This window comes from Gammaproteobacteria bacterium, assembly GCA_041395445.1.
GTDB lineage: Bacteria > Pseudomonadota > Gammaproteobacteria > Xanthomonadales > Marinicellaceae > NORP309.
On the sequence record JAWLAO010000002.1, the window covers coordinates 346,030 to 461,372 of the forward strand.

Consider the following 115,343-nt stretch of genomic DNA (forward strand, 5'->3'; position numbering starts at 1 on the left):
TTATCGAAGATAAAATTAGCGGGATTCAAGTCATTCGTTGACTCTACTGAATTTCTAATGCCATCCAATCTGATTGGTGTGGTCGGGCCGAACGGATGCGGCAAGTCAAATATCATTGATGCCGTGCGCTGGGTGATGGGTGAAACCTCGGCGAAAATGCTGCGTGGCGGTTCGATGACCGATGTGATTTTTAGCGGTTCCAGCTCGCGTAAACCGGTCGGTTCGGCTTCGGTGGAGTTGATTTTTGATAATTCCGATGGCTCTGTTAAAGGGGAATATGCCCAATACAATGAAATTTCCGTCAAACGCATCATGTCAATGGATGGGCAATCCAAATATTTTCTGAATAAAGCGAAATGCCGTAAAAAAGACATTACCGATTTATTTTTGGGAACCGGTCTGGGACCACGAAGTTATGCCATTATCGAACAAGGTATGATTTCCCGAGTAGTGGAATCAAAACCGGAAGAGTTGAGAAATTACATCGAAGAAGCAGCCGGAATTTCAAAATATAGGGAACGTCGTCGTGAAACTGAAAGACGAATTCATCACACCAGAGAAAATCTGGAACGCCTGGATGATTTGCGGGCAGAGGTTGGAAAACACATCAATCATTTGCAAAGACAGGCAAAAAATGCGGAAAAATATAAGGTGCTTAAAGAACAGTTTCGTGTGGTTGAAGCTGAATTACTCAGTTTAAACTGGCAGCAATGGCACAGCAAAACTGAAAAAAGCAACAAAACAGTGACTGAATTTGAAATTGCTCTGGAAGAAATCAAAAGCGGTCTCACCGGCAATGAAAAGCAAATTGATAAACAACGGATTCAGCAACATTTATTGCAGGATAAAAATAATGAAGTTCAGGAACAACTTTATGGAATCAATACTGAAATCGGTAAAATTGAACAATTTATCAGTCACTCCAAGTCTTTATCAGAACGTTTGAAAAAAGAGCTGGAAGAAACTGAAGAGTCCATTCGTCTAACGGCCAAACAACTGGAAAATGATGAAAAGGATATTATCTCCACCAAAAAGCAAATTGAAGAAGTCGCACCTCAGGTTGAAGAATCGGAGAATATGCTCGCCGAGAAGCAACGAATATTCTCCGAACTGGAAGATGAGTTACTGCAATGGCAAACTTCTTGGAATGATTTAGTTTCCAAAATTGCTGAAAAAAACCGAATCGTCGAAGTAGAACAAACCAAAATTGCCAGTCTTGACCAGCAACTCATTCGCCAGGCGGAACGGTTACAAGTTTTACAAAAAGAAAGTTCGACAGCGGTGGCAAAACCATTGGAGCAGGAACTGGAAGTGCTCAAGCACAAACAGCACGAACTCAATCTTTTGCATGAGCAAAAAGTTGAAGAGTTGGAAAACACCAAAAATTCTCAGGAAGAAAAACGTCAACAGTCACGCTTACACAGAGACAAACTCAATGAATTGCATATGCAATTACATCAAGTCAAAGGACGCAGAGGTTCATTATTGGCTTTGCAACAAGCTGCCATGGCAGAAGATAACCAGGAAGTTCAGGACTGGTATCAAAAACATCAATTGCAAACGGCAAAAAAACTGTCTCAGCTACTTACTGTTGAAAACGGTTGGGAACAAGCAGTTGAAACGGCATTGGGTGAGAAACTTCAATCCTTGGTTTCCGATGATGAAAGCCAACTTGAATTTTTGATTAAAGACTGGAATTATGGCGAGTTGACTGTTGTTAAAAGTTTTCATGATGATAATTCGGTTGTAGCCGGGACTTTGGCAGAAATGGTCAAAGGTCCTGAAGTGGTTTACGAATGGTTTAACCAAATATTCTTAACTGAAAACCTTTCCAGCGCCCTGGAAAACAGAAATAAACTGGTTAACGGACAATGTTTTATCACCAAAGAAGGCTTGATGATTGGTAAAAACTGGGTTCGTACCACTCAGGGAGATACACAAGGCGGATTTCTGCTCAGACAGAAACAATTAAAAGAAATTGAGAAAGAAATCAGCCAGTTAGAGCAAACAGTTGACGCAACCACAAAAACCTCCGAGAAGCTTCGAGATGAAATCACTCAGCTTGAAGCCAAGAAAGAACAATTACAACTCGATGTCAATATGAGCCATCGTCGTCTTTCCGAACTGAATGCCACAGTTTCATCGAAGAAGCATAAAATTGAACAAATTCAGTTACGAAATGTTCAAATCAACACCGAAACCGAACAACTTCAACTGCAAATTGAAATTGATGAAACCAGCGTTAAAAAAGCCAGAGCGACTTTGGAAGAGGCCATCGCTATTGCAGATGAACTAAAATCTCAAAAACAACAGCAAGAAAGGCAACAGCATGATTTGGTTTTGAAAAAGGAGCAAGCCAAGAAGTCAATGTCGGATGCTTCGAGTTTTCATTATCAGCAAAAACTGTTATTGCAAACTCTGGAAGGCAAAATCACCACTTACAACAACGCCATTCAACGTCTGCAACAACAATATCAGAAATTGCAAAATCGTGAGCAGGAGCTTTTAAAGCAAATTTCAAACGATAGTTCTCCTTTGGAAAGTAAGCAAAAAGAACTGGAAGAACTCATCGAAAAAAGGCTCAAAACAGAAAAACAAAGAGACGAACTCAGACAGCAGACTCAAACCTCTCAAGCAGAGCTTGATGTTCTGGAAAGACAACGAAATGACCATAATGCCGGTATTGAACATGCTCGGTCAAAACTGGAAAATTCACGCCTGGAACAACAAAGCAACAAACTGCGTGCAGACAGTTTTGAGCAGCAAGTTAAAGAAAAAGGTTTTGAGGTTAAAGAAATCCTTGAAAAACTGGATGAAAGTCACAACGCTGATTACAAGCAAAACGAAATGGAGCGTTTGGATCGCAGTATTGAACGTCTGAAACCGGTTAATCTGGCAGCAATTTCCGAATACGAAGAGGAAAGCAAGCGCAAAGAATATCTCGACAAACAAAACGATGACTTAACAGAAGCATTGGAAACTCTGGAAAAAGCCATTCGCAAAATTGATAAAGAAACCAGAACCTTGTTTAAAGACACTTTTGAAGCGATTAATTCCAATATCAAAACTTTATTTCCAAAACTATTTGGTGGCGGACATTGTTATCTCGAACTCACCAGTGATGATTTGCTGACCACAGGAATATCCATCATGGCGCGACCTCCGGGTAAACGAATTTCCAATATTCAACTTCTTTCCGGAGGTGAAAAAGCTCTGACTGCTGTTGCGATGGTTTTCGCTATATTCAATCTGAATCCGGCTCCGTTTTGTATGCTGGATGAGGTTGATGCTCCTCTGGATGATGCCAACGTCGGACGTTTTTCGCAAATGGTTAAAGAAATGTCGGATAAAGTCCAGTTTTTGTTCGTCACACACAACAAAGTCACCATGGAAATCGCCAACCAACTCAATGGTGTTACTATGCGTGAACCGGGAGTTTCAAGACTTGTGAGTGTGGACTTGTCAGAAGCTGAGAAGATGATAAGTGATTGATAAAATATAGTCTTTATACCCGTGGTGCATTTAGGCAATTTTAATTTTTAAATTGTTAATATTACGATTTTCGGAGTGGTTGATAAATTGAATTACAGTTAAAGCCGTTAACTTTGAAAGTATTCTGGATTTGAACCCATCAAATGTTTTTGCATAATTTCTGCGAATCATAAATTGGTCGCAAAGCTGAGAAAACAAAGTCTCAATTCGTTTCCTGGTTCTTGAAAGTATCCAATGCATCTTTCTGAAGTTAAACTGATTTTTACGCATAGGAACCTCCAGCCTAATTTCCCTCGTTTCAAATAAATCAAGTTGAATGCTATGACTCAGGTAACCTTTATCACCAATTAAATAACAACTTTTAAGCTGTTCTTTAACATCATTCAGATAATGGATGTCGTGGACATTAGCCGGTGTCAAATCAAAACTTTTGAAAACACCGGCAGAAGAGCATACTGAATGAAGTTTGTATCCATAGAAGCTCATTTTTTGAGATGCACAATACCCATGATTGGGTGATGAGTTCATATCCTCTTTGCAGATTGTTGACCTAGCGGCACGGCTCATTTTGCAGACCTCCAAGGGCATACTGTCGATGACAAAGTGCTTGTCATCGCCAATCATTGCCTCTGCCATTTTCTTCCTAACTTGTTCAATATAAAGGAATAATCCACGCTTTCTTCTGTTATATACGGTTCTTTCAATTTTATCCAGAAGGTACTGAGGCAGTTTGTTAAACAAGTCTCTTTCGAGTCAATTCCCAGGTATTCTGATGTAATATTGATTGCAATTAACTCAATATCGCTTAGTTTTGGAGTTCTAATTTGATTTAAAAAGTTCTTTTGGGGTTCTACTTGGTGCAATGTATTTAATATTTTGGTATAACTAGATTCTAAGTTACTCATTTTGTAGTGTATTTTGGATGTTGAGAATCCTAAATATACACGGCTTTTGCTAATGAGTAACTTACTTTTTTAGCTTTTTGCTAAATGCACCACGGGTAGTCTTTATTGAATTGGGTAGTGGACTTAAGTCCAACAAAGAATATGGAAAATAAGGTTGGCTAAAGCCAACTACCCACAACTTTTCTCTAATTCCAAACTAATTAACACAAATCCAACATTTGTTATTATAATATCAACCGTATTTTATTCTGGAGCAAGAATTCATGCTTGAAATTGTAACTTCCGGCGGTGTCGTCATGATTTTTATCCTGATTTTGATGGCTTTGGCGATGATGATTGTCGGGGAAAGATTTTGGTCATTGCGTAATAAGGAAATCATTCCTGCGGATTTAAAAAACCAGGTGATTGACTGGTCGAAATCCAAACATTTGGATGAAAACCACATTACCAAACTGGAAGAAACTTCACCTTTGGGCTATGTCATGGCATCAGCTTTGCGCAATCGTCATTTGAATCGTGAGTCGATTGTTGAAGTGGTTGAGGATGCTGGCAGGCATGTAGTACACAAGATGGAAAAGCCTTTGAATTGGTTATCTGTGATTGCTGAGGTTTCACCACTTTTAGGTCTTTTAGGAACAGTTATCGGCATGATTAAGGTTTTTGCGGCCATCAATGCCAATGGTGTTGGTGATGCTGCTCATCTGGCATCGGGTATTTCTCAAGCGTTAATAACAACCGCTGCCGGATTGGTTGTCGCAATTCCAGCTATGTTGTTCCATCGCCATTTTAAAACCAAAATTGGTGACCAGACCATTATTATCGAAACTCAGGTTATGGAACTGATTGATTCAATTAGTTCAGCTAAGAAGAAATAACATGAAATTCAGCGAAGATAATAATCAAGGACCAAAACTGAATATGACATCATTGATCGATGTGGTGTTTCTGTTGTTGATTTTTTTTATGGTGACGACTACTTTTGAAAAACAAGCCAAGTTGAAAATTCAACTACCGGAAGCAACTGAAAACACCACAAAACAAGCGCCGGATCAATTGGTTATCTCTATCAGTCAAAAAGGCGCTATTTATCTCAATAACAATGAGCTTGTTAATTCCAAATACGAAAGTATTGCCGCCGGTTTGAAGAAATTGAAAATTGGCGATAAAAAACCACAAGTGATTATTCGTGCGGATGCCAATGCCGCTCACAAACACGTTGTCACAGTGATGGATGTTTTGGCGGATAATGATTTTAATAGTGTTTCCATAGCAACCACTCAGCCTAAATAAAAATAAATGACTGCAGAGCTGAAAAACACCTCTTTTAGCCGTATTTGGCAATACACCAAACCTTATAAATTGGCATTATCAATTGCCATACTTGGTGCATTGCTTGATGCCATGGTTCAAGGTTCTTTCATGCTTTTGTTTAAATACATGATTGATGATGCTTTTGGCAAACATGATCAAACGATTATCAGATTGATACCATGGGTCATAGTTGTCATGTTTTTGATTCGTGGAAGTGCCAATTATCTATCAACCTACGGTCTCAATTGGGTTGGTAGAAAGGTTATTGCTGATTTACGACAGTTAGTTTTTTCTAAATATTTGAGACTACCCAGTTCGTTTTTTGACAAACAACCATCTGCAACCCTGATATCTCGTATGACTTTCGATATTGAAATGATGGCAATGGGTGTGGCATTAACAGTAATCAATGTGATTCGTGATGTATTAACTATTTTGGTGTTAATCGGTGTGATGCTTTCACAAAGTGTACAACTAACCGTCATTGTGTTTATTCTTGTGCCGATTGTTGGTGGAATTATTGCTGTATTGAATAAGCGTTTTAGGAAAATCAGCCACCGTATTCAAAACTCTATGAGTGGAGTGAGTGAGGTTGTTGGTGAAGTTGTCAAAGGACAGAAGATTGTTAGAATTTTCTCCGGTCAACAAGATGAAGAGAAACGATTCTATGAAGTGAATAACCGGAATCGTTATTTGAATATGAAAATTGTTTCCATTAGAGCTTTATCTTCTTCATCTGTTCAAATTTTAACGGCTATAGCTTTGGCTTTGATAGTCTACTTTGCAACAGTACCGGAAGCGATTAATAATTGGACCGGTGGTACATTTATGGCATTTATTTCTTCAATGATGGCAATGTTACCTCCCTTAAAAAGGATGTCTGATTCCAGCGCGATGATACAAAAGACTTTGGCAGCTGCTGATAGTGTTTTTTATGTTCTGGATTATGAAGCTGAAGAGGACACCGGCATTATCGAGTTGGATGCTAAAGAGATTAATATTGAGTTTAAAGATGTTAGTTTCTCCTATGATGGTGAAAATCAGGCCTTAGATAATGTTAGTTTGAAAATTACAAATGGTGAGTCAGTTGCCTTTGTCGGCGAATCTGGTGGTGGAAAATCAACTTTGGTGAATTTAGTACCAAGATTCTACTCACATACGACCGGAAAGTTATTGCTGAATAACCAGGATGTCAATGACTATACTCTTGAAAGTCTGAGAAAACACATTTCATTTGTGGATCAAAATGTAGTGCTTTTTAATGATACTGTTGCCAATAACATTGCTTATGGCGCGAATAAATCAGCAAATTTGGAACAAGTCAAACAAGCAGCTGTACAAGCGAATGCATTGGATTTCATAGAAGAGTTGCCGAATGGTTTTGATACTGTTATCGGTGAAGACGGAACCCGTTTATCCGGTGGGCAAAGACAAAGAATCGCAATTGCCAGAGCGATATTGAAAGATGCTCCATTGTTAATTCTGGATGAAGCAACTTCTGCTTTAGATTCTGAATCAGAGAAAATCATTCAGGCAGCATTACAAAATGTGATGAAAGGTCGAACCACTTTGGTTATTGCTCATCGTCTTTCTACCATTGAAAATGCAGATAAAGTGGTTGTCATGTCTAAAGGTGGTGTGGCTGAAATTGGAACTCATAAGAATTTACTGCAACACGATGGAATTTACGCAAAATTGCACAGATTGCAGGGTTCTGTTCATTAAATATGGCTCAGCATTCTCAGCAGAAACTCGATAAAATCTGGTATAAAGGAGCACCTGTGCCTTTTCATTATTTACTACTGGAAAAAATATTTAAAGCTGCGAGTTATTTTCGTCGTAAACTTTATCAAATAGGTCTGTTACGAACTCACAAAATCAAGTGTCCGGTAGTCATTGTCGGTAATATCACCGTCGGTGGAGTCGGTAAAACACCATTTGTTATCTGGCTGGTTCATCAGTTGCAAGCCAAAGGCTACAAAGTTGGCGTGGTGTCTCGGGGTTATGGTGGTAAAAGAGAGCATGAACCTTTATTGGTGATTCCACAGACATCTTCAAAAGCAAGTGGTGATGAAGCCTTACTGATTGCGAAACACACCGAAACACCGGTCTATGTTGGTAAAAACCGGGTTAAAGCGGCTCAAAAACTATTACTCGATTACAAATGTGATGTGATTATTTCGGATGATGGTCTGCAACATTATGCATTACAACGTGATGTCGAAATTGCATTAATTGATGCCAAGTATGGTTTGGGAAATGAGCGATTTTTACCTGCCGGCCCGCTTCGTGAAGGAAGAGAGCGTCTGAAAACAGTTGATATGGTGGCTTTTAAAGGTAAAAGGTTAGACAGTCATTATTTTGACTATGCTCCTTTATTGGTCTATGCATTAGGTGATACACGTAAACAACGCAAAATTGAATCTTTTCGCAACCAGAAAATCAATGCTCTAGCAGGAATTGCTCATCCCGATAGTTTCTTTAATATGCTGGCTGATTGTGGGTTAGCAATCGTCAAACATCCTTTAAATGATCATGAAAAATTAACTGAGAAGCATTTTGACTTTAATGATGATAATCCAATCTTTATCACTGAAAAAGATGCAGTAAAATGCGCTGAGATGCAATTGGAAAATGTTTGGGTGGTTGTTCTTAAACTTGAAGTTAAAGATGAAACAAAACATCAGGTTATTGATTTAATTGAAAGTAAAATATCATGAGTGAAAATATCGTTATTTGCTTACCTGCCAGATACGCATCTACACGTTTACCCGGAAAGCCATTGTTGGAGATAGCAGGAAAGCCACTGATACTTTGGGCTTTGGAGTCTGCTTCTCAAATTGATGCCAATGAAATTATTGTAGCAACGGATGATGAAAGAATTCAAAATTTGGTTGAGAGTCATGGTTATCAATGTGTTCAAACTTCATCTGAACACCAATCGGGAACTGACAGACTTGCTGAAGTCGCGCGATTGAAAAACTGGGATAATGAGACGATTGTTGTCAATTATCAGGCGGACGAACCTTTAACTCCAAAACAAAACATCGAACAATTGATTCAGGCACTTAAAGATAATCCACATGCTTCGATTGCGACACTTTATCAGTTGATCAATAATTATGAAGATTTGGTCAATCCGAATAATGTCAAATTAGTCACCGATGAGAATGATTTGTCCTTATATTTCTCACGGGCTCCTATTCCGTATTCGAGAAGTACATTTACAGATGAAAAGCTGGATGAAAACATTCAATATAAACACCATATTGGCTTGTATGCCTACAAAGCCGGTTTTCTCAAACAATTTTCAAAGCTCTCTCCATCGGATTTAGAAAAAACCGAATCACTGGAACAACTCAGAGCTATAAGTCATAGCTATAAAATTACTGCAAAACAAGCCTTACAAACTATGCCTCACGGAATTGATACCCAAGAAGACATTGTGAGATTTAAAGAATTAATTAAATCCGGTAATCACAACGACTCGATAAACTCATAAACTTCCTGAGCATGTCCTTTAACACGGACTTTATCCCAATGTTTGATGAGTTTTCCATCCTGGTCAATTACAAATGTGGAACGTACAATTCCCATATAGGTTTTACCGTAGTTTTTCTTTTCCTGAATCACACCAAAATAATTACAGATTTCCTCTTCTGTATCAGCAATTAAATCAAATGCAAAATTATACTTTTCTTTGAAGTTTTCCTGACGTTTTAAAGTGTCTTTAGATACACCTAAAATATTGGCATTGGACTGCGAGAATTTCGGAAAAAGTTCAGTGAAATCACAACTCTCAGTAGTACACCCCGGAGTGCTGGCTTTGGGATAAAAATAAAGAACCAGATACTTATCCTGATAATCAGAGAGTTTGGCTTTTTTATTGCCAGTCAGTAAAATTGCAAAATCTTTAATTTTTTCGTTAATCTTAACCATTTGTTTATGCTTTTTAGATAAAATAAGCAAGTTATCTTATTTTTGATGAAATGTCCAATTTAACTGCAAAAGATTTATATGGTTGTATGACGGCTTTGGCGACTCCAATGCACGAGGATGGTCAGGTGGATTACATCCAATGGCAGAAATTAGTTCAAAGTCAAATAGATGCTGAAATCAATGGTATAGTTGTTGCCGGAACCACCGGAGAATCCGCATTGTTGAATGATGAAGAGTTTGAACAATTATTGACTATAGCAATTGAATCTTGCAAAAGCACTAATACCAAAGTGATTGCTCAAACCGGTGCGATTTCTCCTGATAAAGTGATTGAGCGAAATCGTGTTGCTGCTCGTCATGGTGCGGATGCATTGTTGATAGTCACGCCTTATTACATTCGAACCACTCAGGAAGGTTTGTATCAGCATTTTATGAAAATAGCCGAAGTATCTGATTTACCAATTATTTTATACAATGTACCTTCACGAACTCAAAATGATATGTTACCGGCTACAACCGCCAAATTGGCGAAGCATGAAAAAATTATCGGTATTAAAGAAGCCTCTTCTGCTGAGAACCGGTTTGTTGAATTGACAAAGCTATTGCAGAAAGATTTTGCAATTTTGTCAGGTAATGATGATACCTTTTTGAATGCTATGGAGCAGGGTGCTTGTGGAGTTATTAGTGTTGCTAGCAATGTCAGACCGGTTTCGGTAAAGCAAATTTGTAATTTGATGGCATTGGGAGACGTTATTTCGGCAAAAAAATTAAATACTAGTCTTGAAAAACTCTTTGAGATGTTATCATATCAGCCCAATCCGATACCTGTGAAGTACCTACTTCATCAAGCCGGAATGATAAAGCAGGGAATTCGATTGCCATTAATGTGGTTGAAATCCGGTTTGACAGGTGTTAAAGCCGAAGTGGCGAGCATCGAGAAAGAATTAAGAATTTAAACGATTTAAATATAAAAAAACTATGAGAATATTGTTACTGTTGTTGGTTGTTGTTACTGTAAACGGATGCAGGTTTATTCATTTGAAAGAACCTTATTTAGATGCTCAATCTGCTGAAAAACTTCAAATTCCGACGGGTTTGGATACACCCAATACGACTTCAACACTATCTGTTCCTTCAGCTGAAAGCTCATCAGCATCGGTTTCAGATGCTCCTCCGGAAATGCCGATTAGGAAAAGACAGTCTGAAAGTGGTATATTAAAAATTGATAATCAGGATGGTTATGCTGTTCTCACCGTAGCAACGGATAAAGATGTAATGTTTGATGTTATGGCTGATTTTGAACTGGAAAATTGGTCTGTAATGGATTCCGATGCGGATGATTGTGAAGTGAGTTTGTATTATTTTGATCAGGCAGCTAAAGAAAGATCAGAAGCCGGATTTTTCAAAAGAATGTTTAGCAGAGGTGATTTTCAATCCGATTATTCAGGTGAATATAAATTATCATGCACTCAAAGTGGTAGTTTGACGAGTGTGAAATTTAGTAAAGCTGACAGTGATCTTCCAAAATCCTTTTTAGCTGATACCGTGATGAATAACCTGTACAGCGTATTTGAATAATTCGTTGTCCTGAATAAAACCTTCAATTGATTTTTATCTCATGGTGTGTTTATGTACGAACGCTATCTTAATGTATTTAGAACACACTATCCGGCAAAGAAACTGGCACCGCTTCTTGCTGTAATAGTCGCACTTTCACCTTTTGCGATTGATACTTATTTGCCAACGATGCCAACGATGGCAAAGTCTTTTAATGTTCCTATCAATTTTATTGAACTTTCAATTCCAATTTATTTGATTGGTTTCGCTTTGGGTCAAATTATAGGTGGTCCCATTTCAGATAATTATGGTCGTAGAAAAATAGGCAGTTTCGGCTTATTTATCTTTTTTTTGGCAAGCGTTGCTATCATTTTAAGCGAATCTATTGAACAGTTTTGGGCACTGCGCTTTCTACAAGCATTTGGTGGTGGTTTTGGGTTGGTTATCTGTGCGGCTGTAGTTCGGGATTTATATGACGGCAAACATGCGGCAAAAATCTTCACGCTCATGGGTTTTATCATGATGTTGGCACCGTTGATTGCCCCGACAATTGGCTCAATCCTGCTTGCGTATTTTAATTGGCAATCAATTTTCGTATTGTTGTCCATTTATTCTTTTGTGCAAATCTTTATGATAATGTTGTTTGTTCCAGAAACGAAACGACTGAGAAGGGTTGGTGGCTATCAGCATCTACCGCCTGTTCAAGTTATTAAAAATTACTGGTCAATCATTACAAATCGCAATGCGTTGCCGTTTTTGCTCTGTGGAAGTTTTGTTGCTTCTGCATTGTTTGCATTCTTAACAGAAATTTCATTTTTGTATATTGATTATTTTTCGGTGACGGAAAGTGGATTTGCATGGTTATTTGGGATGAATATTGTGTGTATGATGATATTTAATCGTTTGAACCATTTTTTATTGGATAAATTAACGCCCAGAAAAATTTTAAGAATCGGTTTGTTCATTCAAAATACAGCAGCGCTTATTCTGTTAAGTTCTGCAATATTTCAATTCCATAATTTGTATTTAGTTGTTGCTTTATTGATGTTGATAATTGGTTCTTTCGGAATTATCGCTCCTAATAATATGGCATGTTATATGAAGAATTTTCCAATGACCAGCGGAACTGCAAATGCAGTGAATGGAGCTTCACAATTTACATTTGGCGCGATTATTGGTTTGGGTCTGTCTTTTCTGCATAACGGAACCCCAATACCGATGTTTAGTGTGATATTTATCTCGACGATACTATCTTTTATAAGTTTCAGATTTTCTAAAGAAATTGATGACTAATCGGCTTAGCATTTAAAATTGTAAAAGTAGTGTTCGGCATCCATTTCCCAGCCTCTTTTAATATATAACATTTGAGCGATTTTGTTCTTTTTGTGGGTTTCAAGAACCAGACGACAAGCCTGATTGTTATTTGCGAATTCTTCAGCTCTTTGCATCAGTTTATCAGCAACACCTTTGTGGCGGAACTGTTCAAGTACAAATAAGTCATTCAAAATATAGAGTTTTTCCATTTCTACGGATGAGAAACTACTGTAAAGCTGAACAAAACCAATGAGTTGAGACTTTACTGTAGCTACAAAAAAACAGGAGTCATTATTGTCTAAACGACGCTTAATAAAAACTTTGCAACCTTCCAGATCCGATGGTTTGTTGTAAAACATTCTATACTTATTAAATAGAATGGTCAGCTGAACCAGATCCCTTTTTTCTGATCGTCTAATTTTCATCTGTGAACTAAATTTACCCTTGGACTATGTAATATATCTTTTGATTATGAACTTTTTTGTGATGTTCTGCTCTATTTGGTTATAATAACAAACATTCTTAAATATGCAAAATCTTAAATCAGGAAGTTTAATGAAAAAACAGGTCATTTTTATCGCCCTAATTATTTTTTCCTCAATTATAAATGCTGATGTTGAGTTTCGAATCACTCAACCTGGCGTGGGTGCTTATGAAATTGCGATTTTACCATTTGACAACAATACTCAAAGTGTGAATCTTGCGAATGTTATTTCTGATGATCTTAAATTGACGGGGCAATTTCGTACACTTGAAAAAGAACAGTTGATTGAAAATCCAAGATACGCCAGTCAGATAAAGTTTCCAACTTGGAAGATGCTTGGAGCAGATTACTTGACGATTGGTTCGGTTTTATCATCCGCTCCGGGTAGATATGAGGTTTCAGTTAAATTATTCTCTGTGTTGGATCAAAAGCAGATTTTATCTCTAAGTTTGCCGGTTCACAGCGGAGATTTAAGAGCCGGGGCGCACTATATTGCCGATAAAATTTATGAAGAAATCACAGGTATTAAAGGGATATTCTCAACGAAGATTGCCTATGTCACAGCGACAAATGTTGATGGTAAAATGGAGTATCAATTGCTGGTCGCAGATGCTGATGGTAAGAACTCTCAAGCGTTGGCAACATCTTCGCAGCCTTTGTTATCTCCGAAATGGTCTCCGAGAGGTGATAAATTGGTTTATGTTTCATTTGAAAAAGGAAACTCTGCCATTTATATACAGAATCTAGCTACCGGAAAACGTGAATTAATGAGTAGTTACAAAGGAATTAACAGCGGTCCGGCATTCTCACCTGATGGTAAACATTTGGCTCTCACGTTGTCGAAATCCGGTAATCCTGAAATTTATATCATGGATATTTACACCAAACAATTGGAAAAAATAACCAATAGCTGGGCAATTGATACCGGAGCCACTTGGGCACCGGACGGACAAAGTTTGATTTTTACTTCAGACAGAGGCGGAAAACCTAATCTTTACCAAATTGATTTGGCAACAAAGACTCCAAAGAGATTAACTTTTGAAGGAGACTATAATGCCGGCGGTAGTTTTTCAGCAGATTCGGCTTACCTTTGTTATGTTCAGGGCAATGCAAATGACTATCGCATTGCATTGAGACATAACGAGTCCGAAACCTCACAAATCATCAGTAATGGCCCGTTGGATGAAACTCCGACTTTTGCTCCAAATAATAACATGATATTATATGCAACCAAGAATAATAAAGGGCAGGGGATTTTGATTTCGACATCTTTAGATGGAGCAACTAAAAATCAACTATTGGTCTCAAATGGTCATATCAGAGAACCAGCATGGTCGCCGGTTATAAATTAATAAAAAAATCTGAAGAAAAAGTAATTCTCAACGGAGAAGCATTTTCTTGTCTGTTGGTTCGCTCGAAGAAAAGAAGACATAGTATTAGTGTTAAAATTCTCTGTAGAAATCATTTGCAGGTCAATGCACCATTTATGACTTCAAGTCATGTGATTTATAATTTTTTAGAATCAAAATATAGTTGGATTAAACAAAACCAACAAAAAGCTAAGTACCAAAATTCTCCAAAAGAATATCAATACAAAAATGGAGAAAAATTCTGGTTTTTAGGCAACTCCTATCACTTGAAAACCCAACAAGACAATAAAGATGATGTCATACTGACTGATAAAGAGCTGGTGGTCAATTATAGAAAAGAGGCATCTATTAAATCGTTACTCAAAAAATGGTATCGACAACATGCTCTCGAATACTTCTCAAAAAGGGCTGAGACTCTCAGACAAAAATTCGACTTTCCTAAAATCAAAAATATACGTGTGCGAATGATGAAGTCTCGTTGGGGAAGTTGTAATTCAAGAAGCGAAATCACATTCAATGTGCATCTGATAAAAGCCGTTCCTGAAGTCATTGACTATGTCATATTGCATGAGTTGTGTCATTTAATTCAGCAAAACCACAGCAAGGCTTTTTATCAGCTTCAGGAAGAAATTAATCCACATTGGAAAACACAGAAAAAACAACTGGATGATTCTTCTCTGGTATTTTTAAATTGTTAGGCTTTCAGAGTTAAATTTTCTGTCAAACTTTTGTCACATTAGTCTCCAAAACACATATTGTTTTAGGCTAATAGTTAAGAAAATGATATAATGCAACGCGAAAATTTCAGTGCCTCATATCGTTCGATAGATTGACAGACACGCAAACTCATTAACAAATACAATTAGGGGACAAATCTCATGTTAGAAAAAATCAATATGTATATTGATGGAAAAGAGGTCGTGAGTGCTTCAAATCAATGGATGGATGTTACCAATCCGGCAAATCAGGAAGTTTTGTATCAGGTTCCAATGGCAACAACAAATGAAATAGAATCGGCTGTTGCTTCTGCCAAAAAAGCATTTGAAACATGGAAAGACACCCCTGTTCCCGTCAGAGCTCGAATGATATTAAAATATCAACAACTACTCAAAGAAAATCACGACAGATTGGCAGAAGTTTTAGCCGAAGAAACCGGGAAAACATTTGAAGATGCCAAAGGTGATATCTGGCGTGGAATAGAAGTTGTTGAGCATGCAGCAAATGCACCTTCATTGATGATGGGTGAATATGTTGAGAATGTTGCCGGTGGTATTGATACTTATTCGATTACCCAACCTTTGGGTGTCTGTGTCGGTATTACACCATTTAATTTCCCGGCAATGATTCCTTTATGGATGTTTCCTTTGGCTGTGGTGTGTGGAAATGCTTTTGTGTTAAAACCATCCGAGCAAGATCCTAAATCTCCAATGTTGCTTGCTGAATTATTCTATGAAGCCGGTTTCCCAAGAGAAGTTTTACAAGTAGTTCATGGCGGAAAGGATCAGGTCAATCAGTTGATTACTCATCCTGACGTTGAAGCGATTTCTTTTGTTGGTTCTGTCGGTGTGGGTGAACATATTTATAAAACCGGAACAGATCACTTGAAAAGAGTTCAGGCTTTCACCGGTGCAAAAAACCATTTGGTTGTTATGCCGGATGCCAATAAAAACCAGGTTGTCAATGGAATTGTCGGAGCAGCTTGCGGAGCAGCCGGACAACGTTGTATGGGTATCTCAGTTTGTGTCTTAGTTGGTGAAGCCAAAGACTGGCAGGATGATATTAAAGCTGCTATGGAAAAACTGAAGCCGAATTACTGGAGAAATGAAACATCAGCCTATGGCCCTTTGATTTCACCACAAGCCAAACAAAGAGTTGAAGGCTTAATTAGCAAAGGCATTGAAGAAGGTGCGACTTTATTATTAGATGGTCGTAATTGTCAGGTAGAAGGTTTTGAGAATGGGAATTTTGTCGGTCCTACATTATTCACTGACGTAACAGTAAATATGTCTGTCTATAAAACCGAAATCTTTGGACCGGTGCTCTGTTTATTACATGCAGAATCAATTGAAGATGCAATTCAGATGATTAATGACAATCCTTATGGAAACGGCACTTCAATTTTTACAAATTCAGGAGCCGCAGCGAGAAAATTCCAGCACGAAATAAAAGTGGGTCAGGTTGGCGTGAATATTCCGATTCCTGTGCCATTACCATTTTTCTCTTTCACTGGTTGGAGAAAGTCTTTTTATGGAGATCAACATGCTTATGGTAAGCAAGCGGTGAAGTTTTATACCGAAACAAAAACAATTACTTCACGCTGGTTTGAAAGTGATATCCCGGATGGACATCACGCACCGAATTTATCTATAAACTTACGTTAAATCACAATTGCAGTCGGGCTAGAAAAATAATTATATCAACCGGCTGCAAATTAGTTACAACAAGGGGACACTATGAATTTTGATTTTACAGAAGATCAATTGGCTTTTAAGCAAGCGGCTAAGGAATTTGCTGAAAAAGAAATGGCACCTTATGCTGCTCAATGGGACGAAGAAGCACATTTTCCTGTCGATGTTATCAAGAAAACCGGAGAGTTGGGTTTCTTGGGGCTTTATTCACCCGAAAAATACGGTGGTTTAGGGTTATCACGTCTGGATAGCTCCATTATCTTTGAGGAAATGTCACAATATTGCACTTCTACAACAGCATTTATGACAATTCATAACATGTGTGCATGGATGGTTACCAGTTTTGCCGATGAATCTTTGGCATCAGAATGGGGACCAAAACTAACATCGGGTGAATTGTTGGCATCCTATTGCTTAACAGAACCGGGTTCGGGATCTGATGCCGGTTCCATGAAAACCACAGCAAAAACGGATGGAGATGAATACGTTCTCAATGGCAGTAAAACATTTATTTCCGGTGCCGGTTCGACGGATGTTTTGGTTTTGATGGCACGCACCGGTGAAGCCGGTCCTAAAGGCGTTTCCTGTTTTCTGGTTCCAGCAAATCTGGATGGAATCATTTACGATAAAAAAGAAAGCAAAATGGGTTGGAATTCGCAACCGACTCGTTTGATTACATTTGAAAATGTGAGAATTCCAAAGTCCTACCTCATTGGTGAAGAAGGTGAAGGGTTTAAATTTGCCATGAAAGGTCTTGATGGCGGAAGAATCAATATCGCTTCGTGTTCATTAGGAACAGCTCAAGCGGCTCTGAATCAAGCTCAGAAATATATGCTGGAACGAAAGCAATTTGGCAAAACTCTGGCATCGTTTCAAGCCTTGCAATTTAAAATTTCGGACATGTTGACAGACTTGATTTCATCTCGCCAAATGGTGCGTCTGGCTGCTTTTAAATTGGATAACAAAGATGCCAATGCCGGTGCTTATTGTGCAATGGCAAAAAGATATGCCACAGACACTTGTTTCAATGTTTGTGATGAAGCCTTGCAGCTACATGGTGGTTATGGATATATCAAAGAATATCCATTGGAAAGATATGTCAGAGATTCGCGCGTTCATCGTATTTTGGAAGGAACGAATGAAATCATGCGTTTGATAATTTCCAGAAAAATTCTGGTCGAAGGGGCTACAGAGGTGATTCAATAATGTCCGATTTGATTCAGTTTTCTCAGATTGAAGGAAAATACGGTAATATTGGCAGAATTACTCTGAATAACCCCAAATCTCTGAATGCTTTAAATATCGAGATGATTGATGCGATACAAAATGCACTTGATGAATGCGAGAACAACCAAAATATCAAAGCGGTGTTTATTGATTCCAATTCCGAAAAAGCCTTTTGTGCCGGTGGTGATGTTATTGGACTTTACAATTCGATGAAAGAAACAGCCGAAGGTGAAATTCCGCAAATGGCAATGGAGTTCTTTCGTAAGGAATATCATCAGGATTATCGTTTGCATATTTTTCCAAAACCTGTCATTGCCTGGGGCAACGGAATTGTAATGGGTGGCGGAATTGGCGTAATGTCGGCATGTTCTCATAGAATTGTGACAGAAAAATCCATGTTGGCAATGCCTGAAGTCACCATTGGTCTTTATCCGGATGTAGCGGCTTCCTGGTTTTTTAACCGAATGCCGGCAAACATCGGAATGTTTTTGGGAATAACCGGTGCGCGAATGAATGCCTCTGATGCAATTTATTGCAAATTAGCTGACTTTTTTGTGTTGGATGAATACAAAGACGAATTTATTACTGAATTATCCGAAGTGGATTGGAAAAATCCAAATTGCGATATTCAAAATGCTCTGGAAAGTTTGATGGACTTTAGCAGAGATGATACTCCATTGAGTAATTTGCAAGAAAATTATAAGCAAATTCAATATTTGTTCAGACATTGTGATTTGGAAAAATCTGTTAAAGAACTCAAAGAAATGCAACCCAAAACAAAGTGGTTAGAATTAACACAAAAAGCGTTTCTGAAAGGCTGTCCGGTGACTTATAAACTGGTTGATGAGCAGATTATAAGAGCTAAATATTTGAGTTTAAAAGAAGTTTTTGAAATGGAATTTATCATGTCCACACGTTGTGCGATGAATCCTGATTTGCAGGAAGGCATTCGTGCATTGTTGGTTGATAAAGATGGTAACCCTCAATGGACTGTCAACTCAGTTGCCGAAATCAGCAATGAACAAACAGAACTATTCTTCACTGCACCCTGGAGTGAAGGCAAAAATTTATTTAATTAAAAAATCGAGAATATTATGAACATATTTGAAACTATTGACAAAACTGAACACGAAGAAGTCATCTTTTGTCATAACAAAGATGCCGGTTTGAAGGCTATTATTGCAATTCATAACACCATTTTAGGACCAGCTCTCGGCGGTCTGAGAATGTATCCTTATGCGACTGAAGAACAGGCTTTGACGGATGTTCTGCGTCTGTCCAGAGGCATGACGTATAAAGCTGCGGTTTCCGGTTTGAACCTGGGCGGTGGTAAATCCATTATCATCGGCGATCCGAAAACAGACAAATCAGAAACATTATTCCGTTCATTTGGTCGTTTTATTGATTCATTGGGTGGTCGTTATATCACAGCCGAAGATGTTGGAATTGACGTGAATGATATGGAATATGTATTTCAGGAAACTGAAAACGTGGTTGGTGTTCATCAAATGCACGGAGGTTCCGGTGACCCATCACCATTTACCGCTTTGGGAACTTTACAAAGTATCAAAGCCAGTTTAGAGAAAAAACACGGCAACCAAAATATCGGCGATTATTCTTATGCTATTCAAGGTGTTGGACATGTTGGAATCGAATTGGTCAAACTGATTCATGCCGAAGGCGGCAAAATGTTTGTGACAGATGTGAATCAGGAAGCATTAAAAATCTGTGAAGAACAATACGGCTGCGAAGTTGTTGGTTTGGATGAAATCTACGAAGTCGATGCTGATGTTTATTGTCCTTGTGCATTGGGTGCAACAGTTAACGATAAAACAATTGATAAATTCAAATTTGATATTGTTTGCGGAAGCGCTAATAACCAATTAGCTGAAACCAGACACGGTGATGAACTCGAAAAACGTGGCATCATTTATGCTCCTGATTATGCGGTTAACGCCGGTGGTTTGATGAATGTATCTATCGAGTTGGAAGGTTATAATCGTGAAAGAGCATTAAGAATGACTCGAAATATTTATTATAACATCATGAATATCTTCAAAATTGCTGAGCGTGATAATATTCCGACATGGAAAGCTGCTGATCGTATGGGTGAAGAGAGAATTGCTGCTATGGGTAAAATCAAACAACCTTATATGAACCAAAAGAAAGTGAATTTCTCCGGAAGAGTGAGAAATAACGGTAGCTAAGAGAAAACTGATGCATACAGATATTTATTTGGGTGAAGATTTAGAACTGCTAAGAGATACAGTCAGAAGTTTTGCTGAGCAGGAAATAGCTCCCCGTGCTGAAAAAATAGATGAGGAAAATGCTTTTCCTGCGGATTTGTGGCAAAAAATGGGGGAACTCGGACTTCATGGAATGACAATACCGGCTGAATACGGCGGTTCAGAAATGGGCTATCTGGCTCATTTGATTGTCATGGAAGAGATTTCCAAAGCATCTGCATCTGTAGGGTTGTCCTACGGAGCTCACTCAAATTTATGTCTGAATAACCTTTATAAACACGCGAATGAAGCCCAACGCCAAAAATACATCGCCAAACTTTGTTCCGGTGAATATGTTGGTGCTTTAGCGATGAGTGAACCCGGAGCCGGCTCGGATGTGGTCGGCTCTATGTCTTGTAAAGCGGAATTTGACGGTAACAATTGGATTGCCAATGGTAATAAAATGTGGATTACCAATGGTCCCGATGCTGATGTTTTATTGGTTTATATGCGAACAGCGGATAAATCAGCCGGTTCCAAATGCATGACAGCATTTATTATCGAAAAAAATATGCCGGGATTCAGCACCGCTCAGAAACTCGATAAACTGGGAATGCGAGGCTCAAACACTTGCGAATTGGTTTTTGATAATTGCGTGATTCCTCAGGAAAATGTTTTAGGTGAAGTGAACCAAGGCGTGCGAATCCTCATGAGTGGTTTGAATACCGAAAGATTGGTTTTATCCGGTGGTCCGATTGGAATCATGCAAGCAGCATTGGATATTGCTGTTCCTTACACGGCTCAACGCAGTCAGTTTGGAAAACATTTGGGACAATTCGGTTTAATGCAGGCAAAAATTGGCGAAATGTATACCAAATTGCAATCAAGCAAATATTTCGCTTATGGTATTGCTCAAAATTATGATAGAAAAGTTGAATCCCGTTTAGACCCTGCTGCATGCTTATCATTTGCTTCAAGAAATGCCGTAGATGTTGCCTTGGAAGCAATTCAAGTTTTGGGTGGCAATGGTTATATCAACGAAAACCCGACTGGTCGTTTACTTAGAGATGCCAAACTCTATGACATCGGCGCCGGAACCAATGAAATCCGCCTGATGCTGATTGGTCGCGAGTTGTATAGGGAAGCAAAATCTTAAATTATTCTAATTCTGTTTAAACTCAGGATAGGCGACAAGTCCGCATTCGCTGATGTCCAGACCTTCAATTTCTTCCTCTTCACTGACTCTTAAGCCCATTGTGATTTTGAGGATAAACCAGAACAAGAAAGACAAGGCAAACACAAATACACCAATCAATAATACACCTTTCAATTGAGCTAAAATTGTTGATGCTGAGGTAAATCCGACAGCGATTGTTCCCCAAATTCCGCAAACAAGATGGACGGATAAGGCACCAACCGGGTCGTCAATTTTGAGTTTATCAAAAAATGGAACGGCGAAAACAATCAAAATGCCACCTATAATTCCAACAATGGCGGAATATTCCGGTGATTGATTCGGAGCGGCAGTCACTGAAACCAATCCTGCAAGAATTCCGTTTAAAACCATGGTAAGATCCACTTTTTTGTACATAATCTGTGTCAATAACGCTGCTATAAATCCACCGAAAACTGCTGCCATATTGGTATTAACTACGACAGTTGCAATAGCGTTAATGTCAGTTTTTGAATCCATTGATAATTGTGATCCGCCATTAAAACCAAACCACCCCATCCACAGAATAAACGTACCAAGTGTTGCCAAAGGCATCGAAGAACCGGGAATAGGTCTGACTTGACCATTCCTGGAATACTTTCCTTTTCTGGCTCCGAGTAGCAAAACACCGGCTAAAGCTGCCCAGCCACCGACACTATGAACAATGGTTGAACCGGCAAAATCACTGAAACCTTGTAATATTCCACCTTCACCGGTTAGAGTCTCACCCCAAGTCCAATGCCCTTGAATCGGATAAATGATTCCGCTTAGAATAATGACAAAAATTAAAAATGGCCAAAGTTTCATACGTTCAGCAATTGTTCCTGAAATGACCGAGGAAGCCGTTGCAACAAACATAACCTGAAAGAAAAAGTCACTCATACCGGAATGTTTATCATCACTAAGATGGCTCATTAAGTAACCATAACCCATAAATGAAGAGCCATCTGCATACATGATGTCATAACCCACAATGTAAAACATAATGCAACTGATTGAAAATAAAGAGATATTTTTTAGAAGTATGGTTGAATTGTTTTTTGTGCGAGTGAGCCCGGCTTCAAGCATGGAAAAGCCGGCTGCCATCCACATCACAAGAATTCCTGAAAAAATAAACAAGAATGTGTTCAAAATGTAACTCGTTTCTTCTGTCATTTTCTTTTCCTGATATTGATTGGAGAGAATTTTGGAGTGTCAGATGATTAACACTTCGGGATTTAATAATAGTATTGTGGTGAAATTGACAAGAGAAATATTGAAATATTAGTAACTGCTAATAAAAAGCCGGAATTATTGCTGATTCCGGCTTATAAATGTGACTATTTTTAAAATCTAGTGATGATGTCCACCTTCACCATGAACATGTCCGTGCTCAATTTCAGTATCTGTGGCTTCACGAATGTTTGTCACTTCGACTGCAAAATTGAGTTGAACTCCGGCAAGCGGATGATTGTTATCAACAAATATATGGTCATCAGCAACTTCTGCCACTTTCACAATGGTCATTTGACCATCGGCTGTTTGTCCTTGAAATTGCATACCAACTTCAATTTCAACATCAGCAGGGAATTGAGTTCTTGGAACTTTATGAACCAAATCCTTGTTATATTCTCCGTAGGCTTCTGCCGGTGGAATGCTGACATCAAATTTATCGCCAACCGCTTTGCTCATCAAAGCATTTTCAAGACCCGGAATAATATTCTGAGCACCAATCAAAAAGCTGAATTTACCGTCTTCTGATTTATCAATGACATTATTTTCACTATCTGTTAATACATACTTAATGCTTACGACATTTTTATCTTCTATTTTCATATTTTACTTACTTTTGTTTAAATCTTTTATAACTGCTGCAAGGAAGCGAGCGGCCTCGCCACCGGTGACAGCACGGTGATCAAATGTCAAAGACAAAGGAATCATACGGTGAACTTCAAAACCACCCAACACAGGAACCACTTCCTGCAATAATTTACCGGCTGCAATAATAGCAACACATGGTGGCGTGATTACCGGTGTCGCATAGCGACCGGCAAAAACACCGAAGTTCGATAACATGATTGTGAAATCTTTCATATCCTGTGGAGGAATACTGCGAGATTTGACTTGTTCTTTGATGGTATTCATACCCTGACGAACCTGTGCGGCATCTCTTTTCTCACAGTTGCGCATGGTTGGCACAAAAAGACCATCAGGGGTGTCAACGGCAATTCCAATATCCACGTGAGAAATCAGTCTTCTTGCCAGTTTTTCACCGTCAAACCATGAATTCAAAGCCGGTTCAGCCTCAACACCGGCAACGATTGCACGAATAAGCCTTGCAGTAATGTCTTCACCCGGTAACCATTTGTAAATGTCGGCATCATCCATTATGGTTGTCGGTACAATTTGAGCATGAGAGTCAGCCATGATTCTTGCCATTGTGCGACGAGTGCCTTTAACCTGTTCCCATTCGCCGGTCACTTCAACTTTTTGAATCGGAGCCGGTGGCTGAGGTCTTGCAGGAGCAGGAGTAACTGTTTTGGGTTCACTCATTTTTGGCACACTAACCGGAGCTGGTGTCGGTTTAGCAGCAGTTGAACCTTGTTCATGTGCTAAACGAATGTCACTTGGACGAATCACTCCGCCGGCACCTGTGGCAACAACATCATTCAAATCGACTTTCAGTTTTTTTGCAAGTGCTTTAACAGCCGGAGCAATTTTTACATTTCCAACTGTAGAAATGTCGCTGACAACTTCATCGGAAGATTCCATCTCACCGACAACGGTACCGCTGTCATTGCCTGAACTCACTTCCGCTTTAGACTTTGGAAATGTATCATCGGAATCCAACTCATCAATCAATTCGTTGATTTCTTCTTTCAGTTTTGAGGCTTCTTCTTTGACGCTTGCAGTTGCAGCTTGAGTCACAACGGATTCAGAATCAGAACTTTCACCATCAAACTCAACCAAAGGCGCTCCTGTGTCAATCACATCACCCGGATTTCCGTGTAATTTGGTAATTCTGCCAGAAAAAGGGCAGGGAACATCAACAACCGCTTTGGCAGTTTCCATTGAAACCATCGGTTGATCTTCTTTTACAACATCGCCTTCTTTAACGTGCCATTCGACAATTTCAGCATCCGGCAAACCTTCACCCAAGTCCGGTAAATTAAAAATTTTCATGATACCTCCATCACTTCATTAACAGCTTTCAGTATTCTTTCGACTGAAGGCATATATTTTTTCTCCATTTTGAAAAGTGGCATGATTACATCGTAACCTGCAACCCTTTTAACAGGAGCCATCAAAGAGTATAAACCATTTTCCGCTAAACTGGCGGCAATTTCTGAACCAACGCTACAATGTCTTGCAGCTTCCTGAATAATTACGCAACGTCCAGTCTTTTTAACGGATTCATGAATGGTTTCCATATCAATCGGGCTGACAGTTGCAACATCAATCACCTCAGCGGAAATACCTTGTTGTTCCAAAATGGATGCGGCCTCCATCGTTTCTTTAACCATTGAACCCCAAGTCACCAATGTGATGTCAGTTCCTTCTTTCAACTCGAAACACATATCCAATGGTAATTCCTCACCATCATCAATCACTTCTTCCTTATTCAAACGATAAATACGTTTTGGCTCAAGGAAAATAACCGGATCAGGATCTCTGATAGCAGCCAATAGCAGACCATAAGCTCTTGAAGGAGATGATGGAATAACCACACGAATCCCCGGAATATGTGCAAATATTGCTTCCACGCTTTCAGAGTGGTGTTCCGGTGCATGAATTCCGCCACCAAATGGAGCACGAATCACTAAGGGACAAGTTAAACGACCACGGGTTCTGTTACGGAAACGGGCTGCATGACAGACAATTTGCTCGACCATCGGGAAAATAAATCCCATAAATTGAGCTTCGGCGACCGGCTTCATGCCTTGTGTCGCCATTCCGACTGTTAAACCGGCAATCATAGCTTCAGCTAAAGGAGTATCAATCACTCTATCTTCACCAAATCTTTCAGCCAAACCGGATGTTGCTCTGAAAACACCTCCGTTGATTCCAACGTCTTCACCAAGAACTACAACGCTTTTATCATGCTCAAGTTCATGAGCCAAAGCCATTGTGACTGCTTCTACTAATGTAATTTTAGCCATTGTTTTCTAACTCCTGTGCGTATTTTCTTTGTTCTTGCAAATCCTGTGGCAATTCTGCATACATGTAATCAAAAATGTCTGTAATTTCAGGTTTAGGAGCATTGAGATATTCTTGAACAGCTTCCTCAACTTTAGCTTTACACTCTTCAATCAGGTTGTTTTCCTGTTGCACACTCCATTGGTTTTGATTCATCAAGTATTGTCTGAGTCTTAAAATAGGCTCAAATTTACGAGCGTTTTCCACTTCTTCTTTCGGTCTGTAACGACTTGCATCATCTGCTGTTGTGTGATCGCTCAAACGATAAGTAATTGCTTCGATAACAGTTGCTCCACCTCCGTTTCTGGCTCTTTCCAATGCTTTGCTCATTACTTCATGAACGGCAAATAAATCATTACCATCAACCTGAATACTCGGCAATCCGCCGGCGATTCCTTTTTGTGCCAAAGTCTGACCGCTACTTTGTTTCTTTCTGGGAACTGAAATCGCCCAGCCATTATTCACAATCACCAAAACCATCGGTAATTTAAATGCACTGGCTGCATTGATAGATTCCAGAAAATCACCTTTGGAACTTCCACCATCACCAATTACAGTCACAGCACAGCGTGGCTCTTTGCGCAGTTTGAATGCTAAAGCAGCTCCTGCTGCGTGCATGTTTTGAGTAGCAATTGGCACACACCAGGGAAAATCATGAGCCGGACCGGAAAAATTACTTCCACGCTCGTCACCACCCCAATAAAGCAAAACTTCTGACATTTTGACACCCCGATAAAATTGTGCGCCGTACTCACGATACATAGGTGCAAATACATCTTCGTATTTCATCGCAGCACCGATTGCCACATGAATCGCCTCATGCCCCAAGCTAGATGCATAAGTTCCCAGTTTTCCGGTTCTTTGTAGTGAAATGGCTTTGGCATCGAAAATTCTTGTCATTACCATTAGTTTATAAAGTGATTTGATTTTGTCGAAATCAGTAGCGAGGTCGGTTTTATTTATTCCGACCAGCTCACCGCTCGGCGACAAATGCTGGACATAATCCACACTAAAAGATGCAACTTTTGTCACGGTTATTTTCTCCGGTTGATGATTGATAGAGAAGAAATTATCAATCCAGTGTTAATGTATATTTTTGGTGCAACATTATAATCTAAAAACCACCGAAAAGCAGGTAAAAGTTGCTGTCATTAATGAAAGTGTTTTAAAAATTGATGAATAGGAAATATTAAACTTTTACAATCTCGATCAAGCCAAATAACTCCACGTCATCTCGACTAAGAGAAGCGCATGGAGAAATCTCATAAAGGATTTCTCGATTCACTTCGTTCACTCAAAATGACGTTTTTTAGTTCACTAACTCGAAATATTAAACTTTTTCAGAAATGACGAGTTTTTTGAATTTATCAATTTCATTCAGCATGACAACGTCACGCTATGCTAATAACTTTAAATCTGATCTGAGGTGATTCGGGGTTTGTATTCCAGGTTAAGGAGTTTTCTGATGTTGTAAATCGGTACGCCTTGAGTGTAACGCAGGTGAAAGTATTTATTAAACTCATCTTCGGATTCGATGATAGAGCATTTATATTCTTCGGCAAATTTCTCTCTTTTTGTGCTTGTCCATAAAGTGGCATCAATTTTGGCATGAGGATCTTTAAATGTTTGATCTTCAATTAAATTTTCATCAATTTCAAAGACATGGTTGTCAAGTGGTGTTCGTAAAATATAATGTCCTAAATCCGATAAAAGAATTTGTAACTGGCAATAAGGTTTAAAGCCATAGTACACATTTTCATGCTCGTTAGGGGCTTTTTTTAAGAATACCAAAAAGCGTTGTCCTTCATTTTCTCTGTCCGGATAATAGCAAACATTATCATCGAATCCTTGTGCTAATACGGCAATCTTTTCGCCTTTGGTGGTTCCTTTATAACCCACATGAATGTCCAAAAAACCATATCCTTTGACATTGATTTTTCTTTGTTGCTCATATTCGATATTGGCCACCTGCGCAATTGCGACTATATCTGCCCATTTCGTTGCTTCGGCGAAAGATTTGAGTTCCGGTGCTTGAATTTCTTCTTTTTCCTTACGGAATAAATCGTCTCTTGTTGGTAAGAATTTGGTTTGAGCCAATATTGTCAATGGAAATAAAATGGAAACAAGTAAAAGTCGAATCATGGTTTATTTTAAAATTGTTGCTATTTTTTCACCAAATTGGACTGTTTGACCGGCTTTTAGTTCCTTTTCAAAAGAGATGGAATTTTTTGGAAACAACATAATAACTGTTGAGCCCATGTTGAAGCGTCCCAGTTCATCCCCTTTTTGCAATTTTGTGTTTTCGTTGAGTGGCACTTCCTGAACTTTTTTGGCATAAGGTGGTGTGACAACTCCGTTAAAAACGGTTTCCATGCTTGATACAAAGATTGCTCCAACCAAAACAAAGGCGATCTCACCAATTTCAGTTTGTAAATAGCAGACCAACCTTTCATTGCGGGCAAAAAGTCTGGGGATGCTTTCCGCTGTCCAGTTAGCAACACTAAAAAGTCTGCCTGGAACATGAACAGTTTTTTTAACATCACAATCTATCGGAGCATGCATTCGGTGATAGTCTTTCGGGGAAAGATAGATGGTTGCAAATTCTCCATCTGTAAATAGTTTGGCTTTCTCGTCACCACAAGCCAGCAATTCTTTGACGGTGTAATCAAAGCCTTTGGCTTGAAAAATTCTTCCGTCTGTAATTTTGCCACATTGGCTGATTGCTCCATCAACCGGTGAAATCAAGCTGTCATTGGCTTTATCAACCGTACGAGCTTCGGGTTTTAATTGACGGGTAAAGAATGCATTAAAATGTTTATAGTCATCAATATTTTCTGAAATGGCTTCCGATAAATTCACGTTATAGGCTTTGATAATCTTTTTGATAACGAAATTTTTGAATTTACGGTTTTCAATTCGCATGATTTTATGCACGATTTTTGACAAAAACCGATGCGGTAATATATATTGGAAAAAGGTGTAAATTGCAGTTTTCATGATTCAGCAGACAATAATTTATCCAAATCAGTTGCAATGGCATTAGCTTCATGCGGTGAGCTGAAAATTCCGTGCAATTTCTTTTGCGGATTAATTAGAAATATCGCAGCGGTATGATCGACAATATAATTGAGGTCGCCTTTTTCATGATCAGCAATGTAATAAGCCACCCCAATTTGCGTAGCAATCTTATGAATATTATCTTCGTCTGAAGTTGCTGCATTAAAATCTTCGTTGAAGAATGTGATGTAGTTCTTTAAAAGTTCAGGATTGTCCCTTTCAGGGTCAACCGATACGAATAAAACCTTTGGTTTTTTCTCTGATTTCAGCAACTTAAATGTTTTTTGCAATTCTGTCAATGTGGTTGGGCAAACATCCGGACAATGGGTATAGCCAAAGAATATCAGCGTCCATTCATCTGCAAAACTGTTTTCGGTTATCTTTTCATTGTTTTGATTTGTTAACTCAAAACCTGAAATCGCTTTTGGCGAGGGATATAACTTCAAAGTAGTGTATTTAATTTCGTCTTCGTCATCGAAATAATATATAGAAGCAAACAAACCGGCAATTGCTGCTATTAATGCAAACACTGGTAGAATTAATTTGTTACTATTTTGAGAATCGCTCATAAAATATTTGACTAATGTAAAAACAATAGGCATTGTACGTTTTTTTTGCAAAACTTACAGACCTGGTGACAAAAGAACAGCTATTTATTCATCTTGTAGAAGAACTTTCATCCACCGACTTGTTCTTTGGACATTCGGCGATTGATGCGGAAGATGAAGCGATGATGATTTTGATGCATTTGTTTAATGAATCTACAAGCGAGGTGTTAAATAGCGGGAGTTCTGACGTTTCTGAGACTATTGTCAATCAAGCCGAACAAATTTGTTATCAGCGAATTTCTCAAAGAAAGCCATTGGCCTATATCATAAAAAAGGCTTGGTTTTGTGGGATGGAATTCAAAGTTGATGAAAGGGCTTTGGTTCCTCGCTCACCCATTGCCGAGCTCATTCAAAATCAATTTAAACCTTGGTTTAGCAAAGAAAATCAGTCATGTACAGCATTGGATTTGTGCACCGGAAGTGGTTGTATTGGCATCAGCATGTCCATTTTTATGGAAAACATGAAAGTTGATATTTCTGATATTAGCATGGAAGCTCTTCAATTAGCTGATGAAAATATTAAGAAATACAATTTGGAAAACCAAGTCAAAGCGATTCATTCTGATTTGTTTGAAAATATCACCGGCAAATATGATTTGATTGTGACGAATCCGCCCTATGTCAGTAATGATGAATTTGCAGAACTTCCGCAAGAATATTTTGCCGAGCCCAAACTGGGATTGGTGAGTGAAAATAGCGGATTGGATATTCCTGTGAGAATTCTGTTACGGGCGGCGGACTATCTGACCGAAGATGGTTTGTTATTCCTTGAAGTTGGTTATAGTGACGAGCTTTTGAATGATACTTTTCCTGAAATTGATTTCGAATGGATTGAGTTTTTGAACGGAGGTGAGGGTGTTTGTGTATTTAGCCGAGAAAAATTGTTAGAATACCAGCCTGTGTTTTCAAAATTTATCCAACAGCAAAATGTCTTATAATTCATTCGGAAAATTACTAACCGTTACCACATTTGGCGAGAGTCACGGGCCAATGATTGGTTGCGTGATCGATGGATTTCCACCCAATATGGAAATTTCCGAAGAGGAAATTAAGCTAGAATTGATTCGCCGGGCAACAGGTCGTTCCAGACACACTTCACAGCGTAAGGAAAAAGACGATGTGAAAATTGTCTCTGGAGTTTTTGAGGGTAAAACAACCGGAATGCCGATTGCTTTGTTGATTGAAAATACCGATGCGCGCTCAAAAGATTACAGCGATATCAAAGACTTATTCCGTCCCGGCCATGCGGATTACACCTATCATCACAAATACGGAATTCGTGATTATCGAGGTGGTGGACGTTCTTCGGCTCGGGAAACAACTATGCGAGTCGCAGCCGGAGCATTGGCAAAAAAGTGGCTGAAATTGAAATTTAATATTGAAATTACCGGTTGGCTTTCGCAGATAGGTGACATTGAAGTCAATATGGAGAATTTATCAGAAACAAATAACAACCCTTTCTTTTGCCCGAATCAATCTCAAATTCAACAATTAGAAGGCTACATGGATGAATTGCGTAAATCTGGTGATTCTGTTGGTGCAAAAATTTCGGTTCAGGCAACGAATGTTCCTGTTGGCTTGGGAGAACCTGTTTATGGAAAACTCGATGCAGAAATCGCCTTGGCAATGATGAGCGTCAATGCCACTAAAGGTGTTGAAATTGGAGCCGGTTTTAATTCGGTGAGTCAAAAAGGCTCGGTTCATCGAGATGAAATTGTTGAAAGTGAGTTTCAATCCAATCATGCCGGAGGAATCTTAGGTGGAATCAGCAGTGGTCAGGATGTATTGGCTCATGTGGCGTTTAAACCCACTTCCAGTTTAAGAATTCCTGCACAGACTATTGATATCAATGGTAATTCAGCAACTGTTGTCACCAAGGGCAGACATGATCCTTGTGTGGGAATTCGTGCTGTTCCGATTGTTGAGGCAATGCTTGCTTTGGTGATTATGGATCATATTTTAAGGCACAATGCAATTTGTGGAAAATATTAATTAGCTTATGAAAAAATATAATGTAGCTGTTGTGGGAGCGACCGGTGCTGTTGGTAGTGTGATGCTTTCAATACTTCATGAAAGAAAATTTCCTGTAGAGAATGTTTATGCTTTGGCGAGTGCTAACAGTGTTAATAAATCAGTACTTTTCGGTAATAAAAAATTGAAAGTTCAGGATTTGTCCGAGTTTGACTTTTCAAAAGCAGATATTGCACTATTTTCAGCCGGAGCATCTGTTTCGTCAGTTTATGCACCTAAAGCCGGAAACTCTGGTTGTGTTGTGATTGATAACACTTCGTTTTTTCGTAGAGAAGAAGATATTCCATTAGTCGTTCCTGAAGTTAACCCTGAACAATTAAAAAACTTTAAGCCCAGAAATATCATTGCTAACCCAAATTGCTCAACGATTCAGATGCTGGTTGCTTTAGCTCCGATTCACCGTGAGGCGACAATTTCAAGAATTAATGTTGCGACTTATCAATCAGTTTCAGGAGCCGGGCAACAAGGAATTGATGAACTTTCAAAGCAAACAACTTCGTTATTTAATTTTCAGGAATTAAAGCCAAAAGTTTTTAGTAAAGACATTGCCTTTAATGTGATTCCACAAATTGATCAGTTTCAGGACAATGGTTACACTAAAGAAGAAATGAAAATGATATGGGAAACTCAGAAAATTCTTGATAAAAACATTCTGGTTAACCCAACTTGTGTTCGTGTTCCGGTTTTTTACGGACATTCTGAAGCCGTTCATATCGAAACCGTTAAACCCATCACAGTTGAGAAAGTCAAACAACTTTTAAAATCAGCACCGGGAGTTGAATTGTTGGATAATCCTGAAAAGATGGAATTTCCAACACCCAAAGTGAATTGTGCAGGTAACGACCCTGTGTATGTGGGTAGAATCCGAAAAGATATATCCATAGAGAACGGTATCAACCTTTGGATTGTGTCCGATAATATTCGCAAAGGGGCTGCATTAAATAGCGTGCAAATAGCTGAAGAAATGATAAAAATGCAGCTTATTTAGTAACTTAGACTATTTTTTTAATATAAATTATTGGATTGTTCATAAGATTTGGTTAATATTGTTGTCATATTTGAATTGAATAACTTCATTGGGATGTTTGGAGACATAAATGAATAAGACTTTTAGAAAATTAATTCTTCCTGCAAGTATATTGGCTTCGTTGCAAGTTAATGCACTGGGGTTAGGGAATTTGCAGGTTAACTCAGCTTTAGATGAGGTCTTGGATGGAAAAATTCCTCTGGTTGCCGACAGTACTGAAGATTTAAGCGGTATAAAAGTTGGTTTAGCGACATCTGAAGATTATGAAAGAGTTGATTTAGACAAATCTTATGTTCCTGCAAATATCAAAATTGAAGTTTTAGAAGAAGATGGTAATAAATTTATCAGCTTGTCATCTGAAGGACCGGTTAGTGAGCCGATTATTTCATTGTTGTTATCTGTTGACTGGGCGAATGGGCATTTGTTGAGAGAGTACACTGTTTTATTGGATCCACCATTATTCAATAATACTCAGATTGAACAAAATTATTCTCAACCGGTTCAAACAAATACCTATCAACAAAATCAAAGTTTTGACGAAGGTGAATCCCCAACTTCTACTAGCTCAACTCAAACAACGATTTCTCCAACACCTCAAACATCAAGTTCAAACTCAGAAAGTTCTTACAACTCATCAAGTATGGGAAGTAAAAAAGTCACCGTTGAAGCCGGTGACACTTTATGGAGAATAGCGAATCAACACAATAGCGGATATGGTTCGCCTCAACAAATGATGGTTGCGATTTTTAACAACAATCCAGCTGCATTTAATAACAATGATATGAATCAATTGCGTAAAGGAGCTGTTCTTGATATTCCGGATGCTGATGAAGTCACAATGATTTCAAAATCAGAAGCCTTGTCTCAAGTCAAATCACAAACGGCTAGTTTTTCGCGTTTACAAACAGAAAATGATTATCAAACCGGCGATTCAGGTTCAGACAAAGATTACGGCATTGAGTTAGTTCCTCCGAGACAATCAGAGTCGGGAAATTCCGGAAATACATCAGGCAGCAATGCTCTCCAAAAGCAATATGAAAAATCATTGTCTGATTTGGCTCTGGCAAGAGAAGAGTTGGCAAGCGCCACTCAAGAAAATCTTGAATTGTCAGACAGAGTAAAGGAGCTGGAAAAAATTGTAAAAGATCAGGAGCTGGCATTATCTCTGAAGGACGACGATTTAGCATTATTGCAAAAGCAAGTTGAAGATGCTACTAACACATCTGATGATGTTTGGGGAGATTCTCAAGCAGATAACACGTTGACAGATGCAGAGAATTCTGAAATTGATGCTGAAATTGAACAAAGTGAAGATGATGCAACAACAGATGCAGAGGGTTACACCTTAACAGATGAAACAACAAGTGACGAATTATCTGATGACTCTACTAGCGAGAGCGACACAGAAAACACTGATATAGCTAGTAATGACACTAATGATGACTCGTTACAGATTTCAGATGTTAATGATGAAAGTGTCGATACTCAACCATCGACTAATAATGCTCAAAACGTACAGTCGCAACCAGTTAGACAAGAAAAATCATTTCTTGATAAAATCATGGATTATAAATACGAAGGCTTGATTGGTCTGGGTGCAATTTTATTAGCTATTTTTGGTTTCTTGTTCTTTAAAGGAAGAAACAAAGATGATGAAGACTCAGGTGATTTCCTCGATACTATTGGAAGAAAAGAAGTTGAAGAGGACTTATCAGCTGAAGAAGCTCAAATATTGAATGATGAATTTGATGATTTTGACAACTTTGACTCGGTAGATGAAGAAAAAGCGGATGAATTTTCTGAACTTGAAAATGATTCTGAAGTTTCAGTTATGGATGATGAAAGCGAGGAGGCAACAGATTTAGATTTGTCCGGTTTGGATGATTTGGACTTGGATGCCGATGAGAAAGTGTCTGATGACGTTGATATGTCAGAAGAGGATTTGGATTTCGATAGTTTCGATGTTCATGAGGATAGCGATGAATCGGATGAAATAGAAAACGAAGAAGATGAAACGTCAGAAGAATTTGATTTTGAAAGCGAATCTGAAGACTTGGAATCTGATGAACAAGAAGAACTTAATTTTGACGATTTCAGTTTAGATGATGATTCTGATGACTCTGATGACTTGAACAGTGAATCTGAGACTGATTCCGAAGATGATTTGTCATTGGACTTTGATTTAGATAGTCTGGATTTTGATAATGAAGAAAGTACAGAAACAACAGATGCTGTTGATGATGATACTGAAGAAACATCAGAAGAAGAAATAGTCAGTGAAAACTACGACTTAGAGTTCAACCTTGATTCGGATGAAGAAACTTTAGAAGAGGTTGCAGAGAGCCAAGAAGAGCTGGAAGATTTGACTTTTGATACTGGTGAGAGAACAATCGTTGAAGAAGAATCTGATGATGAATTTGGTGATTTGGATTTAGGTGACTTTGAATTTGATTTAGGTGATACAGATGAATCTTCAAGCGAAAATTTAGAAGACAATCTATCCGATGTTAAACTTGATTTGTTAGACGAAGAAGACGTTGAAAGTTCAGAAAACGAAGAGTTGACTTTAGACACAGAAGATTCAGAAGCATCTGAAGATACAAATAATGAAGATGGCGAGTTTGATTTAGGACTTGATTTCGATGGTATCGGTGGCGATGATGCTATTGATACCAAGCTGGATTTAGCAAAAGCTTATTTCGAAATGGGAGATATCGAAGGAGCGAAACAAATGCTTGTTGAAATTCTTGATGAAGGCAATGAAGAACAAGTTGCTAAGGCTCAAGAACTCAGTAAAAAGCTGGATTCATAGCAATCAATTGAAAAATACTTCAAGGCTACTAAGCAATTCGTTTGGTAGCCTTTGTTTTTAGATAAATAGTAAATTATGCGTTACGCTTGTGGTATTGAATATGATGGACACGGTTTCCTTGGCTTTCAAAGTCAGGTGCAACAACCAACAGTTCAGGATTGCTTAGAAAAAGCCATATCACAAGTAGCCAATCATAATATTCGTATCCATTGTGCCGGTCGAACGGATACGGGTGTCAGTGCAACAGCGCAGGTGATTCATTTTGATACCGATTCAGAAAGATCCGAATATCAATGGATTATGGGAGTCAATGCCAACTTGCCGGATGGTATTTCAATTCTATGGCTTAAAGAAGTCGAAGATGATTTTCATGCACGATTTTCTGCGATTCAAAGAAGTTATCGCTACGTGATTTTAAATCGTTGGATTAGACCCGCATTAAACAGACATTCGGTAACATGGGAAAAATTGCCACTGGATGCTGAGAAAATGAATCAGGCAGCACAATGTTTACAAGGCACTCATGATTTTAATGCCTTTCGTTCCTCTGTCTGTCAATCTAAAGTTTCAGTAAAAACAATTAATGAAATCAAGGTTTATCGTGATGGCAATCAAGTAATTATGGATGTCGCCGCCAATGGTTTTCTTCATCACATGATAAGAAATATTATCGGGACATTATTACCTATTGGCAGAGGCGAGCTGCCTGTCGAACATATTAAGCAAGTTCTTGAAAGCAAAGATCGAACCCAAGCAGGGATTACGGCTCCTCCGAATGGGCTTTCATTCAATGTTGTGAAATACCCTGAAAAGTATCAATTGCCAGAAAGTTCGATTGAGAACCATCTTCCTAAACATTATGATCGATAGAAAATTTGTAAAATTCTGTGGAATCACAAATTTAAAGGATGCTTTGAATGCCGAACAGTCCGGTTGTGACGCCATTGGTTTTGTATTTGTCAAAAAGTCAAAACGATATATTGAACCTGCTAAATGTCAGGAAATCATATCGAAAATGTCACCAATGGTCATGAAAGTTGCATTATTTGCGGATAATAGTGTGGAAGAAATTAAACAAGTTCTGAAAACCTGTGGTATCAATGTGTTACAATTTCACGGATATGAAACGCCTGAATTTTGCGAACAATTTAAGCAGCCTTTCTGGAAAGCAATCCCAATGGCTGATGATGTTAATCCGTTAAATTACGCTGATAAGTATGCAAAAGCAGATGCATTTCTGTTAGATAATTTTGGCAAGAATCAATCCGGTGGAAGTGGTGAAAAATTTAGTTGGGATGATATTCCTGAATTAGATTCTCATAAATGGATTTTAGCTGGTGGATTGAATCCTGAAAATATCAAACAGGCTAGCAACCTTAGCGGATTAAACTATTTTGATGTTAGCTCCGGAATTGAAGAATCACCCGGAGTTAAATCACAGAAATTAATGAATGAATTTATAAAAAACTTAAATGACTGATTATTACGAATACCCTGATAAAAAGGGACATTTTGGAGTTTTTGGAGGCGTTTTTGCCTCAGAAACGCTAATGCATTGCTTAAATGAACTCAAAGAATCTTATTTAAAATTCAAAGTAAGCAAGGCTTTTCAAAATAAATTTTATGCTGATTTAGCTGATTATGTTGGACGCCCATCTCCATTATATTTTGCAAAAAGATTGACTAAAACGGTCGGCGGAGCGCAAATTTGGCTCAAAAGGGAAGATTTAAACCATACCGGTGCTCATAAAATAAATAATACCATCGGTCAGATTCTTCTAGCAAAAGCAATGGGTAAGAAACGTATCATTGCTGAAACCGGAGCCGGACAACATGGTGTGGCTACAGCGACAGTTGCCGCGAGATTGGGTTTGAAATGTGTTGTCTATATGGGTGAAGTTGATATTCAACGCCAGGCAATTAATGTTTATCGAATGAAATTGCTTGGAGCTGAGGTCAAAAGTGTCAAATCGGGATCACAGACTTTGAAAGATGCCCTTAATGAAGCGATGCGCGATTGGGTTAGCAATGTGGATGATACTTTTTATATTATTGGAACAGTTGCAGGTCCTGCACCTTATCCAGAGATGGTGAGAGACTTTAATTCTATTATTGGAAAAGAAGCCAAGAAACAGTTTGAGGAAAAAGTCGGAGGATTACCGGATGCATTAGTCGCTTGTGTTGGTGGTGGTTCTAATGCAATGGGCTTATTCCATGAGTTTTTAAACGATGAAAGCGTCAAATTATACGGCGTGGAAGCGGCAGGCAAAGGTTTGGAAACCGGCGAACATGCAGCATCAATAAACGCTGGTGACATCGGTGTTTTACACGGAAACCGTACTTATGTAATGTCAGATGAAGATGGTCAAATCATTGAAACGCACTCCATTTCTGCCGGTTTGGACTATCCCGGAGTCGGGCCGGAACATGCTTTCCTAAATGCTACAAAAAGAGCTCAGTATGTTTTGATAGATGATAAAGAAGCTCTCAATGCATTTCACTATCTGACTGAAATTGAAGGTATTTTACCAGCTTTGGAAAGCTCGCATGCGGTTGCTTATGGTATGAAGTTAGCCCAAAAAATGGAAAAAGATAAACATATCATTGTGAATTTATCCGGTCGAGGAGATAAGGACGTTCATACAATAGCTGCATTGGAGGGAATCAAGCTATGAACAGATTGGATAAAACATTTAAAAAACTGGCAAAAAAAGATAAAAAAGCACTCATTCCATTTATTACCGCAGGACATCCGCATCCGTTAATGACGGTTCCGGCAATGCACGCATTGGTCAATGAAGGTGCCAATATTATCGAACTTGGAATGCCATTTTCCGACCCAATGGCAGATGGCGTGGTTATTCAACAATCTTCTGAAATTGCATTAAAAAACGGCATGAATTTGAGTCTAGTGCTTGATATAGTTAGTGAGTTCAGGGAGCAAGACGATAAAACCCCTGTGGTTTTAATGGGATATTTAAATCCAATCGAGAAATTTGGTTATCATCAATTTGTAAACAAAGCAGCTGAGGTCGGTGTTGATGGCCTCTTGATTGTTGATTCACCGCCGGAAGAGTCAGAAGAGCTTGTCAAATTGCTGGCAAAAAATAATATTCATCAGATATTTTTAATCGCCCCGACAACCGGAAAGAAAAGACAAAAATATATACTCTCGATGGCATCCGGATTTGTCTATTGTGTGGCATTAAAAGGGGTTACCGGTGCGAATCAAAGTGATTTTGGTAATCTTGAAGATCAGATTTCCTCAGTCCGTAACTATTCAAAACTTCCTCTGGCAGTTGGATTTGGTGTAAAAGATGCCAACTCTGCACAAGCTGTGGCAAAATATGCTGATGCTGTCGTTATTGGGTCTGCCTTGGTTGAAAAACTGGGTCAATGCGAAAATCAAAAGCAAATTGAAGATTCAATAAAATCATTTTTAAAACCGATTAGAAAATCAATCAACAAAAGTGTAAAAGGTTAAAGATATGAGCTGGTTTCAAAAACTAAAATTATCAAGTATTCGTACAGAAGGTGGAAATAAGAAAAAGAATATCCCCGAAGGAATATGGACAAAATGCGAAAAATGTGATGAAGTACTCTACCAACCGGAGTTGGAAAAATCATTAAGAGTTTGTCCAAAATGTGGTTTTCATGGTCGTCTAACAGGAAGAGCCAGACTGATACATTTTTTGGATGAAAATAGTGCTGTCGAAATCTCACCAGAATTGGAATCACTCGATCCTTTAAAATTTAAAGACTCTAAAAAATACAAAGACAGAACAATACAAGCCCAGAAACAAACCGGTGAAAAAGATGCTTTAGTTGCAATGACCGGGAAATTGCTGGGGATGGATATTGTAGCCTCTGCCTTTAGCTTCAACTATATGGGTGGTTCTATGGGTTCAGTGGTAGGTGAAAAATTTGCCAGAGCAGCTCATGAAGCTTTAAAAAGGAAGATTCCCTTAATCAATTTTTCCGCATCTGGTGGTGCCAGAATGCAGGAATCATTGTTTTCTCTTATGCAGATGGCTAAAACCTCGGCTGCACTGAAGAAACTGGAAAATGCCGGAATTCCGTATATTTCAGTTTTAACCAATCCAACTACGGGTGGTGTTTCTGCGAGTTTAGCAATGCTAGGTGATATTAATATCGCTGAACCGGATGCGTTGATTTGTTTTGCAGGTCCGCGTGTGATTGAGCAAACGGTTCGTGAAAAGTTACCTGAGGGTTTTCAGCGTGCGGAATTTTTACAAGAACATGGTGCTGTTGATATGATTGTGGATCGCCGCGATATGAGAACAACGATACATAGACTGTTGACTTTGTTAAAAAACCAAACAACTTCGAAACCAATTCAACCGGATGCGATATTAACGAGTGACTCCAAAAATGGCGAAGCAGCCTGAGACAAAAACACTTGCTGACTGGCTGGAAAAACTCGAAAATTCACATAACAAAAAGATTGACCTGGGACTGGACAGAGTCAGAAGTGTTTATCATAGTCTGAATCTGGGCAAGATTGCCCCAACAATTATTACTGTTGCGGGTACCAACGGCAAAGGTTCAACTGTTGCGATTTTGTCTTCTATTTGTCAAAAAGCCGGATATAAAACCGGATGCTTTACCTCGCCTCATATTCTAAAATACAACGAGCGTATTAAAGTCAATGATGCCAATTGTTCTGATGTTGAAATTATTGATGCCTTTGAACAAATTGATAAGAACCTTAATGGAGTCACACTCAGCTATTTTGAGTATGCAACTTTGGCTGCATTGATTATATTCAAAAGTCAATCTGTTGATGTAGCAATTCTGGAAGTTGGTTTGGGCGGGCGATTGGATTCGGTGAATGTAGTGGATACCGATTGTGCGATTATCACTACAATTGATATCGACCATGTTTCATGGTTGGGAGATAATATTGAGTCTATCGGCTTTGAAAATGCAGGAATCATGCGTCCCGGAAAGCCTGCGATCTATGGGGATCAAAATTGTCCAAATTCTATTATTAAACACGCAAAATCAATTGGTGCAAACTTGGTTTTTGTTGGTGAAGAAATAACTGTAGGTGAAATTAATTTGCAAGGCGATTATCAAATTAAAAACGCCAGAACAGCTATCACCGCATTGCATGAATTATCAAATCAATTAACAATCAGGCAAGAGCACATTGATGAAGGATTAAAACATGTTCAAATTAATGGAAGGTTGCAAAAACTTCAACCTAATCCTGAAATTATCGTTGATGTCTCGCATAATGAGCAAGCTGCCAAATCATTGCTAAAGTGGTTGTCACACCATCCGGTAAAAGGTAAAACTATTGCTGTATTTTCAGTTTTAGCAGATAAAAATCCAAAAAATTGGGTACATTTATTTAAAGACACGATTGATATGTGGTTTATTTCGCAAACCATTTCTGAACGTGCGATGCCGAAACAAGAATTACTAAAGACATTATCAGAATCGGCTCAATTGATTTGTTCATTCAATACAATTTCAGATGCATTCACTCAAGCTGTTAATGTCGTTGATAACGATGACAGAGTTTTGGTTTTTGGTTCATTTTATACCGTTAGTGAAGCTATGAACGCTTATGCTGGTTGATTTGCATTGCCACACAACATGTTCCGACGGTGAATTGACTCCTGAAGAAATTATCAAGCTGGCAAAGCAAAATAACATCGAAATTTTATCCATCACTGATCATGATAATGTTGATGCTTATAGCCAAATTGCAGAATTATCAGATGACATTCAATTGGTTCCCGGGATTGAATTTTCAACTCAATGGCAGAAATGTTCGGTACATATTGTTGGTTTGAATATTGATATTAAGAATTCAAAATTACTATCAGCAATCAATTCCCAAAAGGAATCAAGGATACAAAGAGCAAAGAAAATTTCTGCAAAACTTGAAAAAGTCGGACTTAAAAATTCCTACGAGAAATTGAGCGAAAACAACAACAGACAGATTGGCAGACCTGATTTTGCTAATTTGCTGGTGGAACAAGGAATTGTTGAAAATCATCCTCAAGCGTTTAAGAAATATCTGGGGAGTGGAAAACCGGGAGATATTAAAAATCTTTGGCTAGAACTTAAAGATATTATCGCTGTAATCCTTGAATCCGGCGGAGTGCCGGTTTTGGCTCATCCTTTGCATTACAAATTTACCAACTCAAAACTCAAGCGTCTGATTTCTGATTTTGTAGATTTGGGAGGGCAGGGTCTGGAAATTATGAGCGGTTATCAAAATAGAGAAAAAACGCAATACTTGAATAAACTGGCAATTGAATTCCGGTTACAGATTTCCGTTGGCTCCGACTTTCACCGAATGAGTCGTTGGAGTCAACTGGGAGTAAATACAGAAATATTACCAGAGAATAATTACGTTTGGGAGAATTTATAACTCGTAGAGATGCATGAGAGTACGCATCTCCACGAGTGCTTGACATGCAATTACAAGGCTTCAATAATTCCGGCTGCTCCCATACCGGTTCCAATACACATAGTTACCATTCCGTATTTGCCACCTGTTCGGCGTAATCCATGAATTGCAGTTGCAGCACGAATCGCACCGGTCGCTCCAAGTGGATGCCCGAGAGCAATAGCACCACCATTGGGATTGACTCTCTCAGGATTCAAGCCTAAGTCGTTGATAACTGCTAATGATTGAGCAGCAAAGGCTTCGTTAAGTTCTATCCAATCCATATCCTCTTTTTTGAGTCCGACTTGTTTCAATGCTTTGGGAATGGCTTTGATAGGTCCGATTCCCATGATTTCAGCTGGAACACCGGCTACTGAAAAGGCTTTGTATTTAGCAATCGGAGTCATGTTATATTTTTTCAAAACTTCTTCATTCACCAATAACAAAGCACCGGCACCATCACTCATTTGTGAACTGTTTCCGGCAGTAACTGACCCACCCATGCGAAAAACCGGTCTTAATTTTGATAACACTTCGATGCTGGTATCCGGTCTTGGGCCTTCATCTGTATCAACCTGATGCGTTGAAACTTGGGTTGTTGCATTAACCAGATTGGCGGCCCTTGATTCAATTTCATAAGGGATGATTTCATCTTTGAAAAGACCATCCTGAATGGCTTTCATTGCTTTCATGTGTGAGTTATAAGCGAATTCATCCTGTGCTTCACGACTGACTTTCCATTGAGTCGCTACATTTTCAGCGGTAATTCCCATGCCGTAGGCGATTCCAATATTATCATCTATAAAAACTTTTGGATTCATGGCTATTTTATGTCCCATCATTGGAACCATACTCATGCTTTCTGTTCCACCCGCAATGGCACAATCCATTTGTCCGGTTGCTATTTGTTGGGCAGCAATAGCAATTGCTTGCACACCGGATGAACAAAAACGATTGATCGTCATTGCAGGAACGGTATCAGGAATACCGGCTAATAAACTGGCAATCCGAGCGACATTCATACCTTGTTCGGCTTCAGGCATAGCACAACCAATAACAATGTCACCGATTTCATTTTTATCAAAGTCTGGATGACGCGCCAGCATCGTTGATAAACAATGAGCCAATAAATCATCCGGACGGGTTTTATTAAACATTCCTCTTGGAGCTTTACCAATCGGAGTTCTGACAGCTTCTACAATATAAACTTCTTGTGTTTGTTTCATGATATTCTCCAATAGATTAGTTTCTTAAAGGTTTGCCGGTTGTCAAAGTGTGTTCGATTCGAGCAAGTGTTTTTGGCATTTGAATCAGCTCCATAAACAATTTTCGCTCTAAATCTAATAAATATTGTTCGGTAACCAATGAGTCACGGTCAACATCTCCACCACAAATCACGGTTGCAATTCGTACAGCTATTTCGTAATCGTGAGGACTCATCATGTGTCCCGCCATCATATTTGCCAGAATCATTTTCATATTTGCAATACCGGCTTGTCCCGCAACCCGGATTTGAGTGTCTTCAGCAGGAGCTCTGTAACCTTTGGCATTCAACCATTGAATTTTTTGTTTGGCAACATAAAGAACTTCGTGGCTATTGAACACAACATCGGTACATGGTTTCAGCAGTTTCCATTGTTTGGCTTCGGATGCTGAACCTGAAACCTGTGCCATAGCGACCAATTTGAAAAAATGTTCGAGTTGAGGGTAGAGGTCACCGGTTTCAAAATCTTCGGATGTACGGCGAGCAATTTCTTTCAAACCACCACCTGCAGGAAGCAAACCAACTCCTGCCTCCACCAAACCAATCCATGAATCAAAAGCAGCTACAACTGATGTGGCATTCATGGAGAATTCGCAACCACCTCCAAGTGTTAAGCCTCTTGTGGCAACAATGGTAGGAACCTGAGAAAACCTGAGTTTTTGGGATGTTTGCTGGAATTTATTCACTAATTGTTCGACCAATTCCACTTTTCCTTCGGAAATTGCCATTGCAGCAGGAGCAAGGTTCGCTCCTAGAGTGAATGGCTCAGAATATTGCCAAAGTACCAGTCCTTTGAAGCCCTTTTCAGCAACTTCAACTGCTTTTTGAATTCCTGAAAGAACTCCGTCAGTAATGATATTTTTCTTGGTTTTAAAGCTGGCAATCAGGATTTCATCATTTTGGTGCCATAAGCGTATATCATCGTCTTCAAAGACAGTCACTCCATAATCGGCAGTTTCTCCGATTGTTGGTACAGGGAATATTTGACGTTTGAACACATCCAATTGAGCTCGTGGCTGGAAATTATCATTTTCGGGTGAATATGAACCATCTTGTGTGTGTGGATTGTCAATTTTAGCAACCCAATTCGGCAGATTCTCACTTATCATGCTTTCACCATTGGAAATATCTTCTTCAATCCATTTACAGACTTGTTTCCAACCGGCATCCTGCCAAATTTCAAAAGGTCCTTGTTGCCAACCAAATCCCCAGCGAATAGCAAAGTCCACATCTCTGGTTGAATCCGCAATTTCTGCCAGATGATAAGCTGAATAGTGGAACAAATCTCTGTACATGCTCCACAAAAATTGCGCTTGAGCTGAATCTTTCATGGCTCTCAGTTGTGCAAATCTCTCACCGGCGTTTTTATTTTTCAGAACAGCCAAAACATCAGGCTCTATTTCAGCATTTTGTGTTCGATATTGACCTTGCTCAATGTCTATAATTTTAATTTCTTTGCCTTGCTTTTGATAAACACCGGCGCCGCTTTTTTGCCCTAAAGCACCATTTTTAATCAATTCCTGTAGCCATTCTGGCAATTGATAGTGTTGATTCCACGGATCATCCGGCAAACCATTTTTCATAGTGTTTACTGTATGGTTGAGTGTGTCTAAACCAACCACATCAGCGGTTCTGAATGTGGCACTTTTGGCTCTGCCAATCAATGTTCCGGTTAGAGCATCAACGGTTTCCAGAGGAATATTGAACTTCATTCCGTGATAAATGGTGCAGATAATTGAGAAAACACCGATTCGATTGGCAATAAAATTCGGTGTATCTTTTGCGTTAACCACACCTTTGCCTAAAGTTGTTATCAAAAATTCAGTTAAATCATCAATGACTGATGGCTCGGTTGTCTTTGCAGGAATAATTTCGACCAGATGCATGTATCGGGGCGGGTTGAAAAAATGCACGCCACAAAATCTTTGTTTGAGGCTTTCTGGAAAAACTTCTGCCAAACTATTAATACTCAATCCGGATGTGTTTGTGGCAAAAATAGCATTCTCATTGACATAATCTTCAATTTTGTCATAAAGACTTTTCTTGATGTCCATGCGTTCCGCAACCGCTTCAATAATCAAGTCAGCTTGAGAAAGTTTTTTTAAATCTTCATCATAATTGGCAGCTTCAATCAACTTTGCGGCGGATTTGACTTCTAAAGGAGCGGGTTTGAGTTTGCCAAGCATTTTGATAGCTGTATCAATAATTTTGTTTTTGTTGCTACCCTCAGATGGCAAATCAAACAAAGTGACAGGAATTCCGGCATTGGCAAAGTGGGCTGCTATTTGTGCACCCATCACACCAGCTCCAAGAACTGCAGCTTTTCTGATGTTGTGTTTATTCTTCATGTTTCTTTTTCTCGTAGTTATTTCCGAAATGGTTAGTTAACTGTATATCAAGGATGCTTTGATAGGCATCTCTGAGTTGTTCTGATTGTTCGATACTGACGATACCGGCAGCCAAGCATCGGTTGATAAGTGTCTCGTAATTATCTGTTGTTACCGGCGTTCCGGTGACATTGGTAACAGCAATTTCGGCAGATTCGGCAATTTTTAGTTTTTGTTTGGCATCAAAAATTTTCTGCAAAAATTGTGAATGCTCATACTCGTTATTACTATTTTCCAGTTTGCAAATGCTTTCGATTTCATTATCCATAGGTTGGTTACCACTACTGTAATGAAACGGTTTGCCGAGAGGAAACAACATCGCTTTAATTAGCAATGCGGGAAAACGATTAAACGCCAGATTGATAGAATCGTTCAGTGATTTTTGAGTGTTATAAAGTCCATTCTTTAAACTAAACTTAATTAAATCTTTGGCTGCTGAACTATTAAAAACTGGTTGCTCATAGCATGAATAAATTGTTACTAAAGTTGCAAGCTCCTGAATACTGCGTCCTAATTGCCCGGCGAAACTGGTATTAATTCTTTTCTTGAATGTCCAGTTAATCAGAATGATGTCTGATAAAAATGCAAAACTGGCACTCATCCTTTTGATCATGTTTTTATACTTGTTTTTAGGAAAAAGTAAGCGAACAAAAAATGAAGTTCTGAAAGAGTATAACCATAATTTAATCAGATTCTGTAAAATATAACCGATATGCTGAAACGCGAGCTTATCAAATTGTATCAAGTCAAAATTCTTTTTGTCGGTTAGTAATTCAACTTCTTTATCGTAATAAGGATGACATGCCAGAGCCGCTTTTTTAATTAATGGCAATTGATTGATTTCATGACTCATTCCGTCAAGTTCTGTTGCCAGATGTGCGACTTTATAGAATGTTCTGACCCGGCTTTCTGTTTTGATGTTGTGAGAATTTGAACCCAGTATCTCACGCAATAGTGTCAGTTGCTTCATTGTTTGGTTGATATTTAAACTTTTATTTAATATCGCTGTGAAACGAAAAGGCTGAGAGGATAACCCATGTTGCAATGAAATATTATCAAGAATTTGAAGTTTTAAACACTGACTGAATTGTTCCTTCAGTTTTGATAAGACAATTTTATAACTTAATAATTGTCTGCCGTTTTGTTTTTGAATATGAGCAAAATACCACGAAGTTAAAGTGAGAGTTTTATTAATTGGTATTGACACTCCTAATGGCCAAATATTACATGCATAGCATTGATTTTTATATAAATATTCGAGACCTTTGCCAATTCCGGAGGTTTCGTTGACAATATGTTCAAATGGAATAAATACGTCATTGCCGGTACATGCGTAATAACTGAGATAATCATCATACGACTTCAATCCTTTCTGGTACTCAAGTCCTTTAATCTCATCACTAATGATGCAAATTGCAGTTCCTAAATGTGTTTTTTCACTGTAAATATTATTGAAATCTTTAATATTTACATTGATGAAAAAACAATTGGATTTGGAAGTTCCAAGTAAAATCAAATCCTGAAAAGACACTCTCACACCTAAGACTTGTTCCCCATCAATGAACTTTTTCTCGACACGCCCTTCGATGGAAGATTTCTGACTGTCGATGCTTTCATACAATGATGTTGGTTTTAAATAGGGTGTTAACTTTCCTTTTGAAAACTGTGGAAGATATTTTTGTTTCTGTTTTGAATTGGCAAAATTATTTATCAAACTACTCAGAGAGTCCAGGTTTAGTAGTCCTATGATTGCAGCAAGAACGGAGTCATATTTGCTTATATTTTTCAACAATGAAGAAATGTCTTTTATGGACAGATTTTGTCCGTTGTAGCTTGCCGGAATTTGTAAAGAGCCGGCACCGACTGCAACAAGATTGTTAACATCTGAAACTTGACTGGATGTTTTTTTATTTGAAAAATAATGTTGAATTTTATTTGATAATGCCGTGCTATTTGTTTTATTTTCAGAAAAATCAACGGATGCAAACTCGAAATCAACTTCACCACGGAATATTTTTTTCTCGAACTCACTGGCAAACCAGCCATCATCAATTCGGCTGAATGATTTCCAGTTATTATCGGATTGTAGTAAATAGTCACAAAATGGCTTGGTGATAAAACGTCTTCGAATATTTCTAAAATTCAGGAAGCTGAGAGTTAAAATGGTCAGAATAAAAAATATACTGAATTCAAGTGTTTCGATTTTGCCGAATTGAAAAAATAGTATCTCAATCGTGATTAAAATTATGGAATAAAGATAAAGTCTGAGACGATAAAAACCTGCGAAAATTGTTAATAAAGCTATACTGAATAATAACCAAAACATTTATTTTTCAAGACTATTTTGTAAAGAACATTGAGCAAAATCAATAAGTTCGTTACAACATGTGTTGAAATATTCGGAATCACTCATTCCGCCACTACGGCTGGAGGCTCCAAAATCTGCCATAACATAGACAAGCGCACCCATAATGAAATGAAATCTCCAGAAAATCACTTTTTTGTCCAGTTCCGGACAAGCTCTTTGAAGTGCGGTCGCAAAGCGTTTAATGACATTAGCATATTTTTTACTTAACAACTCATGAAGAAACTCGCTTTTTTCAGCATAAGCTCTGGCAAGAACTTGCATGAATCTTTTGCCACCTTGATGATTGTCGTTACTCATTGTAAGCGCAGGGGCAATAAATGCTTCGAGAATTTGTCTTAAATTGCAAGGGGAATCTGAGCCGGATTCCAACTCATCAAGTAGCTTAATACGCAATTCAAAAAGATTATTCAATCTTCTTTCAAGCATTTCTTCTATTAACTTTTCCTTATTACCAAAATGATAATTAACTGCGGCAAGATTTGTTTGAGCAATATTGCTGAGGCTTCTTAGTGAAATTCCTGAAAAACCTTTCTCAGAGATTATTTTTTCTGTTGTGTCGAGAATTCTCTCTTTTGTTGATAAAACAGTCATTTTATTAGTATTTTTATTGTTGGAAGTATTTTAGTAAATAGTTGTCATTTTTACAATTCAAACGTTTGTTTGAGTTTGTAATTGATAGATAAAACTTGTCAATTTGTTTATTTGTTAAAACAAAAAATCTAATAATTTCTCCGCATAAAACAATTACATCCAATAATCCAGCTAATCTATATTTTTTGCGGGTTTGACTGTCAAAATCACAATGAAAATGTGTATAATTACGCGCTTTTGGGTTTTATCCTTAATATTTTATTGTTTTGGTTGTCATTTTGTTTGAAATAAAAGCAACAACAGTTAAAATTTTAGGTTAATAATTTTTTATAACTTTTGGAAAGTAAAACTATTTTTTCAAAACTTTCCAAACCATAAATTGGAGAATTATACAAAATGGCAATACAACGTACTTTGTCAATTATCAAGCCGGATGCAGTAGCAAAAAACGTAATTGGAAAAATCTATCAAAGATTTGAAGATGCGGGATTAAAAGTTGTTGCTTCTAAAATGAAGCACTTGAGCCAAAAAGAAGCCGAAGGCTTTTATGCAGTTCACAAAGACAGACCATTTTTTGGTGAATTGGTTGCTTTTATGACTTCAGGTCCTGTCATGGTTCAGGTTTTGGAAGGCGAGGAAGCAATTGCAAAAAACCGTGAGTTGATGGGAGCGACTAACCCTGCTGAAGCAGCACCTGGTACTATCCGTGCGGATTTCGCGCAAAGTATTGATGCAAATGCAGTGCATGGGTCTGATGCCGCTGAAACTGCAGCTGTTGAAATTGCTTACTTTTTCTCCAGCACAGAATTGTGCCCAAGATAACGATAACAAAGTGAATCAAGTTGGTCGGTGATAAAATAAATCTTCTCGGCTTGGATCGAGCTGCACTGGAGCGTTTGTTTGCCAGAATTGGTGAGCAAAAATATCGTGCGGCTCAATTTATGAAAGCTCTTTATCATCATTATCAAACTGAATTTGATAGTTTAACCACTTTCAGTAAATCCTTAAGAGCTAAAATGCAGGAGTTTGCATCTCTTGCCGTGCCTCAAGTCATCAGTGAAAAAATATCTGATGATGGTACGATAAAATGGCTCATGCAAATGTACGAAGGCAACGCTATTGAGACGGTTTATATTCCGGAAAAAAATCGTGGAACACTCTGCATTTCATCTCAAATTGGTTGTTCTCTAAATTGTTCTTTCTGTGCAACCGGAGCTCAGGGGTTTAACCGTCATCTATCGACAGATGAAATCGTCGGTCAAGTCTGGGTCGCTGCCAGTCGTTTAGGCCAATCAACGAAAAATAGGAAAATCACAAATATCGTTTTGATGGGAATGGGTGAGCCATTAGCCAATTATTCCAATGTCCTTCCTGCTTTGAAGATATTCGTTGATGATTTTGGTTTCGGGTTTGCTAATCGCAGAGTGACTGTCAGTACATCTGGAATGGTTCCGTATATCCAGCAACTCAATAAAGATATTGATGTTTCATTGGCAATTTCTCTTCATGCTCCCAATGATGAATTGAGAAATCAATTGGTACCTCTTAATAAAAAGTATAATATCAAAGAATTATTATCTGCTTGCTCGGATTTTATTAAGGATAAGCGAAAAGCAAAAATCACAATTGAATACACGCTCATCAAAGGAGTTAATGATCAACCCGAGCATGCCAGAAGCCTTGTAAAACTGTTGTCTAAAATTCCTTGTAAAATTAATTTGATACCATTCAACCCATTTCCCGGGAATGATTACCAAAGACCGGATTATGACACAGTTGAGCAATTCCAAAATATATGTGAAAAAAGCCGAATCGTCACTACAGTAAGAAGAACAAGAGGTGATGACATTGATGCTGCTTGCGGTCAATTGGCAGGTGACTTTATGGACAGGACCAGACGTTCAAATAATACATTACTCAAACTAAAGGTTTCATAGCTATGAAAAAACAATATTCAAAACTTTTATTAATTTCGATTTTGTCAGTTTTGATTATTGGATGCGGGAAACCTTCCACCAGAAAAACGACTGAAAACAGTCGAACAGAAGCAGTCAAACAGGTTGACTCAACATCAGCAGAAAAAATTAACGTTGATTTGGGTGTTGGTTATTTACAAAGAGGCAAACCCGGTGATCTCGATATTGCTCTCGAGAAATTTAAACGGGCTGTATTGATAAATCCCAAATTTTCATTAGCGCATTCAATGTTAGCAACGGTTTATGATCGTAAAGGTCTTTTTGACAGTGCAGAAAAACACTATAAACTTTCGATAAAATACAATAATGGAAGTCCTGATATTATAAATAATTATGCTAATTTTCTTTGTCAAAGAGGTAAATATCAGGAGGCAGTTGACAAGTATCTTGAAGTTGTAAAAAACTCGCAATACAAAACACCGGCAGCCGCTTATGAAAATGCGGGTGTTTGTTCCTACCGTGCAAAGAATGAAGAACAAGCCGAAAAATACTTCAGAATGGCTCTGCAGGAAAACAAAACACAACCTAATTCATTGTATTACTTGCTTAAAATTAGTTTGAACAAACAGGAATATATGAAATCAAGAGCTTTCTTGCAAAGATTAGAGCAGGTCATTCCTGCTTCCGAAGAAATGCTGATATCTGGATATAAAATTGAAAACGGACTTGGAAATACTAAACTAGCTGCGAATTACTTGACCAAATTACAGAAAAAATTCCCCAAATCTGATTTTCTAAAAATAATAAACTGAGGATAAAAATGCAGGCAGAAAACGAAAATAATTTGAGACAACTTCGGGAAGCGAAGAATCTCAGCATTAGCCAGGTGGCAGCGAAATTGAAGCTGACAACCAGCGCTATAGAAAAACTGGAAAGTAGCGAATTTGCATCACTTGGTGCGTACACTTATGTTCGTGGCTACTTAAAAAACTATGCTGACTTGCTAGAAGTAGATGCTGAAAAACTCATAGGTTTGTTACCTCGTAAAGAAATGGAAGTTCCACTGATTAATACCAAGTCTAATGTAGCGAAAAGCGTTAAATTTAAACGTCATTCTAAAAATTTCGCCAGTTATGCTATCGGAACATTTATATTCGTCGCTATTTGTTTTAGTGGTTGGTTTTTATTAAAAAATTATCCTGTTTCCAAAAAAAATGAAGAGTCGATACAAATAGCCGACAATAAAACATTGGAAATCACTCCTCCGGCTAATAAACCTGAAAACGAAAATACAGATACAGCTAATTCAGATAATTATCATTATTCCTCATTAATTCCTTCTGAATCAGTTAACAGCCAGCAAGCGCAAAATAACGAATCTGAAACAAGTACAGCCTCATCGCCTGATAGCTTGGCGATTCCGTCAAAAGATGAAGTTTTATCATTAGGTGGCGATGAAGAAGCTATCCAGAATTTATCAGAAGTGAATGATACACTCACTGCAAAGTATCAAATTCAAGTGATAGCTACTGAAACCAGCTGGGTTAAAGTTGAACATTTAAATGGAAACAAATTGCATAATGATTTGTTAAATCCGGGTTTTGTAAATCTGGAATCTGATGAAAAAGTTCACTTTAGAATTGGTAACAAAGATAATGTCAGGGTTGTTATCAACGGTGAAGAAATTGATTTATCGAAATACTCAAGAAAGAATATTGCCGATTTTAACTGGCCGGTAGATGGTTAAATCTGAGCTGTAAAACTTTAAAAACAAAATTTAACTATTTCTCCCAAAATAGTACAAATATCATGGGAGTGTTTTAAAATACCCCAAATAATGGACTCGGGAATTTCAATTGAGTAAAAACACGAAACAAATTAAACGAATCCGAGGGATGTATGACGTGCTCCCCGCAGATGTTTGGATTTGGCAAAAACTGGAATCGACAATTTCCAGAGTTTTCACCTCTTATAACTTTTCAGAAATCAGGCTGCCACTTGTTGAGGAAACCAGATTATTTCAAACAGCCATTGGTGAAGTGACTGATGTTGTTGAGCGTGAAATGTTTAGTTTTCCGGATCGTTCCGGAACATCTTTGACCTTGAGACCGGAAGGAACTGCCGGTTGTGTTAGAGCCGTGATTCAAAACGATTTATGTAATCGAGGACTCACTCAAAAACTATGGTATAACGGCCCGATGTTTCGTTATGAAAGACCACAAAAAGGTCGAAACCGACAGTTCACTCAAGTCGGTGCTGAGATATTTAACATGGAAAATCCCGAAGCTGATGCTGAATTGTTGCTGATGTCTTCAAGACTATGGAAAGAACTTGGTTTGCCAAATGTTCGACTAGAGATAAACTCATTAGGTACAGATTCTTCAAGAAGTCAATATCGTGAAGTGTTGATTTCTTATTTTAAAGAACATATCGAGATTCTCGATGAAGATGCAAAAAGACGTCTTGAAACCAATCCATTAAGGATTTTAGATTCAAAAAATCCGGCCATGCGTACCGTCATTGAAAATGCTCCGTTACTGACGGAATATTTGGATAACGAATCAATTGAGCACTTTACAAAAGTAAAATCAATCCTCGATCAATGCAGAATACCGTATATTGAAAATCCCAAGTTAGTCAGGGGTTTAGACTATTATTGCAAAACGGTGTTTGAATGGATAACCGATGATTTAGGGGCTCAAGGAACGATTTGTGCCGGAGGCAGATATGATTCTCTGGTAGAAAGGCAAGGCGGTAAACCAACACCGGCTGTCGGTTTTGCAATGGGTCTGGATCGAATTGTTGAGTTGATTAAAGATTTAAATTTATGGCAACAACATAGTTCTGTAGATGCTGTGTTAATTGTTGATAATGCCATTGACTCTGCCTTAGCAAGTCAATTCTCTGAAAAAATCAGAGAGAGTTTGCCAGGAATTAATTTATTTGTGAATCAAAGTGGTGGAAGTTTTAAGTCTCAGTTTAAAAAAGCAGATAAACTGAATGCAGACTTTGCTATCATATTGGGAGAAAATGAAATAAAGAATGATTTTATTACTGTCAAGTCATTGAAAAATAAAGATTTAGGGCAACAAGAATTACAATACAATAACTTTGTTGAGTTTATGAAAACGAATGCCAACTTAAGAGAAAGTTAATGGAAACTGAATTAAAACAAAGACTCATTGGTGCCTCAGTCATCATTGCATTGGCGGTTATCTTTGTGCCGATGCTATTTGATGATTCAAAAGTAAATCAAAACCAGACTCTTTCTATCAAAATTCCGGATCAGCCAAGTGACCTTAAACACAAATCCATAGCGATAGAACCTGTAAATAATCAGGATACACAAAGTGCTGAAATAAATTCACAAACTCCAGATTCAAACACAACTCAGGAGACAGCATCAGAAATTAAACCGGTGGTAAAAAAAGAAGAGCAAATTATTGACGTTGTAGATAATTCTTTGAATGATAAAAAGCCGGAAAATCAGAACAAGCCAGAATCAAACCAGGCAAATAAAACTGAGAGTAAAGACGAGAAACCAATCACAAAAATTGAGAAAAAGCCTGAAATCACTGAAACTCAGCCGGATATAGTGAGTGCGAATTCATCCGGCTCGGAATTTGGTTGTCGCTTGCAATATGGTGTGTTTTCTCAACAAAAAAACGCCCAGCAATTAAAGGCTAAATTACTGAATAAAGGATATAGCGCAGTTGTAGTAAAGGACTTGGATAAGGAAGTGTATAAGGTTTATTCTGAGATGTTGGATTCATCGAGTGAAGCTGAAAAACTCAGTCAAAAGATTGTCGCACTCAAGTTAAATATTGGAAAACCAGTTATAGAAAATCTTGATGAAGAAGCATTTAACTCGTTGCTTGATACCGGCTGGATTGTACAGATTGGTATTTATAGCAATAAAAAGAACTCGTTGGCTCAACGTGATGAGATAAGAAAATCGGGATTTTTATGTTTTGTGGATGAAATTATAGCTTCAGGCAATAATCAATATCGGGTAAGAGTTGGTCCTTACGCGACCAGAGATGAAGCCAAAGACGCTGAAAAACAATTGCTTGATAAACTAAAATTAAAAGGGCTTGTAAAACCTCATGAAAAACAAAAGGTAATTAGCAAATGAATTGGCTAGATTATGTGTTTATCGGAATCCTTGCAATTTCTGTAATCATTAGTATTTTCAGGGGATTAACTAAGGAAGTCTTATCGTTATTAATTTGGGTTGTTGCTTTTTGGTTAGCGTATCATTATGTTGATGTCGGAGCTAAATATCTGGAATCTTACATTGAGCTTCCTTCAGCCAGGCATTTGATTGCATTTGTAGCTATTTTAATTGCTGCATTATTTTTAGGAAGCATCATTAACTTTATTCTAGGAAAACTGATTAAATCTACCGGTCTGAGCGGTACGGATCGTTTTTTTGGAATGTTCTTTGGTTTGTTAAGAGGGGTTGTTATTATCATTGTGATTGCTTTCTTCGTCAGAGCCACACCACTTTCTGAAGATCCTTGGTGGCAAAACTCAAAACTGGTACCCTACGCAGGAAAGATTGCCGAATGGGCAAGAGTAAGAATGCCGGAGAGTTTTTCAAAGTATTTTTCATTTATCGAAAATAATAAAGTTGTGGAGCAAACATCAGAAATGCTTAAAAAGGCTGCGGAAAATGTGGAATCAAGCAAACAACTGGATCAATTAATGCAAAGTTTATCCGATAATGAAGCAGAGACTAATGACCAAACAGAAGGAGGTTCCAACTGATGTGTGGAGTGGTTGGTGTTGTTAGTCAAAGTGATGTGGCTTCTACAATTTATGAATGTCTGACAGTATTACAGCATCGGGGACAGGATGCAGCAGGGATAGCAACCTGTGAGAATCGCAGAATCGCATTGGTCAAGGATAATGGCTTGGTCAGAGATGTCTTTAATGCTGAAAATGTAAAAAAGCTTCATGGAAATATGGGCATTGGTCACACTCGTTATCCGACAGCGGGTGGCGATAATCGCTTGGAAGCCCAACCTTTTTATGTCAACTCACCATACGGGATTGTTCTTGCTCACAATGGTAATTTAGTTAATACCGAAAAACTCAGACGGGAACTGTTTGAGGAAGATCGAAGACACATCAATACCGGTTCAGATTCCGAAGTCCTGCTGAATGTATTAGCACATGAATTACAGAAAAATCATGAAATTGAATTAAAAGCGGATATGGTTTTTAAAGCCATTACCAATTTAAATAAACGCTGCGTCGGAGGCTATGCTGTTGTGGCTATGGTTCCCGGGCATGGAGTGATTGGTTTTCGTGATCCAAATGGTATCAGACCTTTGGTTTTGGGCAAAAAAACAATCAATGGCCAAGATGAATACATTCTTGCATCCGAAAGTGTGGCTTTGGATTTGCATGGTTATAAACTTATAGATGATGTCCAGCCGGGTGAAGCGGTATTGCTAGGACTTGATGGAACTTTATACCGTCAGCAATGTGCTGAGAAAAAACAGCACACGCCTTGTATCTTTGAATTTGTTTATTTTGCCCGTGAAGACTCCATTATGGATAATATTTCTGTCCATAAAGCTCGTTTGCGCATGGGTGAGCATCTGGCAGATAAAATTTTGCGAGAGATGCCGGATCATGATATTGATGTGGTGATTCCAATTCCTGATACTTCTAGGACGAGTGCTATTCCTCTGGCTTATCGTTTGGGTGTTAAGTTTCGTGAAGGTTTTGTGAAGAACCGTTATATCGGCAGAACTTTTATCATGCCCGGACAAGCTGAAAGAGTGAAATCCGTTCGTCGCAAACTAAATGCCATTGAATTAGAGTTCAAAGGTAAAAATGTTCTCTTGATTGATGATTCAATCGTTCGCGGAACCACCTCAACTCAAATCATTCAAATGGCAAGGGAAGCAGGGGCAAAAAAAGTTTATTTTGCCTCGGCAGCTCCTCCGGTTCGCTATCCTAATATTTATGGAATTGATATGCCAGCTCCTAAAGAATTAGTCGCCTTCAATCGAACTGAAGAAGAAGTAACGGAAATCTTGGGAGCAGACAAAGTCATTTACCAATCTTTAGATGATTTGGTTGCTGCTTGTTCGAATGATAGCAAATATGTGAAAAACTTTGATACATCCTGTTTTTCCAATGAATACATCACACAAGTCGATGATGACTATTTTGAAAGACTGGAAAAAATTCGTAGTGATGAAGCCAAAAGAAAAGCATCGTAATTTCGACGTCACCATCGTTGGTGGTGGACTGGTAGGTATGGCATGTGCCTTAACTTTGTCAAAACTCGGTTTAACAATCAATCTTATAGAACATACAGAAAACAGTCACAACTCACATCCAAGTTATGATGATCGGACATTAGTGGTCAATCAGGCATCCATTCGGTTTTGGCAAAATTTAGGAATCTGGGAAAATCTTCTTGATGATATCACACCAATTAAACAGGTTCATGTTTCAAATAAAGGACATTTTGGTGTTGTAAAATTTGATGCTTCTGACTTTGAAATTGATGAATTGGCGTTTATTGTCGAAGCAAAAAAACTAGGAATGTCGCTTTACCAAAAAGTCATTGATAATCAAAGTATTAATCTGATTTGCCCGGCAAAATTTTTGGAATTCAACAACTTAGATGATTCTATTGAAATAAAGTATCAATTCGAATCTGAGGAATTTACAGATAAAAGCACATTGATGATTGCTGCTGATGGTATTCAATCGGGAATTCGTAAAACACTTAATTTACCGACTGAAGTTAAATCCTATGAAAGGACAGCCATTATTTGCAACATCACTCCCGAACTCAAACACAATCATTGTGCCTATGAACGATTAACCAAAGAAGGACCGACAGCATTATTACCTTTCATGAATAATCGTTGTGGCTTTGTTTGGTCGGTTAAAAGTTCCGAAGCTGATGAAATCATGTCACTTTCCGATTCAGAGTTTTTAAAAAGGGCACAAACTCAATTTGGTTATCGTTTAGGTCGCTTTTTGAAAGTTGGCAAAAGAAGTTGTTATCCCTTGTATTTTGTCAAAGTGCCACAGCAAACTTCCAATCGGGTTGTTTTGATGGGTAACGCCGCTCATGGTGTCAGCCCGGTTTCAGCTCAAGGTTTAAATTTAGCGGTCAGAGATATTGCAAATCTGGTGGACGTTATGGAATTGGCGATTGAAAAAAATAATGATATTGGTAGTGTACAAGTATTGGAAAAATATCAACAAAGTGTCGATACAGATCAAACTCAAACCATGCAATACACTGATGATCTGATGGAATGGTTTAAACTGGATGAGCCGGTAATTAATAAAATTCGATCTTTGGGATTATTTTCCTTACAACAATCCAATGTCGCAAAAATGGAGCTTTTCAAGCGAGCATCCGGCTATCGTGGTTTAACTCCCAAATTACTGAGGCAATCATGAAGAAATTTGATTTGATAATTTCCGGTGGTGGTATGGTTGGTTCTATATCCGCTGTCGCTGCCTGTCAATCCGGTTTATCGGTATTATTGATTGAATCGAATAAAAGTCCCTTCCTTACAGAAAACTCAGATATGGATTTAAGAGTTTCTGCAGTTTCCTGGCAGAATATCGAATATCTAAAGAAGTTGGGAATTTTTCAAAATCTTTATTCAAATCGGATTGCTCCGTATTCACACATGCAGGTTTGGGACACCAGAAGTCAGGCACACATCAATTTTGATGCCGATTTTTCTTCGCAGAGTTGTTTAGGGTATTTGTTAGAGAATAATAATTTGGTTCAGGCTGCCTGGAAGTCGCTTGATAGTTATCCAACTTGTGAAATTATAACAGGTCATTCCATTGATTCGTTAGAAAATACAGGTTCACAGGTTCGCGTTCAATTAACTGATGGTCATGAATTCAAGAGCAGGGCATTGATTTCGGCTGAAGGAAGAAAATCAAAAGTCAGAGAGTTTGTAAATATTAAGACGACTGAAAATGATTATCATCAGTTCGGTCTGGTCGCCTATCTAAGTATTAAAGATGCTCCTGAATTCACGGCTTTTCAGGCTTTCAACGAAGGTGGTCCAATCGGTGTGCTTCCGATGGGTGATAATTTGTTCTCAATAGTCTGGAGTTTGCCTAAAGATAAGGTTGATTATTGGCTATCTTGTGATGAACAAACTTTTGAACAGGGAATTGTCAATGCTTTATCGAATCATGAAATTGCACCAAAAGTAACTTTAAAAAGCGCAAGAGTAGCATTTCCATTAACTCAACTTTATGCTGAACGATATTTCAATAACCGCGTTGTTCTTTGCGGAGATAGTGCTCACGGAGTTCACCCATTAGCCGGTCAGGGCGTCAATCTGGGAATCGGTGATGTCCAATTATTGTTTGAATTACTGGATAGTTCAGTTCTTAAAGATGATTTGCTTTTGCATAAAAATTTACGAAAATATCAAAGAAGAAGAATTTCTCAGGTCAAAGAGACTTCGGAAATGATGAGTTTTTTGCATCATATGTTCAAAGATGATAATCATATTAAAAAACCATTACGAAGTTTAGGAATGAACTTAATCAATCAATCTCCTCTAAAAAAATGGTTTATGGCTCAAGCCGGCAGTTAATATCTCAGATAAATCATTTAATTCACTATTTCCTTGACGGCAAGAATCAATGATATACAATTCATATATCTTTAAATCAAGATAAAAGGATGAATATTGTTTCTGTATTTAAACTTCTGGCAGATGAAACCAGAATACGTTTGCTGCTTTTGCTAAAACAGACGGAACTAACTGTCGCTGAATTGTCTGCAACATTGCAATTGGCACAACCTCGTGTATCCACACATTTAGCAAAATTAAAGGAACTCAAGTTTGTTTTAGCCAGAAAAGATGGTGTTTCAACCTATTATCGAATCAATCATCAATTGATAAAAAGCGATTATCAGTATATTTTGAAGTCCTTAAACGATGAAGAAGAACAAAACTCCTTGGTTATCGAAGATAAGCAACGACTAACCAAAGTTTTGGAAGAAAGAGCAAAAAGTAAGAACTGGGTGGACTCTGTTGCCGGCGATATGGAAAGACAATATTCTCCGGGTCGAAGCTGGGAAGCTACAACCCGAGCTCTCAGTTATCTTTTGGAACTTGGTGATGTGCTTGATATAGGTTCAGGTGATGGCGTTTTAGCTGAACTTCTTCATAAAAGAGCTTTAACTTATACCTGTGTTGATAGCAGCCAAACTATTATCGAAGCGGCTCAAAGACGTTTATCGAATGCAGAAAATGTTCAATATGTAGTTGCTGACATGCATGCCTTAGGTTTAACCCAATCATTCGATACTGTGTTCTTGTTGCATGTTTTAACCTATTCAGAAAATGCTCAGGAAGCCATCGATCAAGCATCTAAATCTTTGAAGCCAAATGGAAAAATTCTGATTTCAACTTTAAAAAAACATCCGCACACTGAAATTGTTAAGGATTTTGGTCATGTTAATAATGGTTTTACAATTAAACAATTAACTAAATGGGTTGAAGCTGCGGGATTAAAAAACATTAAAGCCAAAGTCACTTCCATCGAAAGCAAGAAACCACATTTTGAAGTAATTACGCTCGAAGCTGAAAAATAATGACAACAAAACAAAAACTAATCTCACTATTACAACAAAGAATTCTATTGCTGGATTCCGCAATGGGAACGATGATTCAATCTTACAAGTTGAGCGAATCTGATTATCGGGGCGAACAATTTCGTAATCATGAAAATAATTTAAAAGGAAATAATGATTTATTATCTATCACACAGCCGCAAATTATTGAGGAAATCCATTTAAAGAATCTGCAAGCCGGTTCCGATTTAATCGAAACTAACACATTTAACGCCACGCAAATTGCTCAGGCTGATTATGGAATGGAGTCTTGGGCTTATGAAATTAATTTTCAGTCCGCAAAGTTAGCCAAAAAGTGTTGTGAGCAATTTTCGACTGAGAGTAAACCTCGATTTGTGGTTGGCAGCATCGGTCCAACTAACCGAACGGCTTCGATTTCTCCCGATATCAATCGACCGGGTTATAGAAACGTCACTTTTCAGGAATTGGTAGATAACTATATTGAGGCTGCCAATGGTTTGCTTGATGGCGGTGCTGATATTTTAATGGTTGAGACTGTATTCGATACTTTAAATTGCAAAGCGGCAATTTATGCACTTTCTGAAGTTATGGAACAACGGAATGAGGATATTCCAATCATGATTTCAGGAACAATTGTCGATGCCAGCGGACGCACTCTGTCAGGTCAGACAACAGAAGCGTTTTATAATTCCGTTCGACATATAAAGCCATTAACCATAGGTTTGAATTGTGCGTTAGGAGCAAGGGATTTGATTCCTTATGTACGTGAGTTATCAAAAATATGTGAATGCTTTGTCAGTGTTCATCCTAACGCGGGATTACCCAATGAACTTGGCGAGTATGACGAAACACCTGAGGAAATGTCAGAAATTTTAGCTGAAATGGCAAAATCAGGGTTTGTGAATATTGTTGGAGGATGTTGCGGAACAACACCAAAACATATTCAGGTTTTCTCTGAAAAACTTTCAAATTTGAAACCTCGTACGATTCCCAAAATTCCTTCATTAACCAGATTATCAGGATTGGAAGCATTAAATCTGAGTAAAGAATTGAATTTTATCAATGTCGGTGAACGAACCAATGTCACCGGTTCGCTCATGTTTAAACGCTTGATTAAGGAACAGAACTATATAAAAGCGACCGAAGTGGCGTTACAGCAAGTGCAAAATGGAGCACAGATTATCGACATTAACATGGATGAAGGGTTGATAGACTCCAAAGAAGTGATGATTGAGTTTTTGAATATTATTGCTACAGAGCCTGAGATTGCTCGTGTACCGGTGATGTTTGATTCTTCCAAATGGGAAGTTCTTGAAGCCGGTTTAAGACATTGTCAGGGTAAAGGAATTGTAAATTCTATCTCGCTCAAAGAAGGCGAAGAAATATTCATTAAACAAGCAAAAACCATTCAAAAATATGGTGCGGCCGTGATAATCATGGCATTTGATGAACAGGGTCAGGCAGAAAGCAAAGTTCGTAAAGTCGAAATCTGTCGCAGAAGTTTTGATATATTGGTCAAACAGGTTGGTTTTGCACCCGAAGACATTATTTTTGATCCAAATATTTTTGCTATTGGCACCGGAATTGCCGAGCATAACAATTATGGAATTGACTTTATAGAAGCCACTCGAATTATTAAAAAAGAGATGCCTTTGTGCCATGTTTCTGGTGGTGTTTCTAACATTTCATTTGCGTTTCGTGGTAATAATCCTTTGCGTGAAGCGATACATTCGGTTTTTCTTTATCATGCTATTCAAGCCGGTATGGATATGGGAATTGTCAATCCCGGAATGTTAACGGTTTATGATGAAATCGAAGAGGAAGTCAAAGTCCGCATCGAAGATTTATTATTCAACAGAAGAGAAGATGCGACCGAGCGTCTCATGGAAATAGCAGATAAAATTCAGGGAAAACAACAAAAGCAAGAAGATAATACCTGGCGGGAACTCGATGTTGAAAAAAGATTATCTCATGCTTTGGTTCATGGAATTACTGAATTTATCGAATCTGACTCACAATCAGCATTTGAAAAACTACAAAACCCGCTGGATGTTATTGAAGGTCCGTTAATGGATGGCATGAACACTGTCGGCGATTTATTCGGAAGCGGTAAAATGTTTCTGCCACAAGTGGTTAAATCCGCTCGGGTGATGAAACAAGCGGTGGCATGGTTGTTGCCTTATATCGAAGCTCAAAAGGGCACACAAAAAAATAACGGCACCATCATTATGGCGACTGTAAAGGGCGATGTGCACGACATAGGAAAAAATATTGTTGGTGTTGTTTTAGGGTGTAACAATTATCAAATCATTGATTTAGGCGTAATGGTTCCGGCAAATAAGATTATTGATGCTGCCGTCGAGCATAATGCGGATATCATTGGATTAAGCGGATTGATTACACCATCTTTGGATGAAATGTGCAATGTCGCTGAAGAGATGGAAAAACGGGGATTAAAAATTCCGCTTTTGATTGGAGGAGCAACCACATCCCGAACTCACACGGCATTGAAAATCGAACCTAAATATTCTGCTGATACCATTTGGGTTAAAGATGCATCTCGTGCAGTTGGAGTTGCGCAAAAACTGACAGGTTCAGATAAAAACCGTATTGAGTTTTCTACAGAAACAAAACAACAATACGTAGAAATCAGAGAAAGAAGGAAGAATCAATCAAGTCGAAGACAACTGCTGAGTTTAAATCAAGCCAGAGATAATAAGCTCAATATCAACTGGCAGGAACAACCTCCTGTTCAGTCTGAATTTATCGGTATTAAAAAACTCACAGATTATTCTTTGATGGAAATTTCAAAATACATTGATTGGACTCCGTTTTTCCAAACCTGGGATATTCATGGTAAATTTCCGGCAGTTTTGGAAGATGAAATCGTTGGAAAAACCGCGACTGAATTGTTTCATGATGCTCAAAGAATGTTGCAAAAAATAATTGCTGAGAAATGGCTAACAGCAAATGCGGTATTTGGAATTTTTCCCGCAAACAGCGAAGAAGACGACGTTTTAATAAATTTTGAGAATAATAATCATCGCTTAATCAATTTACGTCAACAAAAACAAAAAGGCGGAAAAAACCTGTGTTTAAGTGATTTTATTGCCCCTCAAGAAAGTGGTTTTCAAGATTATTTGGGAATGTTTGCGGTTACAACCGGTATCGGAATTGAAAGGAAAATTAAGGAGTTTGAAAAATTTCACGATGACTATTCATCAATTATGCTGAAAGCACTTGCAGACCGGTTAGCAGAAGCCTTTGCAGAGCATTTGCATCAACTGGTTCGTACTGATTATTGGAAGTACACGACCGAAAATGAAATTTCAAATGAACAATTAATCAATGAAGACTATCAGGGAATCAGACCAGCTCCCGGTTATCCCGCTTGTCCTGATCACACGCAAAAAGAGTTGATTTTTGAGCTTCTTGAAGTGGAGAAAAACACAGGAATTCAATTAACTGAAGGATACACCATGTATCCGGCAGCATCAGTCAGTGGTTTTTATTATGCTCATCCACAATCCCAATACTTCGTTTTGGGTAACATTGATGAAGAGCAATTAAATGACTATGTCACCAGAAAAAATATTGACTTGGAGAAAGCCAAAAAAATTCTAGAGCCTAATTTGGAGAGCTGAAATAAAAAATCATAAAGAACTTTCTATTTCTTTAGCTAATATATCCTTTGTTCCATATGGAATCATGGAAAATATTTCAGAGACTTTAAAATCAAGATTTGGATTGAATTTGAAATCGACACGATATTTATTCCATTTTTTCACTGCTAAATCTGAAAACGAGAGTGGAGTGTTTAAATCTTGTGATAATTTTTTTGCAACATCTTCTTTTTCAAATTCAGTCAATGCCGGTGAAGCAAGAATCCTGAATATACCAAGTCTTCCACCTATAAAAATGGCCTCAAGATTTACATTGTCACTATAATTCGAAGCGCATACATAGACTTGATGGCTTGAAACATTTCCACCATCTTTACAATTTTGATTGTATACAAAACTAATTTTTGCCATATCCTGTAATCGATAACCGAAAACAGAGAAAGCGTGAATCCCTACATACGGGTTAGAGACACCATCTGCAAAAAACCAATTTTTAATTGTTTCTTCATGGTTTGCTGATTCATTCTTTGAAAAAAGAAGTTTCGATTTTGACTTATCAGAATATATATTAATTTTCTGAATGACTGTTTGAAATGATTTGTTGTGTTGAAAATCTGAAATTGTGAGAATTATTTCTACAAAATATTTCTTTTTTTCTGATTTTATCAAGTCTGATAAAAGTGACCCGTTAATGTCTAAAGAATTAATTGCATGATAATTAGCAATTAACAATAAAAAATAGTCCGGATAAAATGGATGTGGGCTATGATCTCTAAAAACTGCGTGGTATGGATTATCAAAAAAACTATTAACCGAAATTTTATCAAGTGATTTATTTGTCTTCAGAGTAATTGTATCTGAAATTCTAAATTTTTGAATCTCATTAAACTCAAGTAGCTTAGCTTCTAATTCAGACTTTGTCTTTTCTAGAAGCATTTTCTTTTTATCTTCGGAATCAATAATATATTTTGAATTGACAATATAATTAATGTGTTTTTCAAGTCTTTCAGGGTTGTTTTTTAATGCAACATACATCAGATTCTCGCTATTTAGTTCTACGATTGAATCATCTGCAAAAACATGAAAACTAGATAAAGTAGTGATAATAATCAACAGTAATTTCATTGTTGTACCATATTAAAAAACAGGTGGAATCTTACAAAAATTGAAACCTATCTGCAAATTTATAATAAAAATAACACAAAAGGATAGTTGCTTAGTAGGATAAATTTTAATTCATAAATGAAATACAAAGTTAACTATTCTGAAATTGAGTGCAGCGAGTTTGTGTGCTAATATTTCTGCATGAATAAAGGCACAAACAACTTATCAGAAGAAATCGCACGAAGGCTTGAAGAAATTCAAAAGTCATCGGAAAAGAAATCCTTGATTGAAAAATTCAAGAACGATTTTCCTGACAAAATAGAGTGGCTAAATGCATTTTCTCATGATGATGCCAAGAAATATCAAAGCTCGAAGAATGTTCCAGAAATCAACGGTTTTCAAATTCAAAAAGTTATTGGAATGGGGGCGAACGGCAAAGTTTTTTTAGCAACTGAAAATCAAACTGGAGAGTCTTTTGCTATAAAAATTCCATTACAACTTCTTAGCGAAGATCAAATGCATCGCTTTCATCATGAGTCTCGGTTGTTGTCATCGTTAACTCATAAAAATATTGCACAAGTTTATCAGACCGGTGTGATTGAAAACAGTGAATTGCCTTACATTGTGATGGAATATGTCGAAGGGGAAAATATATTTTATTACTGTCAAAATCATACCTTAACAAGTCAGCAAAAAGTAAAACTTTTTATTCAAATTCTGGATGCTATTCAATATGCACATAACAGAGGAATTGTTCATCGTGATATAAAGCCGGATAATATTCTTGTAACCAAAGATCAACAAGTCAAATTACTGGATTTCGGAATTGCAACAGCGACAGAAAACAGTACACAACAACTCACTCAATTAACAAAAACAGGTCAAATCGTTGGAACCTTGGCGTATATGAGTCCGGAACAAGTCAGCGGACTGGATACTCTCGATACACGTGCCGATGTTTACTCGTTGGGTGTTGTACTTTATCAGCTTCTTTCAGGTTCATTGCCATTTAAAATTGATGCCAACCAGATATTTTCTGCAATCAGTAAAATTATCGAAGATTTACCAACAAAGATTACTGCAGCAAACAACTCTGTTGATTCAGAACTGGCAACCATCGTTCATCACTCCATTGAGAAAAAAGCAGATAATCGTTACCAATCAGCCAATGAATTTAAACGGGATTTGCTGAATTGGCTAAATGATGAACCAATTTCTGTTAAAAGCAATTATACCTTATGGTACACACTCCGCCACTTAGCAAGAAAGCATCGAGCATTATTTACCGGAACAATATTGGCAATTCTTGGTTTGATTTCTGGGTTGGTTTTTGCCATTTCATTTGCGGTTAAGGAGCAACAAGCTCGAAAAATCGCCGAAACCAATGCACTGACCAATCAAAGAACAGTTGATTTTATTAATGAGATATTTTCCTCCGCGGACCCGGAGAATGTCTATGGAGAAGAGTTAACTGTTCTGCAATTAATCGATAATGCTGAAAGAAGTTTGGAATACCAACTTCAAGGTGAAACTGAAGTTGAAGCAAGAATTCGTACGACTATTGCTGGTGTGTATGCTGGTTTAAATCAAACTGAGTCAGCTCTTAAACAATTAGAAAAAGTAAGAAACTTACTTCCTGAGTTAAAAGAAGTGCAGAACTATCATGACTTCTATTATGCAGTTAACTTTATCGAGGGAAAAATAAATCTAGCATTAAACAATACGAATGAAAATATTGAGCTATTAAACCAATTAATTAAGGAATCTGAAAATTATCCTGTTGATAAACATCAAGCCCAAGTTGCTCTGGCAAATACTTATCTTCAAGCAGGCGATGTTGATCGTGCACAAGTATTATTGGAAGAAATCACTCAGGCACCTGTTTCTGAAGATTTTCCTCTTAATCATATTTCTCGGCTTTTTGCTCAGAATAGTTATGCTTTGTTATTTGACAAATTAGGTAACTATAAAAAATCGAAAGAACTCTATGAGAAGAACTTAATAAGTCATATAGAGTTTTATGGTGAGCATCACATGCAAACTTTAATCATTCGTAATAATTTGGCAACTGTCGAAGTTCGTATGGGAAACACTCAAAGAGCAGAAGAGATGTTTCGTAAAGTGATTGAAGGGAAGAGCGAAATATTGGGTGAATATCATCTGAGTACAATGGTTTCTAAAGCCAATTTATTATCTGTATTAGTGACATCCGAACAATTTGAGTTAGCGGATGAATATTCAAAACAACTATTAGCAGACCTGGAGCAACATATCGGTGAATTGCACCCAAGGACACTCGATGTTAAAAATATGCGTGCCTATTTGCTGGAGGATATGGGACAATTGAGTGAAGCAGAACAACTTTATCGGACCACGTTAAAACAATATAGTGAAAATGGCATTGTCAAAGGACCGGAGCTCTTTAGTTTGCAAAACAACTTGGCAATGCTTCTTATGAAAGAAGAAAAGTTGGACGAATCTAAACAAATATTTGCAGAATTATTGGAAAATATTGAAGAATATTTGGGTAAAGAACATATTTATTATGCTATATTTATTGGTAACTACGGTGAGTTGTTGATGAAGCTGAAAGAGTTTAAAGCTGCTAAGCCTCTATTACAAAAAAGCCACGATAAGATAGTTGAGTCTTTTGGTGAGAATCACCAACGAAGCATTAAAGCTAAAAAAAGGCTGGAACAGTTAGCCCAATCAGAATAGAATAGTTATTAAGACGAGATATAGATAGCAATGACTGAACTGCGAATAATTATTTTAATCATAGGCCTTATTATTCTGGGGTTGATTTACTATTTTGGTACCAGAAAAAAATCCAAACCAGATCCTGTTGATGATGTAACTGAGGAACTAAAAGAACCAGATTTGGGCTTAAATCTTTCTGCTCACCGTCCCAATGACTTGCCCAGACGGAAATCTGTACTCACTGATTCACACACTTCTATCGATGGAATGGGCTATGAAAAAATTGTAACGCTGTTTATCCATGCGAAAGACGGTCAGCAATTTGACTGGTATATGATAAATACGGCTGCTGAGAAAGTCGGTCTGGAATTTGGCAAAGATAATATTTTCCATCGTTATAATGGTTTTGGTGATGACAAGCAGTTGATATTCTTAGTTGCTAATATGTTAAAACCCGGAGTTTTCCAACCGGATTTAAGAACAACCGGTTTGGTTTTTATTATGACACTTCCTGCGACCATGCCGGCTTTGGATATGTGGGATACCATGTTTCCAGTTGGTGAAAGGATGGCAGAGCTTTTGGGTGGAAAATTGACTGATGAAAATCATCATATATTTTCACGCCAGCGCATTGCCTCGATGCGTGAGGAAATGCGCGAGTTTGATCATCAGCATCACTCATGAGTAATGAGATAAAAGCAGTTATTGAAAAACTCCGACTGCAACTCAATGAATATTCATACCGCTACTATGTTCTCGATGAGCCAACAATCAGCGATGCAGAATATGATAAGCTCTATCATGAGCTGTTAAATCTCGAACAAAATAATCCGCAATTCATCAGCGAAGACTCTCCGACACAACGAATTGGAGATAAGCCTTTGGATGGTTTCTCTCAAGTGAAACACGAAATTCCGATGCTTTCCCTTGGCAATGTTTTTACAGATAATGAGCTTATTGATTTTGATAGACGCTTACGGGATTTGGCGGAAATCAATGAAATTGAATACTCTGCTGAACCTAAATTGGATGGTTTGGCTGTCAGTATTGTTTATCAAAACGGAAAATTACATCAGGCGGCGACACGAGGTGATGGAACAGTTGGTGAGGATATAACAGCCAATATTCGCACTATCAAATCCATTCCGTTAACACTTCGCGGAGAGTCAATTCCCGCAAAACTGGAAATTCGTGGTGAAGTGATTATGCCCCGAAGTGGCTTTACCAAATACAATCAAACAGCGGAACAATTAGGTGAAAAAACATTCGCCAATCCCCGAAATGCTGCCGCCGGAAGTTTGCGTCAATTCGACCCCAAACAAACAGCCAGACGTCCATTGAAATTCTATGCTTATTCCTTGGGTGTAGTTTCTGAAAATCTTGAGTTTACAACTCATATTGAAACTCTGAACTGGATTCAATCACTGGGAATACCGGTCAATAACCTCAATCAAACGGTTCAAGGCGCCAATGGATGCCAAAAATTTTATGAAAAAATTGGCAAATTGAGAGATTCTCTGGATTATGATATTGACGGAGTGGTTTACAAAGTCAATGACTTGGCATTACAGCAAAAACTTGGTTTTGTCACCAAATCGCCTCGATGGGCAACGGCTCATAAATTTCCGGCACAGGAAGCGGTGACAGTAATTGAAAAAATTGACGTCCAGGTCGGCAGAACCGGCAGTATTACTCCGGTCGCCCGGTTAAAACCGGTTGTTGTTGGCGGAGTGACGGTCACTAATGCCACTTTACACAATGAAGATGAAATTCGTCGCAAAGATGTTCGTCAGGGAGATAGCGTTTTTGTTCGTAGAGCAGGGGATGTCATACCTGAAGTGGTTAAAGTAATTATATCTAAACGACCAAAAGACTCTGTTGAATTTCAAATGCCGACACATTGCCCGGTTTGTGAAACCAAATTACATAAAATTGAAGGCGAAGCTGTTCTAAGATGCCCGGCAGGTTTGTATTGTGATGCTCAACGCAAAGAAGCGATTAAACATTTTGCCTCCAGAAAAGCAATGGATATTGATGGTTTGGGCGATAAACTGGTCGAACAAATGGTCGATGAACGACTGATAAAAACTGCTGCCGATATATTCCACCTTAAACAACAAGATGTTAGTCAATTAGAAAGAATGGGCGAAAAATCAGCTCAAAATCTTTTGCAGTCGATTGAAAAATCCAAACACACCAGTCTGAACAAGTTTATTTATGCTCTGGGAATTCGCGAAGTTGGCGAAGCCACAGCCTTGACCTTAGCTCAGAATTTACGAAATATTGAAAACCTTAGTAAAAGCAGTGTTGAAGAACTTCGAGAATTACCGGATATCGGACCGATTGTTGCCGAAAGGCTCACACAATTTTTTTCTGAAGAACATAACTTACAAGTGATTCAACAATTACTTGATGCCGGAGTTTATTGGGATGAAATCGAAGTCCCCGATGAAAACACGCAGACATTAGCAGGTAAAACTGTAGTCTTAACCGGAACATTAACACAATTCACCCGTGCCACAGCGAAAGAAAAACTCCTCAAACTCGGAGCAAAAGTCGCAGGTTCTGTTTCCAAAAACACCGATTATGTTGTCGCCGGAGCCAATGCCGGCTCAAAACTCACTAAAGCCGAATCTTTGGGAGTTGAAGTCAAAGATGAAGAGTGGTTATTGGCTTTATAGTTCCTTTTTACTCGTGCGAAAAAGGAACGCAAAAAGCACGCCCCGAACTCTCAGCCTGCGGCTTCCCAAAATATTTCTTCAAATTTGGCGAAGTATTTGAACTCGCTTCGCTCAGACATAAATACCTCGTGACTCCAAATTTTCAAAAAATATTTCGGTGAGAGTTAAGGGGTTTTAAAAAGAACGCCGTCATACTGAGCGGAGTGGGCGAAGTCCACGAAGTCGAATGTATCTCATCAAGACTATCATTTAGCTGTATTTAATTCACCTTACAATGAGCATTCATTATAAACTTACAAATAATCCAACGGACTAAAACGGTTTTTCTGACTCAATTCACGCACCACATGGGTATAAACCATGGTCGTTTCCAGTCTTTTGTGTCCCAAAAGTTCCTGAATGGTGCGTATATCAATTCCTGCTTGTAATAAATGTGTCGCATAAGAATGGCGAAAAGTATGAGCCGTAATTTTTTTATTGATGCCGGATTTAGTTACTGCTTTTTTCAAATTTCGTGAAAAAGTACTCTCCAACACATGATGGCGCCTGTAAACACCCGAAACAGGGTCTTTGGAAATGCTATTCATCGGGAAAAGATACTGCCACTTAAATTCCTTATTCGCATTGGGATACTTCTTTGCCAGTCCATAAGGCATTTCAACTGTTCCATATCCATCAGCCAAATCCTGCAAATGCTGTTCTTTATTTTTATCAATCAAATTATGAAAATCATCAATCAGTTTTTGTGGTAAAGGAACAGTTCTGTCATTCAGTGATTTGCTGTCATAAATAAGTATCCGATTGTAAGCAAAATCAATATTTTGGATTCGTAATTTCAAAGCCTCAGACAACCTCAAACCACAACCGTAAATGGTCTGAACAATGGTTTTATAAATCCCTTGAGGAAACTGACTGACAATATGCTTTACTTCTTTAATATCCAGAACTATAGGAGTCCTGATTCTTTGCTTGGCTCGCAAAGCGGAGATATTTTCATCCTCCATAGAAACTCCTAACACCTGTGTATAGAGAAACAACAAAGCATTAAAAGCCTGATTTTGAGTCGGTGCAGAAACTTTACGAGTCACCGCCAGATGAGATAAAAACTGCTCAATTTCAATTTTACCCATATCCTTTGGATGTCTTTTCCCATGAAATAATATGTATTGTTTTATCCATGAAACATAGGTTTTTTCAGTATTTCTACTGTAATGCTTAAACCTGATTTTGGTACGAACTTGATCCAATAACTTCATAAAATGCACATATTGCCGATATTTACTGATATTATTGCATAAATGCATAAATAACATTGTAATTCCGCTTAAACAAGCACGAAAAATTCGCTTTACTACATAAAACAGCTGTGATAGTATGAAAAACCATGAAAACGAGTGCATTAAAATACGCAAAATATTTAATATCTTGCATTGATGCACATATAATAAATTGTTATACAATCAACTTGAAATGAGATTCATATGAAAAAATTAATTAGCATTATTCTCTTGGCTTTCCTATTACCGACAACGGGTAATACCGAAGATGTACATAAGCATGAAGAACACTTAAAGGTTTCTGGAGTAAATGCACTTTCTCCTGATTTGCGCAACTTATTATCTGAAGAAATGAAGGCATTACAGAGTGGAATGATGTCTATCATCCCCGCATACGTTTCTGGAAACTGGAGTGAAATCGAAACTACGGCAAAAAAAATAAAGAATAGTTATATTTTGAAACAAAGACTGACGGAAAGCCAAGTGAAAGATTTACATTCCGCATTACCACCTGAATTTTTTGATAAAGACCAGAGGTTCCATTATTTAGCTGGAATGCTTGAACATGCTGCAAAAAGTGAAAAGCCAGAGTTGATAAATTTTTATTTTTCTGAAATGAATGAATCGTGCGCTAGTTGTCATTCCGTATTTGCAACTCATAAATTCCCAGCCTTGAAAGCAACAGAAAAAGATGGGCATGTGCACTAATATGTATAACAAGGCAAATGCACTCGGACTGCCAAAAGCTGCGCCGCTCGTTCCTCGCTATGCAGCTTTTGGCATCCGGTGATTTGCGGCGTTATGTTTCTTAGGAGGAATCATGGGGTATCTATACTTGGCCATAGCTATTGTTGCTGAAGTAATTGCAACAAGCGCTCTAAAGGCATCAGAAGGTTTTTCGAAACTTATACCAAGTCTAATTGTTATCGTTGGCTTTGGTGTGGCTTTCTATTTCCTATCTCTGGTTTTAAAAACTATTCCTATGGGTGTTGCCTATGCAATCTGGTCAGGTTTGGGAATAGTCTTGATTTCAATAGCAGGACTCTTGCTATTCGGCCAAAAGCTAGATACCGCTGCCATTATTGGAATTTTATTGATTATTAGTGGTGTGGTAGTTATGAATGTATTTTCTAGTTCAGTCAGCCATTGAAACATAACAAGTGCGTCAACAAGGACGCTCATAAATTCGCGCCTGTTACGCAGGCGTTATACGTTAGAAACTTAGTTTAAACATGAGCGAAAAAGCTCATTAATTGAAGGTAATAATTAGTGGCTCAATCAATAGAACCAAATATTGCAGATCTAGCAAACGGATGGTTGAAATCTTATAAACTGCCATACAAATTAGAGCAGGAGTCAGTCAATGCGGAAATTGACAAAGCTCTTTCTGACTACTTCACAAAAAATGGAGGCGCAGGTGCAAATCGGCCTGATGCTAAAATTCTTCTGCAAGACAAGAACTTAGAATTCTATCCTGTTCTTATTGAGTACAAAGGTTACAAAGATAAACTTATAAAACTTGATAAAGATGGGCAGGTTGAAAACAGAACTTCCAAAAATGAACCTCATTTTAAAAATATCAATTCGTTTGCTGTAAACGGTGCGGTTCATTATGCGAATGCATTGCTTCATCATACAAGCTATACAGATGTTATCGCTATCGGAATGACTGGCCACAAAAATGAATTAGGGGAAATACATTACGAAATCGGCGTTTACTATGTTTCAAAAGGTAATTTGGGAGCAGGACAGAAAGTAGGCGACTATACCGACTTTTCATTTTTAGCTCCGAAGAATTTTGATAAATTTATCGAAGTTGTAAAAACACTACAGCTTCCTCAGGAAGAGATTGATAGGTTAAAAGAGCAACGCGAAAGAGAAATTGATCAAAGTCTTGTAAAGCTAAACAATGATATCTATCAAAGCGAGAAAGGCTTGGGAGAAAACGATCGGGTCTATTTGGTCGCAGCCTCAATTATTGCAACTCTTGGAATTCCAGGAAAAGTAGCGCCGCTTGAAAAGTCGGATTTAAAATCATCTACGGAAAAAGGATATAGAGATGGCGACTTGATGATTAAGAAAATTGAATCATTTTTTAGTCATAAAGAACTTCCAGATGAAAAACGACAGCTTATTATCAGAGCGCTTTCCAATACGCTATTAACAGAAAATATCAACAAAGTTGAAAATGGAGAAAGCCAGCTAAAAAGAGTTTTCACAAAAATTGTCGATGATTTAGGAATCTACTACAAAATTGGTCTAACGACCGATTTTACAGGCAAACTCTTTAATGAAATGTATGGTTGGCTAGGGTTTTCGCAAGACAGGTTAAATGATGTCGTACTTACGCCGTCGTATGTTGCTTCGCTCCTAGTAAAACTTGCAAGAGTTAATAAAGACTCTTATGTGTGGGATTTTGCCACGGGATCGGCAGGTTTGTTGGTTGCTGCTATGAATGAAATGCTGGTTGATGCAAAAAACAACATTAAATCGCCAGATGATCTTGCAAAAAAAGAGGTACAAATCAAAGCCGAACAGTTGCTAGGTTTAGAACTGCTCTCAAGCGTTTATATGTTGGCAATTCTCAATATGATTTTAATGGGAGACGGCAGTTCTAATATTTTAAATACGGACTCAATAAGGGACTTTGATGGTAAATATGGTTATGGAAAATCTGATGAAAAATTTCCTGCGGATGCTTTTATATTGAACCCACCGTATTCTGCACAAGGTAACGGGATGAATTTTGTTGAAAAAGCATTGAACATGATGAGCAAAGGCTATGCTGCAATCATTATCCAAAACTCTTCAGGATCAGGAAAAGCTACCGATTACAACAGAAGAATTCTGTCTAAGCACACGCTTTTAGCTAGCATCAAAATGCCTGTAGATATTTTTATTGGCAAATCTAGTGTAAATACCAACATCTACGTTTTCAAGGTCAACGAAAAGCACCATAAAGATGACACTGTAAAATTTATAGACTTCTCTAATGACGGTTACACTAGAGCAAATAGAAGAAAATCAAGTAACAATTTAATAGATACTGACCGCGCGAAAGAAAGATATGAAGAGCTAGTTAATTTGGTGCGCTTTGGGAAAGGAAAATTAAATATATTTACCGAAAAAGAGTATTATGAAGGGTCAATAGACCCAGATAATGGCGCAGATTGGAATCAAACTGCTCCAGTAGACACTACTCCAGATTTGCAGGATTTCAGAGGAATTGTAGGTGAGTATTTAGCGTGGGAAATCGGAACACAACTAAAGCACAAAAACAATAATAAATTATCAATGCCATCTAGTTTGATGTTGGAAAATGTTGAATGGGGTGAATATGAACTTGGAAATCTTTTTGATATAAGACCGACAAAATATTACAAGTTAAAAAACGAAGAAATCCTAAGCCCAAATGGTACGGTTCCATTGATTTCTAACTCTTCGACAGATAATGGGGTTATGGGATTTTCCAATTTAGATGCAAAAAATACAGGTAATACATTAACTTGCTCTGACACAACAATGGGAGCAGAAACAATGTTTTATCAAGAAAAAGATTTTATTGGGTATTCACACATACAGCATTTAATTCCTAAGTTCGAACCTTTCAATAAATCAATTGCAAAAATGATTATTTCTGCTTGTAGAGTTGTCACATCAAATAAATATGACTACGGCAATAAGTTTAATCGCGAAGCAATGAATAAAACCAAAATTCAACTGCCTACAAAGGACGGTGAAATTGATTTTGATTATATTGAACAATTTATGGCCGTTATCGAAAAGGATAGAATTCAAGTTTTAGAAGAATATCTAGAGACTAACATTTCGAGTTAGCCAAATTACAGAGAATTAAGACACGTGTTGATAGAAAAACGTATAACAAGTCAATCAACTTCGCGCCTGCGGCGCCGGACGCAGCAAAGCTGCGCCGGTTATTGAAGCGATAGATTGGCGCATCCCTGCGCCAATCTATTGTGGAGCTAACCTGTTTCCTTCGATGATATTCGGAGTTGGATTTTAAAACAAAGTTTATTTGACCGGTGGCTTGAGTTATCTTAAACTAAAAAGATAAAACAGAAACGGAGCAAAATATATGACCGAGTGCTCAAATGGCTGCGCCACCTATCAACAAAGCACAACACAAACAAGCCTTTCCATGGCCAATCCTGACCATGAAAAGACTAGCAGGTTAGCTCACCGTTACTAGATTCCTGAACGAAGTCGGGAGTGACAAGGTTTCGGTTTTTATCCCCTTTTACTCTCACCGAGGTATTTTGAAAATTTGGAAATACGTTTGCTTATGTCTGAATGTCGCTTGCGACATGAGTTTCAAGCAAACGCCAAATTTGATGAAATATCGAGGGAAGCCTTTAGGCTGAGAGTTTGGGGTGTGTTTTGTGTTACTTTTTATTCGTATCATCGTGATACTCACCATCCTCCATGATGGCTTTCGTGAAAATGTTTTCCAGAAACATTTTTGCACAAGCAAAAGTAACGAAAAGAAGGATGCTGAAATAAATTCAGCATGACCAGAATTTTGCACCTCGTCATCTCAACGTGAGGTACATGGAAATATCTCACGAAAGATTTCTCCATTCACTTCGTTCAATCGAAATGACGGAGAGCAGTTTAGTAATCTACTTGGTGCTCTTTTCACTCTCACAAAGTATGATTAAAAAACCTTACGGCAATGTATTCGGCAATACCAAAACTTCACCAACTAAAATCGTATTGCTGTTTTTATTGTTAGCTTTTTTGAGGTCGGTCATTGTGACGTTGTAAGATTGAGCGATTCCGCTGAGAGTGTCACCGCTGGCAACAATATGTTTTTTTGATGTAACATGGTTTGCTATCCATGTGTTTGGTGGTGGAGATTGGTAAAAATAGGCTTTGATTCCATCTTTGATTTTTTCAGCCAATTTGTTTTGGAAATCGCTGGTTTTGAGCCTTTTTTCTTCATCGGGATTACTGATATATGCAGTTTCAATCAACATGGATGGAACGTCCGGTGATTTCAGTACTACAAAACTGGCTCTTTCCACATATTTTTTATGAGGAGCTTCGATTTTTTTCAAAGATTTTAAAACTTCGCTGGCAGCCTTTAAGCTGGAATCCATAGCAGCGTTTTGTGATAAGTCCAGTAATACTTTAGCCAGGACATTGTCTTTATCCTCTAAAACAACGCCACCAACCAGGTCAGATTTGTTTTCAGATTGAGCTAACCATTGGGCTGCCTCTGATGATGCACCGTTTTTGGATAATATGTAAACACTCATGCCTCTGACCTTAGGATCAGTAAAAGCATCTGCGTGGATGGATACAAATAGGTCCGCTTGAGCTTCACGAGCTTTAATGAATCGTTTTCTCAAGGCAACATAATAATCACCATCACGAATCATGACGGCTTTCATGCCTTTTTCTTTATTAATGATTTCAGCGAGTTTGTTGGCGATTTGCAAAGTAAGAACTTTTTCATAAGTCCCGGAAGCACCGGTTGCTCCGGGATCCTCACCACCATGACCGGCATCAATGGCGACGATAATGTCTCTGTCTTTTTTGTTTAAAACCTGTTGAACCGTTTTCTTTTGGACTTGTTCATTTTCCAGTTTAATAACCAATCTGTGACCATATTGCTGAGCGGGCTTTAACAGAAAACTTTTGGCTTTTTGTTTTTCATTCAGGTCAAAAACAAGTCTTAAGGTGTTTTTGCCTTTTTTACCATTTCTGATATTTTTTATGACAGGGTTGCTGGTAACAGATAACGAATTTTTGAGCGAGGTTTGCTCAATATCAACCACCACTCTTGGAGGGTTGTCGAGTTGAAAAAGTTTATAGTCAACCTGATCTGATAAATCCAAAACAGCCTTGGTATCATCCGGGCCACTCCAAATTCTCAAACCTTTCACTTCTCTGCTTGCAAATAAAGCCGTGGAGAAGCTGATAAGTATTACTGTAATCATTAACTTCTTCATAGTCTCATTCTAGTATCAAAAAACAGTAAAAACAAGAAATAACCATAAAATACAGTTAGATACGAAAGATTTATCAAGTAATGTGTAGATTAACGGTTCGTTTTTTATTCTTTAACAACTCAAATGTGAGAATCATCGACGGCTCAGGGAGAACCGAGTTCCCTCTTTCAGGCCATTCAATAATGACAATGTTTTCGCCATTAAAAATATCATCAATACCTAAATAGTAGATTTCTTCCTGATTGCCAATGCGATATAAGTCAATATGATAAACCGTCGCTTTATCGAGATTGTATGTTTCGTAGATTGCATAAGTCGGACTTTTGACTCTTTGATCGTAACCTAAACTCTTTATCAGAAACTGTGTAAAAGTTGTCTTTCCGGCTCCTAAATCTCCTTTGAGGAAAACCACATCTCCCGGTTGAAGGCGCGAACTCAAATCTTTAGCAAAATCCTCAAGTTGGGATAATGTGGATATGTCTTTAATCATTTAAAATACCCGATAGGTTTTCAATTACATCTCCGGCAATCAAGCAGTTGCCTTTGTTGCTTTTTTCGGCGGCTAAAGCATGCCAAACAACCGCTGTATTGGCTGAATCTAACAGACTAAAGCCTTGTGCAACTAAACCGGCGATGATTCCGGTGAGAACATCACCCATGCCGGCCGTTGCCATGCCACTATAGCCATAAGGGCAAATAAACGCTTCGCCTGTTGGAGAACAAACAACTGTACCAGAGCCTTTCAAAACCGTATAACAATTGTACTTTTTGCTAATTTGGCGAGCCGATTGAACACGGTCATTTTGAATTTCTTTGGTGGATTTGCCTAAAAGTCTAGCGGCTTCTTTAGGGTGTGGTGTGAGAATCGCGTTAGCATTTAAACAGATGTCAGTTTTTGCTAACAAGGTTATTGCATCGGCATCAATCACCAGCGGTTTGTTTTGATGCAAACAAAAATTTAAAGCATCCTTTGATTCCTGATTAAGCCCTAATCCGGGACCAACAGCAATAACATCGGCAGAAGATACTAGTTTAGATGTTTCAATACTATTAGCCGTAAGTAATTCGGGACAATGTAAAGAAATCAATACGTTTTGTTGGGTATTCGAAACAACTTCTACCAAGCCGCAACCACTTCTCAATGCAGCGTGGCCAGAAAGTATCGCAGCCCCAAGCATTCCGTCGTTTCCACCAACTACAACCACATTTCCAAAAGAGCCTTTGTGAGAGTTGTTCAAACGTTTGAATTGGTGGTGATTGAATGCCGATTTGTCTAAGGCATATATTTGCGTAGGGAATTCTTCAAAAACCTGTTCAGGAACATCCAAATCCTGAAGATAAAGTTTCCCACAATAGTCTTTTCCGTTATTGGTCAACAATCCGGGTTTGTAACAAATAACAGTAACTGTAATATCCGCTTTGACAGCAATGCCACAAACACAACCACAATCCGCATCCAAACCGGATGAAATATCGACAGATAGTGTTTTAGATTTCTGAGAGTTTATCCATTGAACTGCTTCGGCAAAATATCCCTCAACATCCCTACTCAAGCCGGTGCCGAAAATAGCATCAACAATACAGTCGAAGTTCGATGCAATTGGTGGTTTGTCATTGACAACCCCACCAATATTTAAAAAATCCTGAACTGCTAATTTGGCATCTCCCTGATAATTATTCCAGTCAGTCAAGCCCCAAAGATAAACTTCAATACCGTGCTCAATAGCCAGTTTAGCAATGGCAAAACCATCTCCGGCATTATTTCCCAATCCGGCAACAATACAAATAGATTTTTCGTTTCGCAGATAATTGAAAATAGCCGCACCAGCTTTTTGCATGAGTTGATAGCTGCTGATATTCAAATATTTTGCAGTTAAAGAATCAACCGTTTTGATATCTTTTTTTTGATAGCAAGGTTTCATTATGGTGCTAGTCTGTTGATAATCCATGAATCATCTTTTTTTTCATAAACAAAACGATCATGAAGTCGATTGCTTCTGCCTTGCCAGAACTCAAAACGATGAGGGACAATACGATATCCGCCCCAAGCATCAGGTAAAGGAATTTCTCCATTTGAAAACTTGGACTTGATTTGCGCCAGTTTCATTTGTAGAAAATCTCTCGATTCAATAATTTTAGACTGAGGAGAAATCCAGGCTCCAAGCTGTGATCCACGTGGACGACTGGTGAAATAAGCAAATGATTCCTTTTTTGAAATCTTCTCAGCTTGACCACTAATTCGTATCTGTCTTTCCAGATCCAGCCACGGAAATAGTAATGCCACGTTTGGGTTGCTATCAATTTCCTGTGCTTTTTGGGATGTGTAATTGGTAAAAAAAACAAAACCTTGCTCATCATAGATTTTTAACAATACGGTTCGTGAAGATGGAAAACCCTCAGCTGAAACGGTTGAAATAGACATAGCGTTAGGTTCATTCACACCAGCTTCTTTGGCTTGAATAAACCACTTGTCGAATTGTTTCAAAGGTGTTTGTTCTAAATCACTTCTGCTTAGTCCATACTTGCAGTAGTTTTTGCGTAAATTTGTAATATCCATCAAGGTTATGCCGTTTTAAATCAACTTAATAGACTTATTTTAGGTTAATTTGTGTCATTCATAATTAAAATTATGAAAAAAACCCAAAAACTCAGCTTTGCATGAAACAATAAGGAGCTAAAAAACGGAATATTGGAAAAAAAACATAATTTGAATTAAACTACAATATTCGCAAAATTAAAGACTGTTCAACCAATCTAAAACATGTTGAAAACCATTAATGACATCAATTTCAAGATTCCGGGCTTGCGTTTAATCAGCAAGATTGGAGAGGGAGGCATGTCTGTGGTGTATTTAGCAGAGCAAGTTTCTCTCAAAAGGGAAGTTGCCGTCAAAGTTATGAGATTGGAGGTTGCTGATAATGATTTAGATGTCCAAAGGTTCAAACATGAAGCCAAAATTATTGCGCATTTAGATCACCCCAATATTATCAATATTTACAATATTGGGCAAACATCAACCGGCGAAGTCTTTTTTACCATGCCCTATCTCAATCATGGAGACTTATCAACCTATTTGATTGAAGACGAAAAGCAGTTTATTGAACTTTTAAAATCAGTTTGTGATGGTTTGTCTTTCGCCCATGATCATGGTGTGGTTCATCGGGATATTAAACCTGAGAACTTGTTATTCGACAAGTTTGGCAGCATTCGCATTGCCGATTTTGGTATAGCTATCTCTCAAGATGGCGGAAGAATGACCAAAGAACACCAGATTGTTGGTTCTGCTCAATACATGAGCCCCGAGCAGGCAAGATCGTTAAAAGTAGATTTAAGAACAGATATCTACTCTTTGGGAATCGTTATTTACGAGAGATTGACTGGAAAAGTACCTTTTGATGGAGACGAGAGTATTTCAATTTTAGTCAACCATGTGAGTTCTCCACCTGAACCTTTGCCACCAAAAATGCGACACTGGCAAAAAGTCATTGATAAGTGTTTGGCAAAAGACCCCGGAGATCGTTTTCAGTCAATGGTAGAGCTCAAGATAGCTTTAGACCGAGTTCCAGTAAACTCCATTCAGAGAACGAATGACACGATAAAGGACTTTTGGAAAGACTTGAAAATTAGAAGAAACCGATGGTTTATTCCTGGCGTTTCGGCACTCGTGTTATTGTTGCTGGTTTTGATTTTTGTACTAAGCAAAAACACATCTCCAACCCCTGAAGAGCAAGAACCGCTGGACACAAATTTCAAAACAACCGAACAAAAACCGATTGAGCAAAAGCCCGTTGAAAGTAAGCAACCTGATACAAAAACAGATAATCTTCCTCCAACAAATATTGATACACCACAGGAAGACTCAACTGCTCAAGATATAATTCAAAACAGCAAGGGTAATGAAGAAAACTTAGCAAGTAGTACTGATGAAAACACCACTCCACTGCAAAATGAGGAAAATATAACTCCGATTGCAAACACTGAAGAAAAGCAAAACGAACTATCTTCATCTATTGAAGATAAAACAGCTGATGAAGATAGTCTCAGACAGACCGATTTTGATAATACCGACATATCTTCACCATTATCCGTCGATGAAATCAAACAACAAATTGCGCAGCAAGTACAAGACGAACAAAGTGAGGACATTAATGATTCACAATCATCAAGTGATTCTGGACAAGCCGTCAATATTGAAGCGCTACTGGAGTCTGCACGGAAAAATATCGAAAGTTATCAATTAACCAAGCCGGCTGATGATAATGCAATGGATCAACTGTTGACGATTTTATCTGTTGAACCAAGCCATCAGTCCGCTTTAGAAGAACTCCATGAAATAGGGAATCGTTATTTTCTGCTTATCAATGGAGCATTATTAAGAAATGAATTTAACAATGCTGTTACGCACTTGAAGTCTTTTAATGCGTTCAATGAAAAAACAGACTCAATTAACACCGATTATGATGTTGAAAAGCAGTCGCTTATCACTACTGCAAAAAAACTTGACTTATCATCAGATGATATTAATGCAGATCAGGTCAATAGTTTAATTGAGTTTCTCAGTATTATTGATTCAGAAAATAATTATTTGGCAACACTTGAAAAAGTGCTATTGTTCAAAAACCAACCCCAAGTAGGCGATAAACTATTAGACAGTAAACGAATAGAAACAATTCTGGTAAAAGATAATCTGGCAATTACCACGAAAGAGATTACGGTTCAGCAATATAAAGAGTTCGCAGAGGCCACTTCGAGAGAGGAGAGCAAATGTCGTCATAAAGGCGGGACGCTTGGAAGTTTTTTCAGTAATTATTCATGGAAGTCGCCGGCATTTGAACAAACTCCAAACGACCCGGTGGTTTGTGTTTCTTACGAAGATGCTCTTGCCTACTCTCAGTGGCTTGCAGAGCAAACAGGAAACAGATATCGTTTGCCTACTGAGCAAGAGTGGAGTTTTGTTGCCTTGAATAAACAAAATAAGTTTTCACCTTGTCAATCAGCAAACCTGGCAGGCTCTGAAGCAGCAGATGTTAGAAATAAAGAAAAGAATTACGACTGTAGTGATTCTTTTGTCTATACAGCACCGGTCGCCACATTTTCAAAAAACAGCCAGGGTGTTTATGATATGCAAGGCAATGTCAGCGAGTGGACACGCTGCAAAGAGGACTCCTGTCAATCACCGATAGCCATGGGAGGTTCATGGTATAACGGAGAACAAAGCAGCGACTCAACACTCTCTGATAAACTCAAAGATGAAACCGGTTACACCTATATCGGTATTCGCTTAGTCAGAGATTTATAATCTCAAACCTACGAAAATTAACACTTAAAAGGACCATCAATCGTTGGCAACAGGGGCAAATGTTCTTTTAGCCATAAATACTGCTCCGTTTTCTTTTCTTCTTCTGTCGTCACATAGTCCAAAAATCCGGGGTGCTGAAACCACTTGTGATAATGCACATGAACCAACTCATCAAACTTTGGATGTCCCGGACGATCTCGCATCATCGGACGAAAAGGAATCGGATAATTGTAAGTTTGGGGGAGGATTTCGACATGCTCTTTATACCTTTGAGCCGTAACAGCTAAAGCGACTTGATCCAGACACCTGAAGTCCGTGTTTTCACGCGAAGAATATCCATAAGGCCTTAAGTTAGAATTAAATAAAACTTGAAAGTCTTTTTTCCATTGTTGAAAAAAACCGGGTAGTTTATGAGCCCAAATAAACCCGGCATTATAATAAGGTTTAATAATATGCTGTCTTACAGTCGTTGTGGTATTAGCTGTTGGCGAAACAAGGTTAAATAAATCAAAAACTTCCTTCCAAAAAAAATCATTTTTATCACTTGCTCCCTCAGAACCAGGACCCTTATTATCAACAGGCCGGAGATAAAGTTTTGAGTCATTTGAAAAAAAAGTTGCGTGAATGGGATTTAAAAACAGCGTATCAGTATCCACAAAAATAATAGAATTATAATCAGAAAAATTTTTCTCCACATAATCACAAGCCAAAAGTTTGTTGGCAATCGGGTAATCTAAATATTTGGTATTAATATTCTCCTTAATATGTAAAACATTATTTTGAGAAAAAAATATTTCAGTGTCTTTTGATGGATAAAAATCTTTTCTAGGAGAAAAAGCGATTATATTTAAATCATTTGATATGAGTCTCTTTACAGAGCTAACAAATAATTTTGCTTGTTCTTCAAGTAATCCTTTTTCTACGCAAAAAACAAGACCGATATTTGATTTCAAAAAATAGTACCAAAATTAAAGTACATTCATTATATAATGTGCGACATCAATTAAACAACAAACTGGAATGACGCTCTCAATATCAAGTAGAGAAATTAAAGAAATTGTCGGCATAATAGATGATTCACAGCTGGAACAAATAAACTCGTTTGTTATTTTCGTTGGTCATGCACATAGCGGTCATAGTATCATTGGGGCTCTTCTGGATGCACACCCGGAAGTTGCGATTTCAAATGAAATGAATGTCCCAAAGTTAATATTAGACCATGATTTAAATGAAGAAACTCTGCAAAAACTGGTGTTGTCCCATACATTGAATCATTCATTATGGGTAAACACAGGCTACAAATATCATGTAGAAAATGCCTATCAAGGAAAAACAAGATTTCCTAAAGTTTTGGGTGATAAAAAAGGTGGTGGCAGCACAAGAATAATAAGAAATAACCCGTGGGTATTAGATAGACTCCATGAAATTTTTGCGGATAAATTAAAATTTATTAACGTTGTAAGAAACCCAAAGGACAATATAGCAGCCTTTGCTCACTACTGGGGAGATACAGAAGTCACACAAAAACATGTGGACAGATACTTAGAAAACCTTGAAACAACCACAGAAATAGAAAAAAGGTTTCCTAATCATTTTTTTAGATTGGAGCACTCCGATTTCATAGAAAATCCAGTTAATGAGTATATGAAAATATTACATTTTTTGGGACTTATTGCTGATATGAACCAAGTGACAAATTGGCTATCCTTGGTGAGAAAAAAAGAAAATAAAAGATCGGAAACTATTATATGGAGAAAGGATATAAATTTTAACGACTCTACAGAATTGTGATTAATAACTTTATTACATATTTTATTCATTTTGTGCTTTAAAGAGGATGAAAAAAATGAAACTCAAATCTAAGGATGTATACATATTCTCTCACATCCCTAAAACCGCAGGGACGACTTTAAGGATTCATTTTCAACAACACTTAGAAGACCAAGTTGAATTTATCCATTTAGCCAACAAAGGGAACAAATGGGCCATGGAAAAAGGCATGCTTGAATATTGTAATAGAACTCAATCTGAGCGAGAGAAGGCAAAGGTAATTCTTGGCCATCAAGTAAACTTTAAAACAAAATACCTTGTACCAACATTAAACCCTATTGAAATTGTAGCTTTTAGAGATCCAATAAGTTGGGAAAAATCACGATACAACCAATACGTCAACCGACGTGTAAATAATGGTCTAAGCCAGATTTCATTCAAACAATGGATTACAGAAAACGAAAAAACACATAGTCAATTTGAATGGTTCTTATCAAACTATCTAATGTTAAAAGCAAATATTCGCCAACTTAATGACACTTCAAAAGAAAACCTGCTAATGTATACTTTAAGTAATTTTAGTCATATATTGTTTCTGGAAAATATAGACGTTACAATGAATCGAATCTTTGCTAAGCTAAAAATACCATCAAACCCTGAAAGAAAAAATGTTGTGGGAGAGCATAAAAAAAACTTTTATCTTGATAACGAAGAAAACTATGCTTTGCTTATGAAGGTTACCCAGAAAGAAGTAAATTTATATAAAAAATTAAAAAAAGAATTCAACAAGTGACCGAAACAATTAGAATTAACGTGTATCAAGTTAAATGTTTGAATATTTGGAGAAAATAATGAAATTAATTAAATCAGTTTTTTTGTGTGGTGCATCTTTTTTTGCACTTAACGTAAATGCTCAATGTAGCAATACAAACTTGTCTGCGTGGTCAAACTTTCAAGATAACGGAGCTGTAAATGTAACAGCAGCTTCAGCAATGGGTGGCACAGCTTGTGGTATTGAAGTTGCAGTCAAACACTCTACAAAGAGCTTTGTTGCCGATCAGAATGCGACAAACGAACAGCGCTACAGAGCTGCTATGTGTGTCGATCCCAATGGTATCGTTCTACCATCAGCAGGTACTGATAGAAGACTTAAATTCCACGCTTCTCAATGTACTGTGGGAACATGTCCAAATACGGGTATGGTTCAGTTCAAATTGGAAAATGATGGATCGCAACATTCAATCAAGGGTTATGTCCGCGATGCAAACTCTGCCGCGACAAAGAGAAAGTTTGATGTGCCCTTGGCAGATGCTCCTAATAGAGTTGAATATGATTTTAACATGACTGCTGGTACATTTAAATTGTGGGTAGATGCAACTTCTGAGGCTGATACTCCTGTAATAGACTTTTCTGGCATAGATGTTGCTGCATGGAGTGGTGGAGTGAGTGAGGCTCGCTTGGGTAGTACAAATAATCCAGTAAATGTTACAGCAGATCAAGTTGTATACTTAGATGAATTCGAGTCTAGAAGACAAACATTCATAGGTGGTACTTGTAACTAAACTAGTTTGGCTTTATACAATAAAAAAACCGCTCAAAGAAGCGGTTTTTTTATGTTTGATTTAAAAAACACAAAGTTAGAAGTAAATTAGACATGAATTTATTAATAGTAACTGGTCTCCAAAAATCAGGCACATCTCTGTTAAACAGAATGTTGATGGAGCAAAGTTGTGTTAGTAACCCTTTTTTGCCGGAAGGAAAATTTTTTTGGGGTGATGATCCTCCATTCTCTCCAAAAGCTAGCCCGTGTGGAGAGCTTTATCAAAAACACTTGGGGAAGAGGGGTCACTATTTGGGTGAAAGTGATTTTAGAGCTTCGGATGAACGACTCTTAATGAGTAGAGTTGAACATGCAAAAATAAAAACACCTATTCTAATGAATAAAAACCCATATAACTCGGTAAGAATTAAATGGATTAAAAAAATCTTTCCGGATGCTAAAGTTGTATCAATGTTCAGGAACCCACATGCAAATGTTTTTTCGTTGTTAAAAAAATACATAGATCACGATAACAGAGGCTTAGGCCCTGAAAATGGCTGGTGGGGTGTGAAACCAAAAAACTGGCAAGAAATTTTGTCTGATAACAAAATTGAGCAGTTGGCAAAACAGTGGCAAAGTGTAAACCAACAAATTCTTAATGATATCAATGATGTTGACTTATTGATTGAATATTCAGATTTGTGTGCCAACCCCAATACATACTTACAAAAAATATTTTCTCTTTGGGAAGATAATTATATTTTCAAAGAAATGCCGGTTTGCCAAAACTTTGATAATGAGTATAAGACAGGAAGCCGTTTACTATCAAAAAACAGAGAGTATCAAAACAATAAAAACTTAAATTTGGCGGGAATACAGGAAAATAAAAAAGAACTGTCCCCATTTAACAAAGAAGAACTATTGACTATAGAAAAAGTTTGTCAAGATTTATGGAATGAACTTTTTAAACAAAAAAGCCATCACTTTTAATCACTCAAAATCTTCAAATTCCATTGCCCGGTAAACTCTACCAATATTCCGTTGAGAAAGATCAGTGAATGTATCCAGATGTTGGTATGCGGACATGTCAATTTTATAGGCGTCTTGTAACCCACCGTCATTTTCGAGAACTTTGGCGACTTCTTGTCTGAGATAGACCAGATAATCGTGTGTGTATTTGCGGACTTCGTTCATGTTTGTTGGAGTTCCATGTCCGGGGATAACGATTTCTGCACCTAGTTTTTCAAATTTGTTGTTCCACGTGTCAATCCAAGCTGCTGTATCCGTGTGGTCGGTAACAGGAAGCATTCTTTGATGAAAGGCCATATCACCGGAAATTACCAGTTTTTGCTGAGGCAACCAAACGACGATATCTCCCGGAGAGTGGGCTGGTCCAAGATTAAGAGCTTGTATAATAGTTCCTCCTAATACAATTTGATATTTATCATCGAAAACAATATCCGGCAAAGTTGGTTCTGTATATTGCCCCTTATCCTTTTGACGCTCTTTCATACTTAACACAGAGGATTTGCCGTATTTTTTCATAACTTCCGCGCCATCTCGTTGAGAAACGATTTTCGCGCCTTGTTGTTGCCAATAGTTTGAACCCAACATGGCATGACCTTGTGCATTTTCAAGAATGACATATTTGACAGGTAGTTTTGTGAGTTTTTTGATTTCTTGATGCAGAGCTTGTGCCAGAAGATAGTTTGCACCGGCATTCACAACCACAACACCTTCATCGGTAATTATGAAAGACAAATTGTTGTTATGCCCTGAATTCTCATAAGTTGGGGCTGCTGTCGCTCCAATTGCAGAATAAACATTGTCCGTCACTTTTTGTGGATATTTATAAAGGATAGAGTTCGGCGCAAGATAGGATTCCGGCGATTTTTGTTCGGGTTCAAGCCTGACATTAAACTCACAAGCAGTTAAAACAGCGACAATGGCGATATAAAATATTATTTTCTTCATGAGAATAGCATAGCACATTAAATATGAAATAATCTATTTTAAAAAACAGCAATCGGTTAAAATATCCCGAATCAAAAAAAACGGACATATATGTGGTTTAAAAACGCACGAATTTTTCAATTACCCTCAGATTTTTCAATTGATGCAGCTGAACTTTCCGGAGCCTTGGCTCATGATGCTCTCAAGCCTTGCGGACCACAGGATATGGCGTCTCAAGGTTGGATTTCACCATTTTCTTTGGAAAACAAAGAGTTATACTGTTTGCAAAGTGGAAGTGCCCAATTGTTTACTATGGCAATTGAAGAAAAAGTTCTGCCTGCAAAAGTAGTAAACCAACAACTTTCGGAAAAAGTGGGTCAAATCAAAGCCGAATCAGGAAATAAGCCGGGGCGAAAACAACAATCAGATATGAAGCAGGAAATCTTGTTTCAGTTATTGCCACAGGCCTTCACAGGAATTAACAAAATCAATGCATATATTGATAACAAACACCAATTGCTGATTGTTGATAGTGCCAGCCAAAAAGCTGCAGAGAATCTGGTTTCACAACTCCGTCAAACACTCGGTTCATTCAAAGCCACTGCTTTTGGTGAATCATCAGCAATGGCAACGGTCTTAACACGTTGGGTGAGCCAAGGTCATATTCAGTCGGGATTGGACTTTGGGACAAACTTAGTGTTGGAAACCTTGAATGAGTCTAAGAGTGTGATTCGTGCCAGAAATGTAGATTTTATCACTGATGAAATGCAAAAACATATTGATAACGGTTATTTGGTGACTCAGATGGGTTTGGTTTTTAATGATCGCATCGAATTCACTTTGACACATGATTTTGCAATCAAAAGCATTAAGTTCACCGATATTGTTCAGGATCAACTGGAATATGATTCCATCGAATCTGAAGAGCAATTACTGGACTCACGCTTTAGTTTGATGAGTTTGGAATTAGCTGAATTGTTTGCTGTCTTATTTGAAATTTTCCCCAAGAACTAACTATGCAAAGTTGGAAAAAAATATTTAAGGATTACATTCAAAAGCAAAAAAGTGCCGATTCAGCCCATGATGCCGATCACGTTCAAAGAGTAGTAGTGAATGCTGAAAAGTTTGCGAAACTGGAAAACGCTGATTTGGAAGTGGTGATACCTGCGGCTTGGTTGCATGATTGTGTCGCAGTCAGCAAAGACTCCTCATTACGAAACCAGGCATCAAAATTATCCGCAGAAAAAGCCGGGCAACTTCTCAAAGAGTGGAATTATCCTCTTGATAATATTGATGCGATAAAACATGCCATTGAGGCTCATAGTTATTCCGCAAATATTAAACCATTAACGCTGGAGGCAAAAATTGTTCAGGATGCCGATCGAATTGATTCCATCGGAGCTATCGGAGTTGCCCGCATGATGATGGTTGGCGGAAAAATGAATTGCAGGCTTTATCAATCTGATGATCCGTTTTGTAAAGAACGGGAACCACAAGACAGACAATGGACGGTTGATCATTTTTATTCCAAGTTATTGAAGCTCAACTCAGGTTTTCATACTCAAGCAGCGAAACAAGAAGCTCAAAGAAGACACGATTATATGATAAACTTTCTGCAACAATTGGAAACAGAGATTCATTGAAAGCGTTTATCTTACCAGTTTTATTGATTATTTTTAGCTGTAATGTTCAAGCATTGACAGCTGAACAGCAATTATTCAAAAAAACTTACTCAGCCGCTCTGAAGGGAGATGAAGCAGCAGTAGCAGTGGGTAAAAAGCAATTGCAAGGCTATCGTCTGTTGCATTATCTGGATTATGCATTGCTGAAATCAAAAATTGCAAAGTTCCCAGAACAAGAAATTGAGCAGTTCAAAAAAAACAACCCTGAAAGCCCATTGAACGAGAATCTTGAACGTATGCTGACTTACGAATACGGCAAACAAAAACAATGGCAAAAATATCTGTCCCGGTATAAAAACAACAAAGAATCACAAACCATGCATTGCTGGTATTTGCAGGGAAGAATAGAAACCAAAGTTCTGAAAGGACTTGAAAAAGCCATTGAAAACACATGGATGAATGGATTATCACTTCCTGACGACTGCAATCAGGTCTTTAAGTGGTGGGAAGCACAAGGCAACTTAACCGATGATTTGTTGGCAGAACGAATTAAGCTGACTTACTTGGTAAATAACTCTTCGACCACTCGTTATCTGGCATCAAAAATGAAAACCAAGCCGGAGTGGGTGAACCATGTGATTGAATTGATGCAAGACCCGATGAAAGGTTTAGAGTCTTCGCTATCCTGGAATGATGATGAAAATAATCGCGAAATAGTTTTCCACATGGCGAAAAGACAGGCTCAAAAACAACCGGATTCCATGTACAAATTGTGGAAAAAACTGAAAAGTCGCTTTAACTTTTCCGAATCACAAATCACGCAGGTCGAACGAACTAATGCTTTGTTTGCCGCAACCGATTACTTGCCTTTTACCATTCAGGCGATGGATGCTCTTCCGAGTTCCGCACATGATTCTCAAATCAACGCCTGGAAAGTCCGTTATTATCTTTTTCATCAGGATTGGAAAAACGTACTAAAAACCATTGAAGAAATGCCGGATTTCCAAAAGAATAAAGACAATTGGCAATATTGGCGTGGCAGAGCCTTGGCAAAGATCGGGGATAAAGATCAAGCTAAGTCTATTTTTACAAAGTTATCCGGAAAAACCAATTATTATGGTTTTCTGGCAGCTGATCACATGAAGCTTCCTTATGAAATCTGCACCGAAGACATCACTCCAACAATGATTGTGAAGATGCCGGAAAGTTTGGAAAATGCCTTTGAACTGTTTGAATTGGACATGATAGCAGAAGCCAGAAAAGAGTGGATGATAGGTTATCAAAAACTGAACAACGGTGAACGCAGAGCGTTGGCAGACTTGGCTTATCAAAAAGGCTGGTACAATAAAGTTTCCGCAATCATGGCAGGTTTGGGATTGTGGAAAAACTATAAACTGCGCTACCCTCTTGCTTACCAACACGAAATCAGCCAATTCACCAAGAAACATAAAATATTACCGCATTGGGTGATGTCTATTATCACACAGGAAAGTGCCTGGCAGACCGATGCAATTTCAAGTGCAGATGCTCGTGGTTTAATGCAACTCATTGATGCAACGGCAAAACGCCTGAGTCAAAAACTAGGGCTTAAATATCAAGGCAAGAGCCAGCTTCATGACGCCGACTTTAATTTACAGCTGGGGATTTTTTATCAAAGAATGTTGTTTGACAGATTCAACAATCACCCTTTATTGGTTTTGGCATCCTATAATGCTGGTGAAAGCAAAGCTGAAGATTGGCTCAATGGTTTTCCGACATCGCCCGATATTTGGGCTGAAACTATTCCTTATCAAGAAACCCGAGGATATATCACCAAGATTTTAACCAATATTGTTATTTATGACTGGTTGATTCATAAAACCCCGCAAAGAGTGTCATCATGGATGCCGACATTTCCGGTTGATGGCAACGCCAGCAAAAAGTGGCCGAATGACTTTGTTTCTGATCAGCAAGTTCAAGTCAGGTGTCAGCAATGAAAACTTATCTAGTTGGTGGTGCGGTTAGGGATAAACTGTTAGGACTGGAAATTAAAGACAAGGATTATGTGGTTGTGGGAGCAACACCAGAACAAATGGTAGCTCAAGGTTTTAAGCCTGTAGGCAAGGATTTTCCGGTTTTTCTTCATCCTCAAACAAATGATGAATACGCTTTGGCACGAACCGAACGAAAAACCGCCAAAGGCTATCACGGTTTTGTATTCAACACCGATCCTTCAGTCACTATCGAAGACGATTTACAACGCAGAGATTTAACTATCAATGCCATCGCCGAGGATTTACAAACAGGTGAAATTATTGACCCTTATTGCGGGCAAAAAGATATTGTAAACCGCAATCTCAGACATGTATCAGATGCCTTTGCCGAAGACCCGGTGAGAATTTTACGAACAGCTCGTTTTGCCGCTCGTTATTATCAATTTGATTTTAAAGTTCACGATACAACCATGCAACTGATGCAAAAAATGGTTGATAATGGCGAAGTGGATACACTTGTTGCAGAAAGAGTTTGGCAGGAGCTCAAGTCCACTTTAAATGAAAACAAGCCCTCGGAGTTTGTGCGGATATTAAGACAATGTGGAGCCTTGAAAATACTATTTCCCGAGATTGATTGTCTGTTTGGTGTTCCGCAAACGGAACAATGGCATCCCGAAATTGACACCGGAATTCATTGCATGATGGCAATGGACATTGCAGCCAAACTGAGCAATGACACGGCGTTTGCGGTATTCACTCATGATTTAGGCAAAGGAATTACACCCCAACACATCTTACCGTCGCACAGAGGACACGAACAAGCCGGTGTGCCTTTAGTGAAAAGTTTGTGTCAGCGTCTTCGTGTTCCCACACAATATCGCAAGTTAGCAGAAAATGTCTGTCGTTGGCATTTGCATTCACACACGGCCTTCAAGTTAAGATCAAAAACCATCGATAAGCTCTTCCAAAAAACCGGTGCTTATCAACAGCCAACTAATTTTGAGAAGTTTTTGCAGGCTTGCAAGGCAGATGCCCAAGGTCGTTTAGGGAAAGAAAACGAACCTTACCCGCAGGCTGATTATTTGCGAAAATGTCTGGAAACAGCGACAAAAGTTGATGTTCAGAGCCTGATTGATAAAGGGTTGAGTGGAGAAAAACTCGGACAGTCCATCACAAGGGAACGCATTAAACTGATTCAAAGAGTGAAATTAAGCTGGATTTTTTATTAAATCAGTTTGAATTGAGTTGATAAAACACCAAAAAGTCGTCTTTCCGATACGTTTCATGCGATTTTTTAAACTGAACTTTGTACAATAGACGCCCTAAAATAACAGACACTAAAGGGGAATTCTCAGTGAACGTAGAAAAATTATTGGAAACCGCAGCAGCAATGGTTGCTCCGGGAAAAGGCATTTTGGCAATTGATGAAAGCACAGGAACAATCAAAAAGAGACTGGATTCTGTCAACGTAGAAAACTCAGAAACAAATCGTCGTGACTATCGCGACATGTTGTTAACCACACCGGATTTAGGTGAGCATATTTCAGGTGCGATTTTATTTGACGAAACACTCAGACAAAAGGGCAAAAATGGCACAGCATTTGTTGAAATCATGAAAGATGCCGGAGTTATTCCCGGAATCAAGGTGGACAAAGGTGCTCACCCAATGGCTGGCTTTGAAGGTGAGTTGATTACTGAGGGTTTAGATGGATTGCGTGATCGTCTGAATGAATATGCTGAACTGGGAGCGAGATTTGCCAAGTGGCGTGCGGTTATCACGATTTCTGATGGAACGCCAAGCCAAGCCAACATTGATGCCAATTGTCATGCTTTGGCAAGATATGCAGCACTTTGTCAGGAAGCCGGAATCGTGCCAATGGTTGAGCCGGAAGTTCTTATGACAGGCGATCATGATATAGACACAGCTTATGATGTGACGGAATTAGTTTTGAAAACACTTTTCCATCATCTGTATGAACATGATGTTTTGCTAGAAGGAACAATCCTCAAATCATCGATGGTTGTACCGGGAGATAAATGTCCTGAACAAGCAGATGCAGAGGAAATTGCCGAAGCAACGGTAAGTTGTTTAATGAATTCTGTTCCTGCAAGTTTGGCAGGCGTGGTTTTCCTCTCAGGTGGTCAAAGCGAAGAAGAAGCCACGGTTCACTTGAATGAAATGAACAAACTCGGTCCATTGCCATGGCCTTTGAGCTTCTCATACGGAAGGGCCCTGCAAGCATCAGCTCTTAAAGTTTGGGGTTCGAATCCGGCAAAAAATGTCTCAGCTGCTCAGCAGGAACTGTCCCATCGTGCCCGAATGAATGGCTATGCTGCACTTGGAGAATATAACTCCAATATGGAAGCATCTTAGTTGAATCTAATATAAACCTTGTTTCCCCTCTTCGAGGGGATTCAGGAGTGGTAAATATTACTAATAGTGCAAAAATACTACTCTCAAGAATACTACTCTCAAGTTATTTTCAAGCTCCAAGAAGCAAACCTTCTGAGAAGTCCTGATTCAAAGAACTTGTTAAAGCTGGATTCAACAACGAAGTGCAACAAAATTTTTTTCGAAGTTGAAAAGTAAGATGTGATGTGTTGCACTTGCAGTTGAACTTCCCAAAAAGAGATTGCAAATGTCACACTATTCACATCTTACTGAAGCAGAAAGATATCAGATATCAGCTCTGCTGAAAACTAATTGTAGCAAAACTGAAATAGCAAACATCCTAAATCGTCATAAAAGCACTGTAATTCGTGAAATTAAACGCAATACCGGACTTCGAGGATACAGACCCAAACAAGCCAATGAATTTGCGGTTAAACGGAAATCTGATAATGCCAATAAAATAACCGACTTTTGCTGGGCTTATGTCACTTACTTGTTAAAGAAGAAATTCTCCCCCGAACAAATCAATGGTCGTTTAAAACTCGATGGTTGGGATGGTGTACCCAGCATCGAAAGAATCTATCAATTCATTTATGCTAACAAAGAGAACAAAGCCTCATTGCTTAAACACCTGAGATGCCAAAAACAAAGAAGAAAACGATACAACTCCGGTCAAACCAGACGTGGAAAGATAAGCAACCGCGTAGATATTGATAAACGTCCTATGGTTGCAAATAATCGTTCACGCCTTGGAGACTATGAAGGTGATACAATTATTGGCAGCAAGCACAGAGGAGCACTACTGACTCTTGTTGACAGAAAATCACTCGAAGTCAAAATCAAACCATTGAACCGAAAACTGGCAACCGATGTCAGTCAAGCCTGTATTGAAAAGCTAAAGGATGAAATCACACATACCCTGACTTTGGATAACGGTTTGGAATTCGCAAAACACGAAATGATTAGTGATACTATCGGAATAAACATCTATTTTGCCAAACCTTATCATTCCTGGGAGAGAGGCACGAATGAAAATACTAACGGTTTAATCAGACAGTATTTCCCTAAAAACAAGACTCTTGATCAGTTATCAGAAAACGAAGTTCAGGCTGTTTAAGACGCTTTGAACAACAGACCCAGAAAAAAATTAGGCTTTTTAACTCCCCTTGAAGTAAAATCTAGAAACTGGAGTGTTGCACTTCGTTGTTGAATCCAGCCTTTTTTATTGTTATGTTTTGCCGGAATTATTGTGCCAATGACGCAATTTATTCCTTGGGTTCTTGAGAACGGGCTTAATGTACCACTTCTTATACAAGAGCTTTTTTCCACAAGAATAGGAGCGTTTTTTGGGTTAGATGTTATTGTTTCGGCAATTGTATTGGTCGTGTTTGTTTTGTGTGAAGGGAAAAGGCTCAGTATTTCAAACTTGTGGATACCTGTTGCAGCTACGTTTTGTGTAGGAGTTTCTTTCGGATTGCCTTTGTTTCTTTGCATGAGGCAAAGTAAAATAGAAAGTTAGTTTAGGAAAAAATATAGTTTTTTTGGTTTTGACCTTGAGCTATCGTATCCTTTGAAAGTAGGATAACAACACTTACATAAAAGAGAGACAAGAGGTTTAATTGTTATGCCAACATCAATAGTTGTGGTCGATGATTTTTTGGATGATCCTTACACTTTTAGAAAAGCGGCTCTTGGGTTAACCTATCCGAATGCCGAAGGACCATATCCAGGAAGAAACTCAGTTGAGCGAATCAATCTTGAGGGCCTGGATAATGAGGTTTCCCGGTTGGTTGGTGAGCCATTAGTATCAATGGAACATAATCAAGCACATGGGAAATGCCGAATTGCATTGGAGTCCGATATTGGGGCGGCTAAAGTCCACGTTGATGGCTCACACTGGTCGGGGATTTTATATTTAAGTGAACCGGATGATTGTCGGGGAGGTACTGAGTTTTTTCGCCACAAAGCCACGAACACCGAACGAGCGCCATTTAGCGATCAGGAGTGTTTTGAAAAGTTTGGAGCGAACTCAGCTAAACAATGGGTTGCTGACTTATTGGAAAAAGACTCCAATGATGATTCAAAGTGGGAAATGACCATGAGAGTTCCGATGCGTTTCAATCGTTTAGTGCTTTTACGCCCTTGGTTTTGGCATACTGCTGGTGAGAGTTTTGGTAATAATAAAGAGAATGGCCGATTAGTGTATCTAATGTTTTTCCGTTCAGCTTAATAAAGTATTAGATTTGGACTTAGCAAGTATTTAGATAATTATTAATTAACAACATGCCAAGCTCTGGAGGAAGCTTCGTACAACGTCCCGTTTGAGCTACTAAATTATTAGATAAAACCCTTTCTTTTGATGTAATGTTAGTTGTAGTTGGAGTGGTTTGAAGTAAAATTTGAATAATTATTAATAACTAAATAATCGAGAATAAATTGAAACTAGCTATACTCTCTCGCGCTCCAAAAGCTTATAGCACCCGTCGTCTTAAAGAAGCAGCTCTGGATAGAGGAATCGATGTAAAGGTGCTTGATACACTAAAATTTTCTATCGACTTAAAACAAGGCTCACCGGATTTATATTTTCGTGGTAAACAACTCAGTCACTATGATGCTGTTTTACCTAGGATTGGAGCATCGGTAACTTATCATGGAACCGCTGTGGTCAGGCAGTTTCAACAGATGGATGTTTTTTGCGCAAACACAGCTCATGGAATTGCCAATTCAAGAGATAAACTTCGCAGTTTACAAATTTTAGCCCGCCATCATATTGGCATACCTGAAACAACTTTTGTTCGTGATAAAAAAGATGTCTTGCCGGCGATTCATCGTGTGGGTGGAGCTCCTGTTATTATTAAACTCATTGAGGGAACTCAGGGTATCGGTGTTTTATTGGCTGATACTGTCAATGCGGCTGAGTCCATCATTGAGCTGTTACAGAGTCAGAAACAAGATGTTTTGATTCAAAAGTTTGTCGCTGAAAGTCGTGGTAAAGATATTCGGGCTTTAGTCGTTGGAGATCGAGTTGTTGCTGCTATGCGTCGAGTCGCCCAAGGGCAAGAGTTCCGAAGCAATGTTCATCGAGGAGGAGTCGCTCAAGCCATTGACTTACCAAAAGAGTATGAAGATGTTGCTATTCGGGCAGCTCAAATTCTGGGTCTGAGAGTGGCCGGTGTTGATATGCTGGAAAGCTCTACCGGACCGCAAATTATGGAAGTAAACTCTTCCCCGGGTTTGGAAGGAATAGAAAGTTGCACACAACTTGATGTTGCTGGAGCGATTATTGATTACATTGCTGCTCAAATTGAGTTTCCTGAAATTGATATTCGCCAGCGACTAACTGTCAGTAAAGGTTATGGAGTGAATGAGCTTTATATTCCTGAAGGGTCTGAGTATGTTGGCAAGAAAATTGCTGATATAGATTTATCTGAAAAAGACCTCAATGTGCTAACTTTGTACAGAGGAAGTAAAGTCATTCCAAACCCCAAACCGGACAGAGTGATGGAACCGGGAGATAAACTTCTTTGCTTTGGTAAGCTAGAGTCCATGCGCGGAATGATTCCGGCGCGCACTCGGAAAAAACGCCGTCCAACAGTTCATGAACTACCGGACACTCCGGTTACGCACCATCAGGAGTCCACAAATCATGAGTAATATACTTGGATGGAGAGAATGGGTTTCACTTCCAGAACTGGGAATTAATAAAATTAAAGCGAAAGTTGATACCGGAGCAAGAACATCGGCATTGCATGCTTTTGATGTGAGGTTAGAAGAGAGAGACGGTAAAAAAATAGTTCGCTTCAAAATTCACCCTAAGCAACGGGATGTGGAGACTGTTGTGGAGTGCGAAGCGCCATTACACGATGAAAGAAAGGTTCGTGATTCAGGTGGTCACAGCGAAATGCGTTATGTTATCCAATCAACAATTACAATCGGAGGCGTAGCTCATAAAGCTGAGATTACCTTAACAAATCGTGACTCAATGGGATTCAGAATGTTACTTGGCAGAACCACGATGCGAGGGCATTATCTGGTTGATTCGGGACAATCTTACTTAATGAAAAAGAAAAAGCCAAAAAGTGACTGAGCAAATTCCAACATGGTATAAAGAAGCAAAACAAAAAGAAATTAGCTTTATAGTATTGGTTTATGGAAAAGCAGAAGGTTTTGTATTTTGTCCTGATAATTTAGAAAAACCTTTTCGAGTCGGCGGAGATTACGACGGTACCTGGCAAACAGATGCCAATGGTGCTTTAAATCACTATAACAATTATTTTAATAAAGCTTTCCTGGATAAAGTTGAGTGGTTCATACCTTATGTTAGAAAAGTGGCAAACAATCAGGACTTTTCTATTAGAGATTTAAATATTGATAAAAGAGGTCTGAAAATAATCAAAGGCAAATGGCCATGGTGACACTTCCGTAGTAATGATGAAAACAAAACTTTTTTTCATTGTAATTTTGCAAATAGCAACGAGCTCAGTTATTTGTGCTGATTCAGAGGTATTGAAAGAATACAAAACAATCGGGTTAAAAAGCAAAATTGATTTTGAAGTGTTTGAATATGCTTTGAATGGATTCAAATTAATTAAGAATAAAACTAATGATTCAATTTTGACGATTATAGATTACTCAAAACCATCCACTGAATATCGCTTATATATAATAGACTTAAATAATAAAAAGCTTATCTCAGAATCGTTAGTGGCTCATGGCAGAAACTCTGGTGAAAACAAAGCGATTGATTTTTCAAATGTGAAGAACTCAAAAAAAAGCAGCTTGGGTTTTTACAAGACAGCAGAAACATATACTGGTAAACATGGGTATTCATTGAAACTGGATGGGCTTGAAAAAAATATTAATGATAATGCCAGAGAAAGAGCGATAGTCATTCATGGAGCTTGGTATGTTAGTGAGGAGTTTATTGATAAACATGGAAGACTAGGTCGTAGTTGGGGCTGCCCGGCATTGCCTATAGATATGCATAAGAAAATAATTGATACCATAAAAAATGGCTCTTATTTGTATATCCATGGAGATGATAAAAACTATAAAAAAACCTCAAATTTCAACTTCTAAAAACCCATAAAAAAAGTACATCAACGAGAGAGCTTGGTGCTTTAAAGGTTCAGTTCCCTTTGAATAATTATCTTGAAAAGAGTTTTTAGCCTTTATTATTTATTATTAAATTTATTACTAACAAAACAATTGAATTAATAAATATATCATTTATACGATAGTTGAAGACAACACTATCAATTTAAAATATAGAATGATATAATAATATTATACTATTTTACAAATAACATGTTTGCTCCTAGAATGTGAGTCATCAGTTTGATATCTGTAATAAGTATTCTAGTTATCATAAATTTTAATCATATTCTGGAGAAAACCAATGTCTCAAAATAAATGTCCGGTCATGCACGGAGCAGCAACCGAATCAAAACAATCAAATATGGAATGGTGGCCTAATGCACTGAATCTCGATATCTTGCATCAACACGATACAAAAACAAACCCTATGGGTGAAGATTTCGATTATCAGGAAGAAGTCAAAAAACTGGATTTCAAAGCACTCAAACAAGATTTAATTGACTTGATGACTGACAGTCAGGACTGGTGGCCAGCGGATTGGGGACACTATGGCGGATTGATGATTCGTATGTCCTGGCACGCTGCAGGAAGTTATCGCGTGGCTGACGGACGCGGTGGTGCGGGAACGGGAAATCAAAGGTTTGCTCCATTAAACTCTTGGCCTGATAATGCAAATCTGGACAAGGCAAGACGCTTGCTGTGGCCGATCAAGAAAAAATACGGGAATAAATTAAGTTGGGCAGACTTGTTAGTTTATGCCGGAACAGTCGCCTATGAGTCAATGGGCTTGAAAACTTATGGCTTTGCGTTCGGACGTGAAGATATTTGGCACCCTGAAAAAGATATCTATTGGGGCTCAGAAAAAGAATGGTTAGCGCCATCGGGAGGAGAAGGTAGCCGATATTCCGGACAAAGAGATTTGGAGAACCCATTAGCAGCAGTAATGATGGGGCTGATTTATGTTAACCCTGAAGGAGTGGATGGGAATCCAGATCCATTAAAAACCGCAGCAGATGTCCGTGTCACTTTTGAAAGAATGGCAATGAATGATGAAGAAACGGTTGCCTTGACGGCCGGTGGCCATACTGTTGGAAAATCACATGGAAATGGTGATGCTGGTTTGTTAGGACCGGATCCTGAAGCAGCAGATATTGACGAACAAGGCTTAGGTTGGAATAACAAAACGAAACGAGGCATTGGACGCAACACTGTAACCAGTGGCATCGAAGGGGCATGGACCACGTATCCAACCCAATGGGATAACGGCTATTTTAAATTGTTGCTAGGTTATGACTGGGAGTTAACAAAAAGCCCTGCCGGAGCGTGGCAATGGGAGCCTGTCAATATCAAGGAAGAAGATAAGCCTGTTGATGTTGAAGACTCGTCAATTCGTTATAACCCTATCATGACAGATGCGGACATGGCGATGAAAATGGACCCTGAATATCGAAAAATATCCGAAAAATTTTATAACAATCCGGACTATTTTTCTGAGGTATTTGCAAAAGCATGGTTTAAATTAACACACAGAGACTTAGGTCCTAAATCACGTTACATTGGGCCGGAAGTTCCACAAGAAGATTTAATCTGGCAAGACTCTGTTCCTACAGGGAATACTAATTTTGATATTGAACTGGCAAAAAGCAAAATCGCTGATAGCGGGTTGAGTATCAGTGAAATGGTTAGTACAGCATGGGATAGTGTTCGTACTTTCAGAGGGTCTGATAATCGTGGTGGAGCCAATGGCGCAAGAATTCGTTTGACTCCTCAAAAAGATTGGGAAGGAAATGAACCCCAACGACTACAAAAGGTTTTAGCGGTTCTTGAAAGTATTGCTAGTGATGTAAGTGCCAGTGTTGCAGATATCATTGTTCTCGCAGGTTCCGTTGGCATTGAACAAGCTGCAAAAGCAGCAGATTTAGAAATTACGGTTCCTTTTCAGGCCGGGCGAGGAGATGCAACTCAGGAAATGACCGATGTTGATTCTTTTCAGTATTTGGAGCCCGTTCATGACGGATTCCGTAACTGGTTGAAAAAGAACTATGTTGTGAGTGCGGAAGAACTGTTGCTGGATAAAGCACAGTTGCTGGGATTAACAGCAAAAGAAATGACAGTCTTAATAGGAGGGATGCGTGTTCTGGGAACCAATCATGGCGGAACAAAACACGGAGTATTTACAAATCAGCAAGGTGTTTTATCCAATGATTTCTTTGTAAATCTGACAGATATGAGCTATACATGGAATCCTGTTTCTGACAATCTTTATGAAATTCGCGACCGAAAATCAGGTGAAACTGTTTGGACAGCAACTCGAGTCGACTTGGTTTTTGGTTCGAATTCAATTCTTAGAGCTTATGCCGAAGTTTACGCACAAGATGATAACAAGGAAAAATTTGTTAAAGACTTTGTATCGGCTTGGACAAAAGTGATGAATGCCGACAGATTTGATTTGAAATAATATTATTTTTTGGCTCCCGGCACAAATTTATCCCTCTCTCCTCCTCCTTTTCAGTGTCGGGAGTATCAAAAAGCCGAAATACTCAATTTTCGAAAAATTAATTATAAAACCTGATTGTGCGTTTTTTAGAAACAGTATGTTTAAAAACACCCTGTTTATTTTTATTATACGAACAAATAAACTGTGTCAACTACAAAATTAAAGGAACTTTAACATGAAAATCACAGCAATTATCGGAAGTTTGAGACAGAACTCTATTCATAGAGGGATTTTTGAAAGTTATAAAGAGTTAGCGAAGCAGTTCTTCACCTTGGAAGAAGGTGTTATTAGGAATATTCCACTTTATAATGAAGACGATGGAGGTAATGATATTGTTCATCAACTGGCTGAACAAATATATCATTCTGACGGTGTTATATTTTTTTCACCAGAATATAATTATTCCGTTCCGGGAGTATTAAAGAACGCGATAGATTGGCTGTCAAGAGCAACACCACAGCCATTTTCAGGCAAATCGGCAAGTATAATTGGTGCCAGCCCGGGGCAAATTGGTACTGCCAGAATGCAATATCATCTACGACAAATCGGTGTTTACCTTAATCTTCACTTTCTGAACAAACCCGAAGTCATGATATCAGGCTCGAATGATAAAATAAAAAATGGTATCATTAATGACGAATCAACATTGTCTTTTTTGAAACACCATGCAGAGGAATTTCATAAGTTTACTCTGGGGATTGGAAAAACCTAAGGAAACAGTGAATAAACAATCATTGGTAGAAATTATTGACAGTTTGTTGCACAAAAATTAAACTCAAATAAAAAAGTCAATCTATGGATTTTAAAATTAACCTAGAGCTTCAGCAGAAGCTGGACACAATCAATGAATTTTTGCATGAAGAAGTTTATCCTCTGGAAAAACTATTTCTATACCACAAATGGGATGAGCTCCTTCCATCACTCGAACAATGTCGGGAAAAAGTCAAAACTCTGGGTTTATGGGCTCCAAATTTGCCAAAAGACACCGGTGGCAGTTACAGCGGGTTGCTAGATCTGGCTTTGATTGGCGAAGTCTTGGGACAATCTCCTCTGGGTCATTATATCTTTGGATGCCAGGCACCTGATGCTGGCAATGCGGAGTTGTTACACTTATTCGGAACAAAGAAGCAAAAAGAACAATGGTTGCTGCCTTTGGTAAAAGGTGAGATTCGTAGTTGTTTTGCCATGACTGAACCACACACAGCAGGATCGAACCCTACTCTGCTTGATAGTACGGCTGAATTAAAAAACAGACAATGGCATATTAACGGACGCAAGTGGTTTACAACTTCAGCCGAAGGCTCATCCTTTGCTATTGCGATGGTTGTTACTGACGAGAATGCAGAAAAACACAAACGAGCCAGTATGATTATTGTGCCGACTGAGACCGAAGGATTTAACATTATTCGCAATATTTCCGTGATGGGAGAAGAAGGAAAAGGTTATTTCAGTCACGCGGAAGTTGAGTTTGATAATTGTATCGTGCCACAAGAAAACCTGATTGGTCAAAGAGGCAGTGGATTTGCCTTGGCGCAAGAAAGGCTGGGTCCCGGACGCATTCAGCATTGTATGCGTTGGTTGGGAATCGGCGAGCGTTGCATCAATATCAGTAAACAATTCATGAAAAAAAGAAAAATCAGCTCTACTCAGGTTTTAGCACAACAACCTTTGATGCAGGCACAAATTGCTGAGTCTCTGGCTGAATTAGCATCAGCTCGACTGATGGTATTACAAACAGCTTGGAGCATTGAGCAAAATGGTTTTGAGCAATCAAAAAATATGATTTCGCTGATTAAGTTTCACACAGCGAACGTCGTGCAACGAGTCATTGATAGAAGTTTGCAATCGTTGGGAGCATTGGGAATGACTGATGATACTGTTGTTTCATTCTTTTACAGAGAAGAACGAGCCGCACGAATTTACGATGGTGCTGATGAAGTTCATAAAATTGTTGCTGCCAGAGAGTTTTTAAAAAACTAATGTCCTCATCACACTCAAAAGATTATGCTCAGGCTGTTCGTGAAGAAGATCGCTTGGACATTGCATCACTTAAAAAATATCTCAGCGAGAACTTCGTTGGAATAAATGATTTAAAGGAACTGAATGTCAAACAATTTTCAGCAGGTGCATCCAATTTAACCTATCAATTACAATGGAATGATCAAAAAGTCATTCTTCGTACAGCCCCTCATGGTGCAAATATCAAATCCGCTCATAATATGTCACGAGAATATCATGTTTTAAAAGCACTTGAACCTTATTTTGAATATTCTCCCAAAGCATTACTTTATTGTGATGATAAAGAAATTATCGGAAAGCCATTTTATATCATGGAAAAAATAGATGGAGTTATTGCAGGTAAAGAGTTTCCGATGAAACTGAATTCGGATCAAGCCGATGATTTGTGCAAACAGTTGTTGGATATCCAAGTAAAACTGCATGAAATTGATATTGCTGAAACAGGTCTGTGTAAACTAGGAAAACCCCAAGGTTATATCCAGAGACAAGTAGAAGGATGGAATGGCAGATATGAAAATGCATTGCTTAATGATTCATTGCCAGCAATAGAATTACGAAGTTGGTTGTTGAAAAATCAACCAAATGACACTTCCGGTAGTATGATTCATAATGACTATAAGTTTGATAATGTCGTCATCTCTCCATACGAACCCTATCAAATTATTGGTGTGTTGGATTGGGAGTTGGCAACAGTAGGTTCTCCGCTCATGGATTTGGGATGCTCTCTGGCTTATTGGGTTGAAAAAAATGATGCTAAAGAAATGCAAATGATACGAAGAATGCCAACAAGTTTGGATGGGATGTGGAGCAGAAATCAGATAGTTGAATATTATTGCAGTAAAAGAAATATCAGCTCAGAAGGTTTTGATTATTTTTATATATTCGGATTATTTCGTTTAGCCGTAATTGCCCAACAAATCTATAAACGATATGCAACAGGAAAAACAACGAACCCGGTTTTTGCCAACTTTGGTGAGTTGGTTAAAATTCTTCTAAGGCAGGCTGAAAAACAAATATAAAAAAACCCTCAACAATGTGAGGGTTTTCTATGATAGATTCACTCGGGAGTTAAAAGTCTCCGTTTGCTCCTTTTTGCATAATATCAAGGATAGCCGATTTGATACGGCTCGCTTTTTTGAACAACTCAGGAGGTAATGTCTCTCCACCGTGTAAAATCATATCCATGTTCATAGAATAAAGCGCAAAGTTGCCATTATCATCTTCAACCATTGCGACACGACAAGGCAAGTAAGCAGCTATATAAACATTATAGTCAACCATCTCTCTGGCAGTGAGTGAGTCACAATATTCGAAAATTTTCAAAAACTTCTGTGGTTCACCGGTTTTCGCAAAGACATCTTCAGAAAGAGGAAGCACGCCGACATTTTTTATATTCCATGAATTTGCAGCAATCGCCATAGACTCTTCAGCCTCATCTACAGTAATTCCTTCTGCAAATGGTACCATCCAGACAGTCGCCTCGGCGGTAACCTTGGACTTTTTCAGTTTTTGCCACATTTCCCAATAAACCTCAGGGGCTTTGGCATCGAAAGATTTAAATACCTTGAAGTCCTCACCAAATTTAGTCCAACCGTAAATTCCGCCAACAATTGCCAGAAGTCCGATTAAAGCAAGTAGGTTTTTAATAAATTTCATTTATTGTATCCTCTGTGTGTTGAGTACATGAAGCGAGTTTTTATTAACTCGCTTCATTAAAAAATTAATGCTCTGCTGATTTACCTTCTAGCACGAAACCACCATCAGTTACTTTAGCAGTTCCGGTAAATGTAAACGGAGCTCCTTCAACTTGAGATAATTTTAGAGTGTAAACTTCACCCTCTTCAACATCAGTGTCGCCTTCTCCCGGCAGGACAATCGTTGCCTGAGCACCGGTTTTACCTGCTATACCATAACGAGTGCGGTAGAATTTAGAGCCCCAAGCCATTTTGAATGTGTTGTCTATATTATCATCACTCATATTGGCTAAAGTGTCTCCATCCCATTCTGCAACATTATCGCCAAACTCATCTTTTAATTCGGCTTTTATCACATATCCTGCTTGTGTGTCAGGTCCGGCATTGACATAACCGTAGAATGATAAAGCACCATCCTCCATAACTTTAACATCAGAAATTTTGATGTTTTGATGATGGAATCCTACGCGAGATTTCAATTTACTATAAACAGAACCATAAAGAGCGTTGTAGAAACCAACAACAAATACAAAAGTAATTACAGCCAGCCATATACTCATTTTTTTCAGGCCATCATTGCTAAGTGGTAAAGGACCAGAGAACAACCATGGGAATAGTTTTTTACTTCCAAAACCAGTATTTGCCAGCTTATTATCAATAGAATAATATCCGGCACCGGTCACAAAAGCGACAGCACAGATTGCAAACCCAAAGGCGGCCATTGTCCATTCATCCAGACAAGTTGAACCCATCCAGCCAAATACCAGCATCATACCGAAATTAAGAAGCATCCCGCCAATTGCAGCAAAACGTGTCATAAATCCAAAGATTAGTGCCAGACCTACCAGCAATTCAGCAATAGAAAACGCCCACATGGCAAAGTTCATTAATGAAACATTTTGAATCACTGACACTAAAGTTTCCGGCATAAAAGAACCAGGATAAGCCGCAGCAATTTTGTTACCTACGAAACCGGAATGCTCGACATCGAGTTTGAATGTGTCACCTGTTGGTGTAATTCCATAAATTGCACGTCTGGAAAAACCACCCCAGAAAACGAAGCCCATTGTTAAACGAATAGCTAAACTGGATAATCCCAGTTGGCCATAAGTATTTTTTAAATCATTATTTGACATAATTGCCCTCATAAAAATATAGTCGTATTGCTTTTAATTCTATCATAACAAATTCGTACTTGCTACATTAGCAAATGCTTATATTAGAAGAAAAGCCTAAAAAAAGAGGGCAAATTAAGCCCTCTTAATAAATTTTTTAAATAAATTAAAAATAATTATTCGACAGATTCTGCTTCCATTGCTAAGAAAACAGTATTTGCGTTCAAACGGTTAACACTGTCAAAAGCAGGTAAACTACTGAATTGAGACCAGTCAATTCCTTCATAGGCTTCAACAAATCCCATCATTTCTTCAACAGCTTCACCCATCACTTCACGCATGAATAACAAATAACTCTTGGTTAATTTGATTGCTTGAGCAGGATTATCAGATGCCGGCCCATGACCCGGAACCAAAAGGTTCAGTTTTAAACTGGTTTCCATATCTTGCAAAGTATTTGCCCATCTTAATGTGCTACCGCCACCAATAAAGGGAACACGGCCACCGAATATAATATCGCCTGAATAGAGGACGCCATCTTCTTGAACATAAAGCGTTAAATCTCCACCTGAATGCGCAGCACCAACAACATTGATAACAAAATGCATTCCACCGAGCTCGAACTCCATTTTGTCTTCGACAATAACATCAGGATGAACCACATAGGTGTCTTCATTAACATAAGGCTTGAGTGACTCTCTTCTCTCGTTCAAACGAGCTGTAGCACCGTCCGAGTTGATATATTTAAAACTACCGTCAGCAGCAATGACTTCTGCTCCCAACTCTTTAAACACTTGGGTGCCATAAATATGGTCAGCATGATAATGCGTTATGACAACTTTTTTAATTGGCTTGTCAGTGACCTCACGAATTCTTTTCAGAAGTTCAACTCCAAGTGAAGGAGAACCCAATGTGTCAACAACAATTACACCTTCATCAGTAACCACAAACCCTGCATTGGAAATAAACCCTGCATTATCAGTAGCGATTCCGGCTTTACCTTGAACTTGATAAGTATGCTCAGCCAGTTTTTTTGCTGTCATTTCAATATCAATTGGCGGGTATTTTGATACGACCTTTGACTCTTCGCTACTTAGGCCGTTGTCACTTGATTTTGTGCTTTCAGACTGACATGAAATCAAAGTCACGGCAGCAAGAATCAGCACGAACGCTTTATTAAGTATTGTATTCATAATTACCTCAACTCATGGTTGTAAATTTCAAAACGCTGTGAGTATAGCACAAAAAATCAGTTACATTAGCAACTTCTTATATAGTGATTTATAAATTGATAAATAATGGTGTTTTGGAGATTGCTGTGAAAATCATAAATACAATCATAAGCGTTGCCAAGAAGTATGCTAAATAACTTTTAGCACCATTGGACTTCAACGCCATCATTCCAAAACCAATATAAAAGACCAATGCAATGATTTTTGCACCTAACCACAATTGATCCCAAGGTTTAATTGAGGCCATAAAGGCCAAAGTAAACCCTGAAATCAACAGAAGTGTATCATTGACATGCGGAATAACTTTTAGCAATTTACCGGTTGGTTTTTTAAATAACTTCAGAAAAAACCTCAGCTCAAACAAAAAAATACTGACAACAATAAAAAGTAAATGTGCATGTTTAATACCGGCGTACACGATAGATTACTCTTTGACTCCTAACATCTTCAAAATAGTAATCATTGGACACCAGTTGGTAAAGCCTGATTGAAACAAATTAAACCCGACAAAAGCAGTCAGCCATAACCATGACATTTGTGTGAGGTTGACCTGGCCCATAACATGTGCCAAAACCAAAGACAACATAATTACCAAACCGGCAATAATTCTAAGCATTCTATTTACATTCATAATAATTCCCCTGTTTAAAGTTTAAAAAAATCAGGAACACTCTTGAGCCTCAAGAGCTTCCTTAAGAGACCTTTTCAAATAAAAGTCGTAAAAATCTATTGCTCCGCCGGTACCGATAATTCGTTTACCAATTTCTTTTCCGTTTTTGTCTAGAAATAAGACAGTTGGAGTTAATGTGGCTTTGATAGAGCGAGCATAATCAAAAGAATTGACTTTGTTTCCTTCAAAATCAATATGTGTTTCATTACTGTCTATAAGTAACTCCCGCAACAACCATTGACTATCAAGTTCACCGTTAAGAACCTCAGGAACAAAAACCTGCTTTTTCAGTTTCACGCAATAAGGACAATCTTCGCGACTAACCATAATCACCATGACTTTGTTTTCGACACAAGCTCTTTGAGCAAGAGTTTGGAAGTTTTCCAGAATCAATAATCGTTCATATCCGTCAGCTAGAGACACGCTTGCAAAAAATATCAGCAATATAGACAGAGTTCGATATTGATACATGATGAGTTAATAATTAAAACATCGGATATTAGAACGCAGATTTAACATATTAGCAAATGTTAATATAAGTTTTAGTGGTTATATTGACGAGAATAAAATATTCCAGTACACAAAAGCACTGACACCAATATCAACAAACCGCTATTTCCAAAAATCGGAATGATTGGTGGAGAATATAATAAATCGCCAATATATCGGCCTCGGGCATAGCTGCCGACAATTTGTTCATTTTGATAATTGTTACTGACAGTATTGTCATTGAAGTTGAGAGTATATGATTTTAGTGATGTTATGGGACTACACCAACCAGTCAAACAAAAAAAAGCAGGATGATTTATTGCAAAAAAAGAATTGTTTTCAATTCTTTCAAATGAAACTCCCCATATATCAGTAAAGTCACTCAGCTTAATGTTTGACTGAATACTCCACTGTCCGTCACTTTTGTTAATTTTATAAGTCTTTTGATGGCTAATAGCTGTTATCGTATTATCAAAGTTCTCAAAAATCACACCAAAAGACTCATTTGAAATTTGAGTTACCCAATTAATTGAACCATCAACTAGCGATCTTGAGTAGATTGAGCTGTCTTGATTTACAAAATGGAAATAAGTAGAACCATCATTACTGATTAAATCGGAGTTATACGAAGGTGCGTCATATGAAAATAACTCTGACATAGTTTTTATATCAAAAACTTTAAAAATGGTAGAATTACCTCCATCAGATAAAATGAAAATAGCTGTATTTAAAGATTCGTTGAATTCAGCTTTATTTATACTGTAAATTCCGAAATCAACAGCAACTGAAACTGTATTGCTAAGTAAATTTAATTGATACAAGAATTGAGATGAAGAAGTTGAAAAATAAAGTGTGTCATCAGTTTGATTTAGAAAAATAGTTTCTGCTGGACTCGGTATGCTAATACTTTGTTCTACTTCCAAAGTATTTGTATTAATCACAATAATGTGATTATATGTACCAGCATATAGCTTAGTTTGTTCAGAGTTTAAAAAAACACTTCCAGTAAGGTATTCATCAGGTAAATAAATATTTTTTATTATTGATGATGAGTCAATATCAAGTACTGCAATCCTATTTTGAACCTCAAAAGGAGGAGTGAAGTCTGTCAATGGCAAATAAGCCACCTTTGCAATCGAAGAGGTGTTGATAAAAAGGAATGTTAGAAAAACAAGTCGTAGATACATAGCTTTAAATTGTTCGTGGTTTACCACATAATATCTGACACGCTTTGTAATTTCAAGTTAAAGATACTGTAAAAAAAATTGGCAAATGCTACAATCACCACTTTTTCAAATAGGCTAAAGTATGAAAATTAAACAAATAGCATTATTAGGGACAATTTTTGCACTCAGTATTAACACTGCATCCGCAAAAAAACCATCCAAAAAAGATGTTGAAGAGTTTCTCAACAGAGTTGAAAAAACACTAACGGAACAAGGAGAGTTTGCGGCACGCACAGCTTGGGTTCAGGCAAACTTTATTACTGAAGATACCATTTGGCTAAGTGCAAAAAGCAATGAGAGGTTTTCAGCAATGCAAGTAGAATTTGCTATGGAAGCCAGTCGCTATGATGATGTTAAGGTTTCTGATGATATGCGTCGAAAGCTAAACATTTTAAAAAACGGATTGACCATTGCCGCACCTGCGGATGCTGAAAAAAACAGCCAACTGGCGCAAATTACATCTGAACTTGAAGCAATGTACGGTACAGGGAAATATTGCAAGAATGCTGAATGTAAAACGCTGAATGACCTCGAAGAAATCATGACGCATTCACGAGACAGTAGTGAGTTATTGGAAGCATGGAAAGGCTGGAGAACCATTTCGCCACCGATGAAAGATAAATATGCAAAAATGGTTGAGTTGGCAAATGAAGGTGCAAAAAACCTTGGCTTTAAAGACACAGGAGCAATGTGGCGTTCTCAATACGATATGCCGGCAGATGACTTTTCCAAAGAGCTGGACAGACAGTTTCAGCAAGTCAAACCATTATACGAAGCACTTCAATGTCATGTCAGAGCTAAATTGACAGAACATTATGGTGAAGAAGTCATGGGCAATGACGGCATGATTCCGGCTCATCTTTTGGGCAATATGTGGGCACAAACATGGTCCAATGTTTATGATTTGGTTAAGCCTCCGGCAAATGTTGAAGGCTCACCCATTGATGTGACTCAATTGTTACAAGAGTTTGACTATGACCACTTGAAAATGGTGGAAACAGGAGAAGGATTTTTTACCTCTTTGGGTTTGCCAAAATTACCGGATACATTCTGGAGCCGTTCATTGTTTTTAAAACCCAAAGATCGTGAAGTGGTTTGTCACGCTAGTGCATGGGATATCGACAATGAAGATGATATTCGTATCAAAATGTGTATCAAGGTCGATCAGGAAGATTTTGTGACGATTCACCATGAGTTGGGTCATAACTTTTACCAACGAGCTTATAAAGACCAAAGCATTATTTATCGCAATGGAGCCAATGACGGTTTTCATGAAGCCATCGGTGATACTGTCGCTTTATCAATTACACCTGATTACTTGCATCAAATCGGACTGCTGGACGAAGTGCCAAAAAGCGAAAGTGATTTAGGAATGCTGATGAAAATGGCTTTGGACAGAGTGGCGTTTTTACCATTTGGTTTAATGATTGATCAATGGCGTTGGAAAGTATTCAACGGTGAATTCTCGGAAGATGAATATAACAAGGGTTGGTGGCAGCTTCGCAACCATTACCAAGGTGTCAAAGCTCCTGTTGAAAGAACTGAAAATGATTTTGATCCGGGTGCCAAATACCACATTCCGGGTGGAACACCATACACTCGTTACTTCCTTGCACATATTCTGGAATTTCAATTTCACAGAGAATTATGTAAAGCAGCGGGTTATGAAGGTCCACTTCACAATTGCTCAATTTATGGTAATAAAGAAGCCGGGGCTAAGTTAATAAAAATGCTGGAAATGGGTGCCGCTCAGCCATGGCAAGATGCTTTGGAGGTGGTGGCGAACTCTCGTGAGATGGACGCAACAGCTGTATTGGATTATTTTGCACCACTCAAAGTTTGGCTAGATGAACAAAACAAAGGCCGCGATTGTGGCTGGGAATAACTTGAAATACACCATTATGGAATCACCTGTTGGCAAACTATTGCTGGCAGGTGATGACTCTGGGTTGCAAAAAATTCAGTTTGAAAATAACATTCAAATTGATAAAAACTGGCAAAAAGACGATAAGCACTTTACAGAAGCATCTAAGCAATTGAACGAGTATTTTTCAGGGCAAAGAAAGCAATTTGACATTAAACTCAATCTTCAGGGCACTGAGTTTCAAAAGCAAGCATGGCAACAATTACAAAAAATAGAATATGGAAAAACCAAGTTTTATGCCCAAGTTGCTGAAGAAATGAATCGACCCAAAGCTGCCAGAGCCGTCGGCCTAGCAAACAACCGCAACCCAATCCCGATAATCATTCCATGTCATCGAGTTATCGGTAAGAACGGCAACCTCACAGGCTTCGCCGGAGGCTTGGATGTTAAACAGCAATTACTGAATTTGGAGAATTCAAATAAAGCTTAATATTGGTTAATGTTATCCTGCATGATAAAATCCCACAGTTATATTAGAAAAATTTGAATGAAACACACAATAATCTTTATTAGTTTAATATTGCTGTTGGCCTCTTGTATTGAAAAGGAAAAGTCTCAGTCAATTTCAAAACCCAAAGATATTGTTGTGGCTGCACACTATTTCGCCTCAGAATGGCCGAAAACTTTTTGGCAAGAGTTTGAAGAAAAAGACGTTGAAGGAGATTTTCAGCAGATAAAAAATGATGGTTTTAATACACTAATCTTTGTTGTACCCTGGGTCGGGTTTGAGACAAACTTTAATCAAGATATGACTACAAGTAATCCATGGATGTACAAAAGATTGAGTTTCCTTGTAGAAAAAGCTGTCCAGCTTGGTTTTAATTATATTTTACGAGTCGGATTTCCGCACGATTTCACCCCAGAAACCGGAACCAATATTATTCAGTTGTGTACAAATATTTATACTGATGAAGCCTACAAGAAAAAATGGAAAGATTTTCTTAAAAAAATCTACGAAGCAACAAAAAAATATCGAAACAACTCTGATGGAATCTTGGTTTCTTGGGAAGATTTTTGGTGCCCACATTTTGTGTTACCTAACTTACCAATTAATAATAGAATAAAATTAGCACAAGATATAGGTTATAGTGAGTGGTTGTTATCTCAGGACACAAATAAGGTTAAGTTAATACTCGGCGTTAATGAGTTGGATGAGTCTCAGATAGCGATTCCATCAAAGGAGGAAATGTCCTATTTGTATTACCTTGAATATATAGATATGAAGTTTGACGAGTTAATTTTGAATAGTACCAAAGAAATTTTCCCTGAAGCTGCTATGGAAATAAGGGTTGATAAAGACCCTATATTAAACTCATCTGGTAAAACAGTTTGGATTGAGCATGACCTTCATTTTGATGAAGAAAATCATAGAGGAACGTATTGGGCTCCTTTTTGGGGAGCGCAGAATAAAGGTGAGTTGTTATCTGCAAAAGAATCTCTTGCCAATTTTGAGTATTTTTTAAAAACAGTTACAAATTCAAATCAATCGAACAACCATGTTATCGAACAGTTTAACTTCACAGATAATACACCGTATTTTCCAAATAATGCTGAGATTAATTCCAATGAAATAGATGAGTTTTTATTAGATACAGTACCATTACTAAAAAAATATAGTAGTGGATATGGTCTATGGGCTTATAGAGACTATGCGGATAATGGTTTATATAACTCTTCTTTTGAGTATGGTTTACATGGGTGGGATATATCAGGTGATGTTGAGTTGATTGAATACACTGGAGAGAATAAAATAAAACTAAGCAAAGACTCAAATATTTCACAACTTTACAATCCATTTGAAAGACACATGTTGTTTAGTAGTTATAAGGAGCTAATCTTCTGCTTGGATTCAGAGCAAGAAGCTAATTTAACTCTATTATTAAATGAGAAAGAAAAAAAATTAGAGCTCAAAGAAGGTAATAGCTGTCATACAGTTGATATCTCAAAGCAGGAAAAAACAACTCATTTTAAATTTAAAGTCACATCGGATGAAGATATTATTATCGATAACATGAAATTGTATGGGTTTGTACAAAGACTCAAGGTATATGATGAATTTGGAAAAGAAAGTTTGTACTTGGACTCTATCAGAAAGATGAATAGGGAGTTTATACGGAATGTGGAATAAACCCAAAAAAACATTAAGAAGAATTTCTTTAACCTTAGCAATCATATCTTTAGCAGGAATGATTTTTTGGTTGTTAGCGTGGTATATATGGATTAAAAAACCCGAATATATACAGTCTCTAGATGAAAAAATCCCAAATTATTATGAGCAAAGCATTCAAAGCCACAAAGAAAAGATTAGAAACTCAAAGTCTAAAAATGAGCAGATTGATAACATCATTGAATTTATAAATGAATTTGATGGAACGACATCATTAAATAAAGTATATGGTTTTTTGGTTGAAATGTATGAACTGTTAATCAACAACTATATAGAAAACAACCAAAATGTTAAAGCACTTGAAACTGCGGAAAAGTGGGAACAAAAATACCCCTATGAGTTTCGAGCAAAATTTGCATACTTTAATTTGTTAAAGCAAACTGATAGCGAAAAGTCACTAGAGTATATTTCTAACATTTATAACAAGTATCCGGACATTAATGAAATTAGTACTCTTTATGCTCAAGCATTGATACAAAATGGCCATATTGCAGAGTCAATTAATATTGGGAGATTGCAAAAAGAAAGCTATATAGATAACTCAGAAATTGGCTTTATGTTTTTTTATAAAAATGATAAATACCCTAGTTTTCATGCAGATACAAAAATCTCCTTGCCATTGAAAAATGTAGAAAGAATTGGTAATCAGTATAGTGTTATCATGCAAAAAGAAATTAATAAAATAAAAGGATTAAGAATAGACATAGATGGCATGAGAGTTGGTTCAAAAATTAGCGACATCAAAATAGACCTAACAGTTGGTGGTCGGAAATATGAGAACTTGGAGTTCAAACCATTGAATCAAATTGTTGAAGCAGCCCATGGGTCTTTTAAACCAACCGGAACAGATCCGTATTTTGAAATTTTTATTCCTGAAGAGTTTAAAGGACAGGACATTCTAGCTGATATCAAGGCAACATTAACAATACAAAACCAACCGGAGTTTTTTCTGGAAAATATGCTTGATTCGGAAGAGTGGCAGTTTTTTTATTCAGAAAACAAGGACTTTTCAGAAGATAAATCAATAAAGTTTAAGGTTGATACCACTATTCATGACATTAGAGTAAAAGTAGAAGCTAAACTCGCCCTCCAGCCATTATCTGCTGAGTTTGTGAGATTGGATTTTCCGGCTGTTAGCGGGCTTAAATTCACAAACTTCAAAATTGAATTGGATGATGTAGTTATTGAAACAGACAAATACGTTGCCGCAAATAATTTGAATTATCTCCAGGAAGAAAGTACGATAAACGTAACTGGAAACGACCCCCATATTATTTTTAAGCTTAATACTTTAACCTCGATAAAAAGTGTTAATGTATATATGGAATTAGGAGAATAATATGGGTCGGCTAAAGATAATACTGATATTCAGTTTGACTTTGACACTGCCGGTAAATATTTTTGGTATATATTGGCTTAAAAAAACTTTCAAAACATATCATGAGCTTGATAAATTTGAAGTTACAATGGATAAAACAAGTAGGTTTTTTAGAGTTGGTAATGCTGAGTTTGATGATGCCATTCGTCGAATAAAAAGTGTTTTTAATCTCAGCGAAAAAGCAGACGTACAGTTATT

Annotated in this window: 100 protein-coding genes and 2 pseudogenes (2 of these 102 only partly in view); 72 read left to right on the plus strand and 30 right to left on the minus strand. The window is 38.0% G+C overall.

The window, feature by feature from the left end; genetic code table 11:
- Positions 1-3,492, plus strand: partial view of a chromosome segregation protein SMC gene (gene smc / locus R3F25_04925; GenBank protein MEZ5496157.1) — the 3' portion only. The gene continues 6 nt to the left of window position 1, outside the view; only the last 3,492 of its 3,498 coding nucleotides appear in the window; its start codon lies off the left edge, out of view; its stop codon occupies positions 3,490-3,492.
- Between the two features lie 30 nt (positions 3,493-3,522).
- Here the strand turns inward: smc and R3F25_04930 are convergent.
- Positions 3,523-4,397: pseudogene (locus R3F25_04930) on the minus strand (IS982 family transposase).
- A 263-nt stretch (positions 4,398-4,660) separates the two neighbouring features.
- Here R3F25_04930 and R3F25_04935 point away from each other — a divergent pair.
- The 5 genes from R3F25_04935 to kdsB are packed head-to-tail and all read left to right on the plus strand — an operon-like array spanning position 4,661 to position 9,210.
- On the plus strand, positions 4,661-5,272 hold the full coding sequence (locus R3F25_04935; GenBank protein MEZ5496158.1) for a MotA/TolQ/ExbB proton channel family protein: 612 nt from the start codon (positions 4,661-4,663) through the stop codon (positions 5,270-5,272).
- A gap of 1 nt (position 5,273) precedes the next feature.
- A complete protein-coding gene (locus R3F25_04940) occupies positions 5,274-5,687 on the plus strand; it encodes a biopolymer transporter ExbD (GenBank protein MEZ5496159.1) in 414 nt (137 codons plus the stop codon).
- A 6-nt stretch (positions 5,688-5,693) separates the two neighbouring features.
- Entirely contained in the window at positions 5,694-7,433 is a 1,740-nt protein-coding gene (gene msbA / locus R3F25_04945) for a lipid A export permease/ATP-binding protein MsbA (protein MEZ5496160.1), read from the plus strand.
- Positions 7,434-7,435: 2 nt separating this feature from the next.
- Positions 7,436-8,428 carry a tetraacyldisaccharide 4'-kinase gene (gene lpxK / locus R3F25_04950; protein ID MEZ5496161.1) on the plus strand — a complete coding sequence of 331 codons (993 nt, stop codon included), beginning with the start codon at positions 7,436-7,438 and terminating at the stop codon, positions 8,426-8,428.
- A complete protein-coding gene (kdsB, locus tag R3F25_04955; protein MEZ5496162.1) occupies positions 8,425-9,210 on the plus strand; it encodes a 3-deoxy-manno-octulosonate cytidylyltransferase in 786 nt (261 codons plus the stop codon). Before lpxK ends, kdsB begins: the two co-directional genes overlap by 4 nt.
- Here kdsB and R3F25_04960 read toward each other — a convergent pair.
- Entirely contained in the window at positions 9,186-9,647 is a 462-nt protein-coding gene (locus R3F25_04960) for a peroxiredoxin (protein MEZ5496163.1), read from the minus strand. The genes kdsB and R3F25_04960 overlap by 25 nt on opposite strands.
- Positions 9,648-9,697: 50 nt before the next feature.
- On the opposite strand from R3F25_04960, the gene dapA reads away from it, so the two are divergent.
- The 3 genes from dapA to R3F25_04975 are packed head-to-tail and all read left to right on the plus strand — an operon-like array spanning position 9,698 to position 12,497.
- Entirely contained in the window at positions 9,698-10,603 is a 906-nt protein-coding gene (gene dapA, locus R3F25_04965) for a 4-hydroxy-tetrahydrodipicolinate synthase (protein MEZ5496164.1), read from the plus strand.
- A 22-nt stretch (positions 10,604-10,625) separates the two neighbouring features.
- The gene (locus R3F25_04970) at positions 10,626-11,225 is read left to right on the plus strand and encodes a hypothetical protein (protein MEZ5496165.1); all 600 of its coding nucleotides are present in this window, start codon (positions 10,626-10,628) and stop codon (positions 11,223-11,225) included.
- Positions 11,226-11,276: 51 nt separating this feature from the next.
- Positions 11,277-12,497 carry a multidrug effflux MFS transporter gene (locus tag R3F25_04975; GenBank protein MEZ5496166.1) on the plus strand — a complete coding sequence of 407 codons (1,221 nt, stop codon included), beginning with the start codon at positions 11,277-11,279 and terminating at the stop codon, positions 12,495-12,497.
- A gap of 5 nt (positions 12,498-12,502) precedes the next feature.
- On the opposite strand, the gene R3F25_04980 is transcribed toward R3F25_04975, so the two are convergent.
- The gene (locus tag R3F25_04980) at positions 12,503-12,943 is read right to left on the minus strand and encodes a GNAT family N-acetyltransferase (GenBank protein MEZ5496167.1); all 441 of its coding nucleotides are present in this window, start codon (positions 12,941-12,943) and stop codon (positions 12,503-12,505) included.
- Between the two features lie 130 nt (positions 12,944-13,073).
- On the opposite strand from R3F25_04980, the gene tolB reads away from it, so the two are divergent.
- The 7 genes from tolB (at position 13,074) to R3F25_05015 (ending at position 21,388) form a co-directional block, all read left to right on the plus strand.
- Entirely contained in the window at positions 13,074-14,354 is a 1,281-nt protein-coding gene (gene tolB / locus R3F25_04985) for a Tol-Pal system beta propeller repeat protein TolB (GenBank protein MEZ5496168.1), read from the plus strand.
- Positions 14,333-15,070 carry a SprT family zinc-dependent metalloprotease gene (locus tag R3F25_04990; GenBank protein ID MEZ5496169.1) on the plus strand — a complete coding sequence of 246 codons (738 nt, stop codon included), beginning with the start codon at positions 14,333-14,335 and terminating at the stop codon, positions 15,068-15,070. Before tolB ends, R3F25_04990 begins: the two co-directional genes overlap by 22 nt.
- A 180-nt stretch (positions 15,071-15,250) precedes the next feature.
- Entirely contained in the window at positions 15,251-16,753 is a 1,503-nt protein-coding gene (locus R3F25_04995) for a CoA-acylating methylmalonate-semialdehyde dehydrogenase (GenBank protein ID MEZ5496170.1), read from the plus strand.
- A 72-nt stretch (positions 16,754-16,825) separates the two neighbouring features.
- Entirely contained in the window at positions 16,826-17,986 is a 1,161-nt protein-coding gene (locus R3F25_05000; GenBank protein MEZ5496171.1) for an acyl-CoA dehydrogenase family protein, read from the plus strand.
- Complete coding sequence (locus tag R3F25_05005) at positions 17,986-19,086, plus strand: enoyl-CoA hydratase/isomerase family protein (protein MEZ5496172.1); 1,101 nt, start codon at positions 17,986-17,988, stop codon at positions 19,084-19,086. The genes R3F25_05000 and R3F25_05005 overlap by 1 nt, the downstream gene beginning before the upstream one ends.
- A gap of 15 nt (positions 19,087-19,101) precedes the next feature.
- Positions 19,102-20,214: a Glu/Leu/Phe/Val dehydrogenase gene (locus tag R3F25_05010; protein MEZ5496173.1), complete on the plus strand. Its 1,113-nt coding sequence runs from the start codon at positions 19,102-19,104 to the stop codon at positions 20,212-20,214.
- Between the two features lie 10 nt (positions 20,215-20,224).
- Positions 20,225-21,388: an acyl-CoA dehydrogenase family protein gene (locus tag R3F25_05015; protein MEZ5496174.1), complete on the plus strand. Its 1,164-nt coding sequence runs from the start codon at positions 20,225-20,227 to the stop codon at positions 21,386-21,388.
- A gap of 6 nt (positions 21,389-21,394) precedes the next feature.
- On the opposite strand, the gene R3F25_05020 is transcribed toward R3F25_05015, so the two are convergent.
- The 8 genes from R3F25_05020 to R3F25_05055 all read right to left on the minus strand — a co-directional run bounded on the left by R3F25_05020 (position 21,395) and on the right by R3F25_05055 (position 29,247).
- On the minus strand, positions 21,395-22,600 hold the full coding sequence (locus R3F25_05020) for an ammonium transporter (GenBank protein ID MEZ5496175.1): 1,206 nt from the start codon (positions 22,598-22,600) through the stop codon (positions 21,395-21,397).
- A gap of 177 nt (positions 22,601-22,777) precedes the next feature.
- Positions 22,778-23,260: a peptidylprolyl isomerase gene (locus R3F25_05025; protein MEZ5496176.1), complete on the minus strand. Its 483-nt coding sequence runs from the start codon at positions 23,258-23,260 to the stop codon at positions 22,778-22,780.
- 3 nt (positions 23,261-23,263) lie between these two features.
- Positions 23,264-24,607 (minus strand): dihydrolipoamide acetyltransferase family protein, encoded by a 1,344-nt coding sequence (locus tag R3F25_05030; protein ID MEZ5496177.1) that lies wholly within the window; start codon positions 24,605-24,607, stop codon positions 23,264-23,266.
- Positions 24,604-25,584, minus strand: a complete 981-nt coding sequence (locus tag R3F25_05035; protein MEZ5496178.1) for an alpha-ketoacid dehydrogenase subunit beta — start codon at positions 25,582-25,584, stop codon at positions 24,604-24,606. Before R3F25_05035 ends, R3F25_05030 begins: the two co-directional genes overlap by 4 nt.
- Positions 25,577-26,653, minus strand: coding sequence for a pyruvate dehydrogenase (acetyl-transferring) E1 component subunit alpha (gene pdhA / locus R3F25_05040; GenBank protein ID MEZ5496179.1), 1,077 nt, complete (start codon positions 26,651-26,653; stop codon positions 25,577-25,579). The genes R3F25_05035 and pdhA overlap by 8 nt, the downstream gene beginning before the upstream one ends.
- A 378-nt stretch (positions 26,654-27,031) precedes the next feature.
- On the minus strand, positions 27,032-27,763 hold the full coding sequence (locus R3F25_05045; protein ID MEZ5496180.1) for a hypothetical protein: 732 nt from the start codon (positions 27,761-27,763) through the stop codon (positions 27,032-27,034).
- A gap of 3 nt (positions 27,764-27,766) precedes the next feature.
- Positions 27,767-28,618 (minus strand): archaetidylserine decarboxylase, encoded by an 852-nt coding sequence (gene asd, locus R3F25_05050; protein ID MEZ5496181.1) that lies wholly within the window; start codon positions 28,616-28,618, stop codon positions 27,767-27,769.
- Positions 28,615-29,247, minus strand: a complete 633-nt coding sequence (locus R3F25_05055; GenBank protein MEZ5496182.1) for an SCO family protein — start codon at positions 29,245-29,247, stop codon at positions 28,615-28,617. The genes asd and R3F25_05055 overlap by 4 nt, the downstream gene beginning before the upstream one ends.
- A 65-nt stretch (positions 29,248-29,312) precedes the next feature.
- Between R3F25_05055 and prmB the strand changes: the two genes are divergently transcribed.
- The 11 genes from prmB (at position 29,313) to R3F25_05110 (ending at position 41,565) form a co-directional block, all read left to right on the plus strand.
- Positions 29,313-30,224 (plus strand): 50S ribosomal protein L3 N(5)-glutamine methyltransferase, encoded by a 912-nt coding sequence (gene prmB, locus R3F25_05060; GenBank protein MEZ5496183.1) that lies wholly within the window; start codon positions 29,313-29,315, stop codon positions 30,222-30,224.
- Positions 30,214-31,278 carry a chorismate synthase gene (gene aroC / locus R3F25_05065; protein MEZ5496184.1) on the plus strand — a complete coding sequence of 355 codons (1,065 nt, stop codon included), beginning with the start codon at positions 30,214-30,216 and terminating at the stop codon, positions 31,276-31,278. Before prmB ends, aroC begins: the two co-directional genes overlap by 11 nt.
- Positions 31,279-31,285: 7 nt before the next feature.
- On the plus strand, positions 31,286-32,305 hold the full coding sequence (locus R3F25_05070) for an aspartate-semialdehyde dehydrogenase (GenBank protein ID MEZ5496185.1): 1,020 nt from the start codon (positions 31,286-31,288) through the stop codon (positions 32,303-32,305).
- Positions 32,306-32,414: 109 nt separating this feature from the next.
- On the plus strand, positions 32,415-35,156 hold the full coding sequence (locus tag R3F25_05075) for a FimV/HubP family polar landmark protein (protein MEZ5496186.1): 2,742 nt from the start codon (positions 32,415-32,417) through the stop codon (positions 35,154-35,156).
- Positions 35,157-35,231: 75 nt separating this feature from the next.
- A complete protein-coding gene (gene truA, locus R3F25_05080; protein MEZ5496187.1) occupies positions 35,232-36,026 on the plus strand; it encodes a tRNA pseudouridine(38-40) synthase TruA in 795 nt (264 codons plus the stop codon).
- Positions 36,016-36,636 carry a phosphoribosylanthranilate isomerase gene (locus R3F25_05085; GenBank protein ID MEZ5496188.1) on the plus strand — a complete coding sequence of 207 codons (621 nt, stop codon included), beginning with the start codon at positions 36,016-36,018 and terminating at the stop codon, positions 36,634-36,636. Before truA ends, R3F25_05085 begins: the two co-directional genes overlap by 11 nt.
- Positions 36,629-37,831 (plus strand): tryptophan synthase subunit beta, encoded by a 1,203-nt coding sequence (trpB, locus tag R3F25_05090; protein MEZ5496189.1) that lies wholly within the window; start codon positions 36,629-36,631, stop codon positions 37,829-37,831. Before R3F25_05085 ends, trpB begins: the two co-directional genes overlap by 8 nt.
- Positions 37,828-38,640, plus strand: a complete 813-nt coding sequence (gene trpA / locus R3F25_05095) for a tryptophan synthase subunit alpha (GenBank protein ID MEZ5496190.1) — start codon at positions 37,828-37,830, stop codon at positions 38,638-38,640. The genes trpB and trpA overlap by 4 nt, the downstream gene beginning before the upstream one ends.
- Positions 38,641-38,644: 4 nt before the next feature.
- On the plus strand, positions 38,645-39,565 hold the full coding sequence (gene accD / locus R3F25_05100) for an acetyl-CoA carboxylase, carboxyltransferase subunit beta (GenBank protein ID MEZ5496191.1): 921 nt from the start codon (positions 38,645-38,647) through the stop codon (positions 39,563-39,565).
- The gene (locus tag R3F25_05105) at positions 39,549-40,763 is read left to right on the plus strand and encodes a folylpolyglutamate synthase/dihydrofolate synthase family protein (protein MEZ5496192.1); all 1,215 of its coding nucleotides are present in this window, start codon (positions 39,549-39,551) and stop codon (positions 40,761-40,763) included. The genes accD and R3F25_05105 overlap by 17 nt, the downstream gene beginning before the upstream one ends.
- Positions 40,753-41,565 carry a PHP domain-containing protein gene (locus R3F25_05110; protein MEZ5496193.1) on the plus strand — a complete coding sequence of 271 codons (813 nt, stop codon included), beginning with the start codon at positions 40,753-40,755 and terminating at the stop codon, positions 41,563-41,565. Before R3F25_05105 ends, R3F25_05110 begins: the two co-directional genes overlap by 11 nt.
- A gap of 50 nt (positions 41,566-41,615) precedes the next feature.
- Here the strand turns inward: R3F25_05110 and R3F25_05115 are convergent, their stop codons facing one another.
- Genes R3F25_05115 through R3F25_05130 form a run of 4 tightly spaced genes read right to left on the minus strand, consistent with a single transcriptional unit; the run spans position 41,616 to position 48,193 of the window.
- Complete coding sequence (locus R3F25_05115) at positions 41,616-42,812, minus strand: acetyl-CoA C-acyltransferase (protein MEZ5496194.1); 1,197 nt, start codon at positions 42,810-42,812, stop codon at positions 41,616-41,618.
- A 13-nt stretch (positions 42,813-42,825) separates the two neighbouring features.
- Positions 42,826-45,195, minus strand: a complete 2,370-nt coding sequence (locus tag R3F25_05120; GenBank protein ID MEZ5496195.1) for a 3-hydroxyacyl-CoA dehydrogenase/enoyl-CoA hydratase family protein — start codon at positions 45,193-45,195, stop codon at positions 42,826-42,828.
- Positions 45,185-47,560 carry an acyl-CoA dehydrogenase domain-containing protein gene (locus tag R3F25_05125; GenBank protein MEZ5496196.1) on the minus strand — a complete coding sequence of 792 codons (2,376 nt, stop codon included), beginning with the start codon at positions 47,558-47,560 and terminating at the stop codon, positions 45,185-45,187. Before R3F25_05125 ends, R3F25_05120 begins: the two co-directional genes overlap by 11 nt.
- Positions 47,561-48,193 (minus strand): TetR family transcriptional regulator, encoded by a 633-nt coding sequence (locus R3F25_05130; protein MEZ5496197.1) that lies wholly within the window; start codon positions 48,191-48,193, stop codon positions 47,561-47,563.
- Between the two features lie 396 nt (positions 48,194-48,589).
- Here R3F25_05130 and ndk point away from each other — a divergent pair, with 396 nt between their 5' ends.
- From ndk to metH, 12 genes are all read left to right on the plus strand, one after another.
- The gene (ndk, locus tag R3F25_05135; GenBank protein MEZ5496198.1) at positions 48,590-49,015 is read left to right on the plus strand and encodes a nucleoside-diphosphate kinase; all 426 of its coding nucleotides are present in this window, start codon (positions 48,590-48,592) and stop codon (positions 49,013-49,015) included.
- Between the two features lie 20 nt (positions 49,016-49,035).
- Positions 49,036-50,130 carry a 23S rRNA (adenine(2503)-C(2))-methyltransferase RlmN gene (gene rlmN / locus R3F25_05140; GenBank protein ID MEZ5496199.1) on the plus strand — a complete coding sequence of 365 codons (1,095 nt, stop codon included), beginning with the start codon at positions 49,036-49,038 and terminating at the stop codon, positions 50,128-50,130.
- 2 nt (positions 50,131-50,132) lie between these two features.
- The gene (gene pilW, locus R3F25_05145; protein MEZ5496200.1) at positions 50,133-50,921 is read left to right on the plus strand and encodes a type IV pilus biogenesis/stability protein PilW; all 789 of its coding nucleotides are present in this window, start codon (positions 50,133-50,135) and stop codon (positions 50,919-50,921) included.
- Between the two features lie 8 nt (positions 50,922-50,929).
- A complete protein-coding gene (locus R3F25_05150; protein MEZ5496201.1) occupies positions 50,930-51,856 on the plus strand; it encodes a DUF4115 domain-containing protein in 927 nt (308 codons plus the stop codon).
- 109 nt (positions 51,857-51,965) lie between these two features.
- On the plus strand, positions 51,966-53,264 hold the full coding sequence (gene hisS / locus R3F25_05155; GenBank protein ID MEZ5496202.1) for a histidine--tRNA ligase: 1,299 nt from the start codon (positions 51,966-51,968) through the stop codon (positions 53,262-53,264).
- A complete protein-coding gene (locus tag R3F25_05160) occupies positions 53,264-54,244 on the plus strand; it encodes an SPOR domain-containing protein (GenBank protein MEZ5496203.1) in 981 nt (326 codons plus the stop codon). Before hisS ends, R3F25_05160 begins: the two co-directional genes overlap by 1 nt.
- Positions 54,241-54,879: a CvpA family protein gene (locus tag R3F25_05165; GenBank protein ID MEZ5496204.1), complete on the plus strand. Its 639-nt coding sequence runs from the start codon at positions 54,241-54,243 to the stop codon at positions 54,877-54,879. Before R3F25_05160 ends, R3F25_05165 begins: the two co-directional genes overlap by 4 nt.
- A complete protein-coding gene (gene purF, locus R3F25_05170) occupies positions 54,879-56,348 on the plus strand; it encodes an amidophosphoribosyltransferase (protein MEZ5496205.1) in 1,470 nt (489 codons plus the stop codon). Before R3F25_05165 ends, purF begins: the two co-directional genes overlap by 1 nt.
- The gene (gene ubiH / locus R3F25_05175; protein ID MEZ5496206.1) at positions 56,323-57,552 is read left to right on the plus strand and encodes a 2-octaprenyl-6-methoxyphenyl hydroxylase; all 1,230 of its coding nucleotides are present in this window, start codon (positions 56,323-56,325) and stop codon (positions 57,550-57,552) included. The genes purF and ubiH overlap by 26 nt, the downstream gene beginning before the upstream one ends.
- Positions 57,549-58,721 carry an FAD-dependent monooxygenase gene (locus R3F25_05180; protein ID MEZ5496207.1) on the plus strand — a complete coding sequence of 391 codons (1,173 nt, stop codon included), beginning with the start codon at positions 57,549-57,551 and terminating at the stop codon, positions 58,719-58,721. Before ubiH ends, R3F25_05180 begins: the two co-directional genes overlap by 4 nt.
- A gap of 89 nt (positions 58,722-58,810) precedes the next feature.
- On the plus strand, positions 58,811-59,728 hold the full coding sequence (locus R3F25_05185) for a metalloregulator ArsR/SmtB family transcription factor (GenBank protein MEZ5496208.1): 918 nt from the start codon (positions 58,811-58,813) through the stop codon (positions 59,726-59,728).
- A complete protein-coding gene (metH, locus tag R3F25_05190) occupies positions 59,728-63,372 on the plus strand; it encodes a methionine synthase (GenBank protein MEZ5496209.1) in 3,645 nt (1,214 codons plus the stop codon). Before R3F25_05185 ends, metH begins: the two co-directional genes overlap by 1 nt.
- Before the next feature lie 9 nt (positions 63,373-63,381).
- Here the strand turns inward: metH and R3F25_05195 are convergent, their stop codons facing one another.
- Entirely contained in the window at positions 63,382-64,476 is a 1,095-nt protein-coding gene (locus tag R3F25_05195) for a hypothetical protein (protein MEZ5496210.1), read from the minus strand.
- A 180-nt stretch (positions 64,477-64,656) separates the two neighbouring features.
- Between R3F25_05195 and R3F25_05200 the strand changes: the two genes are divergently transcribed.
- The 3 genes from R3F25_05200 to ligA are packed head-to-tail and all read left to right on the plus strand — an operon-like array spanning position 64,657 to position 69,836.
- A complete protein-coding gene (locus R3F25_05200) occupies positions 64,657-67,173 on the plus strand; it encodes a serine/threonine-protein kinase (protein MEZ5496211.1) in 2,517 nt (838 codons plus the stop codon).
- 30 nt (positions 67,174-67,203) lie between these two features.
- Positions 67,204-67,839, plus strand: a complete 636-nt coding sequence (locus tag R3F25_05205) for a cell division protein ZipA C-terminal FtsZ-binding domain-containing protein (protein ID MEZ5496212.1) — start codon at positions 67,204-67,206, stop codon at positions 67,837-67,839.
- Positions 67,836-69,836: an NAD-dependent DNA ligase LigA gene (gene ligA, locus R3F25_05210; GenBank protein ID MEZ5496213.1), complete on the plus strand. Its 2,001-nt coding sequence runs from the start codon at positions 67,836-67,838 to the stop codon at positions 69,834-69,836. The genes R3F25_05205 and ligA overlap by 4 nt, the downstream gene beginning before the upstream one ends.
- A gap of 293 nt (positions 69,837-70,129) precedes the next feature.
- On the opposite strand, the gene R3F25_05215 is transcribed toward ligA, so the two are convergent.
- Positions 70,130-71,092: an integron integrase gene (locus R3F25_05215; GenBank protein MEZ5496214.1), complete on the minus strand. Its 963-nt coding sequence runs from the start codon at positions 71,090-71,092 to the stop codon at positions 70,130-70,132.
- 225 nt (positions 71,093-71,317) lie between these two features.
- Between R3F25_05215 and R3F25_05220 the strand changes: the two genes are divergently transcribed.
- The 4 genes and pseudogenes from R3F25_05220 (at position 71,318) to R3F25_05235 (ending at position 74,950) form a co-directional block, all read left to right on the plus strand.
- Entirely contained in the window at positions 71,318-71,821 is a 504-nt protein-coding gene (locus tag R3F25_05220; protein ID MEZ5496215.1) for a hypothetical protein, read from the plus strand.
- A gap of 112 nt (positions 71,822-71,933) precedes the next feature.
- Positions 71,934-72,263 (plus strand): multidrug efflux SMR transporter, encoded by a 330-nt coding sequence (locus tag R3F25_05225; protein MEZ5496216.1) that lies wholly within the window; start codon positions 71,934-71,936, stop codon positions 72,261-72,263.
- A 119-nt stretch (positions 72,264-72,382) separates the two neighbouring features.
- Positions 72,383-74,392, plus strand: a pseudogene (locus R3F25_05230) (N-6 DNA methylase).
- A 30-nt stretch (positions 74,393-74,422) separates the two neighbouring features.
- Positions 74,423-74,950, plus strand: a complete 528-nt coding sequence (locus R3F25_05235; GenBank protein ID MEZ5496217.1) for a restriction endonuclease subunit S — start codon at positions 74,423-74,425, stop codon at positions 74,948-74,950.
- An 848-nt stretch (positions 74,951-75,798) separates the two neighbouring features.
- Here the strand turns inward: R3F25_05235 and R3F25_05240 are convergent.
- The 4 genes from R3F25_05240 to pdxH form a co-directional block, all read right to left on the minus strand.
- On the minus strand, positions 75,799-77,076 hold the full coding sequence (locus tag R3F25_05240) for an N-acetylmuramoyl-L-alanine amidase (protein ID MEZ5496218.1): 1,278 nt from the start codon (positions 77,074-77,076) through the stop codon (positions 75,799-75,801).
- 85 nt (positions 77,077-77,161) lie between these two features.
- Positions 77,162-77,578 (minus strand): tRNA (adenosine(37)-N6)-threonylcarbamoyltransferase complex ATPase subunit type 1 TsaE, encoded by a 417-nt coding sequence (tsaE, locus tag R3F25_05245; protein ID MEZ5496219.1) that lies wholly within the window; start codon positions 77,576-77,578, stop codon positions 77,162-77,164.
- Complete coding sequence (locus R3F25_05250) at positions 77,571-79,037, minus strand: NAD(P)H-hydrate dehydratase (protein MEZ5496220.1); 1,467 nt, start codon at positions 79,035-79,037, stop codon at positions 77,571-77,573. Before R3F25_05250 ends, tsaE begins: the two co-directional genes overlap by 8 nt.
- Positions 79,010-79,645, minus strand: a complete 636-nt coding sequence (gene pdxH, locus R3F25_05255) for a pyridoxamine 5'-phosphate oxidase (protein MEZ5496221.1) — start codon at positions 79,643-79,645, stop codon at positions 79,010-79,012. Before pdxH ends, R3F25_05250 begins: the two co-directional genes overlap by 28 nt.
- Positions 79,646-79,849: 204 nt before the next feature.
- On the opposite strand from pdxH, the gene R3F25_05260 reads away from it, so the two are divergent.
- On the plus strand, positions 79,850-82,387 hold the full coding sequence (locus R3F25_05260) for a bifunctional serine/threonine-protein kinase/formylglycine-generating enzyme family protein (protein MEZ5496222.1): 2,538 nt from the start codon (positions 79,850-79,852) through the stop codon (positions 82,385-82,387).
- A gap of 17 nt (positions 82,388-82,404) precedes the next feature.
- On the opposite strand, the gene R3F25_05265 is transcribed toward R3F25_05260, so the two are convergent.
- The gene (locus R3F25_05265) at positions 82,405-83,340 is read right to left on the minus strand and encodes a hypothetical protein (GenBank protein ID MEZ5496223.1); all 936 of its coding nucleotides are present in this window, start codon (positions 83,338-83,340) and stop codon (positions 82,405-82,407) included.
- A gap of 67 nt (positions 83,341-83,407) precedes the next feature.
- Here R3F25_05265 and R3F25_05270 point away from each other — a divergent pair, with 67 nt between their 5' ends.
- The 4 genes from R3F25_05270 to R3F25_05285 all read left to right on the plus strand — a co-directional run bounded on the left by R3F25_05270 (position 83,408) and on the right by R3F25_05285 (position 86,687).
- A complete protein-coding gene (locus R3F25_05270) occupies positions 83,408-84,178 on the plus strand; it encodes a sulfotransferase (protein ID MEZ5496224.1) in 771 nt (256 codons plus the stop codon).
- 55 nt (positions 84,179-84,233) lie between these two features.
- Positions 84,234-84,950: a hypothetical protein gene (locus tag R3F25_05275; GenBank protein MEZ5496225.1), complete on the plus strand. Its 717-nt coding sequence runs from the start codon at positions 84,234-84,236 to the stop codon at positions 84,948-84,950.
- A gap of 139 nt (positions 84,951-85,089) precedes the next feature.
- Entirely contained in the window at positions 85,090-85,719 is a 630-nt protein-coding gene (locus R3F25_05280) for a hypothetical protein (protein ID MEZ5496226.1), read from the plus strand.
- A 92-nt stretch (positions 85,720-85,811) separates the two neighbouring features.
- The gene (locus tag R3F25_05285) at positions 85,812-86,687 is read left to right on the plus strand and encodes a sulfotransferase (GenBank protein MEZ5496227.1); all 876 of its coding nucleotides are present in this window, start codon (positions 85,812-85,814) and stop codon (positions 86,685-86,687) included.
- Here R3F25_05285 and R3F25_05290 read toward each other — a convergent pair whose 3' ends face one another.
- Entirely contained in the window at positions 86,688-87,671 is a 984-nt protein-coding gene (locus R3F25_05290) for an MBL fold metallo-hydrolase (GenBank protein ID MEZ5496228.1), read from the minus strand.
- A gap of 90 nt (positions 87,672-87,761) precedes the next feature.
- Here R3F25_05290 and R3F25_05295 point away from each other — a divergent pair, with 90 nt between their 5' ends.
- The 16 genes from R3F25_05295 (at position 87,762) to R3F25_05370 (ending at position 104,269) form a co-directional block, all read left to right on the plus strand.
- Positions 87,762-88,664 carry a recombination-associated protein RdgC gene (locus tag R3F25_05295; protein ID MEZ5496229.1) on the plus strand — a complete coding sequence of 301 codons (903 nt, stop codon included), beginning with the start codon at positions 87,762-87,764 and terminating at the stop codon, positions 88,662-88,664.
- Positions 88,665-88,666: 2 nt separating this feature from the next.
- Complete coding sequence (locus R3F25_05300; GenBank protein MEZ5496230.1) at positions 88,667-89,293, plus strand: HD domain-containing protein; 627 nt, start codon at positions 88,667-88,669, stop codon at positions 89,291-89,293.
- Positions 89,290-91,248 carry a transglycosylase SLT domain-containing protein gene (locus R3F25_05305; GenBank protein ID MEZ5496231.1) on the plus strand — a complete coding sequence of 653 codons (1,959 nt, stop codon included), beginning with the start codon at positions 89,290-89,292 and terminating at the stop codon, positions 91,246-91,248. Before R3F25_05300 ends, R3F25_05305 begins: the two co-directional genes overlap by 4 nt.
- Positions 91,245-92,474, plus strand: coding sequence for a multifunctional CCA addition/repair protein (locus R3F25_05310; protein ID MEZ5496232.1), 1,230 nt, complete (start codon positions 91,245-91,247; stop codon positions 92,472-92,474). The genes R3F25_05305 and R3F25_05310 overlap by 4 nt, the downstream gene beginning before the upstream one ends.
- Before the next feature lie 125 nt (positions 92,475-92,599).
- The gene (locus R3F25_05315) at positions 92,600-93,619 is read left to right on the plus strand and encodes a class I fructose-bisphosphate aldolase (GenBank protein ID MEZ5496233.1); all 1,020 of its coding nucleotides are present in this window, start codon (positions 92,600-92,602) and stop codon (positions 93,617-93,619) included.
- Between the two features lie 265 nt (positions 93,620-93,884).
- Positions 93,885-94,754: an IS30 family transposase gene (locus R3F25_05320; GenBank protein MEZ5496234.1), complete on the plus strand. Its 870-nt coding sequence runs from the start codon at positions 93,885-93,887 to the stop codon at positions 94,752-94,754.
- A 138-nt stretch (positions 94,755-94,892) separates the two neighbouring features.
- Positions 94,893-95,156 (plus strand): DUF2834 domain-containing protein, encoded by a 264-nt coding sequence (locus tag R3F25_05325; protein MEZ5496235.1) that lies wholly within the window; start codon positions 94,893-94,895, stop codon positions 95,154-95,156.
- A 105-nt stretch (positions 95,157-95,261) separates the two neighbouring features.
- A complete protein-coding gene (locus R3F25_05330; protein MEZ5496236.1) occupies positions 95,262-95,867 on the plus strand; it encodes a DUF6445 family protein in 606 nt (201 codons plus the stop codon).
- A 206-nt stretch (positions 95,868-96,073) separates the two neighbouring features.
- Positions 96,074-97,291 (plus strand): RimK family alpha-L-glutamate ligase, encoded by a 1,218-nt coding sequence (locus R3F25_05335; protein MEZ5496237.1) that lies wholly within the window; start codon positions 96,074-96,076, stop codon positions 97,289-97,291.
- Positions 97,284-97,724 (plus strand): ATP-dependent zinc protease, encoded by a 441-nt coding sequence (locus tag R3F25_05340; GenBank protein ID MEZ5496238.1) that lies wholly within the window; start codon positions 97,284-97,286, stop codon positions 97,722-97,724. The genes R3F25_05335 and R3F25_05340 overlap by 8 nt, the downstream gene beginning before the upstream one ends.
- Positions 97,717-98,052: a hypothetical protein gene (locus R3F25_05345; GenBank protein MEZ5496239.1), complete on the plus strand. Its 336-nt coding sequence runs from the start codon at positions 97,717-97,719 to the stop codon at positions 98,050-98,052. Before R3F25_05340 ends, R3F25_05345 begins: the two co-directional genes overlap by 8 nt.
- A 13-nt stretch (positions 98,053-98,065) precedes the next feature.
- A complete protein-coding gene (locus R3F25_05350) occupies positions 98,066-98,716 on the plus strand; it encodes a murein L,D-transpeptidase catalytic domain family protein (protein ID MEZ5496240.1) in 651 nt (216 codons plus the stop codon).
- A gap of 319 nt (positions 98,717-99,035) precedes the next feature.
- Positions 99,036-101,192 (plus strand): catalase/peroxidase HPI, encoded by a 2,157-nt coding sequence (katG, locus tag R3F25_05355; GenBank protein ID MEZ5496241.1) that lies wholly within the window; start codon positions 99,036-99,038, stop codon positions 101,190-101,192.
- Between the two features lie 214 nt (positions 101,193-101,406).
- The gene (locus R3F25_05360; GenBank protein ID MEZ5496242.1) at positions 101,407-101,943 is read left to right on the plus strand and encodes an NADPH-dependent FMN reductase; all 537 of its coding nucleotides are present in this window, start codon (positions 101,407-101,409) and stop codon (positions 101,941-101,943) included.
- An 83-nt stretch (positions 101,944-102,026) separates the two neighbouring features.
- Positions 102,027-103,211 (plus strand): acyl-CoA dehydrogenase family protein, encoded by a 1,185-nt coding sequence (locus R3F25_05365; protein MEZ5496243.1) that lies wholly within the window; start codon positions 102,027-102,029, stop codon positions 103,209-103,211.
- Entirely contained in the window at positions 103,211-104,269 is a 1,059-nt protein-coding gene (locus R3F25_05370) for a phosphotransferase family protein (protein ID MEZ5496244.1), read from the plus strand. Before R3F25_05365 ends, R3F25_05370 begins: the two co-directional genes overlap by 1 nt.
- Positions 104,270-104,318: 49 nt before the next feature.
- Here the strand turns inward: R3F25_05370 and R3F25_05375 are convergent, their stop codons facing one another.
- From R3F25_05375 to R3F25_05405, 7 genes are all read right to left on the minus strand, one after another.
- Entirely contained in the window at positions 104,319-104,906 is a 588-nt protein-coding gene (locus R3F25_05375; protein ID MEZ5496245.1) for a DUF302 domain-containing protein, read from the minus strand.
- A gap of 64 nt (positions 104,907-104,970) precedes the next feature.
- Positions 104,971-106,080 (minus strand): TQO small subunit DoxD, encoded by a 1,110-nt coding sequence (locus R3F25_05380; protein ID MEZ5496246.1) that lies wholly within the window; start codon positions 106,078-106,080, stop codon positions 104,971-104,973.
- A gap of 155 nt (positions 106,081-106,235) precedes the next feature.
- Positions 106,236-107,252 (minus strand): MBL fold metallo-hydrolase, encoded by a 1,017-nt coding sequence (locus R3F25_05385; protein MEZ5496247.1) that lies wholly within the window; start codon positions 107,250-107,252, stop codon positions 106,236-106,238.
- Between the two features lie 88 nt (positions 107,253-107,340).
- A complete protein-coding gene (locus R3F25_05390; GenBank protein MEZ5496248.1) occupies positions 107,341-107,709 on the minus strand; it encodes a SirB2 family protein in 369 nt (122 codons plus the stop codon).
- 6 nt (positions 107,710-107,715) lie between these two features.
- Positions 107,716-107,922, minus strand: a complete 207-nt coding sequence (locus R3F25_05395; protein MEZ5496249.1) for a DUF2892 domain-containing protein — start codon at positions 107,920-107,922, stop codon at positions 107,716-107,718.
- A gap of 30 nt (positions 107,923-107,952) precedes the next feature.
- Positions 107,953-108,384, minus strand: a complete 432-nt coding sequence (locus R3F25_05400; protein ID MEZ5496250.1) for a thioredoxin fold domain-containing protein — start codon at positions 108,382-108,384, stop codon at positions 107,953-107,955.
- Positions 108,385-108,503: 119 nt separating this feature from the next.
- A complete protein-coding gene (locus R3F25_05405) occupies positions 108,504-109,664 on the minus strand; it encodes a hypothetical protein (GenBank protein ID MEZ5496251.1) in 1,161 nt (386 codons plus the stop codon).
- A 94-nt stretch (positions 109,665-109,758) separates the two neighbouring features.
- On the opposite strand from R3F25_05405, the gene R3F25_05410 reads away from it, so the two are divergent.
- The 5 genes from R3F25_05410 to R3F25_05430 all read left to right on the plus strand — a co-directional run.
- Positions 109,759-111,561 (plus strand): M2 family metallopeptidase, encoded by a 1,803-nt coding sequence (locus tag R3F25_05410; GenBank protein MEZ5496252.1) that lies wholly within the window; start codon positions 109,759-109,761, stop codon positions 111,559-111,561.
- A gap of 1 nt (position 111,562) precedes the next feature.
- Positions 111,563-112,030, plus strand: a complete 468-nt coding sequence (locus R3F25_05415) for a methylated-DNA--[protein]-cysteine S-methyltransferase (protein MEZ5496253.1) — start codon at positions 111,563-111,565, stop codon at positions 112,028-112,030.
- 57 nt (positions 112,031-112,087) lie between these two features.
- Positions 112,088-113,728 carry a hypothetical protein gene (locus R3F25_05420; GenBank protein MEZ5496254.1) on the plus strand — a complete coding sequence of 547 codons (1,641 nt, stop codon included), beginning with the start codon at positions 112,088-112,090 and terminating at the stop codon, positions 113,726-113,728.
- Entirely contained in the window at positions 113,718-115,106 is a 1,389-nt protein-coding gene (locus R3F25_05425) for a hypothetical protein (GenBank protein MEZ5496255.1), read from the plus strand. The genes R3F25_05420 and R3F25_05425 overlap by 11 nt, the downstream gene beginning before the upstream one ends.
- A 127-nt stretch (positions 115,107-115,233) precedes the next feature.
- Positions 115,234-115,343 carry the start of a right-handed parallel beta-helix repeat-containing protein gene (locus R3F25_05430; protein MEZ5496256.1) on the plus strand. Its footprint extends 2,479 nt past the window's final position, so the window shows 110 of its 2,589 coding nt (coding positions 1-110); the start codon lies at positions 115,234-115,236; its stop codon lies off the right edge, out of view.

Bases quoted from the DNA above. Each gene is read 5' to 3' on its own strand.
- R3F25_05045 (MEZ5496180.1), bottom strand. From the start codon at position 27,763: ATGATTCGACTTTTACTTGTTTCCATTTTATTTCCATTGACAATATTG.
- R3F25_05290 (MEZ5496228.1), bottom strand. From the start codon at position 87,671: ATGAAGAAAATAATATTTTATATCGCCATTGTCGCTGTTTTAACTGCT.
- R3F25_05275 (MEZ5496225.1), top strand. From the start codon at position 84,234: ATGAAACTCAAATCTAAGGATGTATACATATTCTCTCACATCCCTAAA.
- R3F25_05005 (MEZ5496172.1), top strand. From the start codon at position 17,986: ATGTCCGATTTGATTCAGTTTTCTCAGATTGAAGGAAAATACGGTAAT.
- R3F25_05285 (MEZ5496227.1), top strand. From the start codon at position 85,812: ATGAATTTATTAATAGTAACTGGTCTCCAAAAATCAGGCACATCTCTG.
- R3F25_04980 (MEZ5496167.1), bottom strand. From the start codon at position 12,943: ATGAAAATTAGACGATCAGAAAAAAGGGATCTGGTTCAGCTGACCATT.
- accD (MEZ5496191.1), top strand. From the start codon at position 38,645: ATGAGCTGGTTTCAAAAACTAAAATTATCAAGTATTCGTACAGAAGGT.
- R3F25_04990 (MEZ5496169.1), top strand. From the start codon at position 14,333: ATGGTCGCCGGTTATAAATTAATAAAAAAATCTGAAGAAAAAGTAATT.
- ndk (MEZ5496198.1), top strand. From the start codon at position 48,590: ATGGCAATACAACGTACTTTGTCAATTATCAAGCCGGATGCAGTAGCA.
- ubiH (MEZ5496206.1), top strand. From the start codon at position 56,323: ATGAAGCCAAAAGAAAAGCATCGTAATTTCGACGTCACCATCGTTGGT.
- R3F25_05370 (MEZ5496244.1), top strand. From the start codon at position 103,211: ATGTCCTCATCACACTCAAAAGATTATGCTCAGGCTGTTCGTGAAGAA.
- asd (MEZ5496181.1), bottom strand. From the start codon at position 28,618: ATGAAAACTGCAATTTACACCTTTTTCCAATATATATTACCGCATCGG.
- R3F25_05205 (MEZ5496212.1), top strand. From the start codon at position 67,204: ATGACTGAACTGCGAATAATTATTTTAATCATAGGCCTTATTATTCTG.
- R3F25_05010 (MEZ5496173.1), top strand. From the start codon at position 19,102: ATGAACATATTTGAAACTATTGACAAAACTGAACACGAAGAAGTCATC.
- R3F25_05180 (MEZ5496207.1), top strand. From the start codon at position 57,549: ATGAAGAAATTTGATTTGATAATTTCCGGTGGTGGTATGGTTGGTTCT.
- tsaE (MEZ5496219.1), bottom strand. From the start codon at position 77,578: ATGATTAAAGACATATCCACATTATCCCAACTTGAGGATTTTGCTAAA.
- R3F25_04995 (MEZ5496170.1), top strand. From the start codon at position 15,251: ATGTTAGAAAAAATCAATATGTATATTGATGGAAAAGAGGTCGTGAGT.
- purF (MEZ5496205.1), top strand. From the start codon at position 54,879: ATGTGTGGAGTGGTTGGTGTTGTTAGTCAAAGTGATGTGGCTTCTACA.
- R3F25_05200 (MEZ5496211.1), top strand. From the start codon at position 64,657: ATGAATAAAGGCACAAACAACTTATCAGAAGAAATCGCACGAAGGCTT.
- R3F25_05215 (MEZ5496214.1), bottom strand. From the start codon at position 71,092: ATGAAGTTATTGGATCAAGTTCGTACCAAAATCAGGTTTAAGCATTAC.
- R3F25_05320 (MEZ5496234.1), top strand. From the start codon at position 93,885: ATGTCACACTATTCACATCTTACTGAAGCAGAAAGATATCAGATATCA.
- R3F25_05150 (MEZ5496201.1), top strand. From the start codon at position 50,930: ATGCAGGCAGAAAACGAAAATAATTTGAGACAACTTCGGGAAGCGAAG.
- R3F25_05075 (MEZ5496186.1), top strand. From the start codon at position 32,415: ATGAATAAGACTTTTAGAAAATTAATTCTTCCTGCAAGTATATTGGCT.
- R3F25_04960 (MEZ5496163.1), bottom strand. From the start codon at position 9,647: ATGGTTAAGATTAACGAAAAAATTAAAGATTTTGCAATTTTACTGACT.
- R3F25_05025 (MEZ5496176.1), bottom strand. From the start codon at position 23,260: ATGAAAATAGAAGATAAAAATGTCGTAAGCATTAAGTATGTATTAACA.
- ligA (MEZ5496213.1), top strand. From the start codon at position 67,836: ATGAGTAATGAGATAAAAGCAGTTATTGAAAAACTCCGACTGCAACTC.
- R3F25_05270 (MEZ5496224.1), top strand. From the start codon at position 83,408: ATGACGCTCTCAATATCAAGTAGAGAAATTAAAGAAATTGTCGGCATA.
- R3F25_05165 (MEZ5496204.1), top strand. From the start codon at position 54,241: ATGAATTGGCTAGATTATGTGTTTATCGGAATCCTTGCAATTTCTGTA.
- lpxK (MEZ5496161.1), top strand. From the start codon at position 7,436: ATGGCTCAGCATTCTCAGCAGAAACTCGATAAAATCTGGTATAAAGGA.
- R3F25_05055 (MEZ5496182.1), bottom strand. From the start codon at position 29,247: ATGAGCGATTCTCAAAATAGTAACAAATTAATTCTACCAGTGTTTGCA.
- R3F25_05395 (MEZ5496249.1), bottom strand. From the start codon at position 107,922: ATGAATGTAAATAGAATGCTTAGAATTATTGCCGGTTTGGTAATTATG.
- R3F25_04970 (MEZ5496165.1), top strand. From the start codon at position 10,626: ATGAGAATATTGTTACTGTTGTTGGTTGTTGTTACTGTAAACGGATGC.
- R3F25_05110 (MEZ5496193.1), top strand. From the start codon at position 40,753: ATGCTGGTTGATTTGCATTGCCACACAACATGTTCCGACGGTGAATTG.
- R3F25_05410 (MEZ5496252.1), top strand. From the start codon at position 109,759: ATGAAAATTAAACAAATAGCATTATTAGGGACAATTTTTGCACTCAGT.
- R3F25_05325 (MEZ5496235.1), top strand. From the start codon at position 94,893: ATGACGCAATTTATTCCTTGGGTTCTTGAGAACGGGCTTAATGTACCA.
- trpB (MEZ5496189.1), top strand. From the start codon at position 36,629: ATGACTGATTATTACGAATACCCTGATAAAAAGGGACATTTTGGAGTT.
- R3F25_05380 (MEZ5496246.1), bottom strand. From the start codon at position 106,080: ATGTCAAATAATGATTTAAAAAATACTTATGGCCAACTGGGATTATCC.
- R3F25_05365 (MEZ5496243.1), top strand. From the start codon at position 102,027: ATGGATTTTAAAATTAACCTAGAGCTTCAGCAGAAGCTGGACACAATC.
- R3F25_05185 (MEZ5496208.1), top strand. From the start codon at position 58,811: ATGAATATTGTTTCTGTATTTAAACTTCTGGCAGATGAAACCAGAATA.
- R3F25_05260 (MEZ5496222.1), top strand. From the start codon at position 79,850: ATGTTGAAAACCATTAATGACATCAATTTCAAGATTCCGGGCTTGCGT.
- R3F25_05000 (MEZ5496171.1), top strand. From the start codon at position 16,826: ATGAATTTTGATTTTACAGAAGATCAATTGGCTTTTAAGCAAGCGGCT.
- metH (MEZ5496209.1), top strand. From the start codon at position 59,728: ATGACAACAAAACAAAAACTAATCTCACTATTACAACAAAGAATTCTA.
- R3F25_05310 (MEZ5496232.1), top strand. From the start codon at position 91,245: ATGAAAACTTATCTAGTTGGTGGTGCGGTTAGGGATAAACTGTTAGGA.
- R3F25_05020 (MEZ5496175.1), bottom strand. From the start codon at position 22,600: ATGACAGAAGAAACGAGTTACATTTTGAACACATTCTTGTTTATTTTT.
- R3F25_05420 (MEZ5496254.1), top strand. From the start codon at position 112,088: ATGAAACACACAATAATCTTTATTAGTTTAATATTGCTGTTGGCCTCT.
- R3F25_05375 (MEZ5496245.1), bottom strand. From the start codon at position 104,906: ATGAAATTTATTAAAAACCTACTTGCTTTAATCGGACTTCTGGCAATT.
- msbA (MEZ5496160.1), top strand. From the start codon at position 5,694: ATGACTGCAGAGCTGAAAAACACCTCTTTTAGCCGTATTTGGCAATAC.
- R3F25_05385 (MEZ5496247.1), bottom strand. From the start codon at position 107,252: ATGAATACAATACTTAATAAAGCGTTCGTGCTGATTCTTGCTGCCGTG.
- dapA (MEZ5496164.1), top strand. From the start codon at position 9,698: ATGTCCAATTTAACTGCAAAAGATTTATATGGTTGTATGACGGCTTTG.
- R3F25_05105 (MEZ5496192.1), top strand. From the start codon at position 39,549: ATGGCGAAGCAGCCTGAGACAAAAACACTTGCTGACTGGCTGGAAAAA.
- R3F25_04935 (MEZ5496158.1), top strand. From the start codon at position 4,661: ATGCTTGAAATTGTAACTTCCGGCGGTGTCGTCATGATTTTTATCCTG.
- R3F25_05360 (MEZ5496242.1), top strand. From the start codon at position 101,407: ATGAAAATCACAGCAATTATCGGAAGTTTGAGACAGAACTCTATTCAT.
- R3F25_05235 (MEZ5496217.1), top strand. From the start codon at position 74,423: ATGTTGGAAAATGTTGAATGGGGTGAATATGAACTTGGAAATCTTTTT.
- pilW (MEZ5496200.1), top strand. From the start codon at position 50,133: ATGAAAAAACAATATTCAAAACTTTTATTAATTTCGATTTTGTCAGTT.
- truA (MEZ5496187.1), top strand. From the start codon at position 35,232: ATGCGTTACGCTTGTGGTATTGAATATGATGGACACGGTTTCCTTGGC.
- R3F25_05295 (MEZ5496229.1), top strand. From the start codon at position 87,762: ATGTGGTTTAAAAACGCACGAATTTTTCAATTACCCTCAGATTTTTCA.
- tolB (MEZ5496168.1), top strand. From the start codon at position 13,074: ATGAAAAAACAGGTCATTTTTATCGCCCTAATTATTTTTTCCTCAATT.
- pdxH (MEZ5496221.1), bottom strand. From the start codon at position 79,645: ATGGATATTACAAATTTACGCAAAAACTACTGCAAGTATGGACTAAGC.
- R3F25_05070 (MEZ5496185.1), top strand. From the start codon at position 31,286: ATGAAAAAATATAATGTAGCTGTTGTGGGAGCGACCGGTGCTGTTGGT.
- R3F25_05350 (MEZ5496240.1), top strand. From the start codon at position 98,066: ATGATGAAAACAAAACTTTTTTTCATTGTAATTTTGCAAATAGCAACG.
- R3F25_04975 (MEZ5496166.1), top strand. From the start codon at position 11,277: ATGTACGAACGCTATCTTAATGTATTTAGAACACACTATCCGGCAAAG.
- R3F25_05250 (MEZ5496220.1), bottom strand. From the start codon at position 79,037: ATGGATTATCAACAGACTAGCACCATAATGAAACCTTGCTATCAAAAA.
- R3F25_05425 (MEZ5496255.1), top strand. From the start codon at position 113,718: ATGTGGAATAAACCCAAAAAAACATTAAGAAGAATTTCTTTAACCTTA.
- R3F25_05120 (MEZ5496195.1), bottom strand. From the start codon at position 45,195: ATGAAGAATAAACACAACATCAGAAAAGCTGCAGTTCTTGGAGCTGGT.
- trpA (MEZ5496190.1), top strand. From the start codon at position 37,828: ATGAACAGATTGGATAAAACATTTAAAAAACTGGCAAAAAAAGATAAA.
- R3F25_05085 (MEZ5496188.1), top strand. From the start codon at position 36,016: ATGATCGATAGAAAATTTGTAAAATTCTGTGGAATCACAAATTTAAAG.
- R3F25_05300 (MEZ5496230.1), top strand. From the start codon at position 88,667: ATGCAAAGTTGGAAAAAAATATTTAAGGATTACATTCAAAAGCAAAAA.
- R3F25_05130 (MEZ5496197.1), bottom strand. From the start codon at position 48,193: ATGACTGTTTTATCAACAAAAGAGAGAATTCTCGACACAACAGAAAAA.
- R3F25_05030 (MEZ5496177.1), bottom strand. From the start codon at position 24,607: ATGAAAATTTTTAATTTACCGGACTTGGGTGAAGGTTTGCCGGATGCT.
- R3F25_05160 (MEZ5496203.1), top strand. From the start codon at position 53,264: ATGGAAACTGAATTAAAACAAAGACTCATTGGTGCCTCAGTCATCATT.
- R3F25_05340 (MEZ5496238.1), top strand. From the start codon at position 97,284: ATGAGTAATATACTTGGATGGAGAGAATGGGTTTCACTTCCAGAACTG.
- R3F25_05195 (MEZ5496210.1), bottom strand. From the start codon at position 64,476: ATGAAATTACTGTTGATTATTATCACTACTTTATCTAGTTTTCATGTT.
- aroC (MEZ5496184.1), top strand. From the start codon at position 30,214: ATGTCTTATAATTCATTCGGAAAATTACTAACCGTTACCACATTTGGC.
- R3F25_05240 (MEZ5496218.1), bottom strand. From the start codon at position 77,076: ATGATTACAGTAATACTTATCAGCTTCTCCACGGCTTTATTTGCAAGC.
- R3F25_05125 (MEZ5496196.1), bottom strand. From the start codon at position 47,560: ATGTTTTGGTTATTATTCAGTATAGCTTTATTAACAATTTTCGCAGGT.
- R3F25_05015 (MEZ5496174.1), top strand. From the start codon at position 20,225: ATGCATACAGATATTTATTTGGGTGAAGATTTAGAACTGCTAAGAGAT.
- kdsB (MEZ5496162.1), top strand. From the start codon at position 8,425: ATGAGTGAAAATATCGTTATTTGCTTACCTGCCAGATACGCATCTACA.
- R3F25_04940 (MEZ5496159.1), top strand. From the start codon at position 5,274: ATGAAATTCAGCGAAGATAATAATCAAGGACCAAAACTGAATATGACA.
- R3F25_05035 (MEZ5496178.1), bottom strand. From the start codon at position 25,584: ATGGCTAAAATTACATTAGTAGAAGCAGTCACAATGGCTTTGGCTCAT.
- katG (MEZ5496241.1), top strand. From the start codon at position 99,036: ATGTCTCAAAATAAATGTCCGGTCATGCACGGAGCAGCAACCGAATCA.
- R3F25_05330 (MEZ5496236.1), top strand. From the start codon at position 95,262: ATGCCAACATCAATAGTTGTGGTCGATGATTTTTTGGATGATCCTTAC.
- R3F25_05220 (MEZ5496215.1), top strand. From the start codon at position 71,318: ATGAAAAAATTAATTAGCATTATTCTCTTGGCTTTCCTATTACCGACA.
- R3F25_05225 (MEZ5496216.1), top strand. From the start codon at position 71,934: ATGGGGTATCTATACTTGGCCATAGCTATTGTTGCTGAAGTAATTGCA.